This is a genomic window from Streptomyces rishiriensis (assembly GCF_030815485.1).
GTDB lineage: Bacteria > Actinomycetota > Actinomycetes > Streptomycetales > Streptomycetaceae > Streptomyces > Streptomyces rishiriensis_A.
The window spans coordinates 3,552,721-3,668,063 of sequence record NZ_JAUSWV010000002.1 but is presented as its reverse complement, the minus strand read 5'-3'; the positions used below and the strand labels follow the sequence as shown (position 1 = coordinate 3,668,063).

Below are 115,343 nucleotides of genomic sequence, written 5' to 3'. Positions count from 1 at the left end.
CAGGATCCGCCGGACGGTCCAACCCGCGTCCCGGCGTACGAAGTTGGCGCCCAGCAGGCCCTGGAGGCGCTGGTAGTGCGGCGGCCCCTCGTTGCGGCGGGCGGCGGTGACGTACGCGTGGGAGGTGCCCAGCTCGCCCAGCACCTCACGCAGCAGATCCGCGAACTCGTCGGGTGACGCGACGCGTTCGACCAGCGGCCGGTACTGGTCCAGGACCGCGTCCCAGTCGATGCCGCACATCCCCGGGTCCCAGAAGTAGGCGCGGATCAGCCGCCCGGCCTCCTCGTACGACTGACGCCACTCGGCGCCCGGGTCGACCTCGTGCGGGATGCGCCGCAGGTCGATCCAGACCGTGGAGTCCAGGTCGCCGGACTCGGCCGACGGCACCGCCCGCAGGTCGCCCTCGTCGACCACGACCAGCCGGGAGCCGTCCCCGCTGAGCGCGAACCAGTCGAGGTGGTCGACGAGTTCGGACTTCTTCGCCTTGCTGATGTTGAAGTGTTCGAGCGTCGGCCGCCCGCTGGTGTCGTCCGGGTTCGCGAAGGTCTCGCCCAGCGCCCCCGAGATCGGCCAGCGCAGCCACACCAGTCCGCCCCCCGCCACCGGGTACAGCGCCGAGTACTTGGACGCCGGTACCGGGAACGGCGTGACGCGGTTCTCCAGCCCCTCGACCTCGACGGTCACGGCTCCGTCGCCGCGCTCGTCGTCCTCCACCGGGTCCAGGCCCCCGGCGGCGGGCCGGCCTTCCGGGGTCAGGGCGAAGGGCGAGGGGGTCGCCGACGACAGCGGCACCAGGTAGGGGCGGCAGCCCAGCGGGAAGGACAGGTCCCCGGTGTGCACGTCGTACACCGGGTCGAAGCCGCGCCAGGAGAGGAAGGCCAGGTAGCGGCCGTCCCGGGTGAAGACCGGGTTCTCGTCCTCGAAGCGGCCGTTGGTGACGTCCACGATGAGCCGGTCCTTCATGCGGGCCATCTTGATCTGCCGCAGCGACCGGCCGATCCCCGGATGCGACCAGGTCAGCCAGCTCCCGTCGGGGGAGAAGGCCAGGTCGCGCACCGGTCCGTTGACGGACGAGATCAGCTCGGTGACCGAGCCGTCCTGCGCCGAACCGTCCTGGTCCGAGCCGTCCTGGTCCGAGCCGTCCTGCTCCGAGTCGCACGAGTCCTCCTTGCCCGCGTCGTCCGATCCGGTGAGGTCGTCGGACACGGTGATGAGGAGCAGCCGTCCGTCGTGCGCGGCGACGGCGAGCCGCTCGCCCTCGGGATCGGACACCATCTCCAGCACCCGTCCGAGCCGCCCGGAAGCCAGCCGTCGGGGCGCGCGCTCGCCGGTGGCCCGGGGCAGCCGGGCGATCTCGACGGCGTCCTCGCCCTCCGCGTCGGTCACGTAGGCGATCCGGCCGCCCGAGCCGAGCATCTCGGGCAGCCGCACCCGTACGCCGGGGGTGTCGGCGATCGTCCGGGCGGGGCCGTCGCGGTGCGTCAGCCAGTACAGGCTGCCGCGTACGACGACGGCGCTCGCCCGTCCCGTCTCGTCGACGGAGATGCCGTCCACGTGCTGGGCGGCCGGGATCTGGTAGGGCCGCCGGCCCGCGCGCGGTCCGCTGAGCCGTACGTCGATCCGGCGCGGCTCCGAGCCGGCGTCGAGGTCGTCGACGATCCACAGGTCCCCGGCGCACTGGTACACCACCCGGGTGCCGTCGCTGGAGGCGTGCCGGGCGTAGAAGGCGTCGTGGTCGGTGTGCCGGCGCAGGTCGGAGCCGTCGTGGGCGCAGGAGTAGAGGTTGCCGACGCCTTCGTGGTCGGAGAGGAAGGCGATCCGTCCGCCGACGAAGAGAGGGGAGTGCAGATGGCCGTCGAGGTTGGCCAGGAGCCGCTGTCCGTGCAGCCACAGGCGGCCGGTCGCGCCGCCCCGGTAGCGTTTCCAGGCGGCGGGTTCGTGCGGCGGGGTGCCGGTGAGCAGGAGGGTCCTGCGTTCGCCGTCGATGTCGGCGGTCTGGAGGTCGGAGACCGGGCCCCAGGGAAGTTTGCGGCCGGGGGCGCCGTCGGTGGGGACCTTGTAGGCCCAGGTGAAGTAGGAGAAGGGCTCGCCGTGGGAGGCGACGGCGAGGATGTCGGCGTTGCCGTCCGGGTCGGGGGGTGTCCAGCCGCAGACCTGGGTGTCGGCGCTGCCCCAGTACGTCAGTCGCCGTCCCGGTCCGCCCTCCACCGGGACCAGATGGATCTCCGGGACGAGGCTGCGCCAGCTCGTGTACGCGATCAGGCTTCCGTCGGGTGAGAACCGGGGGTGTCCGGCCTTGGTGCGGTCGACGGTGAGCCGCCAGGCGCGGCCGGGTTCGGCCAGGGGGGCCAGCCAGAGGTCGTCCTCGGCCACGAAGCACAGCAGGTCACCACTGAGGTGGGGCAGACGCAGATAGCTCACCTCCCCATGCTTTTCCGGCGAAAGGGGCCGGGCAACTCGTGCGGCGGGCCCCGTTCGCCTTATGCGCCCTTCACGTTCGTGAGCCAGCACACGTACGAAACGGTTTCGTTTCGCAGGTCCTCAGGGTATGTTCATGGTGTACGAGACGAGTTGGCATGACGACGGGGCAGGAAGGTGAGTGGCATGACTGAGATCGCAACGGCGCGTCGCAGTCGCATCACGCCCGAGCGCGAGGCCGAGCTGTACCGGGCCGTGCTCGATCTGCTCCGCGAGGTCGGTTACGACGCCCTGACCATGGACGCCGTGGCCACCCGTACCCGGTCCAGCAAGGCCACGCTCTACCGCCAGTGGGGCGGCAAGGCCGAGCTGGTGGCGAAGGCGGTGCGGCACGACAAGCCGGGCGCCGCCGCCGGCGGTGTCGACACCGGATCGCTCAGGGGTGACCTGCACGCCCTCACGATGCGGTCGGACGACTGCGAGATGGAGCAGAACTCCGCGCTGATGCGAGGCCTGGCCATGGCGATCCATGGCAACCCGGACCTCCTGAGGGCGTTCAAGGAACATCTCGTCGAGCCGGAGATGGCGGAGTTCCGCAATGTGCTCCAGCGGGCGATCGACCGGGGCGAGATCCGTGCGGACAACCCGGCGATCGACTTCGTGCCGCACATGATGATCGGCGCGTTCGCCGCCCGCACCATGCTCGACGAGCAGCCGCCGACGCAGGCCTTCCTGCTCTCGTACATCGACGCCGTGGTCCTCCCTGCCCTCGGCGTCTCCACCACCACTGCCTGACCGTCCCCACGGTTCGCCCATCCTGACGTCACCGCTCACGTCGTCGGGCCGATCAGCCCTGCCCTCCCCGCCGGGCTGGTCAACCCTGCCCTGCACACACACGACCTGACCGGGAGTACGCCTCCGTGGCCACGTTCCTTTACAAACTCGGCCGGTTCGCCTTTCGGCGACGCCACTTCGTCGCCCTCATATGGGTGGCCCTGCTGACCCTCGCCGGCGTCGGCGCCGCCTCCGCGCCCGCCGCCGGCACGACCTCCTTCTCCATCCCCGGCGTCGAGGCCCAGAAGGCCTTCGACCTGCTGGAACAGCGCTTCCCCGGAGCCAGCGCCGACGGCGGTACCGGGCGCCTCGTCTTCAAGGCGCCCGAGGGCCAGAAGATGACGGACGCCGCCAACAGGGCGACCGTCGAGAAGACCGTCAAGGCGCTGAGCGACGGCTCCGAGGTCGTCTCCGTCACCGACCCGTTCACGACGAACGCCGTGAGCAAGGACGGCACGGTCGCCTACACGTCGGTGAAGTACGACGCTCCCGGCATGGAGCTGAAGGACTCCACCAGGGACGCCCTCGAGGCGGCCGGGGACGAGGCCCGGGCCACCGGACTGACCGTCGACGTCGGAGGCGACGCCCTCCAGGCCGGCGCCGAGCCCGGTGCGATCGGCGAGGTCATCGGTCTCGCGATCGCCGCCGTCGTCCTCGTCATCACCCTGGGCTCACTGGTCGCGGCCGGACTGCCGCTGCTGACGGCGATCATCGGTGTCGGCATCGGCGTCTCCACCATCACCGCCCTCGCCAAGGCGCTCGACCTCGGCGACACCACCTCCACCCTCGCGCTGATGATCGGCCTCGCGGTCGGCATCGACTACGCGCTGTTCATCGTCTCCCGCTACCGCAGCGAGCTGGCCGAGGGACGCGACCGCGAGGAGGCGGTCGGCCGCGCCACCGGCACCGCCGGCTCGGCGGTGGTCTTCGCCGGCCTCACGGTCGTGATCGCCCTCGCGGGCCTCGCGGTCGTCAACGTGCCGATGCTGACCAAGATGGGCCTCGCGGCGGCGGGCACGGTCGTGGTGGCCGTCCTCATCGCGCTGACCATGATTCCGGCACTGCTGGGATACGCGGGCAAGAAGGTCAAGGCCACCGGCGAGAAGCGCAGGCCGGCCGGCGACAAGGGCGCCCGGGCCCAGCAGGGCACGTCGGCCAAGCCCGGACCGGGCGTGCGCTGGGCGAGCTTCGTGATCCGTCGCCCGGCCGCCGTGCTGCTGCTCGGCGTGGTCGGACTCGGCGCCGTCGCCGTCCCCGCCACCCAGCTGGAGCTGGGCCTGCCCGACGACGGCTCACAGCCGACGTCCACGACGCAGCGCCGGGCGTACGACCTGCTGTCGGAGGGCTTCGGCCCGGGGTTCAACGGCCCCCTGATGATCGTGGTCGACGCCAAGAACAGCGACGACCCCAAGGCGGCGGCCACCACGGTCACCGACGGGATCAAGGACCTCGAGGACGTCGCGACCGTCACCCCGGCGATGTTCAACAAGGCCGGCGACACCGCCACGATCACCGTGATCCCGGACTCCAAGCCGTCCTCGGTCCAGACCGAGGACCTGGTGCACGCCATCCGTGACCAGGGCGTGGACGTCAGGGCCGACACCGGCGCGCAGGTGCTGGTCACCGGCACCACCGCGATGAACATCGACTTCTCGCAGAAGCTCAACGACGCGCTGATCCCGTACCTGGGCCTCGTCGTAGGCCTGGCCTTCCTGCTGCTGATCGTGGTCTTCCGCTCCATCCTGGTCCCGCTGAAGGCGGCCCTCGGCTTCCTGCTCAGCGTGCTCGCCGCGCTCGGCGCCGTGGTCGCGGTCTTCCAGTGGGGCTGGCTCGGCGGCCTGATCGGCGTCGAGGAGACCGGCCCGATCATGTCGATGATGCCGATCTTCATGGTCGGCGTGGTCTTCGGCCTCGCGATGGACTACGAGGTGTTCCTCGTGACCCGCATGCGGGAGGCGTACGTCCACGGCGAGAGTCCGAGCCAGGCCATCGTCACCGGCTTCCGGCACAGCGCCAAGGTGGTGGCAGCCGCCGCGATCATCATGATGGCCGTCTTCGGCGGCTTCATCAGCTCCAGCGAGTCGATGATCAAGATGATCGGCTTCGGCCTCGCGATCGCCGTCTTCTTCGACGCGTTCATCGTGCGCATGGCCATCGTGCCGGCGGTGCTGGCCCTGCTCGGCAAGAAGGCCTGGTGGCTGCCGAAGTGGCTGGACCGCGCCCTGCCCAACGTGGACGTCGAGGGCGAGGGCCTGAAGACCCCGGCCGACGCCGCCTCGTCCGGGGGCGGCGACGAGGACCGGGAACTGGCCCGCGCCTGACGTACCGGTCCACCTGAAGACCGCCGGTGAGGGCTCCGTGGGGACGGGGCGCCCTCACCGGCTTCTTTTTCGCGGCGGCCGCGGTCGGCCGGGGCGATCGTCCATGATGTCCGTGTGACCCACCGCATCAGTGCCCTGATCTCGGCCTTCGGCGTGCTCGTCGGCCTCCTGCTGCTCGTCCTGGCCGTGCGCGAGTACCGCGACGGGGCCTCGGCTCTCTGGATCGGGGCCGGAGCCGCGATCCTCCTCGGTGCGACGTACGCGCTCGTGCGGGACGTACGGCGGCTTCGCTCGGGCCCGGCGTCGTGGGCGTGAGAACCCGCTCGCGTGCCCTGTGCACCGGCCGCTAGCGTGCCGTGCATGACGACGACAGCCGCGCATCCCCGATTCGCCGAGGCGCTGCACGACCTGGGCCTCGACCAGGTGCTCAGCCGGGTCCGCCGCTTCCCCGAGGCGACCAGGACCGCCGCCGAGGCCGCCGCCGCGATCGGCTGTGAGCTGAGTCAGATCTGCAAGTCGCTGATCTTCGCGGCGGACGGCGTGCCGGTACTGGTGCTGATGGACGGGGCCTCGCGCGTCGACCTGGAGCTGGTGCGCGGCGAACTGGGAGCGGAGCAGGTGACCCGGGCGAACGCCGACGTCGTACGGGAGAGCACCGGGTACGCGATCGGGGGCGTGCCGCCCTTCGGGCACCGGACGCGGACGCGGGTGCTGGCCGACCGGAACCTGCTCGCGCACGGCGTCGTGTGGGCCGCCGCCGGGAACCCGCACGTCGTCTTCCCCATGGCGCCCGAGGACCTCGTCGCGCACGCCGACGCGACGCTCGTGGACGTGCGCGAGCCCATCGCGTGACCCCGCTGGTCACCGCGGCCGTCCTGTGCGCCGCGTTCGCCCACGCCGGCTGGAACGCCATCGCCCACCGGATCACCGACAAACTCGTCGGGTTCGCCCTGATCGCCGGCGGCGGCATGCTCATCGGGCTCGCGCTCGTGCCCTTCGTCGCCTTCCCGGCGACCCGCGCGTGGCCGTACCTGCTGTCCTCCGCCCTCATCCACATCGCCTACTACGCGCTGCTGATGCGGTCGTTCCGGCTCGGCGACTTCGGACAGGCCTACCCCATCGCGCGCGGCTCCGCGCCGCTCGTCGTCACCGTCCTCGCCGCCGTCTTCGCGCACGAGGTGCCGGACGGCTGGGCAGCCGCCGGGGTCGCGCTGTCCTGCGCGGGGCTGACCGGCGTCGCCCTGTGGGGACTGCGCGGCCGGCGCCCGAACTGGGCGGCGATCGGCGCCGCGCTGGCGACCGGCCTGACCATCGCCGCGTACACCGTCGTCGACGGGCTCGGCGTCCGCGCCTCCGGCTCCTCCCTGGGCTACATCGCCTGGCTGATGGCGGTGCAGGGGGTCGTCATCCCGGCGTACGCCGTCCACCGCCGGCGCGGGCGGACCCTTGCCGTGCTCCGTCCGTACGCCGCCGTGGGCCTTCTCGGCTCCGCGCTGTCCGTCCTCGCGTACGCCCTCGTCCTGTGGGCACAGACCCGCGCCGAACTCGCGCCGATCGCGGCGCTGCGTGAATCGTCGGTCATCGTCGGAGCGGCCATCGGCGCGCTGTTCTTCAAGGAGCGGTTCGGTGTGCCCCGGCTCGTCGCCGCCGGGCTGCTGGTCGTCGGCATCGGGTTGATGCTGCACACCGGCTGACCTCGTGTCCGGGACGACACCGTTCGTCCCTGACGCTCTCGACTCATACCTCAGGCGGACCGGCCGGGACGGGACCTCAGGCGGACCGGTCGGGAGGGGGACGCCGTGCCGATGCGGCGTCCCGGACGGAACGGGTCTGCTGCACCGAGCCGACTGGGTGCGGTCGTCCGCTCGCAGGAGCACCCTGGAAGGAGGACTTCCGGAGGTGACCGCCATGACCACCATGCACACCGCTGTCGGATGGCATGTCGAGCTGGAGTTCGAGGAGGACGGCCGGCACACACGCGCGGTCGCACTCGTACGGCTGCCCGACGGGGCCGAGATCAAGACTCATGGGCATGCCACCCGGCACAACGTGGACATCGACCAGCCGCGGGTCGGCGAGGAGATCGCCGGCGCCCGCGCCCTCAACGAGATCGCCATGCGCTTGTTGACCAAGGCCCATGTGGAGATCGACGACGACTCGGGCCACAGGTCGCACTCGATCAACGTGTGAGACCTGAGAGGCGGGAGGCGAGGCGCGGGTCGTGAGACCTGTGGCGTGCGCGGCGTAGGTGGATGCCCGGACGGGCCGTGAGGCGGGCGGGTGTCAGCGCCCGGCCGCCAGGGCCGTCCGCAGCGCCCGCAGCAGCGCTTGGGCGCGCGGGTCCGCCGTCACGCTCGTCCGGAAGCCGTTGGTGACATAGCCGAAGGCGATCCCCGACTCGGGGTCGGCCAGGCCGAGCGCGCCCCCGCGGCCCGGGTGGCCGAAAGCGGTGGGGGACAGCAGTGGGGACGCGGCTCCGTGCAGCATGTAGCCGAGGCCGAACCGGGTGTTCACGACGAGCACCCGGTCGGGCCCCGAGGACTGCTCACGGCGGGCCAGTTCCATCGTCTCCGGGCGCAGCAGCCGCACCCCGCCCGCCACCTCGCCGATCAGCGACGCGTAGAAGCGGGCCAGGCCGTCGGCGGTGGCGATGCCGTTGGAGGCGGGGAGCGCCGCGGCTCGGTAGGAGGGGTCGTTCTCGTCGGGCAGCGGGGTGATCGCGGCGAAGGCGCGGCGGGTGAGGGAGGCGGGATCGGCGTAGGCGGCGGTGACGGCCGGCTTGGGCCGGGTCCTGAGCGCCCCGCGGTGCGCGGGTGCGTCCACCTGCCCCACCCGCCCCACGCGCGCGTGGCTCGCCCGTGGAAGCCCGAGCCACAGGTCGGCCCCGACCGGGCCCGCGATCTCGTCGGCGATGTACTCGCCGATGGTCCTGCCGGTGATCCGGCGTACCAGCTCGCCGGTCAGCCAGCTGTACGTCTGCGCGTGGTACCCGTGGTCCGTACCGGGCTCCCAGGCCGGCGCCTGCGCCGCCACCGCCGCCGCACCGAGGTCGGGGTCGGCGGCCTCGGCGGGGGTCAGCGGCCGGTCCAGCACGGGCACGCCCGCGCGGTGTGCGAGCAGGTGCCGGACGAGGGTCCGCTCCTTGCCCGCGGCCTTGTACTGCGGCCAGTAGGCCCCCACGGGCGCGTCCAGGTCCAGCTCGCCGCGCTGGTGCAGCAGCAGGAGCGCGGCGGCGGCGACGCCCTTGGTCGCCGACCGCACGATCTGCGCGGTTCCCTGTTCCCAAGGGGCCGCGGGGTCCGCGCCGTCAGCGCCGTCGACGTCCCGCGTGCCGGCCCACAGGTCGACGACCTTGTGCCCGTCCCGGTAGACGGCCACCGCCGCCCCCCGGTCCCCGAGCACCTCGAAGTTGGCCGCGAACGCCTCCCGGACCGGCTCGAAGCCCTCGGCCACCGCACCGTTCACGTCCACGCCCGCACCCCTTCGTCTGACCGCCTTCAACTCCTCGGGGAACGCCTCCGTCGGGCCTGCGATTCCTTCGTTCTCCTAGCCGAGAATGATCGTTACGTCGATGTTGCCGCGGGTGGCGTTCGAGTAGGGGCACACCTGGTGCGCCGCGTCCACGAGCTTTCCGGCGAGTTCCTGGTCGAGGACGGGGAGCGAGACGCTGAGCGCGACGGCGAGCCCGTAGCCCTTGGTCCGGTTGGGGCCGATCCCGACCTTCGCCGCCACCGTGGATCCCGTGAGGTCGAAGCCCGCGCGGTTGCCGACGAGGATCAGGGCGTTGTGGAAGCAGGAGCTGTAACCGGCCGCGAAGAGCTGTTCCGGGTTGGTGCCGTTGCCGTCGCCGCCCAGCTCCGGCGGCATGGCCACCTTCAGCTCGATCTGGCCGTCCTGGCTGGTCACGTATCCGTCGCGGCCGCCGTGCGCGGTCGCCTCGGCGACGTACGTGATCTTCGTCGGACGGGTGTCGACGGTGTGGACGGTGTCAACGGCGCTGCCGTCGGTCACGGCGGGACCTCCCCCGGGAACTTGCCCCATAGCTGGCCTTGCCCAATTGCATCGTGCACAAGGTACCGGCCGGTACGTGGGTGCGCTTCCCTCAGGGGGAGGTGACCGAGGGTAACCCGGCGGTCGGGCGGCAGCGGCGACGGCAACGGAGGAGACGGCGGGGACGCGGCGGGGTCCCGCACGGTCGGTGGGTGCGGTCCGCCGCGTCCTGGGCCCGTGGTCAGCGGGTGTGGTCCGCCGCGTCCTGGGCCCGTTGCGCGAGCTGCCACAGCTCCTCGCGCAACCGCGTGACCTCCGCCGTCCCGAGGCCCGTCGTCGCGAGCAGGGTGCCGGGTACGCGCTCCGCGCGACCCTTCAGTTCCTCGCCGCGCCCGGTGCACGCGACGAGGACCGAGCGCTCGTCCCGTGCCGAGCGCTCCCGGCGCACCAGCCCCGCCGCCTCCAGTCGCTTCAGCAGCGGCGACATCGTGCCGTAGTCCAGGCGCAGGGCCGCCGCCAGTTCCTTGACGGTCGTCTCACCGCGCTCCCACAGGACCAGCAGCACGAGGTACTGGGGGTAGGTGAGCCCCAGTTCGTCCAGCAGCGGCCGGTACGCGGCCGTCACGGCACGCTGAGCCGCGTACAGCGCGAAGCACAGCTGCTCGTCGAGGAGCAGCGTGCCGTCGGCGGTGGGTGCCTCGTTCGTCACGCGCCCATTGTCGCGGAGCGCGGGTCGAACCCGAAGGGCAACTCCAGGCGATGCGCGCGCATGAGGGAGTCGTCGGCGAGCAGATCGCCGGTCCGGCCGTCCGCCGCGATCACGCCCTCGCTCAGGATGAGAGCGCGCGGGCACAGCTCCAGGGCGTACGGCAGGTCGTGCGTGACCATGAGCGCGGTGACGTCCAAGGACCTCAGGATGTCGGCCAGTTCGCGGCGTGAGGCGGGGTCGAGGTTGGAGGACGGCTCGTCCAGGACCAGGATCTCCGGCTCCATCGCCAGTACCGTGGCGACGGCCACCCGGCGCCGCTGGCCGAAGGACAGGTGGTGCGGCGGACGGTTCTTGAACTCCGCCATGCCGACCTGCTCGAGGGCGTGGTCGACCCGCGCCTCCAGAGCGGCCCCCTTCAGCCCGGCCGCGGCCGGTCCGAACGCCACGTCCTCACGGACCGTCGGCATGAACAGCTGGTCGTCCGGGTCCTGGAAGACGATGCCGACCTTGCGGCGGATCTCGGCCATGTGCTGCTTGCCGACGGGCAGTCCGGCCACCGTCACCGTGCCCGCGCCGCCGGTCAGGATGCCGTTCAGGTGCAGTACGAGGGTGGTCTTCCCGGCGCCGTTGGGGCCGAGCAGCGCGACCCGCTCGCCTCGCGCGACGGAGAAGTCCACGCCGAACAGGGCCTGGTGGCCGTCGGGGTAGGCGAAGGCCAGACCGGCCACTTCCAGGGAGGGCGTGGGCATCACGGGGGGCGTCACGGCGTCAGTCACAGGGACCATCCCAACACGCAGACCGTGAGGGCGGCGAGCGGGAGGGTCAGCGCGTACGACCACTGCGCCCGTGACGCGTTCACCTCGTCGATCACCGGCATCGAACCGGCGTACCCCCGGCTGATCATGGCCAGATGCACGCGCTCGCCGCGCTCGTAGGAGCGGATGAACAGCGCGCCCGCCGACTTGGCGAGGACCCCCCAGTGCCGTACGCCCCGCGCCTCGAAGCCGCGCGACTCCCGGGCGATCCGCATGCGCCGCATCTCGTCCGTGATGACGTCGCCGTAGCGGATCATGAAGGACGCGATCTGCACGAGCAGCGACGGCAGCCGCAGTCGCTGGAGGCCGAGGAGCAGTTCGCGCAGCTCCGTGGTGGACGCCAGCAGCACCGAGGCGGCGACGCCCAGGGTGCCCTTCGCGAGGACGTTCCAGGCGCCCCACAGGCCGTTGACGCTCAGCGACAGGCCGAGGACGTCCACCCGCTCGCCCTCCGCCACGAACGGCATCAGCACCGCGAAGGCGACGAACGGCACCTCGATCAGCAGTCGTTTGAGCAGGAAACCGATGGGCACGCGCGCGTGCCGGGCGACGAAGGCCAGCAGGAGCGCGTACAGGCCGAACGCCCACATCGCCTCCCGTGGTGTCGACACGACGACCACCACGAAGCCGAAGACGGCGGCGAGCTTGGTGTGCGGCGGCAGGCCGTGCACGGGCGAGTGCCCGTGCCGGTAGAGCCGGTGTGCGTGTCCCGCGCCCATGACGTCAGACGTTCTCGACGGCCGTCGGCGACACGTCGCCGCCCGTGCGGCGCCTGCGCACCGCCCAGAACACCGCGCTGCCCGCGACGACGGTCGTGCCGACGCCGATCACGCCGGCGAGGCCGCCGGACAGCCGGGCGTTCGTCACGTCCTTGACGCCGTAGTCGGCGAGCGGGGAGTCGGCGGACGCGTGTTCCTCGGCCTTCTTGTCGATCCCCTTGTCGGCGGCGACCTTCTCCAGGCCGTCGGGGTTCGCGGAGGCGTAGAAGCTGACGAAGCCGGCCAGGACGAGGGAGGTGACGAGGCCCGTCACCCACAGCGTGCGGCGAGAGGTGCGCGCCGCCACGGGCGCCGTCCGCGCGCCGGCCGGCGTCTCGTCGGCCGCCGGAGCGTCGACGAGTTCACCGTGCACCCGCAGCTGAAGCGTCTGCCGCAGATCGCGCGCGCCGTGGACGAGATCCGGCCGTACGGCGACGACGGCACCCACGGTCAGCGCGGTGATCACGGCCTCGCCGATGCCGATCAGCACATGCACGCCGATCATCGCGGTCGCCACCTTGCCGATCGACACGTCGGTGGTGCCGCCGATCCAGTAGATGAACGTGAAGGCGACGGCGGCGGCGGGCACGGACAGGACGGCGGCGACGAACGACGCGACGGTGATGGACCGGCGGCCCCGCGGCAGCACCTTCACCAGGCCGCGGAAGACGGCGTACGCCACGACGGTCGTCACGATCGCCATGTCGGTGATGTTCACGCCGAGTGCGGTCAGACCGCCGTCGGCGAAGAGGATGCCCTGCATCAGCAGGACCACGGACACGCACAGGACCCCGGTGTAGGGGCCCACGAGTATCGCGGCGAGAGCGCCGCCGAGCAGATGGCCGCTGGTCCCCGCCGCGACGGGGAAGTTCAGCATCTGCACGGCGAAGATGAACGCGGCCACCAGGCCGGCCAGCGGCGCGGTCCGGTCGTCGAGCTCGCGCCGCGCGCCGCGCAGGCTCACGGCGATCGCGCCGGCGGCGACGACTCCGGTCACGGCTGAGGTCGGGGCGTTGATGAATCCGTCGGGTACGTGCACCCGACGATGATAATGGCTTAATGCGAACGGTTCGCAAGAGCGCACGGCTTGTCTCTCCGGCCGGGCGGCAGATCTGTAGAGGCCTGTGCCGACCCCGTTCATCCCACAAGTGAGATATACGCCTGCGCGGATGAGCGCAATCCGCAAAATATGCGACATTGGAAGGGGAGTGGACGCACAGCTTCCGCACAGGTCACGCTGCGTGAGAGGGTCGGCCGATGTCCGTAGTCGAACAGTACGCGCGAGCCCACATCGTCACCGACGCCGACCAGGCCGAGGAAGAAGGCACGGCCGCACCCGTAGTGCTGCGGTACGACCCGCACGACCCCCGGTCGGTCCGTGTCGGGCTGCCCGACCGGCGCGAGTGGACGTTCTCCCGCACCCTCCTCGAACAGGGGCTGCGCGCCCCCAGCGGTACCGGCGAGGTACGGGTGTGGCCGTGCGGGCGCGTCCAGACCGTCGTCGAGTTCCACTCCCCGCACGGCGTCTCCGTCGTGCAGTTCGAGTCGAAGACGCTGCTGCGGTTCCTGCGCCGGACCTACATGGCCACGGTGCAGCAGACCGTCACGCACTAGCCGGCCCGGCCCCGGCGTTCTCAGCCGCCGAGGCGCAGCAGCGCCGCCACGATCGGTCCGGCCGTGTCGCCGCCGTGGCCGCCCGCCTGGACGACGCCGGCGGCCGCCAGGTCGCCGCGGTAGGCGGTGAACCAGCCGTTGGGCTTCTCCTGGTTGTCGACCTCGGCCGAGCCCGTCTTGGCGCCGTAGTCGGGGCCCAGACCGGACATCGCCTCCGCTGCGGTGCCGGCCGCGGCGGTGTAGTTCATCAGCTCCCGCAGTTGCGACAGCGTGGACGACGACATCGTGCGCGAGGCCGTCGCCAGCGTGCGGTCGTCCACGGACGGGGCGACCAGATACGGCTGGTGGAAGGCGCCCGCCTTCACGGTGGAGGCGACCGACGCCATGTTGAGCGGGTTCATCCGGACCCCGCCCTGGCCGATCAGCGACGCCGCCATCTGGGCCGCCGACTGCACCGGCACCGAGCCGTCGAAGGACGGGACGCCGATCGCCCAGTTGTTCATCGACAGACCGAAGACCTGCTGCGCCTGCTTGGTCAGGCTGTCGTTGTCCAGCTCCGGCGCCTGGCTGATGAAGGCGGTGTTGCAGGAGCGCGCGAAGCTCGCCTTGAAGGTGCCGCCGGTGATCTGGAAGTCGTCGTCGTTGTGGAACTTCCAGCCGCCGTAGGTGAACGTCTTCGGACAGGGGTGCACCTTGTCCGCCGACGCCAGGTCCTTCTCGAGGAGGAGGGACGAGGTGATGACCTTCATCGTGGAGCCGGGCGCGAGCGAGCCGTTGAACGCGGTGTTGAAGCCGTGGCTCGCGTTGGCCACCGCGAGGATCTCGCCCGTGGAGGGGCGCATCACGACGACCGACGACCGCGGGGTCTTCGCCACCTGCTGCTCGGCGGCCGCCTGGAGGGTCGGGCTCAGCGTGGTCCTCACGGTGCCGGGAGTGCCCTTGCTGAGCTCCAGCAGCGTCTTGTCGGAGGCCTTCTTCGCCTTCGACGCCTTGCCGCGGACGACCTGGAGCTCCACGCCGGCCTTGCCGCCCGCCTTCTTGCCGTACTTTTCCCGCAGCCCGTCCAGGACCGGCTCGAGCGAGGGGTACTCGGCGACGGTGAGTTCGCCGCCCGCACTGTCGACGGCCTTGACCGGCGGGGTGCCGGACTCGCCGGTGACGAGCGTGTCGCCGTCCTGGAGGTCCGGATGGACGACGGACGCGTGCCAGTCGACCTGCGCCTTGCCGTTGGTGGGGTTGCGGACGACGGTGAGGGCACTGCGGTACGTGAGCGCCTTGCTGACGCCCTTGTACTTCACCGTGCCCTTCACGGAGAACGGGACCTTGGCGCCGCTGGGCCTGCCCGCGGTGAGGGTGACGCCCGTGACATGGGCGTCCTTGGTGTAGCCGGTCAGCAGGGCGGTGGCGGCCGCGGAGTCGTCCGTGGCGGCGGCCGCTGCGGACACCTCGCCCTGCTGCCAGGCGGTCAGGAACCGGGTGGCGGTGGTCTTCGCCTCGGTCGCGGACGGCGCGTCGGCCCTGACGCGCGGCACCTGCGTGCCGTTGACCGCCGCCGCGGCACCCTCGTCGGCCGCCGCTCCGCCGCCGTACAGGGCGTAGACGCCGATGCCCGCCCCGCCGACCACGACGGCGATCATGCCGCCGGCCACGGCGGGCCGTCGCTTCCTGCGCCGCTCTTCGACACGCCTTCGCTTGCCCACTGCCAGATCCTCCGGATCCCCAGGGGCTTCCCCCCAGCCCCGCTGCCCTCGTTGCCCTCACTGACCCCAACGACGGCTACCACCCTAGGGTCCCGTCCTGTGAGGTGACGTCACCTGTGACGTCACCCACCGTCCCGTCGGCTCATCCCGCCCGCAGCACGTCCACGACGATCGGGCCGGACGCGTCGACGCCGTGACCGCCGTCCTGGGTCATCGCGGCGGCCGCGACATCACCCCGGTATCCGGTGAACCAGCTGTCGGACCTGCTCTGCCCGTCGACCTCGGCGGAACCGGTCTTCGCGCCGATCCGGCCGCTCAGCCCGGCCATCACCTCGGCCGCGGTGCCGCTGGTAGCGGTGCGGTTCATCATGGAGCGCAGTTGCTGCACGGTGCTCGACGACAGGCCACGCGCGCGTGCCGGTTCCCGGCCGTCGAGGCTGAGCGGCACGATCACCGGCTGCCGGAAGGCGCCCGTCATCGCGGTCGCCGTGACCGACGCCATGTTCAGCGGGTTCATCTGGACCTGGCCCTGGCCGATCAGGCCGGCCGCGGTGTCCGGGCCGCCGGCCGCCGGGACGGAGCCGTCGAAGGACGGGATCCCGGTCTGCCAGTCGAGGCCGATCCCGAAGCGGTCCCGGGCCTCGTTCGTCAGCGAGTCGGCCTTCACCTCGTCCGCGAACTTCACGAACGCCGTGTTGCAGGAGCGGGCGAAGCTCTCGGCGAGGGTCGCCTTCTCGTTCGGCTTCATGCCGGTGATGTTGTGGAAGGTCTGGCTCTCGGAGACGGCCGAGGGCGGACAGGGCGCGGGACCGTTCGCCGTGGTCAGCCCGTTGTCGATGAGGGTGGCCGCGCTGACGATCTTCATGGTGGAGCCGGGCGCCACCTCTCCGAGGAACGCGGCGTTCCAGCCGTCCGTCCGGTTGTTGGCGACCGCCAGCACCTCACCGGTGCTCGGCTTGACGGCCACGACCGACGACTGGTTGTACTTGTTCACCGCCTTCTCCGCGGCCGCCTGCACGTCCGCGCTGAGAGTGGTGGGCACCTTGCCCGCCTTGCCCTCGGCGAGGGTCAGCAGCGGGGTGTCGGCGGTGTCCTGGGTGGCGTGTCTGATCGCCAGCTCGACGCCGGCCGTCCCCCCGGCCTTGTTCCCGTACTTGGCGCGCAGCTGGTCCAGGATCGGCCCCAGCGAGGGGTACTTCTCCTTGGTGAGCACCTTGCCGTCACGGTCCACGGCCTCGATCGACGGCGCCGCCGACGAGCCCGTGACCAGCGTGTCGTCCATGGACTTCAGCTCGGGGTGGACGACCGAGGGCTCCCAGTCGACCAGCGCCTTACCGGTGGTGACGCCCCGTACGACGGTCAGCTCGCTCTTGTAGGAGAGGGGTTTGGACTTCCCCTCGTACGACACCGTGGCCTTGACGGTGAAGGGCACGCTGTCGCCCACCGCCGCGCCCGGCGTGATCTTCACGCCGGTGATGTGCGCCGACTGGCCGTAGGAGGTCAGCAGGGGCTCGGCCTTCGCCGCGTTGTTGGTGAGAGCGGCGGCCGCCACGGGCTGTCCCTTCTCCCAGGCGGCGAAGAACTCGGTGCTCGTGTCCTTCACCTCGGACCCGCTGGGCGGCCCGGTCTTCACGGCCACCGGCTCGCTGCCCCCCGGGCCGCCGGACCCGCTCCCGCCCCCGTTCAGCGCGTTCACGATGTTGAAGGCCCCGTACCCGGCCCCGCCCACCATGACCGCGAAGACCGAGCCGACGACCGCTGCCTTGGCCCCCTTGCGCATGCCCACGCCCTCCCCGTTGTTCCCGTCCGTGTCCCCGCGGGCGCTTTCTGAACGCGTTCAGAAAAATCCCCTCAGGCTCACAGTAAGCGGAAAGCGTGGTGGGAGGGGCGAGAGTTTCCGCAATCGTTAGACCCATGTATCCGGCCGCATACGTGAACGCCGGTCGCCGACCGGGACCGCGGTGCGCTCGCGCAGGACGCCGGAATCCGCTGGCGCAGGACGCCGGAAGCGGCCGGCGTCCGCGTGATCCGGTCCGGGAGGACCCCTGCCGGACTAGAGCTCCGAGCCGCCCGACGCGGCCGCCGGCGCCTCGAGAAGGTGGGGATACGCGGCTGCCCGGTGCTGGAAGGAGAGGATCTTCGGGTTCTGGACGACGCCGTCGCGGATCTCGATGGCCTTGCCGACCGTGACGTCGGCGTCCCAGGCCGCCGGGCCGCTCATCACCTTCCGCAGGTAGGGAAGGAGCGCCTCGCTGATCTCCCAGGTGGCGGAGTTCCACAGGTGGGACGGGCTGTGGTCGACCGCGTAGTAGTGACAGCCCGACCCCACCGTGGGCATCGGATCGCCGAAGGTCGTCGGGCGGGCCCATTCGAAGCCCATGCCCTCGTCGCAGGCGACGTCGACGAAGAAGGTCCCCGGACGGAACAGGGGGAGTTCCCGGTCCGTGACGAACATGAGCGGCGCGTCGGTGTCCTGGAGGACGCAGTTGACGATGATGTCGAACCCGGCCAGGTACTCCGCCATCGGCATGGAACCGGCCGCGGTGACGGCCCGCAGGCTCGACGGATCGTCCTCCTGCTCCTCGAAGTGGGCCATCACGACCGAGGGCATCGGCGAGGCGACCGCCGCGGCGGCCCGCTGGGTGAGCACCGTGACGTCGGTGACGCCCATGGCGCCCAGGCCCGTGACCGCTCCGCGCGCCGTGGCGCCGAAGCTGATGACCACCGCGCGCAGGCGGCGCCCGTAGCTGCCGGTCAGCCCGCCGAGCTGGAGGGCGTGCAGGACCGAGCAGTAGCCGGCGAGCTCGTTGTTCTTGTGGAACACGTGGACGCTGAAGGCGCCGGTGGAGGTCCAGTGGTTCATGGCCTCCCAGGCGATCAGGGTCAGCCGTCGGTCGATGCCGATCTGGGTCATCTTCTCGTCCTGCACGCAGTGCGGCCATCCCCACAGGATCTGACCCTCGCGCAGCTCGGCGATGTCGTCGTGCGTCGGTTTGGGCAGCAGCACGATGTCGGACTCGGCGATGAGCTGCTCGCGGGAGCGCAGCCCGGCCACGAGTGGTCGCAGCGCGTCGTCGGCCACGCCGAAGCGCTCGCCGTAGCCCTGTTCGAGGAAGATCCGCGCGCGTACGTCCGGGGCGATCCGGTCGAGGTGGCGGGGGTGCAGCGGTAGACGGAACTCGTTCTCCTTGCGGGAGGAGGCGAGTACTCCGAGACTCATCAGGCTCATGTGGGGCGGCTCTTCTCCGGCCGGGCACGATGTGCTCCGGCATTGCCGTTCCCCGAGGGCGACGCCGAAACGGATGACGGCGTGCGAAGTGCGCTCGGTACCGCCACCGTACTCTCGACCCGGCCCCGGACGGACCGCCGTCCGTCCCGGGGAGAAGGTCCCGCCCGCCCGCCCCTCGCCGCCGGAACCGGCCGGACCTCCGCCGAAGGCCGGCGACGACCGAGGGGGAGCGGCGATCTGCCGCTCCCCCTCGGGACGTCGGTACGTCTGCCGGGCTACACCCAGGTGTCCAGCCACATCCGCGATCGCCAGTCGTCGATCGGGATCGCCTGGCCGGTGTACAGGGGCCAGAAGTAGATGAAGTTCCAGGCGATGAGCAGGACGAGGACGCCCGCGCCGGTGGCGCCCGCCACGCGGCGGGTGTCGCCGGCGCCCGGTGGCCCGACGAGCGCGCCGATCATCATCGCCACCGCCAGGCACAGGAAGGGCAGGAAGACGACGGCGTAGAAGAGGAAGATCGTGCGTTCCTGGTACATGAACCACGGCAGGTAGCCGGCCGCGATGCCGCAGACGATCGCGCCGGCCCGCCAGTCGCGGCGGAAGAGCCAGCGCCACAGGACGTAGGCGATCGCGAAGCAGGCCGCCCACCACAGCAGCGGGGTGCCGATGGCCAGGACCTCGCGGGCGCACTTCTCGCCCGCGTCCGTCGGGCAGCCGTCCCGGCCCGGCGTGGGGGACTCGTAGAAGTACGAGACCGGGCGGCCGAGGACGAGCCAGCTCCACGGGTTGGACTGGTACGTGTGCGGCGACGTGAGGTGGGTGTGGAACTCGTAGACCTCGTGCTCGTAGTGCCACAGGCTGCGCCACCAGTCGGGGAACAGCCAGGTCCAGCTGCCGCCCTTGCCGTCGGTGGCCGCCCAGTTGCGGTAGTAACCGCCCTTGCCGTCGGTGGCGGACAGGATCCAGCCCGTCCACGAGACCAGGTAGGTGACCAGCGCGACCGGGACCGTGGCCAGGAACGCGAGGCCCGTGTCGCGCTTCAGGACCGCCAGGTACGGGCGGCGGGCGCCCGCAACCCTGCGCGAGCCGACGTCCCACAACACGGCCATCAGGCAGAACGCGACCAGGATGTACAGGCCGTTCCACTTGGTGCCGATGGCCAGGCCCAGCATCAGGCCCGCGCCCCAGCGCCAGGGGCGCCATCCCATGCGGGTGCTCTCCGCGATGTGCGGGTCGGGGCGGTGGCGGCCGTCCACGTCGGGCGGGAGCGCGGCGGCGAGTTTCTCGCGCGCCTTGTCACGGTCGACCACCAGGCAGCCGAACGCCGCCAGCACGAAGAACATCAGCACGCCGTCGAGCAGCGCGGTGCGGCTCATCACGAACGCGAGCCCGTCGACCGCCATCAGCGCGCCCGCCAGGCAGCCCAGGAACGTGGAGCGGAAGATCCGGCGACCGATGCGGCACAGCAGCAGGACGCTGAGCGTGCCGAGCACCGCCGTCATGAACCGCCAGCCGAACGGGTCGAACCCGAAGATCAGTTCGCCCAGCCCGATCACGTACTTGCCGACCGGTGGATGCACCACGTACGCCGCGTCCGCCGGGATCGTGACGTGTCCGCCGGAGGAGAGGATGACGTCGTTGGCGTTCTTGTCCCAGTTGACCTCGAACCCGCGGTGGACGACCGCCCACGCGTCCTTGGCGTAGTACGTCTCGTCGAATATCACCGCCTTGGGGCTGCCCAGATGCCAGAACCGGAGCACCCCCGCCAGCAGCGTGACCAGCAGCGGACCGCCCCAGGACGACCGGCGCGCGATGCGGTCCGCCCACACGGGCGGGAGGCCGAGCGCCTGCCACAACCGGGGGCTGGGCTGCGCGAACGGCGGCACCAGCCGGTCCCGGACGTCGGCGGACGGCTCCGCCGTGTATCCGAAACGGCGCAGCCGTTGCTGCCACGACGGCCGCTGGTCGGGCGGCGCCTGGCCCTGCCGGTAGTCCGTGGAGTCCATGGAGGACGCGGTACTGGTCACCGCGCCATCGTAGGGAACAGGTCTGTGTGAGTCCCGTGCACCGGCCCTGCGAGGATGGAAACGTGACAGCTACGCCCGGAATCCTCGTTCTCGCCGGTACTCCCATCGGTGACGTCTCCGACGCCCCGCCCCGTCTCGCCGAGGAGCTGACCGGCGCCGACGTGATCGCCGCAGAGGACACGCGCCGGCTGCGGCGGCTGACCCAGGCGCTGGGGGTGACGCCCAAGGGGCGTGTCGTGTCCTACTTCGAGGGCAACGAGTCCGCCCGCACGCCCGAGCTGGTCGCGGACCTGGTGGGCGGCGCGCGCGTGCTGCTCGTCACCGACGCCGGGATGCCGTCGGTCTCCGACCCCGGGTACCGGCTGGTCGCCGCCGCCGTCGAGCAGGACATCCGGGTCACCGCCGTCCCCGGCCCGTCCGCGGTGCTCACCGCGCTGGCCCTGTCCGGGCTGCCCGTCGACCGGTTCTGCTTCGAGGGGTTCCTGCCGAGGAAGGCGGGGGAGCGGCTGTCGCGGCTGCGGGAGGTCGCGCAGGAGCGCAGGACCCTCGTGTATTTCGAGGCCCCGCACCGGCTCGACGACACCCTCGCCGCGATGGCCGAGGTGTTCGGCGCGGACCGGCGGGCCGCCGTGTGCCGGGAGCTGACCAAGACCTACGAAGAGGTCAAGCGCGGCCCGCTCGGCGACCTGGCGCAGTGGGCGGCCGAGGGCGTGCGGGGCGAGATCACCGTCGTCGTCACCGGGGCGCCCGAGCGAGGACCCGAGGAGCTCGACGCCACGGAGCTGGTGCGGCGGGTGCGGGTGCGCGAGGAGGCGGGCGAACGCCGTAAGGAGGCCATCGCTGCGGTGGCGGCGGAGGCGGGGCTGCCGAAGCGCGAGGTGTTCGACGCGGTGGTGGCGGTGAAGAACGCCGGGGGCCTGTGACGTTCGTCGGCGGTGCAGAACGCCGGGGGCCTGTGACGGGTGTCGGCGCGGCTGTTCTGTGACGGGTGTCGCCGGGTGTTTGTGAAGGGACTCACACCCCCTCTGAGCAGGGCGCATGTCGTCTGAGCGTGCGCCCCATGGGCGGGCAAAGGGCGCCGGGCGTTGTGGCAAGGGACGCCCAAATCGGCTTCAACAGTGCACAGGTCGAGTGCATTCGCTCCGGGCGGGGCGTCCACTGGGTGACGGGGCTTCAGGAGTCCCACCGGCGGACCACGGGAGCGGTCATGAGTGAGATCACAGGGCAGACCGGCCTCCGCGGCGGCGCGAGCGCCGTCGTCAACGAGTCGTACTCCTTCGCCTGCATGCGCTGCGGACACGGCTGGGAGCAGGCCTACGAGATAGAGCACCACACGAACGCCGACGGTCACGAGTTCGTCCTCTACGTGGCGGACGGGCGGATCGTGCCGTCGCCGCTGAGCCGCCCCGCCTGCCAGAACTGCGACGGGCACGTCGTGCGCATCATGCGGGCGGGACAGGTCTCGTCGGTGCAGAACGCGTCCCGCCCGCGCAGCGTGCCCACGGCGGCCGCCCCGGTGCGGACGGCGACCGAGGAGCGGGCCGGGGACCGGCCTGCCGAGCACCACCACTGGCATCTCTCCGACCTGCTGCATCCGTTCCGCAAGGCCGGCTGAGGGCCGGGTCCGGCCGCGGGCCCTTCGGGGGCCGCTCGCGCGGTTCCCCGGGCCCTTCGGCGCGGCAGGTCCTTCCGTAGGATCAGGGCATGCCTTCGAACGCCGACAAGAGCGCCGACAAGAACGCCGCGCCGCCGCTTCCGGCCCCCCTCGGGGTGCCGGTCGCCGACTCCCACACCCACCTCGACATGCAGTCGGGCACGGTGGAGGAGGCCCTCGCGAAAGCCGCGTCGGTCGGGGTGACGACGGTCGTCCAGGTCGGCTGCGACGTACGGGGCTCCCGGTGGGCGGCCGAGACGGCGGCGGCCCACGGCAGTGTGCACGCCGCGGTCGCCCTGCACCCGAACGAGGCGCCGCGCATCGTGCACGGAGACCCCGACGGCTGGTCCCGTCAGGGCGCGCGGACGCCGGGCGGCGCCGGGGCGCTCGACGAGGCGCTCGCCGAGATCGACCGCCTCGCCGCGCTTCCGCACGTCAAGGGCGTCGGGGAGACGGGGCTCGACCACTTCCGCACCGGCCCCGAGGGCAAGGAAGCGCAGGAGCACTCCTTCCGCGCCCACATCGAGATGGCCAAGCGGCACGGCAAGGCCCTGGTCATCCACGACCGTGACGCCCACGCCGACGTGCTGCGCGTCCTGAAGGAGGAGGGCGCCCCCGAGCGCACCGTCTTCCACTGCTACTCCGGCGACGCCGAGATGGCCGAGATCTGCGCCCGTGCCGGGTACTTCATGTCCTTCGCCGGCAACGTCACCTTCAAGAACGCCCAGAACCTCCGGGACGCCGTCGCCGTGGCCCCGCTGGAGCTGCTCCTGGTGGAGACCGACGCCCCGTTCCTGACCCCGGCGCCCTACCGCGGACGGCCCAACGCCCCCTACCTGATCCCGGTCACGGTGCGCGCGATGGCCGCCGTACGGGACATCGACGAGGACACCCTGGCCACCGCCCTGGCCGCCAACACCGCACGCGCGTTCGGCTATTGAGCACGTCCGACACCCGTCGAACACAACTCTCGGTAGCCGCGCCACTTTGGAGAGTGACCGTCGCTCCGCTAGGTTCTGGGGGGCCCGATCCGGACCCCTCCCCTGGAGTGTCGGCGTGAGCAACTCGCAGTACTTCGAGTACGAGCCGTACGGCGGAGGCGGGTCGTACGTCGACCTGCACAACGCCGAGACGATCGCGTACGGCGTGTACGCGGCGCCCGGGACGTACGACGACACCTACCGGCCCGCGTACGAGACGTACGAGCCGCCGCCCCCGCCCCCCGAGACCCTTCAGCTCCCCGAGCCGGTCCACTTCGCCGAGCCGGTCCAGCTCCCCGGGACCGCCCCGTACGCCGAGACCGGCCGGCTCCCCGGGACCGCCGGGTACGCCGAGACCGGCCGGTTCACCGGCCAGGCGGCGCCCCGGCTGTCGCCGCTGCCGCGGCAGGACGCGGGGGAGGAGGGGCGGGCCGCGCGCCGCCGCAGGACACGCTCCGCCGAGCGCCCGGAGTCCACGATCCGCCGACTGGTCCCGCAGGCGCTCGTCGTCGCCTTCCTGGCCGGCGGCACCACCGCCTTCGTCGCCGAGGACAAGGCGGTCGAGCTGACCGTCGACGGCAAGCCGCGCACGCTGCACACCTTCGCCGACGAGGTGAGCGAACTCCTGGCGGAGGAAGGCGTGCGGGTGGGCGCGCACGACGTGGTGGCGCCCGCCGTCGGCACCGCCCTCAGCAGCGGAGACGAGATCGAGGTGCACTACGGGCGGCCCGTCCGGCTCACCCTGGACGGACACCGGCACGAGGTGTGGACGACGGCGCACACCGTGCAGGAGGCACTCCAGCAACTCGGGGTGCGCGCGGAGGGCGCGTACATGTCCGTCCCGCGCTCCCAGCCGATCGGCCGCGCGGGGCTCGCGCTGGACGTACGCACCGAACGCTCGGTCACGGTCATGGCGGACGGCCGGGCCCGCACCATCCGCACCAACGCGGCGACGGTGCGCGAGGCGGTGGCGGCGGCCGGGATCACCCTGCACGGCCAGGACACCACGTCCGTCGCGCCCGGCAGCTTCCCGCGCGACGGCCAGACGGTCACCGTGCTGCGGATCACCGGCACCAAGGAGGTGCGGGAGGAGGCGATCCCGTTCGACGTGCACCGTACCGAGGACTCCTCCCTGTTCAAGGGCACGGAGGTGGTGGAGCGGACCGGCCGGCCCGGCCTGCGCCGGATCACGTACTCCCTGCGCACCGTGAACGGCGTACGGCAGACACCGCGGCGGATCCGCGACGAGATCGTGCGCGAACCGCGCGATCAGGTGGTGAAGGTCGGGACGAAGCCGCTGCCGGCCTCCGTGCGGGGCGCCGACGGCCTGGACTGGCAGGGCCTCGCGGTCTGTGAGTCGGGCGGCCGGCCGAACGCGGTCGACCCCTCGGGCACGTACGGCGGGCTGTACCAGTTCGACACCCGTACCTGGCAGAGCCTCGGCGGCAGCGGCCGGCCCCAGGACGCCCCGGCGGCGGAACAGACGCTCCGCGCGAAGAAGCTGTACGTGCGACGCGGGGCCAGTCCCTGGCCGCACTGCGGGACACGGCTGCACGGGTGAGAGGTGCGGCGGCGGACGGTGTCCGTGCGCCCCCGTACCCTTGTCCCGTGAGTACCAGCCCCGCCCCCGACGCCCTCCTGGGCCCCGCCGACATCCGTGAGCTGGCGGCGGTCCTCGGCGTGCGTCCCACCAAGCAGCGCGGCCAGAACTTCGTGATCGACGCGAACACGGTCCGCCGTATCGTCCGCACCGCGGAGGTCCGGCCCGACGACGTGGTCGTCGAGGTCGGCCCCGGGCTCGGCTCCCTCACCCTGGCGTTGCTGGAGACCGCCGACCGGGTCACGGCCGTCGAGATCGACGACGTCCTGGCCGGCGCCCTCCCCGCGACGATCGCGGCGCGCATGCCGGAGCGCGCGGAGCGCTTCGCACTGGTGCACCGGGACGCGATGCAGGTGACCGAACTGCCCGGCCCCGCCCCGACCGCGCTGGTCGCGAACCTGCCGTACAACGTGGCCGTGCCCGTGCTGCTGCACATGCTGGAGACCTTCCCGAGCATCGAGCGCACCCTCGTCATGGTCCAGTCGGAGGTCGCCGACCGGCTCGCCGCCGGGCCCGGCTCGAAGGTGTACGGCGTGCCGTCCGTCAAGGCCAACTGGTACGCCGAGGTCAAGCGGGCAGGCGCCATCGGACGCAAGGTCTTCTGGCCCGCGCCGAACGTGGACAGCGGGCTGGTGTCGCTGGTGCGGCGGGCCGAGCCGATCAGGACCACGGCGTCGCGGCGCGAGGTGTTCGCCGTCGTCGACGCGGCGTTCGCCCAGCGGCGCAAGACCCTTCGGGCCGCGCTCGCCGGATGGGCGGGCTCCGCGGCGCGGGCGGAGGAGGCACTCGTGGCGGCCGGCGTCTCGCCGCAGGCGCGCGGCGAGGCCCTCACGGTCGAGGAGTTCGCCCGCATCGCCGAGCAGAAGCTACCCGAGCAGGCCGAGCAGGCCGAGTAGTCAGAGCGGTCCGGGTGGTCGGAGCCTTCGGAGCAGCCCGGGGTGGTCCGAGCCGTCCGAGCCGTCACAGCCATCCGCGCGCGTCCGGGCCGTCCGACCGGGCCGAGCAGTCCCAGCAGTCCCTCCCAGCAGTCCGAGCAGTCCGAGGAGTGTTCCGAGTGAGTGTCACCGTGCGGGTGCCCGCCAAGGTCAACGTGCAGCTCGCGGTGGGCGCCGCCCGCGCGGACGGCTTCCACGACCTGGCGAACGTCTTCCTCGCCGTCGGCCTGTACGACGAGGTCACGGTGACCCCGGCCGACGGACTCCGCGTCACCTGCGCGGGCCCGGACGCCGGCCAGGTCCCCCTGGACCGCACGAACCTGGCGGCGCGGGCCGCGATCGCGCTGGCCGAGCGGTACGGCCGTACGCCCGACGTGCACCTCCACATCGCCAAGGACATTCCCGTCGCCGGGGGCATGGCGGGCGGCAGCGCCGACGGCGCGGGCGCGCTGCTGGCCTGCGACGCGCTGTGGGGCACCGGCGCCACCCGTGACGAACTCCTCGAAATCTGCGCCGGGTTGGGCAGCGATGTGCCGTTCAGTCTGGTCGGCGGGGCGGCCCTGGGCACCGGACGCGGCGAGAAGCTGACCGCCCTGGAGGTCGGCGGCACGTTCCACTGGGTGTTCGCGATGGCCGAACGGGGGCTGTCGACCCCGTCGGTGTTCCGGGAGTTCGACCGGTTGGCGGAGGGCCGGGACATCCCCGGGCCGGTGGCCTCCCAGCCCCTCCTCGACGCCCTCGCCGAGGGTGACCCGGACGCCCTCGCGGCCGGTGTCTCCAACGACCTCCAGGCCGCCGCGCTTTCGCTGTTCCCCGAACTCGCCGACGCCCTCGCCGCCGGGCGCGCGGCCGGCGCCCTCGCCGCCCTCGTCTCGGGCTCGGGCCCGACCACCGCCTTCCTCGCCCGCGACACCGCCGCCGCGGCGGAGATCGCCCAGGCACTGCGCACCTCGGGCACCTGCCGGAGCGTGCGGGTGGCGTCGGGACCGGCGCCGGGGGCGACGGTGGTCGGCGACCGGCCGTAGCCCGGCTGCCGGCTCGTCGTCGGCTGCCGGTTCGTCATCCGGTCGGCGGCCCGTAATTCGGCTGCCCCGGGCCCCCGCGCCCCTTAGGCTCCCCCGGCCGGTTCCATCGGGACGCCGGGGGCGGGAGAGGCATGCGCAGGGGGACGGCGGAGCTGGTCGCGGCAGTTCGGCGGGGGGACGTCGAAGCCGTTCGCAGCCTGCTCGACGGAGTGGACGACGCGAACGCCTGCGACCCGGCCGACGGCGTTCCGCTGCTCTGCGTGGCCGTGGCGGCGTACGACGAACCGGTCGCCGAGGCATTGATCGGAGCCGGTGCCGATCCGCTGCTCCCGCTGACCGGGGTGCCGGGCGGGGACCCCGGGCTGCCGGGAGGGGACACCGCGCTGACCCGGGCGGTGGACGGCGGCTGCTCCTGGATGACCGGCGCGCTGCTGCCGGAACTCGTGCGCCCCGACGCCGACGCGCGCGCCGACCTGCTGGCCCGTGCGCGGTACTGGGCCGGGGCGGACCCCGAGACCGAGCTGCGGCGCCGGACGGGAGCGACCGGGCCGGTCGAGCGGGGGCGGGTGCGCAACGAGTCCTGGTCCTCCCGTTACGACCGGTACACGCTCGGCGGGCAGACCGTGTGGGACGGCCACGCCGGCGTCCTCACCCGGCTCGAGGAGCGCTTCCGGATCCGTACGCCGTTCGACGAACTGCTCGCGCGTGCTTTCACCCGCCCGGACCGGGACCACGGCGTCTGGTCCGACGTGGTGGTCCTCCTCGCCGCCCGGCTGGACGCCGGGAGCTGGGCGGCCGCCGAGGCGCTGCGCGATCACCCGGACCGGCTGCACCGGCTCTTCGCCGCGGACGTGCTGCGCTGTCTGGTCATCGGGTTCGGGGAATTCCGCATGCAGCCGTCGGACGTGGTCCACAAGCCCGCGTCCGAGGTGTTCCTCGCCTGGGCCCGCGAGGAACGCGATCCCGAGGTGCTCGCCCTGGTGCTGTCCGGGCTGAGCGAGGGCGGGGAGGCGGCCGACCGGGCCGCGGAGTGCGAGGCCGTCGGCCTCTCGTACGCCGGCCATCCCGATCCTCGCGTCCGTGAGGAGGTGCCCGACCTGCTGCGATACGGACCCACGCCCGTGCCTCCCGAGAGGTTGGCGACCGTCTACGCGCTGGCACGCGATCCCGATCCCGCCGTGCGCGTGCGGGCGGCGGCCTGGCTGGGGCGCTGCCGCGCGGAGGCGCCCGGCATCACCGACGTGCTCGCCGGACTCGGCGACGACGAACTGCGCGAGACCCGGGTGCACGCCGCCTGGGGGCTCGCGCTGCGCGGTGACCCGCGCTGTGTGGAGGCCGAGCGCCGGCTGCTGCCCCTGGACCCCGACGGCTGGCCGGACGGCAACCTCATGCGGGCGATGTGGCGGTACGAGGAAGGCGTGCGTGACGGCGGGCCGCAAGGGCCGCTCGACGGGGCGCTCGACGGGGCGCGCGACGGGGCGCACGCCGGTGGTGTGCAACCGGCCGCCGCCGAAGACGCGGCGGCGTCCGACGGCCGGGACCGGGGGGAGTGAGCGCTCGCGGACGCGCTGGGGGCGGCCGGCGTGCACGGCGCCCACGAGCCTGCCTCGCGCACTCCGTACGCCCGTAGCCCGGTCCCGGGGGACAGGTTTTCCGGACCCCTGGTTGCGGCCAGTGCGGACCGCGTCCCGCGACTCCGCCGTCCGGGGCCCCGGACGGGCTGGATGGCGTCGCTCGCCGCCGGATTACCCTGGAGGGTCGAGCATCCCCCGTGGCAGGAGAGAAATGGCCGTCAATCTGGTCAATGTCGAGAACGTCAGCAAGGTGTACGGGACCCGTGCGCTCCTCGACGGCATCTCGCTCGGCGTGTCCGAAGGGGACCGGATCGGCGTCGTCGGCCGCAACGGCGACGGGAAGACCACGTTGATCCGCATGCTCGCCAAGCTGGAGGAGGCGGACTCCGGCCGGGTCACGCACTCCGGCGGGACCCGGCTGGGCGTGCTCACCCAGCACGACTCGCTCGACTCCACCGCGACCGTCCGGCACGAGGTCATCCGGGACATGGAGGACCACGAGTGGGCCGGCAACGCCAAGGTCCGTGACGTGCTCACCGGACTCTTCGGCGGGCTCGACCTGCCCGGCTTCCCGCAGGGCCTGGACACCGTCATCGGCCCGCTCTCCGGCGGTGAGCGCCGCCGTATCGCGCTCGCCAAGCTGCTGATCGAGGAGCAGGACCTCGTCGTCCTGGACGAGCCGACCAACCATCTCGACGTCGAGGGCATCTCCTGGCTGGCCCGGCACCTGCGCGAGCGCCGCTCCGCGCTCGTCTGCGTCACCCACGACCGCTGGTTCCTCGACCAGGTCTGCACCCGCATGTGGGACGTGCAGCGCGGCGCCGTCCACGAGTACGAGGGCGGCTACTCCGACTACGTCTTCGCGCGCGCGGAGCGCGAGCGCATCGCCGCGACCGAGGAGACCAAGCGGCAGAACCTGGTCCGCAAGGAGCTCGCCTGGCTGCGCCGCGGCGCCCCCGCGCGGACGTCCAAGCCGCGGTTCCGCGTCGAGGCCGCCAACGAGCTCATCGCGGACGTGCCGCCGCCCCGCGACAGCAGCGAGCTGATGAAGTTCGCGTCCTCCCGCCTCGGCAGGACCGTCTTCGACCTCGAGGACGTCACCGTCCAGGCCGGGCCCAAGGTGCTGCTCAAGCACATCACCTGGCACCTCGGCCCCGGCGACCGCATCGGCCTCGTCGGCGTCAACGGTGCCGGCAAGACCTCCCTGCTGCGGGCCCTGGCCGAGGCCGCCCGCACCGAGGGCGAGGTGCAGCCCGCGGCCGGCCGGGTCGTCGTCGGCAAAACCGTCAAGCTCGCCTACCTCTCCCAGGAGGTCGGCGAACTCGACCCCGGGCTGCGGGTCCTGGAGGCCGTGCAGCAGGTGCGGGAGCGCGTCGACCTCGGCAAGGGCCGCGAGATGACCGCCGGGCAGCTGTGCGAGACGTTCGGCTTCAACAAGGACAAGCAGTGGACGCCGGTCGGGGACCTGTCGGGCGGTGAGCGCCGCCGCCTGCAGATCCTGCGCCTGCTCATGGCCGAGCCCAACGTCCTCTTCCTCGACGAGCCCACCAACGACCTCGACATCGAGACCCTCACCCAGCTCGAGGACCTCCTCGACGGCTGGCCCGGCTCGATGATCGTCATCTCCCACGACCGGTTCTTCGTCGAGCGGACCACGGACCGGGTCTTCGCCCTCCTCGGCGACGCCGCCCTGCGGATGCTCCCGCGCGGCATCGACGAGTACATCGAGCGCCGGCAGCGCATGGAGGAGACGGCGGCCGCCTCGGCCCCGTCGGCCGCCGCCACGAAGCCCGCGCCCGAGAGGAGCGCCGCCGACCAGCGCGCCGCCAAGAAGGAACTCCAGAAGATCGAGCGGCAGTTGGACAAGGTCTCCGAGAAGGAGTCCAAGCTGCACGCCCAGATCGCCGACAACGCCACCGACTTCGAGAAGGTCGCCGAACTCGACGCCGAACTGCGGAGGTTGGCGGGCGAGCGCGAGGAACTGGAGCTGCGGTGGCTGGAACTCGCCGAGGACGCGTGAAGGGTGCGTGAAGGCGCATAACGACGGCATCACGGGCCGGTCCTCCCTTGGGAACAGGGGTGGACGGGCCCCGGGAGCCGTCCGTCACGGGTGATAGAAAGAGCCGTCTGAGAACTTTCTGAAGACGGCTCCGGGCGCGTAACTGACCTGGGGGCGTGGCTGGAAACCAGTGACATGGGGGGAAAACGCTGATGGCTACGCCGCCGAATCAGCCGCCGCAGCAGGGCGGTTTCGGAGCACCGCAGGACCAGCCGCAACAGCCACAGGCGCCGCAGGGCGGCTTCGGCGCGCCCCAGGTGCCGCCGCAGCCGCCACAGGGCCCGCCCGCCCAGCCGCCGCAGCCGGGCTACGGCTATCCGCAGCAGCCCGGCCCGTACGGGCAGCCGCAGCAGGCGACCCCCTACGGTCAGCCGCCGCAACCCGGCCCGTACGGGCAGCCGCAGCAGGCGGGCCCCTACGCCCAGCCGGGACCGTACGGTCAGCAGGGCGGGCCCTACGGCCAGCAGCCCGGTTACGGCTATCCGCAGCCGCCCCAGTTCCCCGGCGCGCCCGGTGCTCCCGGTACCCCGCCCGGCGGACGCAACCCCTTCAAGGGGCGGCCCGCGCTGGTGGTGGGGGCCGCGGTGGCGGCCCTGCTGGTGATCGGCGGGACGGTGTTCGCGGTCACCGACGGCGACGACGAGGGCGGCAAGAAGCCGGTCGCCGGTCCGAGCGACGACGGCAAGGCCACGTCGAGCGGCGCACCGGTCAACCCCGGTGACGGCAGCGGCGACGGCGGCGCGGACACCGAGGACTTCAACGCGGACCGCAAGGCCGGCGAGGCGAAGGTGCTCTGGTACAAGGAGGCGCCCGACGCCCCCGCCTCCGGCGCCGACGCCCCCGGCATGTGGGTCACCTCCAAGACGGCCGTGAAGGCCGCGTACAAGGAGGTCGTCGCGTACGACGTCGGCGACGGCAAGCCCACCTGGGACACCGTCGCCCTGCCGCAGAAGATCTGCGCGGTCACCCCGCAGAAGACGGCGGACGACAAGGTCGTCGTGGCGTACATGAGCGGCACCAGCGACCGCGCCAAGTGCAACCAGCTCCAGCAGATCGACCTGAGCACCGGCGCCAAGGGCTGGACGGGCGTGGTCGCGGACGGCGCGCTGTTCGACAGCGCCATCGACATCGAGCTGTCGCTGGCCGGCAACACGCTGATGGTGGGCCGCTCGCAGTCCGGCACGGCGTACGACGTCCGTACCGGCAAGAAGCTGTACGACAAGCAGAAGTACGGCGACTCCTGCTTCCCGACGGCGTTCGCGGGCGGGGCCCGGCTGATCGCGGTGGCGTCCTGCGACGCGACCGGGACCACCGAGCACGACGAGCTCCAGGAGCTGGATCCGGCGACCGGCAAGGTCAGATGGACCCAGAAGTTCGACAAGGGCTGGTCGGTCGCGAAGACGTACTCCGTCGACCCGCTGGTGGTGTACAGCACCAACAAGGACAAGAACACCTGGAACATCGCGACGTTCAAGCCGGACGGCAGCTACCGCTCGCAGGTCGGCTTCGACGAGGACTTCGCGCCCGAGTGCGACTCCGGCTTCCTCCAGCGCAACCTCACGGGCTGCGCGGGCACGGCATCCGACGCGAACACGCTCTACCTGCCGACCGAGTCGACCACCGGTCCCAACGAGATCGTGGCGATCGACCTCTCCACCGGCAAGGAGAAGTGGCGCGTGAAGTCGCCGACCGACGAGGCGATGCTCCCGGTGAAGGTCGAGGGCGGCAACCTCGTGGCGTACGTGGAGCCGTCGTACGACGCGGCCGGCCGGGTGGTCGCCGTCCCGGCGGCCGGGACCGCCCACACGCCGACGACGCTGATGCAGCTGCCCGCGAGCACGGCCGAGCTCGAGGACGGCTTCTACTCGCGTGACCTCGCCTGGGTCGACGGGCGCTTCTACATCTCCACCACCCGGCTGACGGGCAACGACGACACGAAGGAGAAGCTGATGCTCGCCTACGGCAAGTGAGGCGACCCACCGCCTTCTCCGCCCCGCCGACGTACCCGCCCGTCCGCCCGACTTCCGAGCGTCCTCCCGAGGTATCCACACCATGACCCAGCCGCCGCCCCCACCGCCGAACCAGCCCCCGCAGCAGCCGCAGCAGGGCGGCTTCGGCCCGCCGCCGCAGGACACGCCGCCGCAGGACGCCGTGCCCGAGGCCGCGGCGCCGCAGGACGCCGCGCCGCGGCCTCCCGCCCCCGACCTGGCGAAGGCGCCGGAACCGGGTTACGGCTACCCGCAGGCGCCCCAGCCGGGCCGGCCGCCCCAGGCCCCGGCCCAGCCGCCTCAGCAGTCCCAGCCGCCCCAGCCTCCGCAGACGCCTCCGCCGCCGGCGCCGTCCGGGCCCCCGCAGCAGCCCCAGCCGGGCTACGGCTACCCGCAGGCGCCGGCCGGACCGGCCGTGTCCCCGCAGCCCCCGGCCGCCGCTCCCGGTTACGGCTACCCGGCCCAGCCGGGCGCGCCCGCGCCCGCCGCGTACGGTCAGCCGCAGCAGCCGGGCCCCTACGGCCAGCCGACGCCGCCGTACGGCCAGCAGCCCGGTTACGGCTACCCGGGTCAGCCCGGTCAGCCTGGATACCCGGTCGCTCAGCCGGGTTACGGCTACCCCGGTCAGCCCACCATGCCCATGCACCCGCAGGCCGGCGGCCCCGGACAGGGACCGGGCGCCGGCGTCGGCAAGAAGTTCAACGCGCAGGTGGCGATCATCGTCGGGGCGGTCGTCGCGATCGCGCTGATCGTCGGCGGCGGCGTCTGGTACGCGAAGTCCGGCGACGGCGGCAAGAAGGAGGAGGCGGGTCCCGCGGGCCCGACCGGCGGCGGTGGCGACACCGGCGGCACGGGAGGCACCGGCGGCGGCACGTCCTCCGGCGGCAAGGAGAAGGTGCCGGCCGACCCCGCCTCGGACGTCCTGTTCAAGATCCCGATGCCCGTGATCAAGAAGGACGACAGCGTCGGCGTCAAGGGCTCCTGGCTGACCGACAAGGCGTACGTGAAGACGGGCGTCAACGAGATCGCCGGCTACGACCTGGCCAAGGGCACCAAGCTCTGGTCGGTTGCGCTGCCCGGTCCGGTGTGCGAGGCCAGCAGGTTCGCCACCGACGACTACCGCACGGCGGTCACCTTCCAGGCGAGCACGGCCGACACCGCGAGCTGCGACCAGGTCGCGGCGATCGACCTCGCCGCGGGCAAGCAGCTGTGGAAGAAGACCGTCAACTCCGGTGACTACCCGATCAGTTTCAACAACGTCACGGTCAGCGCGAATACGGTGGCTCTCGGCAGCACCAACGGCGGCGCCGCCTTCGACATCGACTCCGGCAAGGTGCTGTGGTCGCCGAAACCGGCCGACACCTGCTACGACGCCGGCTACGGCGGCGGCCCGAAGCTGGTGGCCGTGCGCAAGTGCGGCGCGTACGACAACCCCGAGCTGCACATCCAGACCATCGACCCGGTGTCCGGCAAGGTGATCTCCGAGTACAAGCTGGCCACGGGCATCGACTACGCGTCCGTCGTGTCGACCGAACCCCTGGTGGTGGCCGCCGACGTGGGCGACAGCGCCGGCGACGGCAGCGGCATCTCGGACTTCTTCTCCATCGACAACAAGACCGGCAAGCTGCGCACCCGCATCTCGGTCCCGGGCGACCAGTACGCCGCCGACTGCGAGGGCATCACCAGGATCGAGGCCTGCACGGGGCTGGCTGTCGGCAACGACCGGATCTACGTCCCGACCGAGGAGCACGACGGCACCGGCCAGTACAGCCGGACCAACGAGGTCATCGCCTTCGACCTGGCCACCGGCAAGCAGACCGGCCAGCGCGCGGACGCCGGCGACGGCTACACGATCTACCCGCTGCGCATGGACGGCAGCAACCTGATCGCCTACAAGAGGCCGCCGTACGACAAGGGCGGCCAGGTCGTCAGCATCGCCGGAGGCTCCTTCAAGGAGACCAAGCTGCTGGAGAACCCGGCCACCGACGCGGTGCACGACCTGGAGACCAGCATGTCCCCGGAGTACTCCGAGGTCCTCTTCTCGCAGGGACGCCTGTTCATGTCCGAGGTGTACGCCGACGACGGCTCGCTCTCGAGCGGTGATCCGCAGTACCTCGCGGTCGCGTACGGCGCGGGCAGCTGATCGTCTTAATCGCCGTGGACGGCCCCGCCCCTGCTCAGGGGTGGGGCCGTTCGTTTATTGCCCCTGACCCTCGAAGGTGAGGAATTTCGGCGATCCGGGCAGTTCTCGCCGGTAGGGGGAGCGCAACGTCGAACAAGCGTGTAGCTTCCGGGGGCATGAAGGACGGGGTGCCGGGGGGCACCCTTTGTCGGTCTGTGTCGGTCCGTGTGGGTCCGTGTGGGCATCCATGGGGGGACTGGGGGGTTGCTCGTTGGGAGTGCGGCTGATGGTGGTCGACGACCACCGACTGCTCGCCGAGGCACTGGCCTCGGCGCTGAAACTGCGGGGGCACCGGGTGCTCGCCGCGGCGGCACCGGCCGCGGGCGCGGCCGAGCTGGTGATCACCCGCGCCCCGGAGGTGTGCCTGCTGGGCACGGCGGTCCCGGCCGAACCGGGCATCTTCGACCCGGTGGTCCGCATCAAGCGGGAGCGGCCGCAGGTCGCGGTCCTGGTCCTGGGCCCGGTACCGAGTCCCCGGGGCATCGCGGCCGCCTTCGCCGCCGGCGCCTCCGGCTACGTACGCCATGACGAGCGCATAGAGGGCGTGGAGCGGGCCATCATGAAGGCGCGGGCGGGCGAGGCGGCGGTGGCTCCGGCGTTGCTGCAAGGCGCGTTCAGCGAACTCCTCAACCCGGCGGCCCAGCCCGACGACGAGGGCCAGCGGCTGCTGCAGATGCTCACGCCCCGCGAGGTGGAGGTCCTGGTCCGGGTCGCGGACGGCGAGGACACCCGCCTGATCGCCGCCGGCATGGGCATCGCGCCCTCCACCGCCCGTACGCACGTCCAGCGGGTGCTGATGAAACTGGGCGTCGGCTCCCGCCTGGAGGCCGCGGCACTCGCGGCCCGCACGGGCCTGCTGGACCGGGCGGGACCGCTGCCGCACACCTCCCGGGACACGGAGACGGGTACGGGGCCGCAGTTCTGACGAACTGCGGCCCCGGGTCCCGTCGGCGGGCGGGGTGTCGCGGGGGGCTCAGCCGAAGCGGAGCTTCGTCGTCGCCCACGCGCTGTCCGCGCTGATCACCGCCGTGCCCGTACCGATCACCGAGGCGCCGCCCTTGTAGAAGTAGATGCTTCCGGCGCTGGACAGGGCCCAGATGTCGGGGATGCCGTCGGCGTTGACGTCCGGGGTGCCGTAGAGGTGGGTCGTGGGCACCGTAGTGGTCGACCAGCCCTCGGCGTAGACCTCGTCGGCGCCCGTCTTGGAGGCCGCCGCCGTCGACAGGGAGGCGATGGTGGAGCCGCCGGCGCCGTCCTTGACGCCGAACCGCAGGTAGAGACGGCTGGAGGAGCCGGAGCGCCACAGCAGGTCGGGCGCGCCGTCGGCGTCGTGGTCGCCGACCGAGACGAGGTCGCGATCCAGCCAGGCGGTGGAGGCGATCTTGGTGACCGTCAGGAACGTGGCGCCGGTGTAGCCCTCGAAGGCCCACAGTTCACCGCCGGTGGCGGTGGCGAACAGGTCCACGCGGCCGTCCGCGTCGTAGTCGCCCACGATGATCTGGTCGAAGGTCGCCGGGTCCGGGGAGCCCGAGGGCAGCCGGAGGGTCGTCCGCCGGGAGATGTCGACGCTGCCGTAGCCGTCGCCGGGATAGACGTACAGCTTGCCGTCGGGCATCCGGGCGAAGACGTCGCCGATGCCGTCGGCGCCGAGCGCGTCGCCGCCGTGGGTGATCAGCGCCGTGCTGCCGTCGGCGCCCGTCCAGTAGGCGGGCGCGTGGTCCACGCCGTCCTCGTCCGGGTCGGAGAGCAGGCCGACGCCGTTGTCGTGGGCGGCCTCCATGCCGACGTGCAGGTCACCGGCGGCCGACGACGGGTACATCCACAGGTTGCCGCCCGAGCTGATCGCGAACAGGTCGGGAGTGCCGTCACCCGTGGTGTCGCCCGGCTCGTCGGCGGTGTCGCGCGGGGTGACGTAGAACAGGTACTTCGTGCCGATCGAGACATTGCCCGCACTGTCCACGGCCCGCGCGTACAGCACGTTGGGGCCGGCCAGCGGCGGCGACAGCGAAACGGTCGTCGACGCGCCCGCGGTGACGGTCTTGCTGCTCGCGTAGGTCGTGGTGTTGAAGGACCACTGGAACTTGGTGACGTCGGTGTCCTCGTCCGGCGCGAAGGCGAAGCTGCCGGCCGTGCCGAACTTCACCGTCGACCAGACCGAACCGTCCTCGTCCGCCGCCGGGAAGGCGGTGGAGGTGATCAGCGGCTCGTTGGGCACGCTGCTGTCGTAGACGAACCGGCACACGTACGGGTCGGAGGTCGGCGCGTACGGTGACGCGGCGCCGCTGGAGTCGATCGCGCGCACCCGCCACGAGTACTGGTAGCCGTTGGTGAACGACGACTTGGCGACCGTGACGGATGCCTTGCCCGCGCTGGTGACCGTGACGTTCTTGTCGAGGATCTTGCTGTCGCCGTAGCCGGTCCGCCACAGCTCGAAGTCCAGGTACTTCAGGTCCTGGCGGGTGGAGGTGTCGTCCGCGTCGGAGGAGGCGGCCGACAGCACGAGGTCGCGCTTGCCGATGTGGAGGTACGGGGTGGTGCGGTCGCAGGTGCCGCCCGGCGTCTGGACGACCGAACTCGGCGTCTTCGGCTTGCGGTTGTAGACGAGGGTGAGCTTGGGGGCGCTGTCGCCCTCCGCGCGGAACTTCTTCCAGGCGTACGCCGAGTCCTCGGTGCTGGCCCGCAGTCCGATGGTCATCGAGGACCAGCCGCCGTCCGCCGCGTCCTGCGCGACCGACTTGGCGTCGTAGCTGACGTAGGAGTCCGGGCAGGAGGAGTTGTAGCCGTACGCGAAGGACTTGGTGCCGATCTCCGACTTCCAGTCCGGCTGGTTGTTCCAGGTGGTCTTGGAGGAGATGCCGGAGGTCAGCCAGACCTGGGTCTCGCGTGCGGAGCACGACCAGGAGTAGGTCTCGCGCAGCCGGATGGAGGCCGAGGAGACGCTGGCGCCCTTGATGCTCGTGGACCAGCCGAGCTTGAAGAAGGAGCGGGACAGGCCCCAGGTGGTGGACTCGAAGCCGACGCGGGCCTCGGTGGTGCCGCTGTTGTAGTTGGCGCCGTCGTAGAAGCTGGAGCTGGGGTACTTCTTGTAGGCCGTGGTCCAGTTCTTCGTCTTGCCGTAGATCGTGGGGTCGACGAAGACCGGGTAGACGGTGTCCGCGTCCGTGAGCAGCTCGGCGTCCGGCACGATCGACAGGGCGGTGGAGGCGGCGCCCGGGGCGCTCAGCCCGGTCCCGGCGACGGCCAGATGGGTGCCCGGGTCGGGGCCGGCGAGGCCCGGCAGGGCGAACACCTGGGCGTCGGTGAGCGCGGCGGACGACGCCCGGCGGAACGCGGCCGGGTCGGCGGCCGGCGCGTCGGTGTCCTGTCCGTCCCCGGGAGCGGTGCTCTCCTCGCCGACCGGTGCGCCGGGTTCCTCGGAGTACGACGGGGCCGGCTCGGCGGGCTCCTCGGCCGGCTCGGGGTCGGCGCCCTCGGTGACCGCGTACGTGCCGGCGGAGTCCCACAGGTAGGGGGTGGGGGAGACGGCGATCTCCTGGCCGTCGCGGTCCGTGCCGGTGACGATCTTCGTGACGGGGTCGAGGTGGAAGGTCAGGTCGGGGGAGGAGAGCCCGTAGGACAGCCGGGTGAGCGCGGGGTCGGCCGCGGCCTCGGCGCTGTGCACGACGAGGACGTGGCTGAAGCCGCCGGCCTGGGCCGTCAGCATCAGGTCGACGCCGTCGAGGACGTCGCGGTACAGCGCGCTGGCCCCGCTGATCGTGGGCTCGGGCAGGGTGCCGGGCCAGCTCAGGGTGATCTCGTGGCCGCCGCTGGTGAGGGTGGCGAGCTCGGAGAAGCCCTCGGTGGCGTCGGCGACCCGTACGGCGTCGCCGGCGCGCGCGACGGTGTAGACGGCGGGCCGCACGGCCGTGGACGCCGAGTCGGTGCCCGGGGCGCCGCGGCCGTGCGTGCTGTTCGCGCCGCTCGCCCCGGCCTTGCGGCCCTTGCCCTTGCCGCCCGCGGAGAACACCACGGGATCGACGGTGGCCCTGGCGGCCCAGCCCTCCGCGGTCCGGGCCAGGCTCGTGTCGATGGGCTTCCAGACCCCGTTCACCCGGGCCCGCACCGGCGCCCCGTGGGCGACGAGCTCGAAGCTGCCGTCGGGGCGCGCGTACGTCGTGGACGTCTCGTCGCGCATCGCGGTGACCTCGACGCGCTTGCCCGCCGCGACGGCCTGCGCCTGCGCGGTGTCCTGGTCCAGCGGACGGGCGGCGGCCTTCTTCGTCCCGGGGGCGTCGGCGGTGCCGGGGTCGTCGAACAGCGGCACGGCCAGCAGCCCGACGCCGATCGCGCCGGCGACGGCTGCGGCGACCCCTGCCCGGCCGCGCCCGGACGCGGGCAGGCCGAAGCGACGACGTTCCATGGGCTTGCGCCCCCTCCCCCTGAAATCCCGGGCAGGCCGGGATTCTGTGAATGAGCTATGCCGCACCCGGGGGCCTGCTTTTCGCATTCCACGCCCGGAAAGCGCGCACCAGAGCATTGCCGATGCCAAGGAGATTGCGCCACACCACCCGGTCGCCTTTGCCTTTCCGTGACCTTGGGGGTGAGACGGCACGGTCCTCGCGTACGTCTAACCAGTGGGGCTGACCAGGGAGTTCGCGTCCCGGGCGTCTTGCACCAAACGATCACAATGTACGCACACGTGGCAGCGCATTGACCGGTATTTGACCCGGTCTTTCAGTGATTGAACCGTGCACGTATCTTTTTATTCGGACTGCGGAATTTCTCCGGTGAGCTAAATCACGCCCCTTCTCGGGCCTGTTGACTTTCCATGAACATTTGCCAGAGCATTCGTGCTCATCAATGGCCGGAACTGTGGGCGCGGGGGCTGTCGCTGTGTGGGGATCGCTGTCATGGAGCGGCAGGGGGTGGCGCGTGAGCACGCGAGCCGAACGCCGCAGACGGGCGCGGATGCGCGCCGGTGTGGTCGGTGCGCTCGCCGTGGCGCTGGTGGTGGGCATCTCGCCCGCCGCCGTCGCGCTGCCGCCGGGTGACGACCGCAGCGGCGTCGACCTGGTCGACCTGCCGGACGTCGAGCAGGCGGAGGGCGAGGAAGGCGGCAATCTCGCCGAACTGACCACCGCCGAGGCCGAGCAGCCCCTGGAGTACGACCCGAGCCAGGTCACCGCCCCCGTCGGCGGCACCGCGACGAAGGACCTCACCGGCCTCGCACCCGGCGATCTGGTCCCGCTGGCCCAGGCCGACGGCACCGCGCTCCCCGTAGAGGTCGGCGCCCCCGAGGACGCCACCGCGGCCGAGGCCACGGCCCTGGAGGGCGAGTGGCAGGTCACCCTCGCCGGTCAGAGCGAGCTCGCCACGACGGCCATCGAGGGCGTGGCCCTCACGGTCACCCCGCCGGCCGAGGCGACCGGCGACGCCGTGATCGCCCTGGACTACAGCGACTTCTCCGAGCTGTACGGCGCGAACTGGGCGGACCGGCTGTCCTTCGTGCAGTACCCGGCGTGCTTCCTGACCACCCCGGACACCGAGGGCTGCGCGGAGCCGACCGAGGTCTCCACCGACAACGTGGTCGCGCAGACGGGCACCGACGCCGACGGCGACGCGGTGTTCGAGCGCCGCATCCTGGCGACCGTCGACACCGAGGTCCTCGCGGCCGGCGGCACCAGCGCCTCGACCGCGTCCACGGCCGCCGCCTCCGGCACGGGCACGGTCACGGACGGCGTGTACCGCGAGTCGAAGACCGACGGCGGCGCCCGCCTGGCCACCCTCGCCGCCGCGACCGCCGAAGGCTCCGGCTCCTCCGTCCTCCTCGCCACCGACTCCGGCTCCGGCTCCAAGGGCGACTTCGGCGCGACGCCGCTGGTCAGCGCCGGTTCCTGGTCGGCCGGAGGCAACTCGGGCGGCTTCACCTACTCGTACAGCCTCCAGACCCCGAGCGTCCCCGGCGGCCCCTCGCCGTCGGTGTCCTTCGGCTACAACTCGCAGGGCGTGGACGGCCGGACCTCCGCCTCCAACAACCAGCCCTCCTGGGTCGGCGACGGCTGGGAGTACAACGCGGGCTCCATCACCCGCACATACGCCTCCTGCCGCGACGACCAGGCGAACGGCAACAACACCAAGAAGACCAGCGACCTCTGCTTCGGCTCGTACAACGCCACGCTCACGCTCGGCGGCACGACGACCGAGCTGGTCCTGCCCGACAGCGCGAGCAGCCCTTACGGCGACAAGTGGGTCACCGCGAACGACGACGGCTCACGCGTCGAACTGCTGCGGGACACCACCCTGGACAACGGCGACGCCGACGGCGAGTACTGGCGCGTCACCACCCGCGACGGCACCCAGTACTACTTCGGCAAGCACAAGCTGGCCGACGACTGGGCGAGCGGCGACCCGGTGACGAACTCGGTCCTCACCGCGCCCGTCGCGGGCAACCAGTCCGGCGAACCCTGCTACAAGGCGGGGGACTTCGCGGGGTCCTTCTGCAACCAGGCCTGGCGCTGGAACCTCGACTACGTCGTCGACGCCAACAACAACGCGATGACGCTGTGGTGGGCCAAGGAGACCAACCACTACGCGAAGAACAACAAGTACAAGACGCCCGTCTCCTACGACCGCGGCGGCTACCTCAAGCGCATCGAGTACGGCCTCACCACGGCCGACCCCTACGCGACCCCGATCTCCAAGGTCACCTTCGACGTCGACGAGCGCTGCTTCAAGGAGGGCGAACTCGCCTGCACGGTGGAGGGCGACGAGAACGACAACTTCGCCTCCGGCGACTTCGCGAAGAACCGCATCTGGTACGACACCCCGGCCGACCTGTACTGCGCCGCCGGCAAGGAGTGCTACGTCCCCGTCCCCACCTTCTGGTCGCGCAAGCGGCTGGCCCAGGTGACCACGTGGACGCAGCGCACCCAGGGCTCCACCGCCCTGTCGAAGGTGGACAGCTGGACGCTCCAGCAGTCCCTGCCCGCCGACCTCACCGACGAGGGCACCGCCCTGTGGCTGGAGTCGATCACCCGTACCGGCTACGACACCGAGGGCGAGTCGCTCACCCTCAACCCGGTGCAGTTCCTCGCCAACAGCCTGCCGATGCCCAACCGGGTCAAGGAGGGCGCGAACGACCCGAACCCGGCCTTCGACCGGCTGCGGATCGCGCGCGTCGTCAGCGAGTACGGCGGCGAGACCGTCGTCACCTACAAGGCCCCGTCGGGCGCGTGCAGGACGGGCAGCGGCTTCCCCGCCCCGGACGCCAACACCGGCCTGTGCTTCCCGGTGTTCTGGAACGCCGACCCGGACGTCGAGACCACCGACTGGTTCAACAAGTACGTCGTCGAGTCGGTCCAGGAACTCCCCGCCCTCACCGGCGCCGAGGCGATCACGACCACCTACGACTACCTCGGTGACGCGGCCTGGGCCCTGAACCAGGCGGAGTTCTCCAAGAAGAAGACCCGCACCTGGGACCAGTGGCGCGGCTTCGCCCGCGTACGCACCTACACGGGCGCCGACAGCGACGCCGCGTACGTGTCCACCAAGCGCGGCATGACGGAGACCCGCTTCTTCCGGGGCATGGACGGTGACCCGCTCTCGGGCGGCGGCACCCGCTCGGTCACCGTGAAGGACTCCGAGGGCGTCACCATCGCCACGGACGAGGAGCCGTTCGCCGGCCGCGTCGCGGAGTCGCTCACCTACGCCTCGGCGACCGCCGACACCTGGCTGACCAGGACCGTCGACAAGCCGAAGGCCGTGAAACTGGCCTCCCGCGCCCGCACCGGCGGCATCCCGGCCCTCAAGGCCTGGCGCGTCCTCACCCCCGAGTCCCTCACCTACACCCGCTCCTCCGGCACCGGCGACGACAAGCGCACCGTGCGCGTCCTGCGCACCGTCACCGAGTACGAGGACACCTACGGTCTGCCGACGCAGGTCGCCGAGTACAACGACTGGTCGTCGGACCCCGCCCTCGACAACGCGGACGACGACACCTGCACGGTCATGTCGTACGTCCACAACACCGCCAAGCACCTCATCGGCCTGGACCGGCAGACCCTCACCACCGCCGGCACCTGCGCGCAGGCGGCCACGGCGACCGCCGCCGACTGGATCGACGGCTCCCGCGTCGCCTACGACGGCCAGGCCTACGACGCCGCTCCCACCACCGGCAACGCCACCACCACCTGGGCGATCACCGGCACCGGCGGCGGCTGGGTCAAGGACGGCGAGGTCACGTACGACGGCTACGGCCGCACGACGTCCACGAGGAACGCCCTGGCCATCGCGAACGGCGACACCGCGAAGGACGTCACGACCTACGTCCCGGACAAGGGCCAGGTCTTCCAGATCACCACCACCAACGTGCTGAACCAGAGCGAGACCAGCACGCTGGAGCCCGGCCGCGGGGTCGCCCTGACCGACCAGGACGTCAACGGACGGGTCACCACCTACACGTACGACGCCCTCGGCCGCGCCACCCAGGTCTGGAACCCGAGCCGCGAGACCTCCGAGTCGCCGTCGGCGAAGATCACCTACGACACGACGATCGGCCAGCCGGTCTCGATCACGACCGAGTCGCTCACCGACAACGGCGACTACGGCGTCTCCACCGTCATCTACGACGGTCTCGGCCGCGAACGCCAGAAGCAGGAACCGGCGGTCGGCGGCGGACGCCTCATCACGGACACCCTGTACGGCGCCAACGGCACGATCCGGCAGACCAACAACGCCTACTACGACAAGGACGACCCCTCCACCGTCCTGTTCGAGCTGGACTCGGACTACCAGGTCCCCAACGCGACGCTGTACGCGTACGACGGCCTGGGCCGCACCCTCACCGAGACCCCGTACCTCAACGGCACCGAGGTCCCGGCGAAGGCGAGCCGCTACGAGTACGGCCTCGACAGCTCCACGGTGATCAACCCGACCGGCGCCGCCGCCCAGCGCACCTGGTCCGACGCGATGGGCCGCACGGTCCGCGTCGACACGTACACGGACGCGCTGCGCGCGGCGTACCGCTCGACGAGGTACACGTACGACGAGCGCGGCGACCGCGTGAAGGTGCAGGACTCCGAGGACAACGTCTGGACCTGGAAGTACGACGCCCGGGGCCGGATGACCGAAGCGGTCGACCCGGACACGGGCACGACCACGACCCGGTACGACGTCCTGGACCGGCCGGAACTGGTCACGGACGAGAACGCGGCCGTCTACACGGTCTACGACAAGCTGTCCCGGCCGACCGAGCAGCGCGAGGACTCCGCCACCGGAACCCTCCTGATGAAGACCACGTACGACACGCTGATCGGCGGCGTCGGGCTGGCCACCTCGCAGACCCGCTACACGGACGGGCTGGCGTACACCACGGCGGTGAGCGGCTTCACGGCCGACTACCAGCCGACCGGACAGAAGATCTCCATCCCCGAGTCGGTGGCGCTCTCCTACGGCCTCCAGAAGGAGTATTCCTACAGCTTCGAGTACTCGGAGTCGGGCGTCATGGAGGCGGTCAACCTGCCGTCGGTGGGCACCCTGCCCGCCGAGCGGCTGGTGATCCGCTACAACGAAGACGGCATGCCGGTCTCCACCTCGGGTCTCGCTTGGTACACCGCGCAGACCTCCTACTCCCCGTACGGCCAGGTCCTGCGCACGGCCAGCGGCGAGAACCCCAACCGGGTGTGGACCACGAACCTGTACGACGAGGCGACGGGTGAGCTGACCCAGAGCATCGTCGACCGTGAGTCGACCAGCGACACCACGGCCGTCACCGGTCACCGTGTCAACTCCCGCAGCTACGCCTACGACTCGGCAGGCAACGTCACGTCGATCGCGGACACCGCGAACTCGACGACCGACCGTCAGTGCTTCACCTACGATGCGCTGGGCCAGCTGAGCGAGGCGTGGACGGCACCCACGTCCTGCACGGCGACGGGCAAGACGACGGCGGCCGCGAAGTACTCGGACGGCACCACCAACGTCACGGCGGCGAACAGCGGTTACTGGCAGTCGTATACGTACGACGCGATGGGCAACCGGAAGAAGCTCGTCGAGCACGACCCGGGCCTGGACACCACCAAGGACGCCACGACCGACTACACGTACGGCAAGGCGGACGGCACCCAGCCGCACACCCTGACGGGTACGTCGTCCACGTACAAGGCGGACTCGGGCGCACAGGTCACCAAGGCCACGAGCCTCACCTACGACGACGCGGGCAACACGCTCACGCGCACGTACGACGGCTCGGAGCAGGCACTGACCTGGACCTGGGACGGCCAGGTCGAGAAGGTCACCGGCTTCGGTGAGAACGGTTCCGGCGCGTGGAAGGGACTGGCGAACAAGTGCCTGGACCTGGCTGGCGGTCTGACCACGGCCGGTACGCCGCTCCAGCTGTACACCTGCAACGGCTCCAAGGCGCAGAAGCTGCGCATCGCCCCGACTTCCTCGGCGGATCCGTCGACGGGCGCGCTGAAGGCCCTGGGCAAGTGCGTGGTCCCGAAGGACGGCGGTACGGCGAACGGCACGCTGGTCGTCATCGCGGACTGCACCGGCGCTACCGGCCAGCAGTGGACGGCGACGTCCACCGGCACCCTGAAGCACGTCTCGTCGGGCAAGTGCCTGGACGTCCCGAGCTCCAACTCGGCCGACAGCACCGACCTGCAGCTGAACACCTGCGGTACCGCCGCGAACCAGCAGTGGGTGCCGGACAAGGAGACGAAGTACGTCTACGGCGGTGACGGCGAGCGCCTGATGGCGATCTCCGCGACCGAGCGCACCCTGTACCTCGGAGAGTCGACGATCTCCGTCAATGCGGCCGGCGGTCCCGCCTACACCGAGCGCTACTACTCCCAGCCGGGCGCGCCGACCGTGATGCGCCACGCGCAGGGCACCGGCACGGCGGAACTGTCCGTGCAGATCGCCGACCAGAACGGCACGGCGTACGCCAACGTGGCGCTGACGTCGGGCAACAAGGTCAAGTTCTCAAAGACCGACCCGTTCGGCGTGGAGCGGTCGGAGCCGGGGACCTGGCGCTCCCACCAGGGCTACCTCGGCGGCGGTGAGGACGCCGGGAGCGGTCTGGTCCACCTGGGTGCGCGGGAGTACGACCCGGACACGGGCCGCTTCCTCTCCCCGGACCCGGTCCTGGACCTGGCCGATCCGGTACAGATGAACGGCTACGTGTACTGCGAGAGCAACCCGGTCACCTTCAGCGACCCGTCGGGTCTCGCGTCGGAGGGCGGCAGCTCGGAGTACGGAGGCCCCTCGGCGTCGGACGAGGCGTCGGCGAAGAAGACGCTGGGCACGACGGTGGCGGACGTGATCCTGTCCATCGGGTGGGCGGCTCTGAAGGAGTTCGTCGGCTGGGACAGCGTGGTGGGCTGCTTCTCCCGGGGCGATGTCTGGGCGTGCGGCGAGCTCTTCCTCAACGCCATCCCGTGGACGAAGGCGTACAAGGCCTTCGGTATCGCCAAGGCCGCAGCCCGGATCGCCAAGGCGATCAACGCGCTGATGAAGGCCAAGGAGAAGGCCCGCAAGGTCATCGAGCTCGCCCGCAAGGCCCGCGAGCTGGCCCGCAAGGCGGCCGAGGCCAAGAAGAAGGCGGCCGCGCTGGCGGCACAGCTGAGGAAGAAGGCCAAGGAAGCGGCTACCCGGCAGGCCAAGAAGGCCGCGCAGAAGACGGGTAACGCGATCCAGAAGGCCCGCAAGACGGCCGCGAAGAAGGTCGAACCGAAGCCGCAGCAGGCGAAGGCGAGAAAGCAGTCGTCCGGGGGAGGCGGAGGCGACAGCGGTGCGTCCGGCGCCAGCTGCCCGATCAACAACAGCTTCCTCCCCGGTACCCGGGTCCTGATGGCCGACGGCACCACCAAGCCGATCGAGGACGTCAAGAACGGCGACAAGGTCCTGGCGACGAACCCGAAGACGGGCGAGACCACCGCCGAGACGGTCACCGGCGAGATCGTCGGCGAGGGCGTCAAGCACCTGGTCGAGGTGACCGTCGCGACCGGTGACGGTACGACCGCCCAGGTGACGGCCACCGAAGGCCACCCCTTCTGGGTCCCGGAGCTGGGCGACTGGATCGACGCCACGGACCTGCGGACGGGCGAGTGGCTGCGCACCAGCGCCGGCACGTACGTCCAGGTCTCGGCGGTCGAGCGCTGGACGACGCAGCGGGCCAGGGTGCACAACCTCACGGTCGGCGAACTCCACACCTACTACGTGCTGGCGGGCGGAACACCGCTCCTCGTTCACAACTGCGGTACCGGTGGCGCCGACGTCGACCACCTCACCGACATGGTGGACGACATGACGGACGCGGCCGGAGCCGGTGCGGGATGGCGCACGATGGGTGCTCTCCACGCAGACGTTCCCGGCAATCCCCAGGGACTGGACATCGTCGCGGTGGGCGCTCGCGCGGACCTGACGGCGGGGCAGTGGCAGCGGCTCCCGGACCTCGGGGCCGGAACGCTCGCCATTCGGGTTCCGCAGCCGTTGAAGACCGTGCCGAAGGAACACCTCTGGCACGCGGAGACCAAGATGTTCTTCGAGGCGGCCGGAATTCTCCAGGTCAAGCCGAGACTTCTGGTCGTGAGCCGGCCGATCTGCCCCGCATGCCAGAACTTCCTCTCACGGGTGGGAGCCAGGATCACATCGGATACGACGGCTGAATGGCCCTGAAGCTAGGATGCGGGTTGTGCTCGGAGCGTCTCCTTCGAGCACAACCCCATCGTCCTGGAGGTGAGTTGTTCCCATGCCGTCCCTGAATGGTGAGAAAGCGGTGCTGTTCGGCTGTTCCACGGCTGCTCGCGTGGGTGGGGCCGTGTTCGTCGTCGCTTCCGACGAGGAACGCCTCCAGCAGCTCTACTACCGGGTCGACGCGGGAGTCAGCGCCATCTGGCGGGTATTTCGCGGATATGAACTGCGGGAGAGCGTGCTGGCGGACGCGGCATCGGCGAACGAGAAACTCTCGGGTGAGTTTCCGCCCGCGTTGCTGCCACGTGAATTCGTAGCCGATTACTCGCGGCTGGTCAGGAACCTTTTCCGGGCGCTGCCCGCGGCGCAGAGCACGGCGACCGGGACGGATTTCTCCGAAATCGCTCTGCGTGCGGCGCAATGTCTGGCGGAGAACGTTTCTCCGGCCCGGCAGGCCGTCGAGTTCGAGCAGACCTGCCAGGAAGAGGCGGCACGCATTCTCTCGGGTGACGGCCCTGTCGAGGAGAGCGCCGTCAGAGAGATCCGCAAGCGGTCCGGTGCGTGGGCGCTGGAATACCAAAGACTCGTACGCCCGCGATGAAGACGGCTGAAGCGAAGGAGACTCGGATGACGCGACGGCGTTCGGCAACCGCTGCCGTCGTGCTGTGCGCCCTGCTGACCGGCTGTGACGTCGCGAGCGGCGGCGCCGGCGGCGAGGACAATCTGCTGAAGCCCACCGCCCGGGCCGGTGCCACGGCGAGGGCCGGCGGCCTCGGCAGCGCGGCGCTGGTCTCGCGTGACACGAACGGCTTCACCGTGTCCACGCCGGACGGCCGCCGCAAGGTGCGGGTCACGCAGGACGCCTGCGCCCCGCTCGCCTACGCCCTGTCCGGCGCGGCCGTCGGCAAGCCGGTCACCACGGTCGTACGCGAGGCGTCCGGCGAGGGCGCCGAGGTCACCGTCGTCCTCGCCGAGTACGCCTCCGACCGGGCCCAGCAGGCGATGGACGCGATCGCCACCGCCGTCGACGCGTGCGCGGCCGGCTTCACGGCCACCGTCGACGGCAAGGAGCACCAGGTCGCCAAGGTCGCCCCGGAACTCGCCCCCGAGGGCGTGGACCAGGCGATGGGCGTGGGCGCGACGGTGACACGCTCTGGCAAGGCGACCCCGACCAAGGCCGTGATCCTCCGCTCGGGCAACGCGATCGCCTATCTCAGCGGCGCCCCGTCGATCCCGGCCACGGTCCTGGACGCGCAGTTGGTGAAACTGCGAGGCTGACCGCATGAGGCTGCGAGCGACGGTCCGGCGGGGAGCACGCCTCGGCGCGCTGATCGGCGCCTGGCCCGCGGGGATCGTCGGCACCCTGTGCCTGGTGGCGGCGTTCGTCTGCCTGATCGGCGGCCACGACGGGAGCGCGTGGACGCTGACGTGCGCGGGCGCGGTCGCCGTGCTGGGCAGCATGGCCGTGGGCGTCACCCTGGGCACGGCCACCGGCCTCGCCCTGGCGCTCGCACCCGGCCGACTGATCACCCGCGCCCCGCTGCGCGGCCTGCTGGCGGCACTCACCGCGGGGCTGCCGGTCGCGGCACTCTCCGTCGTCGCCCTGACCGGAGACGGCTACACCCTCGCGAGCTACCCGCCGTCGATCCACTTCCTCACCTGGTCGGCGACCCTGACGATCGCCCTGGTGGCGGCGGCCCGCAGCGGCGACATCGCCGGCCATGGCGCAGAGCACTGACGCAACGGCGATGAGTTTCGCCGCATCTCCTGGTCGAAGCTCATGACTGAACCGGCCCCGACACCCCGAGGAACCTCAGATGCGCACCCTGATCAGCACCGCCTTCATCTCGCTCGACGGCGTCGTGGAGGCCCCGGGCGGCGAGCCCGGCTACCGGAACGCCGGATGGACCTTCAAGGACATCGAGTTCCTGCCCGAGGCCTTCGAGATCAAGGGCCGGGAGCAGACCGAAGCCACCGCGATGCTGCTGGGCCGGACCAGCTACGAGGCGTTCAGCCCCGTGTGGCCCGACATGGCGGACTTCGCCGACTACAAGGTGATGCCGAAGTACGTCGTCTCCACCACCCTCACCGAGGACGCCCTGGTGCCGAACTGGGGCGAGACGACGATCCTGCGCTCGCTCGACGACGTCGCCGCGCTGAAGGAGACCGAGGGCGGCCCGATCATCGTCCACGGCAGCGCCTCCCTGAACCAGGCCCTCTCGGACGCCGGCCTGATCGACCGCTACCACCTGCTCGTCTTCCCGCTCCTGCTCGGCGCGGGCAAGCGGCTCTTCAGCGCCACGGACAAGGACACGCAGAAGCTGAAGCTCGTCGAGCACGAGGCGTACGCCAACGGCCTTCAGAAGAACGTCTTCGACGTCGTCCGCTGAGGGGTGGGTCCGGCGCGTATCCCTGCCAGGAGGCGAGCGAGAGCGACGGGCACGGCGCCGAGGGCCGTGCCCGGGGTGTCGCTCTCGCGGGGTGAGGGGTCACTGGTGCGGGGGAGGCGGTGAGTGATGACGGCTGCGTCATCACGCGATCTCGCCTCGCCTGTCCGCTGCACTCGCCGACGCCGAGCGCTCCCGGCTGCGTGACGTCGCGGTGTCATGGGTCGAGCAGCGCGCGGGGGCGGCGAGGTCATCGACACGGAGACTGCCGAAGCGATCGTGGGTGATCTGGCTGCTCTCGCCGCCGGTGCCCGAGACCGGAACGAGGGGGTCTACTGCTGGGTGGCACGGGACGTGGGAATCCTCGTCGGAGCCGGGTGACCGTCCGCCGCGTGATCCTTGGGGCAGGCCGGCGGGATTGCCGGCGTTTCCTTCACTGTCGCGGGCTATCGTCGTAGGTACGGCGCGCCAAAGGAGCACAAAGGAGTACATCGGTCATGACCGCCCATGCCGCAGAACCCGCACCGGTCGTCCCGCCCATGCCCGAGCGGACCCCGAAGGCGCTGCGCGAGGCCATCATGCAGAACACCCCCCAGCTGCTTCCCGATTTCGACGAGCACTGGAAGTGGGCTGTCGCCGATGCGTACGACATAAGTACCGTGCCTGCGTTCATGGCCCGCTGGTGGGGTGAGTACGCGATCGCCCGTGATCCGAAACTCGACGCCCACGTGAGCGGCCTCGAACGCCGCGCGGCCGAATCCACCGAGCTTGCCGAGGCCAAGGCGTGCCTCGAAGAGGTGTCCCACATCCGCCACCGGGTCCAACGACTGGAGCCCGGCCAGTGACCGACGAGTTCATGGGCCCGCCCTGGCAGATGGACTGGACGCTCAAGGCGCAGGCCGCCCGTGACGGGTTGCCCGAGCACGTGCGGAAAATGGTCGACTCCGTGCGCGCCGAACTGGTCACGGCCAAGGACCCCTACTTCCGCGGCGTCGACGCCGACGTGGACGTTCCGGACGGCATGAAGGTCCGGCCGGTACGGTCCAGCGATCCCAAAGGCCCTCGCGTCTTCTTCTTCGACCACGGGCACGGCTGGCTGCGGTACACGTTCATTCCCCGTGTCCAGGATCCTCAGGTCGTCGCGGAGGAGATCTTCTGGCAGTGATTCGGGCCGCCTTCATGCCGGGGAGACGGTCAGACCTCACGGACAGCGTTCGAAGCGTGGTGAGTTGGGCTTCGGCGTGGATGAACGCGGTGCCGGTCGCGCCTTCCCCGTAGACCGGTGTCGAATTGGGTACCGGACCGCCCGGATTCATCATCGAGCCTCCGGCCTCTCCACCTCGTGGACACCGCGGAGCTGCTCGCCTCGGAGCTGGTCTCCGACGCCGTACCGCACATCAAGGGGGCCCACCTGTCCGTGCCTCCGTTTCCGGGGCGTCGTCCTCCAGGTCGGCGCCTGGGACGCGGCCCCGGGCCGCCCGAGCCGCCGGGACGGCTGGGGGACCTGGCCGACGCGGAGAGCGGGCGCGGCCTGGCCCTCGTCCGGGCCTGTTCGGATCTCCGGCACGGCAGCCGCTGTCCCGGACGGGGCGCCGGGGCAAGCTCGCGTGTGCGAGCCGGCGGCGGCATAAGGCTCAGTCCGTGATGCAAAGTGGATAATCACGACATACGGTGCGTAACCGTAACGTCTCGCTCTGTCGCGAGGCACGCCATCCAGACGGAAAAGGGTATGCAATGCGCAAGCTCCGCAACACCGCTCTCGTGGCCGCCATGATCGGGAGCCTCGGCATGGCCGGCGCCGGGTTCGCCTCCGCCGCCGTCCACGGCGCGGACGGGGACTCCAGGGAGTGCTCCAACCACGTGGAGAACATCTCGTTCGGTCTCATCAACATCCCGAACCTGAACCTCCCGCTGCTCGGCGGCCTCTCGTCGAACCAGGACGCGACGCAGCAGATCTGCAACAACGGGGACGACGCCATCAACGCGAACGTCGCCGACCACGAGTAGACGGACCGAGCGGCTCCGGGACCCGAGGCCTCGGGTCCCGGAGCCTGCTCACCCGCACGGCCCCAGCCGCTACTCGCCCCGTGGCGGCTTCCCCTCCACCGCCTCCGGCGGCAGCGTCGCGGTGACCGGCGCCACGGGCCTCAGCTTCAGCCACACCAGGAAGAAGATGCCGAGGGCCAGCATGGCCAGGCCGGTCCACAGGTTGATGTTGATCCCCTGGGCCTTGTCGATCTCCGCGTCGCCGTCCGTGATGCCGGCGATCGTGACGATCACGCCGTAGACGACGAACAGGCCGCCGATGATGCGGCGCAGGTCGAAGATGCGGGCGGCGGTCGCGGACTTCTCCTCGAGTTCCGTGACCTCACGCTGGACGTCGGCCTCGGAGTACCCCGCCCGCCGCAGCCGCTCGGCCGCCTCGGGGTGTTCGGAGGGTTCGGAGGGCTTGGAGGGTTCGAATTGGTCGGACATGGTCTCTCCAGTCTCCCGCGGTATTCGCGACCGGGCTCAGAACGAGAACGGGATGTAGCAGGCGGCGGCCAGGATGATCGCGCTCCAGCCCAGCAGAGCCGGGCGCCGGTACCACGCGTCGTCGCCCGCCGCCGGCGGCTCGGTCATGCCGGGGGAGACGGTGCCGTACACCAGCCCCTGGAGCTCCTCGGCCGGCTTGGGCGCCGTGAAGAGGGACACCGCCACCATGACCACCGCGCCCGCGACGAAGCCCGCGATCGCGGAGACGAAGTTCGCGCCCTGGTCGGTGGGGATGCCGATGACGTCCTGCTTGTACAGGACGAAGTAGTTGACCATCGCCGCCGTGGTGCCCGCCAGCAGGCCCCAGAAGCCCGACTTCTTCGACGCCCGCTTCCAGAACATGCCGACGATGAAGACGACGAACATCGGGACGTTGAAGAAGGAGAACAGCGTCTGGAGGTAGCTCATGATGTTCGAGAAGGACGAGGCGAGGAACGCCGTGCCCACCGAGGCGGCCACCCCGATGGCGGTGATGAGACGGCCGAAGCGGACGTAGTAGGCGTCCTCCCGGCCCCGCACCACGTACTTCGCCCAGATGTCGGTCGTGAACACCGTGTTGAACGACGAGACGTTCGCCGCCATGCCCGCCATGAACGCCGCCAGCAGACCCGTCACCGCGATGCCCAGCACGCCGTTGGGCAGCAGCTCCTGCATGAGGTACGGGATCGCGTCGTTGTACTGGAGGTCGGAGTCGGCCGTGCCGATCTTCGGCACCAGCACCGCCGCCACCAGGCCCGGGATCATGACCAGGAAGACGATGAAGATCTTCGGGAACGCGGCGATGAGCGGGGTGCGCTGGGCCGCCGACAGGTTCTTCGCCGACAGGGCGCGCTGGACCTCGGCGAAGTTCGTCGTCCAGTAGCCGAAGGAGAGGACGAAGCCGAGGCCCAGCACGATGGTCAGCCAGTTCGCGCCGAGCGGGTTGTCGCTGCCGATGCCCGTGCCGCCCCAGGCGGTGACGAAGTCGTCGCCGTGGGACGCGGTCAGGGAGTCGGTCAGGCCGTCCCAGCCGCCCACCTTCTTCAGGCCGAGCACCGACAGCGGGATGAGCGCCGCCAGGATCACGAAGAACTGGAGGACCTCGTTGTAGATCGCCGAGGAGAGGCCGCCGAGCGTGATGTAGGCCAGTACGAAGGCGCCGGCGACCACGATCGCCACCCACTGCGGCCAGCCCAGCAGCGCCTCGACGACGATCGCGAGGGCGTACAGGTTCACGCCGGAGATCAGGATCGCCGCGAAGGCGAACAGGGCCGAGCTGAGCAGGTGGGCGCCCCGGTCGAAGCGCAGCAGCAGGAACTCGGGCACGGAGCGGACCTTGCTGCCGTAGTAGAACGGCATCATCACCAGGCCCAGGAAGACCATCGCCGGGATGGCGCCGATCCAGTACCAGTGGACGGTGTACGCGCCGTACTGCGCGCTGTTCGCGGCCATGCCCAGGATCTCGGTGGCGGCCAGGTTGGCCGATACGAACGCGAGGCCCGTGATCCAGGCGGGCAGGGAGCGTCCGGAGAGGAAGAAGTCGAGGCTGGTCTTCACCGATCTGCGAGCGGCGAAGCCGATGCCCAGGACCACGACGAAGTAGATGCCGAGGATCGTGTAGTCGAGCCAGTTCGTCGGCAGCCGCAGCTCTGCCGCCAGCTGTACTGCCGTGTGGGGCGGGTCTGTGGGGGTTCGCATACCCTGCTCACTTCTTTTGGTGTTCTTTGTTTGGTTGTGAGGGTGACTGGCGTGGGGGTTTATGGTTTTATGTGTTTGGTTCTGTTTGAAGCTTCGCTAGGTGTACGGATCTAGGTCTGCGGACCCAGAGGTACGGATGGAGAGTCGCGGTGAAGAAGACCTCGACCCGCTTGGCCGACGGTCGTGAGCTGATCTACTACGACCAGCGGGACGACTCGGTGCGCGACGCGGTGGACAGGCGTCCGCTGGATCCCACGGTCACCACTTCGGAGGTACGGAGGGATCCCCTGCTCGGCGATTCCATCGCCGTGGCCTCGCACCGGCAGGGGCGCATCTACCACCCGCCGGCCGACGAGTGCCCGCTCTGCCCCTCCCAGGGCGACCGGCTCAGCGAGATCCCGGACTCGTCGTACGACGTCGTCGTCTTCGAGAACCGTTTCCCCTCGCTGGCCGGCGACTCCGGGCGCTGCGAGGTGGTCTGCTTCACCTCCGACCACAACGCGTCCTTCGCCGACCTCACCGAGGAGCAGGCGCGTCTGGTCCTCGACGCGTGGACGGACCGGACGTCCGAGCTGTCTCATCTGCCCTCCGTGGAACAGGTGTTCTGCTTCGAGAACCGTGGCGCCGAGATCGGTGTGACTCTGGGTCACCCGCACGGGCAGATCTACGCCTACCCGTTCACCACCCCGCGCACCGCCCTGATGCTGCGTTCGGTCGCGGCGCACAAGGAGGCGACCGGCGGGGAGAACCTCTTCGACGCCGTCCTGGCGCGTGAACTCGCCGACGAGCGGGTCGTCCTGGAGAGTGAACACTGGGTCGCGTTCGTGCCGTACGCGGCGCACTGGCCCTACGAGGTGCACCTCTACCCCAAGCACCGGGTGCCTGACCTGCTCGCCCTCGACGAGGAGGCCCGCACAGAGTTCCCCCAGGTCTATCTGGAACTCTTGAGGCGCTTCGACCGGATCTTCGGCGAAGGTGAACCGCCCACGCCGTACATCTCCGCCTGGCACCAGGCGCCGTTCGGCGCACTGGAGGAGTTCGAGGGCGTCAACCGGGACGACTTCGCGCTGCATCTCGAGCTTTTCACCATTCGCCGCACTTCCGGCAAGCTGAAGTTTCTCGCGGGCTCCGAATCAGGCATGAACGTCTTCATCAACGACGTGCCGCCGGAGTTCGCGGCCCAGCGACTGCGAGAGGTAGCGAGTTCATGAGCGGCACCACCGGCACGAGCGGCAAGTATCTGGTCACGGGTGGCGCGGGCTACGTCGGCGGCGTGGTCGCCCAGCACCTGCTGGAGGCCGGCCACGAGGTCGTCGTGCTCGACAACCTCTCCACCGGTTTCCGCGAGGGCGTCCCGGCGGGCGCCTCGTTCATCGAGGGCGACATCCGCGACGCCGCCAAGTGGCTCGACGCCTCCTTCGACGCCGTCCTCCACTTCGCCGCGTTCTCGCAGGTCGGCGAGTCCGTCGTCAAGCCCGAGAAGTACTGGGACAACAACGTCGGCGGCACCATGGCGCTGCTGGGCGCCATGCGCGAGGCCGGCGTGCGCAAGCTGGTCTTCTCGTCCACGGCGGCGACGTACGGCGAGCCGAAGCAGGTGCCGATCGTGGAGAGCGCTCCGACGCAGCCCACGAACCCCTACGGCGCCTCCAAGCTCGCCGTCGACCACATGATCAGCGGCGAGGCCGCCGCCCACGGGCTCGGCGCCGTCTCCCTGCGCTACTTCAACGTGGCCGGCGCGTACGGCGAGCAGGGCGAGCGCCACGACCCCGAGTCGCACCTCATCCCGCTCGTCCTCCAGGTCGCGCAGGGCCGCCGCGAGGCCGTCTCCGTCTTCGGCGACGACTACCCGACCCCCGACGGCACCTGCGTCCGCGACTACATCCACGTCGCCGACCTCGCCGAGGCCCACCTCCTCGCCGTGGCCGCCGCCCGGCCCGGCGAGCACCTCATCTGCAACCTCGGCAACGGCAACGGCTTCTCCGTGCGCGAGGTCATCGAGACCGTCCGCGAGGTCACCGGCCACCCGATTCCCGAGGTCGTGGCCCCTCGCCGCGGCGGCGACCCGGCCGTCCTGGTCGCCTCGGCGGCCACCGCCCGCGAGCGGCTGGGCTGGAACCCGTCCCGCGCGGACCTCGCGGGTATCGTCGCGGACGCGTGGGCGTTCGCGCAGGACATCGCAAGCAGCGCAAGGGAGTCGTAGTGGGGGCACAGGAAGTTCGCGAGGGTTTCGTCCGGCTGTACGGGGCCGAGCCCGAGGGCGTCTGGGCGGCGCCCGGCCGCGTCAACCTCATCGGTGAGCACACCGACTACAACGACGGTTTCGTGATGCCCTTCGCGCTGCCGCACACCGCGGTCGCCGCGGTCTCACGGCGCACGGACGGCGTGCTGCGGCTGCACTCGGCCGACCTCGACAGCGGCGTCGCCGAGCTGCGGCTCGACGACCTGAGGCCCGAGTCCGACAAGAGCTGGACGGCGTACCCCGCCGGAGTCGTCTGGGCCCTGCGCGAGGCAGGGCACGCGGTGACCGGCGCCGACGTCCACCTGTCCTCGACGGTCCCGTCGGGCGCGGGCCTGTCGTCGTCCGCGGCGCTGGAGGTCGTCGTGGCCCTGGCGCTGAACGACCTCTACGACCTCGGGCTCCCGGGCTGGCAGCTCGCCCGCCTGTGCCAGCGCGCCGAGAACGTCTACGTCGGAGCGCCCACCGGCATCATGGACCAGACGGCGTCCGCGTGCTGCGAGGCCGGCCACGCGCTGTTCCTCGACACCCGCGACCTCTCGCAGAAGCAGATCCCCCTCGACCTGGCCGCCGAGGGCCTGCGCCTGCTGGTCGTCGACACCCAGGTCACGCACGCCCACAGCGACGGCGAGTACGGCAAGCGGCGGGCCGGCTGCGAGAAGGGCGCCGCCCTCCTCGGCGTCGACGCCCTGCGCGACATCGCGTACGCCGACCTGGACGCGGCCCTCGACCGGCTCGGTGACGAGGAGGAGGTCCGCCGCCTGGTCCGGCATGTGGTGACGGAGGACCAGCGGGTGGAGCAGGTCGTCTCCCTCCTGGAGTCCGGCGGCGACACCCGCGCCGTCGGGCCGGTCCTGACGGCCGGCCACGCCTCGCTCCGGGACGACTTCCGGGTCTCCTGTCCCGAGCTGGACCTCGTCGTCGACACCGCCCTCGCCCACGGGGCGCTCGGCGCGCGGATGACCGGCGGGGGCTTCGGGGGGTCGGCGATCGTCCTGGCCGAGGCCACCGATGTCGAGGCGCTCACCAAGGCCGTCGAAGAGGCGTTCGCGGCCGCGGGGCACAAGGCTCCGCGGGTGTTCGAGGCGGTGCCGGCGGCGGGCGCGCGTCGGCTGAACTGAGTGCTGTCCGGCGGGGCGGTGGGGTGCGCGAGGCCCGAGTGGCCCCCGGCCCCGCCGCCCCTTCCCGTTCCCGACCCCGGAGGCCGCGCCCCCGCACCCCCTTCCGGCCCCGGACGGGTTCCGTCCTCGGGCGCCGGACGGGCTGAGGGGAAGAAGCAGGAACTACCCCAGTCTTTTCGTCAGGGTGAACTCCGTCAGGCCCGGGGGGTAGTCCTCGATCACGCACACCACCTCGTAGCCCCGGCGCCGGTAGAAGTCCGGTGCCTGGAAGTCCCACGTCTCCAGGCGTACGCGGTCGCAGCCGCGCTGCTCGTGCGCGATGCGCTCCGCTTCGGCGAGGAGGGCGCTGCCGAGGCCCGTGCCCCGGTGCCGGGCGTCGACCCAGAGATAGGTGACGTGCAGCCAGGTCGTCCAGGTGTGGCCCACCAGACCGCCGGCCAGACCGCCGCCCGCGTCCGAGGCCCAGACGTGCAGCGCCGACTCGCGTTCCGCGGGTGTGCCACGCAGCGCGCGCAGCACCGGGGAGGCCTCGGTGTTGGTGGCGAGGAGCCGCGAACGGAGAAGATCGCGGCGAGTCCTGTCGACTTCTGTCTCAAGACGAAACATGCGGCACACCATAAACGCGGCGGCCGAACCAATCCTGCAATTTGCCTTCCGCTCCACGCCCGCGGCCCTACCCTGTGAACAGTGCCGGTGGGGGCCGGTACCGATCAGGGGGCGAGACAGTCGGGTACGGCGCCCGCGGTGGGGGTAGCAGTCTCTGCACGGCGGCGGCCGTCGCGGTAGTGGCATCCCTTCCGGGCGTCGTATCCGCGCCGGTCGACGTGCTCCATCTCCGGACCTTGGGGTATCCCCTGCTCTGTCAAGGAGCTTGGGGAAGGGGGTTTCGTGGTTCGCATCCGAGTTCTGGTCGTCGACGACCACCGTATCTTCGCCGAGTCGCTCGCCGCGGCACTGGCCGCCGAGCCCGACGTCGACGTGTCCGCGGCCGGCAGCGGCCCGGCGGCACTGCGCAGTCTGGAGCGCGCGGCCGCCGAGGGGCGCCGGTACGACGTGCTGCTCGTCGACGCGGACCTGGGCGCCGCTCTGCCGGGCATACGGCCCGCCGTGCCGGTGCAGGAGGTGGGGGAGGACGGGCTCGTCGACGGGATATCGCTGGTCGTGGGGGTCCGTGCCGCGCAGCCTCATGTTCGGATCGTCGTCCTCGCCGAGAAGGACGATCCGCGCCGCGCGGCCCTCGCCCTCCAGGCCGGGGCGTCCGGCTGGGTGGCGAAGGACTGCTCGCTGTCCCGGCTGCTCACCGTCATCAGAGGCGTGCTGCGCGAGGAGACGCATCTCCCCGCCGCCCTCCTCACCGGCGTGCTGCGGGAGTTGACGGCCGCCCGCAAGCACCGCACCGAGAGCGAACGACTCGTGGAGTCGCTCACTCCGAGGGAGCGGGAAGTGCTGCGCTGCATGGTCGCGGGACTGGGCAGGAAAGCGGTCGCCGACCGGTTGTTCCTCTCCCCGCACACCGTCCGCACCCATATGCAGAACGTGCTCGGCAAACTGGGCGTGCACTCCACCCTCGCCGCGGTCGCGCTCGCGCGCCGGGCCGGCGTCGGACCCGCCGACCTATCCCGGGATGTTGTCGAACGGGGCGGTCAACTGGCGTAGTAGACCCGCCAGTTCACCGCGCTGGGCGTGGGTGAGCTCGGCCAGGATCGCTCGCTCCTGGTCGAGCAGCCCGGCGAGGGCCTGGTCGGCGCGGTCCTTGCCGTCGTCCGTGAGGCGCACGAGCACACCCCGGCGGTCGCTCGGGTCCGGCAGCCGCTCCACCAGGTTCTTCTTCGCGAGCCGGTCGATACGGTTCGTCATCGTGCCCGAGGTCACCAGCGTCTGCGTCAGCAGCTGGCCCGGCGAGAGCTGGTAGGGCGCCCCCGCGCGCCGGAGCGCCGTCAGGACGTCGAACTCCCAGGGCTCCAACTGGTGCTCGGAGAACGCCAGACGGCGTGCGCGGTCCAGGTGCCGGGCCAGTCTGCTCACCCGGCTGAGTACTTCCAGCGGCTCCACGTCGAGGTCCGGGCGCTCCCGGCGCCACGCTGCGACCAGCCGATCGACCTCGTCCTCCATGACGATCAGTGTAGTGGTTGTGTCGACATGAAGTCTCTTGGTATGGAGTATCTTGATGTCAAGTCTCTTGACGTCAAGGTAAGTGAACGGGGAAAGTACCGGGCATGACGACCAACCCGACCTGGGACCCCGCCCAGTACCTGCGTCACGCCGGACACCGCGCCCGGCCCTTCGGCGACCTCCTCGCCCGCGTCCCCGACCTGCCCGGCGACCCGCCCCGCATCGCCGACCTCGGCTGCGGCCCGGGCCACCTCACCGCCGTCCTCGCCGACCGCTGGGCCACCGCCCGCGTCACCGGCTACGACAACTCGCCGCAGATGCTCGCCGACGCCGCGACGCACGCGGGCGCACGCCTCGACTTCGCTCACGCCGACCTCGCCGCCTGGACGCCGGAGGAGACGTACGACCTGCTCGTCTCGAACGCCGCCCTCCAGTGGGTACCCGGCCACCTCGACGCCTTCGCCGGCTGGCTGGACGGCCTCGCCCCCGGCGGCACCTTCGCCTTCCAGGTCCCGCACAACATCGACGCACCCCTGCACGCCCTCATGCGCGAACTCGGCAGCAGCCTCCGCTGGAAGAGCCGCCTCGGCCATGTCCTGCGCCACGAGGACTCCGTCCACGCCCCCGGCGTCTACCTCGACCGGCTGGCCCGCCTCGGCTGCGCCACCGACGTCTGGACGACCACCTACCTCCATGTGCTCCAGGGCGACGACCCCGTGCTCGACTGGGTCCAGGGCACCGGCCTGCGTCCCGCCCTCGACGCCCTCGCCGAGGATCCCGAGGCCCGCGACGCCTTCGTCACCGCATACCGCGACCTGCTCCGCGAGGCCTACCCGAGCGCCGGGTACGGCACCGTCCTGCCGTTCCGCCGCCTGTTCGCGGTGGCCACGAAGGCGGCCTGACATGCTGACCGCCGTCGACCACGTGCAGCTCGCCGCCCCGCCCGGCTCCGAGGAGCCGCTGCGCCGCTTCTACACCGGCACTCTCGGCATGACCGAGATCCCCAAGCCGCCGGCGCTCGCGGCGAAGGGAGGGTGCTGGTTCCGTGCGGGGACCGTCCACCTGCACCTGGGGATCGAGCCGGGCTTCAGGCCCTCCGCGAAGGGTCACCCCGGACTGCGGGTCACCGGCATCGAGGCGTACGCCGCCCGGCTCGAGGCCCACGGCACACCGGTCACCTGGGACGCGGACCTGCCCGGCCACCGCCGCTTCTACGCCCGGGACCCCGTCGGCAACCGGCTGGAGTTCCTCGAGCCCGACACCGAGGTTTGAGGAGCGCCGCACAGGTCACTCGCCCTACTGAGACCACACGCAGACCTGACTGGGAGTGATGGACAGTGGCAGGCGAGCAGAAGTCCAAGGCGAAGATGGAACAGGCCAAGGGCAAGGCGAAGGAAACGATCGGCCGCTCCGTGGGCAACGAGCGGATGGAAGCCGAGGGCCGCGCCGAGCAGGCCAAGGGCGACGCCCGTCAGGCCAAGGAAAAGGGCAAGGACGTCTTCAAGCACTGAGGTACCGAGGCGCCGAGGATCTGACGAGCCGCTGACGTGCGGCGGCGCCGAAGGCCCACAGTCGCAGACACGTGATCGTGCGGCGGCGGCACATGTGCCGCCGCCGCACGGCGGTGCCACGGCACACATGCACCACAGGCGTGGGTGCCGTGCCGGCGGCGGACATGCGGGCGGGCCCCGACCACCATGGCCGGGGCCCGCCCGCATGTCCGCGCCGCGTCCGTTCAGGCCTTTCGGCGTCCTATCAGGTGCGGCTTCGCCTCCAGCCCGTCCAGCCCGTGCCAGGACAGGTTCACCAGATGGGCCGCCACCTCCGCCTTCTTCGGGCGGCGTACGTCCAGCCACCACTGGCCGGTCAGGGCGACCATGCCGACCAGGGCCTGGGCGTACAGCGGGGCCAGCTTCGGGTCGAAGCCGCGGCTCTTGAACTCGCGGCCCAGGATGTCCTCCACCTGGGTCGCGATGTCGGAGATCAGCGAGGCGAACGACCCGGTCGACTGCGGGATGGGGGAGTCCCGGACCAGGATCCGGAAACCGTCCGTGTACTCCTCGATGTAGTCGAGAAGCGCGAACGCCGCCTGTTCGAGCAGTTCGCGGGGGTGTCCCGCCGTCAGCGACGACGTCACCATGTCCAGCAGCCGGCGCATCTCCCGGTCCACCACGACCGCGTAGAGCCCCTCCTTGCCGCCGAAGTGCTCGTACACCACCGGCTTGGAGACCCCGGCCTTCGCCGCGATCTCCTCCACCGAGGTGCCCTCGAAACCCTTCGCCGCGAACAGGGTGCGACCGATCTCGAGCAGCTGCTGGCGCCGCTCCGCACCCGTCATACGGGTGCGTCGGGCGCGCCGCGGCTTCGCTTCGGTACTGGGGGTACTGCTGGGATCGGTCGCCACGCCGTCAATCATGCCGCCTCGGCGGTGGCCTTCCCCCGTCGGGAGCCGTCCTCACCGGTGTTACGGCGCGAATCGATACGCGAGCGTGACGGCCAGCGCACGTCGTAGGCCCAGCCGAGCATCTCGAACCACCGGATGAACCGTGCGGAGGAGTCCAGCTGGCCCCGCATCACGCCGTGCCGCGCCGACGTCGGGTCCGCGTGGTGCAGGTTGTGCCAGGACTCGCCGCAGGACAGGATCGCCAGCCACCAGACGTTGCCGGAGCGGTCGCGGGACTTGAACGGGCGCTTGCCCACGGCGTGGCAGATCGAGTTGATGGACCAGGTCACGTGGTGGAGCAGGGCCACCCGCACCAGCGAGCCCCAGAGGAACGCGGTGAACGCGCCCCACCAGGACATCGTCACCAGCCCGCCCACCAGCGGCGGCAGCGCCAGCGACAGGATCGTCCAGTACACGAACTGACGGGAGATCGCGCGGAGCGCCGGGTCCTTGATCAGATCCGGCGCGTACTTCTCCTGCGAAGTCTGCTCCTCGTCGAACATCCACGCGATGTGGGCCCACCACAGGCCCTTCATCAGGGCCGGGAGCGTCTCGCCGAACCGCCACGGCGAATGCGGGTCGCCGTCCGCGTCGGAGAACTTGTGGTGCTTGCGGTGGTCCGCCACCCAGCGCACCAGCGGCCCCTCCACGGCCATCGAGCCCGCGATCGCCAACGCGATCCTGAGCGGCCGCTTCGCCTTGAACGAACCGTGCGTGAAGTAGCGGTGGAAGCCGATCGTGATGCCGTGGCACCCGAGGAAGTACATGAAGACCAGCAGACCGATGTCCAGCCAGCTCACGCCCCAGCCCCAGGCCAGCGGCACCGCCGCCAGCACCGCCAGGAACGGGACGACGATGAAGATCAGCAGCATGATCTGCTCGATCGAACGCTTCTGCTCGCCACCGAGGGTGGCGGAGGGCGTGGGGGTGCCGTCGGGCGTCTTCGAAGGGTCATCGATCACGTTGGAGCTGCCTGTGGTCATGCGCGTCCCCTGGGGGGTCTTGGGTTGAGGGAGATGCCGTCGTTCCGCACACCGCGGAAGGTCACGCAGCGAACCAATGCCACGCTCCTTACGGTTCCGTAACCTACGGCATCGTAAGTATGGCAGTGCCTTGCCCGGCGGCAAGAGCCCGCCAACCTGCGCGTCCCCAGGGACACCTATCCTTGGAGACAGCCGGACAGCGCGGTCCGCTCTGTTTTCTTCCCGGATGTCCGGCCCCTATGCGACGTGTGCCGCGGGCCGGAGTACGGGTTCCCTCCCGGACGAGCTTCAACACTGCAAGGAGCCGCACCTGTGAGCAGTGCCGACGACCTTGGCCAGGCCACCGCAACGACCAGCACCGAGCTGCGCGCCGACATCCGCCGACTGGGTGATCTCCTCGGCGAGACCCTCGTCCGGCAGGAGGGCCCGGAACTCCTCGACCTGGTCGAGAAGGTCCGCCGCCTGACCCGCGAGGACGGCGAGGCCGCCGCCGAGCTGCTGCGTGGCATCGAACTGGAGACCGCGGCCAAGCTGGTCCGCGCCTTCTCCACCTACTTCCACCTCGCCAACGTCACCGAGCAGGTCCACCGCGGCCGCGAACTGCGCGAGCGCCGCGCCGCCGAGGGCGGTCTCCTCGCCCGCACCGCCGACCGTCTCAAGGACGTCGACCCCGAACACGTCCAGCAGACGGTCCGCCACCTCAACGTCCGCCCCGTGTTCACGGCACACCCCACCGAAGCCGCGCGCCGGTCGGTACTCAACAAGCTCCGGCGCATCGCCGCGCTCCTCGACACCCCCGTCATCGAGGCCGACCGCCGCCGCTACGACACCCGCCTGGCCGAGAACATCGACCTCGTCTGGCAGACCGACGAACTCCGGGTCGTACGCCCCGAGCCCGCCGACGAGGCCCGCAACGCCATCTACTACCTCGACGAACTCCACGCGGGCGCCGTCGGCGACGTCCTGGAGGACCTCACCGCCGAACTGGAGCGCGTCGGCGTCAAGCTCCCCGAGAACACCCGCCCGCTCACCTTCGGCACGTGGATCGGCGGCGACCGCGACGGCAACCCCAACGTCACCCCCCAGGTGACCTGGGACGTCCTCATCCTTCAGCACGAACACGGCATCAACGACGCCCTGGAGATGATCGACGAGCTCCGCGGCTTCCTGTCCAACTCCATCCGCTACACCGGCGCCACCGAGGAGCTTCTGGAGTCGCTCAAGGGCGACCTCGAACGGCTGCCCGAGATCAGCCCCCGCTACAAGCGCCTCAACGCCGAAGAGCCCTACCGCCTCAAGGCCACCTGCATCCGGCAGAAGCTCGAGAACACCAAGCAGCGCCTCGCCAAGGGCATCCCCCACGAGACCGGCCGCGACTACCTCGGCACCAGCGAGCTCCTCGCGGACCTCACCCTCATCCAGACCTCGCTGCGCGAGCACCGCGGCGGCCTGTTCGCCGACGGCCGGATGAACCGCACCATCCGCACCCTCGCCGCGTTCGGTCTCCAGCTCGCCACCATGGACGTCCGCGAACACGCCGACGCCCACCACCATGCCCTCGGCCAGCTCTTCGACCGCCTCGGCGAGGAGTCCTGGCGCTACGCCGACATGCCCCGCGAGTACCGCACGAAGCTCCTCGCCAAGGAGCTGCGCTCGCGCCGGCCGCTCGCGCCCACCCCGGCCCCCGTCGACGCCGCGGGCGAGAAGACCCTCGGCGTCTTCGGGACGGTCAAGCGGGCCCTCGCCGTCTTCGGACCCGAGGTCATCGAGTCGTACATCATCTCCATGTGCCAGGGCGCCGACGACGTGTTCGCCGCGGCGGTCCTGGCCCGTGAGGCCGGCCTCGTCGACCTGCACGCCGGCTGGGCGAAGATCGGCATCGTGCCGCTCCTGGAGACCACGGACGAGCTCAAGGCCGCCGACACCATTCTCGAGGACATGCTCTCCGACCCCTCCTACCGGCGCCTCGTGGCGCTGCGCGGAGACGTCCAGGAGGTCATGCTCGGCTACTCCGACTCCTCCAAGTTCGGCGGCATCACCACCAGCCAGTGGGAGATCCACCGCGCCCAGCGCCGGCTGCGCGACGTCGCCCACCGCTACGGCGTCCGGCTGAGGCTCTTCCACGGCCGCGGCGGCACCGTCGGCCGCGGCGGCGGCCCCTCCCACGACGCCATCCTCGCCCAGCCCTGGGGCACCCTGGAGGGCGAGATCAAGGTCACCGAACAGGGCGAGGTCATCTCCGACAAGTACCTCATCCCCTCCCTGGCCAGGGAGAACCTGGAACTGACGGTCGCCGCGACCCTGCAGGCCTCCGCCCTGCACACCGCCCCCCGCCAGTCCGACGAGGCCCTCGCCCGCTGGGACGCCGCCATGGACGTCGTCTCCGACGCCGCCCACGCCGCCTACCGCGCCCTGGTCGAGGACCCCGACCTCCCGCCCTACTTCTTCGCCTCCACCCCCGTCGACCAGCTCGCCGACCTGCACCTCGGATCGCGCCCCTCCCGCAGGCCCGACTCCGGTGCCGGGCTCGACGGCCTGCGCGCCATCCCGTGGGTCTTCGGCTGGACCCAGTCCCGCCAGATCGTCCCCGGCTGGTTCGGCGTCGGCTCCGGCCTCAAGGCGCTGCGCGAGGCCGGCCTCGACACCGTCCTGGACGAGATGCGCGACCAGTGGCACTTCTTCCAGAACTTCATCTCCAACGTCGAGATGACCCTCGCGAAGACCGATCTGCGCATCGCCCAGCACTACGTCGACACCCTCGTCCCCGACGACCTCAAGCACGTCTTCGACCGGATCAAGGCCGAACACGCCCTCACCGTCGCCGAGGTACTGAAGATCACCGGCGAACCGGAACTGCTCGACGCCACCCCCGTGCTCAAGCAGACCTTCACCATCCGCGACGCCTACCTCGACCCCATCTCCTACCTCCAGGTCACCCTGCTCAAGCGCCAGCGTGACGCCGCGGCCGCGGGAGCCGAACCCGACCCGCTCCTCGCCCGCGCCCTCCTCCTCACCGTCAACGGCGTCGCCGCGGGCCTGCGCAACACCGGCTGACCCCCGCTCCCCGCACCTGAGGGTGCCCCCGGGACCGTACGGACCCGGGGGCACCCTCATGTCACGCGCTCACGAACTCAACGAACTCACGAACTCACGCGCTCACACCGCCAGGAACGCCGCCGTGAGCAACGCGATCCCCGACCCCGCCAGCACCCAACCCACCCGCACCCGCCCCAGACCACCCGCGACCACCACCGACGCCAGCAGCAGCGCCCCGCCCAACGGCACCCACGCGTACAGGACCCCGGCCGGACCGCACCGCACCACCTCGTCACTGCCCGGCTTGATGACCACCGTGTAGACGCCGCCCTTGCGGACCGCCACCGACTTCTCGATCACCACGCGCGCGCGTGCCGTCGACCCGGCGGACAGCGGCGTGTACGGCCCGGCACACGTGTCCTCACCGCACCGCGTCACCTCGACCGTGCCCTGCTCCCGGCCCTTCGTCAGCATCACGTGCTGCGCGGATCCCCAGGAACCCCACACCCCCGCCAACAGGAGCAGCACGGTGATCGCCCCCATCGCCACCAGCCGCCCCAGCCGCAACGCGGTCGCGGGAACCGAATTCCCGGCCGTCCCCTTCACCGAGCCCTTGGCCGATTCCGAACCCTTGGCCGCGCCGGAACCCTTGGCCGGGGCCGCGCCTCCGCCCGAGCTCCTGGCCGAGTTCTTACGGGAGTGACCCCGGCGACGGTGGGACGAGGCTGCTGTGGCAGGCATGGCCGGGATCATTGGCCATGCCTGAACGGCCCGTCAACCCGAGGGGGCGACAAGTCAGGAGTTGTACGTGGTTTGCGCCCGCTCCAGCCCCTCGAGCACCAGCGCCTCCACCGCGTCCGCCGCACGGTCCACGAAGTAGGCCAGCTCCTTGCGCTCGGCCGAGGAGAAGTCCTTCAGCACGAAGTCCGCCACCTGCATCCGCCCCGGCGGCCGCCCGATCCCGAACCGCACCCGGTGATAGTCCGCGCCCATGATCTTCGTCATCGACTTCAGACCGTTGTGCCCGTTGTCCCCACCGCCGAGCTTCAGCCGCAGCACGCCGTAGTCGATGTCCAGCTCGTCGTGCACCGCGACGATGTTCGCCACCGGCACCTTGTAGAAGTCCCGCAACGCGGTGACCGGCCCGCCCGACACGTTCATGAACGACATCGGCTTCGCCAGCACCACCCGCCGGCTCCCCGTGCCCGGCGGCCCCAGCCGCCCCTCGACGACCTGGGCCTGCGCCTTGCCCGCCCGCTTGAACCTCCCCCCGATCCGCTCGGCCAGGAGATCCGCCACCATGAAACCGACGTTGTGCCGGTTCATGGCGTACTCGGGGCCGGGATTGCCGAGCCCCACGATCAGCCAGGGGGCATTGGCGTCGGTCGTCACGTCCATGTCTCCTTGATACGCGCAGGCCGCCGCCCCCCGGAGGGAGCGGCGGCCGACGGGATGAGGTGCGGGGAAATCAGGCCTCGGTGGCCTCGGCCTCGGCGTCCGCCGGGGCCTCCTCCGCCTGGGCGGCCAGGACCTGGAGGACGACCGCGTCCTCGTCGATCGCCAGCGTGGTGCCCTCGGGCAGCGGGATGTCCTTGGCGAGGATGGCCGCACCGGCCTCCAGACCCTGGATCGAGACGGTGACCGACTCGGGGATGTGGGTGGCCTCGGCCTCGACCGTCAGCGTGCTCAGCACGTGCTCGAGCAGGTAGGCACCCGGGGCCAGCTCACCCTCGGTGTGGACGTAGACCTCGACGTTGACCTTCTCGCCGCTGCGGACCAGCAGCAGGTCGACGTGGTCGAGGAAGCCCTTGATCGCGTCGCGCTGCACGGCCTTCGGGATGGCCAGCTGGGTCTTGCCGTCGATGTCCAGGCTGAGCAGGACGTTCGGCGTGCGCAGCGCCAGCTGGAGCTCGTGGCCCGGCAGCGTGATGTGCACCGGGTCGGCACCGTGACCGTAGACCACGGCGGGAACCTTGCTGGCGCGGCGGATACGGCGGGCGGCGCCCTTGCCGAACTCGGTGCGGGTCTCGGCTGCGAGCTTGACCTCGGCCATGTTCACTCCTCGTAGAACTGGGGAAAGGTGGTCACCCGGCCAAACCATCGGCCTGCTACGAAGAGCGCGTCGATAACGGACCGCCGCACACAGACGTGTACGGCCTCCCTCGCCGAGCAACTGTGGCAGTTTACGCAGCGGGAAGGCCGTACAGGAAATCGATCTAGACGAGGACCGTCACTGCTCGTCGAAGAGGCTCGTCACCGAACCGTCCTCGAACACCTCGCGCACCGCGTTCGCGATCGTCGGCGCGATCGACAGCACCGTGATCTTGTCCACCTCCAGCTCACCCGGCGTCGGCAGGGTGTTGGTGAAGATGAACTCGCTGACCTTCGAGTTCTTCAGGCGATCGGCGGCCGGACCCGACAGCACACCGTGCGTCGCCGTCACGATGACGTCCTCCGCACCGTGCGCGAACAGCGCGTCCGCGGCGGCGCAGATCGTGCCACCCGTGTCGATCATGTCGTCGACCAGCACACAGACGCGGCCCTTGACCTCACCCACGACCTCGTGGACGGTCACCTGGTTCGCCACGTCCTTGTCGCGCCGCTTGTGCACGATCGCCAGCGGCGCGCCCAGCCGGTCGCACCAGCGGTCCGCCACCCGCACCCGGCCCGCGTCCGGCGAGACCACGGTCAGCTTGTCGCGGTCCACCTTGCTGCCCACGTAGTCGGCGAGCAGCGGGAGCGCGAACAGATGGTCCACCGGGCCGTCGAAGAAGCCCTGGATCTGATCCGTGTGCAGATCCACGGTCAGGATCCGGTGCGCACCGGCCGTCTTCATCATGTCGGCGATCAGACGGGCCGAGATCGGCTCACGCCCGCGGTGCTTCTTGTCCTGCCGGGCGTAGCCGTAGAACGGCACGATCACGGTGATCGAGCGGGCCGACGCGCGCTTCAGCGCGTCGATCATGATCAGCTGTTCCATGATCCACTTGTTGATCGGAGCCGTGTGGCTCTGGATCAGGAAGCAGTCCGCACCTCGCGCCGACTCCTGGTAGCGGACGTAGATCTCACCATTGGCGAAATCGAAGGCCTTCGTCGGGACGACCCCGACACCCAGCTGGTGGGCGACCTCCTCGGCAAGCTCGGGGTGGGCGCGGCCGGAGAAGAACATCATCTTCTTCTCGCCGGTCGTCTTGATCCCGGTCACAGCACTGTCTCCTCAGAGGTGTCTCAGCTGGGTGTCGAGAGACCTCGCCGCTGGGCGCGACGGGGCCGTCTCAGCTGGTGGGGTGCGGGTGTGCACCTATCACGGTACGCCGTGTCCGACGCGCCCGTTTCCGGTCAGCTTTCGCTTTCCGCCTGGCGGGAGGCCGTCTCGGCCGCCTTCGCCGCCGCGCTGCCCGGGCGCTTGCGGGCCACCCAACCCTCGATATTCCGCTGCTGACCACGGGCCACGGCCAGCGAACCGGGCGGCACGTCCTTCGTGATCACGGACCCGGCGGCGGTGTACGAGCCGTCCCCCACCGTGACAGGCGCCACAAACATGTTGTCCGAACCCGTACGGCAGTGCGACCCGACGGTGGTGTGGTGCTTGTCCTTCCCGTCGTAGTTCACGAACACGCTCGCCGCGCCGATGTTGGTGTACTCACCGATCGTCGCGTCACCGACGTAGGACAGGTGCGGGATCTTCGTCCCCTCGCCGATGGCGGCGTTCTTCGTCTCGACGTACGTGCCGATCTTGCCCTTCGCCCCGAGACGGGTACCGGGACGGAGATACGCGTACGGCCCCACGATCGCGTCCGGACCGATCTGGGCGCCGTTCGACACGGTGTTGTCCACCCGGGCGCCCGCACCGACCTCGGTGTCCCTCAGCCGGCAGTTCGGGCCGACCTCGGCGCCCTCGCCGAGATGCGTGCTGCCGTGCAGCTGCGTACCGGGGTGGACGACGGCGTCCTGCTCGAAGGTGACGGTGACGTCGACCCAGGTCGTCGCCGGGTCGACGACCGTGACGCCGGACAGCATCGCGGCGGTCAGCAGCCGGTCGTTGAGAATGCGGCGGGCCTCGCTGAGCTGCACCCGGTTGTTGATGCCGGCGATCTCACGGTGGTCGGCCGCGACGGACGCGCCGACCCGGTGACCGGCCTCCCGGAGAATCCCCAGGACGTCGGTCAGGTACTCCTCGCCCTGGCTGTTGTCCGTGCGGACCTTCTTCAGCGCGTCGGCCAGCAGCTGCCCGTCGAAGGCGAAGACCCCGGAGTTGATCTCACGGATCGCGCGCACCGCGTCGTTCGCGTCCTTGTGCTCGACGATCGCGGTGACGGCACCGGAGGCGCCGTCCCGGACGATCCGCCCGTAGCCGGTCGCTTCCGGCACCTCGGCGGTGAGGACGGTGACGGCGTTCCCGTCCGCGTGGTGGGTGGCGGCGAGCTCCGCGAGGGTCGCGCCGGTGAGCAGCGGGGTGTCGCCGCAGACGACGACCACCGTTCCGTCGACGCCGCCGCCGAGCTGCTCGAGCCCCATCCGGACGGCGTGCCCGGTGCCGTTCTGCTCCTCCTGCACGGCGGTGCGTACGCCGGGGTCGACCTCGGCGAGGTGCGCCGTGACCTTCTCCCGTGCGTGTCCGACCACGACGACCAGGTTCTCGGGGTCCAACTCACGCGCCGCGGCCAGCACATGGCCCACGAGGGAGCGGCCGCTGATCTCGTGCAGGACCTTCGGTATGGCGGACTTCATACGGGTGCCCTCACCCGCTGCGAGAACGACGACGGCTGCCGGGCGAATGGCGCTCACGGAAGTTGCCCTTCGGCTGTGGAGTGGGGTGGGACATCCGAAGGATACCGGGGCGTTTCTTTGGGGACATGAGAGCGGGCCCTGACTGTGCTGTCAGGGCCCGGTCCCGGCGCGGCTCCCCCGCCAGGACTTGAACCCGGACAGATGGCACCAAAAGCCACAGTGCTGCCAATTACACCACGGGGGAATAAATTCGACCGAACCGGACATTTGGCCGGACTGCCGAGTGGCGCCTCCTACTATGCCGTACCACCAGCCCTCGATGCGACGGTGTAGGCCGGCGCCGGCACCCGGCCCCGCGGTCGCCATTCCCGTGCCGCGGTCGCGGTTCCGGCGCCCTCTCGCACACGTCGTCCGTCGCTCGCGGGTGTTTCGTCCGCTCCGGGACGGTTCGCCCTCGACAAGGCGTTGCGGGGTGCCCTCGTGCGGCTGGAGTTGGTCGCGGATCGGCCGGAGGGCGAGCCCCGCCCGCCGCGGCGCGACCGCACGCTCCCGCAGCCCCCTCGAAGTCCGCGTACTTGCCGGGGGAATGTGCCACCTGCGTACCCCTCGGGCGGAATGCTCGGTTCCGGGTCGAACGGCCGTGGTTCAGCAGTTCGAGGGATACCGGTGGGTTTCGATGCTGTTCGGTTACGTAGTGTGGTGACGGCCGGTCGGGGAAAGTCGCCGGAAAAGCCGGGGGTCGCGCCCGTAGGCTGGAGGCATGACCATGACGGGGGAAGAGGACACGGCGGCCCTGGGAGGGCCGTGGTGGTGGACCAGATGGCGGAGTGCGGCGTTCGACTGGAGCCTGGGGTTGGTGTCCGCCGTGGAGTGCGCGGTGGAGGGGATCCCGTTCGCGCGGGACGCGGGGATCCCGCCGGCGGTGGGGGTGGTGTTCGGACTGCTCGCCGGGTCGGTTCTGGTGGTGCGGCGGAAGTGGCCCATCGCGGTGGTGCTGGTGTCGATCGCGATCACCCCGGCCCAGATGGGCTACCTGATGGGCATCGTGGGGCTGTACACGCTCGCCGCCTCCGAGCTGCCCCGGCGGATCATCGCCTCGCTCGCGGGAATGCAGCTGGTGGGGACGCTGATCGTGACGTTCGTGCGGGTGCGGCAGAGCATGGACCAGGGCCGGCTGACCATCGGTGACTGGTTCATCCCCTTCGCCGCCATCACGACCTCGCTGGGACTCACCGCCCCGCCGCTGCTGCTCGGGATGTACGTCGGTGCGCGACGGCGGCTCATGGAGAGCCTGCGGGAGCGGGCCGACAGTCTCGAGCGTGAGTTGCAGCTGCTCGCGGAGCGGGCGGAGGAACGGGCGGAGTGGGCGCGCGGCGAGGAGCGGACCCGGATCGCGCGGGAGATGCACGACGTGGTCGCGCATCGGGTGAGTCTGATGGTCGTCCACGCGGCGGCGTTGCAGGCGGTGGCGCGGAAGGACCCCGAGAAGGCGGTGCGGAACGCGGCGCTCGTGGGTGACATGGGGCGGCAGGCGTTGACCGAGTTGCGGGAGATGCTCGGGGTGCTGCGCAGCGGTGGTCCGGGGGAGCGGTCGGCGTCGGCCCCGGTGCCGGTGGTGGCGGTGGGGGTGGCCGCGGCGGTGGTGACGGAGGAGGGCGAGGGGCCCTGTCTGTCGGAGCTCGACGAGTTGGTGGGGCAGTCGGCGGCGGCGGGGATGGTCGTGGAGTTGCTGGTGGAGGGGAAGGTGCGGGCGTATGCGGGGGAGGTGGAGCAGACGGCGTACCGGGTGGTGCAGGAGGCGTTGACGAACGTGCACAAGCATGCGGCGGGCGCCAAGACGCATGTCCGGTTGGCGCATCGGGAGGGGGAGATCGCGATGCAGGTGGAGAACGGTCCGCCGCCGGAGGTGTCGGCGTTGTCGGCGGGGTTCCCGTCGGGGGGCAACGGACTGGTGGGGATGAAGGAGCGCGTGGTGGCGCTGGGTGGGGTGTTCGTGTCGGGGCCGACGGAGGCGGGGGGCTTCCGGGTGTCGGCGGTGATTCCGGCGTCGTAGGCCGGGCCGTCGTAGGGGTGCCGTCCAGGGATGCGGTCCGGGGCTGCCGTCGTAGGTCTGCCGTCCGGGCGTGCCGTCGTAGGTCTGCCGTCGTGGATCCGTGGACGAGGGCGGCGGTCGGTCAGCCGGCGGTGAGGCGGACGGGTTCGATGCCGGCGGTGAGGGCGCCGAGGGCCTGGTCGATGTCGGGGCCGAGATACCAGTCGCCGGTGTGGTCGAGGGCGTAGACGCGGCCTTCGGCGTCGATGGCGAGGATGCCCTGGGTGTCGGTCTCGGTGCCGAGAGGGGCGACGTCGGTGTCGAGGGCGCGGCCGAGGTCGGCGAGGGTGCGGGCGAGGTGGAGGCCGTGCAGGGGGTCGAGGTGGACGGTGATGGGTGCGACCTGGCGGCCGGGGCCGGTGGGGGCGATGGTGAGGCCGCCGAATTCGGCCCAGGCCTCGACGGCGGCCGGGAAGACGGCGTGGCGGTGGCCGGCGGGCGAGGTGTGGTCGCGGAGGGTGTCGGCCCAGATCTCGGCCTGTTTGATGTCCCAGCGTCCGGGTTGCCAGCCGGCGGCGCGCAGTGCGGCGTCGACGGGGACGGGGAAGCGTGTGGTGGAGGTGCGGTCGGGGTGCATCGGCCCTTCGTTCGTCGCGCTGGTGGTGCGTGGCCCGGTGGGGCCGTGGTGTCGTCCTGCGTGGAGGGTGGCGGGGTGCGGATCAGTCGTCGGTGGTGGACGGGTCGACGATGCGGACTCCGAAGTGGGCGCTGAGCGCGGTGCAGGCGCGGCAGGGGGTGGCGAAGCTGCCGTGCAGGGGGTCGCCGTCCTCGCGGATGCGCCGGGTGGTGAGTTTCGCTTGTTTGAGGGTTTTGCGCGCTTCGCCGTTGGTCATGGGGCGGCGGGCGGCGCGTCTGCTGCGGGCGGCGTCGGCGGCGGTGATGTGCCGGGAGATGAGGAGCGCCTCGGCGCAGCGTCCGGTGAAGCGGTCGCGTTGGGCGCTGGTGAGGGTGTCGAGGAAGTCCTGGACGAGGGGGTGCAGGGGTGGGGGCTGGTCGGTGCGTGCGGCGGTGCCGGTGAGGGTGGCGCCGCGGACGGAGAGGGCGGCGGCGACGGTGGGGAGTATGCCGTCCCGGCGGTGGCGGAGGACGGGCGTGTGCGGCCCCTCGGTGGCGGACCAGCCGATGCGGGGGTCGCCGGACCGGCCGGTGTGCGGGTCGCCGGTGCGGCCGGTGTGGTGGGCGGCCGTGTGGGCGGCGTACAGGTCGTCCGACCTGCCGGTGGGTGACCCCGTCTGTGTCGCGTTCATGATCCTTTTCCCCTCCCGTGCATCCCCCGGACGTCACAGACTGCCAAATGGCGTGGCTGGTGCGGAAGCTGGGGCGGTTCGACACGCCCGGGTTCGGGCTGGCTGTCACGGCGGGGTGACGGCTGGTCACGGAAGCGGAGGGCCGGTGACCGCTGTCGTCGTACCGCATAGGCTGTCGGCACCGTCGGCGCGCGGTTGACGCGCGTTGGAGATTGTTGGAGACAGTCGATACGGGGCGTGGTGGGTGGGTCCGGAGGCGGAACCGGCCGCTGCGGGCCGTACAGAGTGCCGCAGGGGGCAACCGCCATGACGACAGGTCGGCTCGGGCAGAAGGCCGCGCCGCCGAACGCGGCCTATGCCGGGCAGGTCGTGCATTTCCCGGATCCGGTCCGGGCGGCACGGCACCCGAGAGGCGTGCGGATGGACGAGCGGGGCTACCCCGACTTCTCGGCGTATGCGCGGGCGGCCGCGGAGATCGCGGATCCGCCGGAGGGCTTCGGCGTGGACGAGCTGCGGCTGACGGACTACGTGTCGGCGAACGCGGTGCTGGCGGCGTCCGGACACGAGCTGTGGGACACCGTGTCGAGCGTGGCGACGCCGCACGGCTGGACGTGGCACCACGTCGTGGGTTCGCGGCGGCTGGAATTGGTCCCGGTCGAGGTGAAGGCGCTGCTGCGGCATCACGGCGGCGTGTCGTCGGCGGTGGTGGACCACGCGAAACGGGGCACCCGGCCGCTCCAGGAGACGCGTCCGGCGCACTTCGGGCTGCCGAAGTCCGGTGTGGCGGTGACGGAGCAGCAGGTACAGGGGGTCGAGGAGGACCTGGGGTACCGGCTGCCCGGGGCGTACCGGTCGTTCGTGAAGGCCGCCGGTGGCTGCGCGCCGGTGGGCGCGGCCCTGGACGCGGAGCTGGGGCTGCTGGTGGACCAGCCGTTCTTCACGGTGCGCGACGAGGCGGCGGTCAATGACCTCGTGTACGTGAACAAGTGTCTGCGTGACCATCTGACGAAGGACTATCTGGGCGTCGGGTTCGTGCAGGGCGGGTTGCTCGCCGTGAAGGTGCGGGGCGAGCGGGCCGGTTCGGTGTGGTTCTGCTCGTACGACGACGTCCGGGACGTGGATCCGGCGTGGTCGCCGGCGGAGCGCATGGAGCGGCTCTTGCTGCCGTGCGGTGAGGACTTCGACGTCTTCCTGTCGAGGCTGGCCGGTAATCCGCCGGAACTGGAGACGGTCGCCAATCTGATGGTGGACGGCGGGTTCGCGCGTGCGGTGCCGGCGGCGGCCGCGTCTGCGGTGGGGGAGTGAGCTGGACGATGGTGACGTTCGCGCAGGCGCAGGAGCGCGCCGAAGAGTGGATCAACGGGGATGTGCCGGCGTATCAGCACCGCGAGGTGCGGGTGCGGGAGTTCGAGCTCGGGTTCGTGGTGTGGGCCGAGGACCGCGCGGAGGGGCCGCGTTCGGACGGCGGCGCGCAGCGGCTGGTGATCGCCCGGGACAGCGGGGAGGCCACGTTGTGGCCCGCCGTGCCGGTGGGCGAGGTGATCCGCCGGTACGAGGAGGAGTACGGCCGTTCGGACGCCCCTGCCGACGCCGTGCCGGCCCCCGCGGCGCGGGTGGATCTCAATCAGACGTCGTTCTTGTTGTCGCCGCCGGAGTGGCTCCAGGAGGCGGCGGACAAGCTGGGGATCGCGGATCGGCGGGAGGCCGGCTCCGGGGCGGGTGCCGGCGCCGGGTCTCCTTCCGGGTCGGGTCCCGGGTCCGGCTCCGGGAACCACGAGGCTTCTTCGGCGCCGGGGTCCGCCTCGCCCGCGGTCCCGGCCGCGGGTGCGGGTGCGGGCGGGGCGCCCGGGGGCGGTGATCCCTCGCTTCCCCGGACCCAGGGTGGGGTGCCGGGGAGCCGGCTGCCCGAGACGCAGGCAGGGGTGCCCGCGGGTCCGGGTTCCGGTGGGCCGTCGGCGCCTGCCGCTCCCGTCGGGGCGACACCGTGGGCGGGGACGGACACCAACGCCGACGCCGGTGACGACCGCTCCGTGTCGCTGCCCGCGACCGTTTTCGCGCCGCCGCTGAGCGGCTCCGACGACGAGGCGGTGCCGCCGACGTCCGCACCGGACGCCAAGACGGCGCTGATGTCGGGCGGCAGCCGGCTTCCGCGGACGGCGGTCGCGCCCGCGCTCGACGCTCCGGGGCCGGGTGGCGCGGGACCGGCCGGGAACGCACCGGCCGCCCCGACGCCCGCGACCCCGCCGACTCCGCCGTCCGGTCCGGCGGGTCCGTCCGGTCCGTCCGGTCCGTCCGGTCCGTCCGGTCCGTCCGGGTCGTCGTACGGCTACCCGCAGGGGCCGGGCGCGCCGGGGGGCCCGGGGTCGTCCCCGTCCCCGTCCGGGGGCCCGTCCTCGTCTTCGGCGAGTGGGCCTGCTACGCCGCCTCCGCCCGGCGGGTCCTCCTACGGGTATCCGCAGGGTGCGGGCGCTCCGCCGCCTCCGGCCGGTCCGGGTACGCCCGCGCGGTCCCTCGCGCCGAACGCCGGTGACATCGCGGACGCCGCGACCAGCAAGGCGGCGCCGCCGCCGCGCCGTAACCGTGGGGGAGGGGCGCAGCCGCCGCCTCCGCCGAGCGCGCCGGGAACGCCGGGTGCGCGACCGGCGAACACGCCTCCGCCTCCGCCCTCCGGCCCGGGTGCGCCCGGAACCCCGGCGGGTGGCTATGTGCCCACGCAGCTCGTGTCGGCCCTGGGCCCGGAGGGGTCCCCGGGTCCGGCTGGCCCGGCTGGTCCAGGGGGAGCGCCGCGGCCTCCCGGTGCTCCTGGTGCTCCTGGTGTGCCGAACGCGCCCGCCGGGCCCAACCCGCCCGGGGGCACGCCTCCCGGCGGTGTTCACCATGCCGCGACGATGCTGGCCGACCCGGGCCGGATGGGACCGGGCGCGCCGCAGCCGCCCGGTGCCCCCGGCGCGCCGCAGGCGCCGGGCGCGCCTGGGGTTCCGGGTGCTCCTGGTGTGCCCGGCGCGCAGGCCGCTCCGGGTGCCCCCGGTGCGCCGCAAGCGCCGGGTGGACCTGGCTTCCCGGGCGCCCCGGGGCCGCAGGGCGCGCCCGGTGTGCAGGGTCCCGGAGGGGGCGCGCAGGGCGCCGTTCACCATGCCCGGACCATGTTGGCCGGGCCCCAGGCGGGCGGTCCCGGCATGCCTCCGCCACCCCAGGCTCCCGGTGGCCCCGGGTTCCCGGGCGCTCCCGGCGCTCCCGCGGCTCCCGGTTTCCCGGGTGCTCCGGGCATGGCTCCCGCCGCTCCGGGCGCGCCGCAGCCCCCGATGCCGCCGGGCGGGCCGGTCCCGGGGCAGCCGCCCGGGTACGGGTATCCGCAGCAGCAGGGACTGCCGACGGTCGGCCCGGGCTACCAGGCGGTGCTGCGCTTCCGTGCGCAGGACGGCTCGGAGCAGCAGCTGATCCGGCGTTCCGCGCCGGGGACCCCGCACCCGGAGTGGCAGATCTTCCACGAGCTGCGGGCGATGAACGTGCCGCCGGACCAGGTGCTGGAACTGCACACGGAGCTGGAGTCGTGTGAGCTGCCGGGCGCGTACTGCGCGCGGATGATGCGGGAGCAGTGGCCGCAGGCGCGGATCACGAGCATCGCGCCGTACGGTACGGATCACGCGAGCCGCCAGCAGGGCATGCAGCAGTTGCTGGCGCACCAGGGCGAGTTGCACCAGGTGGCGGACGGACCGGCGCGTCCGGGCCCCGTTCGTGCGCCGTTGCCGCCGGTGCAGGCCGCGCAGCCCATTCCGCCGGAGGCGATCGGGCAGGAACTGGCGGGGGTGTTCGGGCCGGCGGTGTTCCGCTTCGAGCAGGCCGCGGTGTCCCGGCAGGGTGTGCCGCCGGTCGTGGCGCACACCCTGGTGGTGGCGGGTCTGCCGGCGGACATGGGGCCGTTCTTCTGGGCGCAGGCCCAGCCGGGCCGGCCGGTGCCGACGCTGGCGGAACTTGCGGCCGAACGGGGTGTGCAGCCGGCGTCGGACGCGGGCTCGTATCTCGTCATGGGCACTGACTTCGGCAAGGCGATCTGCGTGCAGTACGGCACGGCGAACATCGTCGCGGTGCCGGTGGAGGCGGGGCCGGGCGGTGCGCCCGTACCGCCGCAGTTCGTGAACACCGGACTGCCGGAGTTCGCGCGCTGTCTGGCGCTGCTCGGGCGGATGTGGCGGCTGCGGTTCGGTCTGAACCAGGAGCAGGCCGGTCGGTGGACCGTCGACTTCCAGGCCCAGTTGGCCTCGCTCGACCCGGCGGCGCTCGGGTCGCCCGAGAGCTGGTGGTCGGTGCTGCTGGAACAGATGTGGGACGGGCTGCTGTGACGAGCGGTCGCCGTGCCTCGTAAAGGCGTGCGGAACGTCGTCCTCGGCTGAGGACGAACAGGACGGAGAGGGGCCGGGCCCGGTCGGATGATCGGGCCCGGCCCCTTTGTGTTCAGGGCTGGCCGTGACCTGTGCGCGGAGTGTCGCGTTATGAACACTTGCGCCCGATCCATCAAGATATGCGCGAAATCATCATGTCGTGTCCGTCGGGTGGCGAGGGGTTCCAGGATGAGCAGCGCATCGGTGTCACCACCGGGATTCGTGACCGTTCGCGGCCGCGGATACCGTCCGGAACAGGTCGAGGCGTACACCGCCGCCCTCTGCGCCGACCGGGACGCCGCCTGGGAACGGGCCGCCCGGCTCACGGTGCTCGCCAGGGAGATGGAGGCGGAGGCCGAGGAACTGCGCGAGGTGGTGGCACGGCTCGCGCCGCAGACGTACGACTCCCTCGGGGAGCGCGCACGGCGCATTCTCCAGCTCGGGACGGAAGAGGCGGAGGCGGTCCGCGTCAACGCGCGGAGCGAGGCGCGAGAGCACGTCGCGCACGGCGAGGCGTGCGCCCTCGATCTGCGCCGCGCGGCGCAGGAGGAGGCGGACGCGCTGCGCGCGCAGGCCGAGGAACGCGCCCGCCAGCGGTTGCTCGCGGCCCGCGCCGAGGCCGACGAACTGCGCATCGGCACCCGGCGCGAGGTCAAGGAGTCCCGGGGCGAGGCACTGGCCGCCCTGCGCGAGGTACGACAGCGCACCGCCGCCATGCTCGCCGAGCAGGAGAAGGCGCACGCCGAGCGGTGGGCCGCGGCGGAGCGCGAGGCGGCCGAACGGGCCGCCGCCATCGACGCGCGGCACGCCCGGTCGCTGGCCCGCGCCGAGGCGGCGCTGTCCGAGGCCGAGCAGGCGTACGCGGAGGCCGAGGAGTCGGCCCGCCTGCGCCAGGAGGAGGCGGACGCGCGGGCCGCCGAACTTCTCGCCGAGGCGCGCGCCCGGGAGGAGCGCGCCGTCCGCGAGACCGAGCGGGTGCTGCGCGAGCACGGCGAACGCCGCGACGACGTCCAGGCGCACATGGACCACGTACGCAACAGCCTGAGCGCACTCACCGGCCGCGCGGTCGACTAGCGCCGGACCGGCACCCGACGCCGAACCGCACCGGGAGCCGAAGCGGACCCGGACCCGGCCCTGGCCTGGACCTGGACCCCGCCCTGACCCGGACCTGGACCCGGCCCTGGCCCGGACCTGGACCCGGCCCTGGCCCGGACCTGGACCCGGCCCTGGCCCGGACCTGGACCTGGACCCGGCCCTGGCCTGGACCCGGCCCTGGACCCGGCCCTGGCCTGGACCCGGCCCTGGACCCGGCCCTGGCCTGGACCTGGACCCGGCCCTGACCCGGACCCGGACCGGGAACCGACGCGGGCCTCGCCGGACCCGGCCGCGCTCGACGGCGGCGCTGTCGACTGGAGCCTTGCCGGGATCTGACTGCATGCGTCGGCCTCGCGGTCGGCCGGGACCTTGCCGGGATCCGGGCGGGTCGGCGACGGCGCGGTCGGCCGGGACCTGCCCGCATGGGGCGGTCATGATCCCGAAACGGGGCCCCGGGACCGGGGGTGGGTGACATGTGAGGGTCGCTTCCTTCGCTGAGAGGAGGTCGTCCCGGCCGGTCAGCGGCGCCGCAGTGACGGGTCGAGCAGGGCGGGCGGGGTGTCGAACTTCTCGTGTGCGGCGAGGTCGGTGCCCGGCGTGACGACAGCGTCGATCGCGTCGAGCACGTCGGCGGAGAGCACAGTGTCCGCGGCGGCGAGCTGCGCGCGCAGATGCTCCGGCGTGCGGGGGCCGATGAGCGCGCTCGTCACGGCGGGATGCGCGGTCACGAAGCCGAGCGCGAGCTGGATCATGGTCAGCCCGGCCTCGTCGGCGACCGCGGCCAGTTGCTCGACGGCGTCGAGCCGGGCCCGGTTGGCGGGGACGGAGGTGTCGAAACGTTCCGGCATGAAGGTCGAGCGGCTGGTCGTGACGGGCCGGCCCTCGCGGATCGCGCCGGTGAGCCACCCGGAGGCCAGTGGGCTCCACACCAGGACGCCGAGCCCGTACTCCTCGGTCACGGGCAGGACGTGGCTCTCGATGCCGCGCTGGAGGATCGAGTAGCTGGGCTGTTCGGTGACGTAGCGGCTCAGGTGGTGCTCGCGGGCGGCCCACTGCGCCTGCACGATGCGGTGGGCCGGGAAGGTCGAGGAGCCGAAGTGGCGGATCTTTCCGGCGCGCTGAAGGTCGGTCAGCGCCGCGAGCGTCTCCTCGTCGCTGGTGCGCGGGTCCCATCGGTGGATCTGATAGAGGTCGACGTGGTCGACGCCGAGCCGGCGCAGGCTGTTGTCCAGCTCGGTGACGAGCCAGCGGCGTGAGCTGCCCCGCCGGTTGGGGTCGTCGCCCATGGGCATGCCGGCCTTCGTGGCCAGCACGATGTCGTCGCGTCGTCCGGCGATGGCCTTGCCGACAAGTTCCTCCGACTCGCCGTCGCTGTACATGTCGGCGGTGTCTATGAGGTTGATCCCGGCTTCCAGGGCGGCGTCGACGAGGGCGGTGGCCTCATCCTGGCCGGTGCGCCCGATCCTGCCGAAGTTCATCGCGCCGAGCGCGAGCGAACTGACCTGCACACCGGTGCGGCCCAACGTGCGGTACTGCATGACTGTTGTCTCCTTCGTGAGGATGAGGCGTGGTGACGCACGCGTGCGTGACTTGGTCACGGGGCCGCCGCTCTGGCATGATGAGCAAACGGAACCGTGTTCCGTTTGAACATATGGAACGTCGTCCCGTTTAGCAACCCGGTGCGTGACTGGCCGGTCGGACAACAGCGGACCGGGCGGTGGGCGAGCAGGCGGAGGAGAGGGTGGCGCGGTGAACGACGGCGACGGGGACGCGGGGCACACGGCCCGGCCCCAGCGGGCGGACGCCCGGCGCAACAAGGAGACGCTGCTCGACGCGGCCGCCGCGATCTTCGTCACGGCGGGCGTGGAAGCGCCGGTGCGTGACATCGCCGCCAGGGCCGGCGTCGGCACGGCCACGATCTACCGCCACTTCCCGACGCGGGCGGACCTCATCATCGCCGTCTACCGGCACCAGGTCGACGCGTGTGCCGAAGCGGGTCCGGCCCTGCTGGCGCAAGGCCCCACCCCGTACACGGCGCTGGGGCGATGGATCGACCTCTTCGTCGACTTCCTGGTCACCAAGCACGGACTCGCCGCCGTGCTCCAGTCCGACAGCTCGGGCTTCGAGGCGCTGCACGCGTACTTCCTCGACCGCCTCGTACCCGTGTGCGGCAGCCTGCTCGACGCCGCGGTCGCCTCGGGTGAGATCCGGTCCGGCCTCCAGGCCTACGAGGTCATGCGGGGCGTCGGCAACCTGTGCATCGGCGCAGACAACGATCCCCGCTACGACCCGCGCCGACTGGTCGGACTCCTCGTCGCCGGGCTGCGCCGACCGCACTGACCGCCGTCGGAGCGCGGGCCGCACCGACCGCCGTCGGGGCGCCGACCGCACTGACCGCCGTCCCGAGACGGGCCGCACCCACCGGCGCCCTGGGGGCGGGCCGCACCGACCGGCGTCCCGAGGGCGGGTCGCACCCAGCGGCGTCAGGCGGCCTGCCGGGGGCCGCCCGGGCCGCCCGGGCCGCCCGCGCTCATCCCTGCCTGCGCACCGCGCCCGCCAGGATCCAGCCCTCCACCGCTTCGTACTCGCGGCGCTGCTCCTCCGCCTTGCGGCGGCCCGAGACCACCGTGCCCAGCCAGCCGAAGGCGAAGCCCAGGGGGACGGTGACGATGCCGGTGGTGGTGAAGGGGAACCAGTTGAAGTCGGCCTCGGGGAAGGCGGAGACGGGCGACCCCGAGACCAGGTTGGTGCCCGGCATGAGGAGCAGCACGGACAGGGTGCCGCCGATCAGGGTGGCCAGCAGGCCCGTCCGGGTGTAGCGGCGCCAGAAGAGGCTGTAGACGAGGGCGGGGGCGAGCGCCGAGGCGCCGAGGCAGAAGGAGAGGGTGACCAGGGGCTGGAGGCTGCGGTGCTGGACCTGGGCGGCCAGCAGGATCGTGGGGACGCCGACGGCCAGCGCGGACAGCCGGGCCAGGAGCATCTCGCGGCGCGCCGACATGCGCGGGTCGCGTGCCGCGAAGACGTCGTGGGCGAGGGAGTTGGCGCAGGCGAGGATCATGCCGGCGACCGAGGCGAGCACGGTGAGGAAGATCGCCGTGGTGACCGTCGTGAACAGCAGGGTCTCGGCCGTGGACACCTCGCGGCCGAAGGCGGCCCGGGAGCCCAGCAGGTAGGCGGTGTTGCCCTGCGGGTCCGCCTGCGCGATCACCGCACGGCCGACGATCGCCGTGGCGCCGAAGCCGACGACCGTCATGACCAGCACGAACAGCGCGACGCCGGAGACCGCCCAGGACATCGACCGGCGTACCTGGCGGGCGCTGGAGGCGGTGTACATGCGCATGGTGATGTGCGGCAGGCAGGCGCCGCCCAGCACGACCGACAACTGGGCGGTGATCATGTCGACGCGGGGGAAGGGGCCGCCGGCGAACTCCAGCCCCGAGTGCAGGAAGGCGTCGCCGACCCCGCTGCCCTCGGCGGCCGCGTCGAAGAGGGTGCCCGGGTTCCAGTCGAAGCGGTAGAGGACGAGCACGGCGATGACCGTGCCGGAGCCGAGCAGCATCACGATCTTCAGCATCTGGATGAGGGCGGTGCCCTTCATGCCGCCGATCGCCGCGTAGCTGATCATCAGCGCACCCATGCAGACGACACAGCCCGTCTTCACCGAGTCGCCGGAGAACCCCAGGATGAAGGCGAGCAGCTGGCCGGTGCCGGCGAGTTGCACGAGCATCATCGGCAGCAGCGCGGCGAGCGTGACCGCGCACGCCGTGATGCGCACCGCGCGCCCCGGCATACGGCGGGCCAGCGCGTCGCCCATGGTGAAGCGGCCCGCGTTGCGCAGCGGTTCGGCCAGCAGGAACATCAGCAGCATCAGGGAGAGGGCCGTGCTGAGGGCGAGGACGACACCGTCGTAACCGCACAGGGCGATCACCCCGCCGGTGCCCAGGACGGTGGCCGCCGAGATGTAGTCCCCCGCGATGGCCAGGCCGTTGCGCAGCGGGGAGAGGGAGCGGTAGCCGGTGTAGAACTCGGCGAGGTCGTCGCGGTCGGGGCCGGTCATCACGCACAGCAGCAGGGTGATCGTGGCGATCGCGGTGAACGCGACGAGGGACATCGTCTGGGCGTCGTCGCTGAACTCCGTCATCGTCCGGCCTCCCTGGTGCGGGTTGCGCGCGCGTCCCGCTTGGCGTCGATCTCGGAGAGTTTGCGGATGCGCTCCGCGAGCGGGTCCACGTGACGGCGGGCGGTCCGCTCGTACAGGGCGATCGCAAGGAAGGTGACCGGGAGTTGGAGCAGGGCGAGCAGCAGTCCCGCGGGAAGGCCGGTGGCGACCCTGTAGGTCATCAGGGACGGCGCGAACGCCGACAGGATCAGGAAGACGACGAAGTAGCCGAGCGCGGTGAGTGTGGCCACCCGCCGCTGGCGGCGGTAGGCGCCGCGCAGGAGCCGCAGGTCGCTGTGGCGCCCGAGCGGGGCGTGGTCGGCCGGCCGTCGCCGAGGTGGCTCGGGCGGCCGGGGTGGCGGCTGCCATGGATAGGTCGGGCCGGGGTGTGACGGGTCGTGTGACATCCCGTGCTCCTTGCGTGGCTCGGGTCCGTGGCGGCGGACCGCAGGGAGTGGGGGAGTGGTGCGAGGGACGCACGTTACTCGGGAGTACGCCGACTGCGAAGGGTTTTCCCCAAACTGGGCGGTCGGTATGCGCTTACTGCACGAAATGCTGTCTGACCTGGGGTGTTACCCGCGATAACCCCACATCTGTGGTGCTCTCGTGTGGCTTTCGTGTCGGCCCCCGCGGGTTGTCCGGCGGTCTCCTCACAGGGGCCGCGTGGGGCCCGTCGGCCCGTCGGCCCGTCGTCCCGCAGGTCGGCCGGTCGGCCGACGGTCATCCCCCGAGGGAGGCGGCCAGACGGCCCCCTGGCCCGTCGGGCGGTCAGCAGGTCAGCCCGTCGGCTTGTAGCCCCGCCGTCCCGCCGTCCCGCCGCCCAGTCAGTCCTGCAGGACCGGAAACCGTCGTGGGGCCACGCACAGCAGCACCAGGAAGGCGAGTGCCGCCGCGCAGGCCGCGCCCAGATAGACGGCGTGCACGGCGCTCGCGACGGCGTCCCGGACCGCCTCGGGCGCCGTGCCGGCGGCGAGGGAGCGGGTGACGGAGTCCAGGTCGCCCGCGCCGCCCAGCCGGGCCGCCAGCACCCCGTTGGCGACCGCGCCGAACACCGACGCGCCGATCGTCTGCCCGCTCTGACGGCAGAACAGCACGGACGCGGTCGTGGTGCCGCGTTCCGACCAGCCCACCGTCGACTGCACACCGATCAGCAGCGGGAGCTGGAAGAGGCCCAGCGCGGCGCCGAGCACCAGCATCAGCAGGGCCGGCTGCCAGGCCTCGCCGGGATAGGGCAGGAACGGGAACGCGAGGAGGATCAGCGTCGCCGCGCCGATGCCCAGCAGCGCCGTGTCCCGGAAGCCGATGCGCCGGTAGACGTGCTGGCTGAGGGCCGCGGAGAGCGGCCAGCTCAGGGTCCAGACGGACAGGACGAACCCGGCGGTCACCGGTTCCAGGCCCAGCACCGACTGGGCGTACGTCGGCAGGAACACCGTCGGGGCCACCATCAGCAGACCCAGCGCGCCCAGTGCGAGGTTGACCGCCGCGATCGTGCGGCGGCGCCACACCCAGCCGGGGATGATCGGTTCCGCGGCCCGGCGTTCGATGACGACGACGAGCCCGGCCAGCGCGAGACCGGTACCGAACAGGGCCAGTGAGGGCCCCGACAGCCACGGCCACGCGACTCCGCCCTGCACCAGCGCGGTCAGCAGCACCCCGCCGCACGCGAACACGGCCAGCGCGCCCGCCCAGTCGACACGCGCGCGTGCCCGCGAGGCGCCACCCGCACGCGCGCGTGCGGGTGGCGCCTCACCGGGTGTCGACGACTGCCGCTGCGGCTCGTGCAGGTGACGGACGATCAGCCACAACGCCACCGCTCCGATCGGCAGGTTGATGAGGAAGATCCAGCGCCAGTCCGCGTAGGCGGCCAGGACCCCGCCCAGGCCGGGCCCCGCGATCGCCGAGACCGCCCACACCGTGGACAGTTTCGACTGGATCTTCGGCCGCTCCTTCAGGGGATACAGGTCGGCGGCGAGCGTCTGCACCGTGCCTTGCAGCGCCCCGCCGCCCAGACCCTGCACGATGCGGAACGCGATCAGCGCTCCCATGTTCCAGGCCAGGGCGCACAGCAGTGAGCCGAGCAGGAAGAGGACCGCCCCGACGACCAGCACCGGCTTGCGGCCGAAGGTGTCGGACAGCTTGCCGTAGACGGGCAGGGTGACCGTCACGGCGAGCAGATAGCCGGAGAACAGCCAGGAGAAGACCGAGAACCCGCCCAGGTCGCCGACGATCTGCGGGACGGCCGTGGAGACCACGGTCGAGTCGAGGGCGGCCAGCGCCATGGAGAGCATGAGGGCGGCGACGACCGCTCGCCGTCGGTGCGGTGCGGCCGGCGGCGCGGCCTCGCGTGTCGCCGGTCGGATGTCCCCCACCTGATGCCCTCCCCGTATCTTTCGTGCCCCTTGCATCCAACTGCCGGGGATCAGCTTCCCACTTGACCCTCGCGTCGCGGGAGGGTGGAGCCTGACCGGGCCGAAGGGTGGAGCCGACCCTCAGGGCCTCTCCACCCCGCGGTGGACGGCCCCTAGGGGTCCCTCCCCACCAGGGCTGGGGGAGGGTTCGTACTGCCGGAGGAGGAGATGGGCCGGGTCCCGTCCTTAACCTGGCTTTACGCCGCTGGGGGGCGGCCGGCACCACTTCCGGGAGGTGGGGTTAACCCCCCCCCGGAAAGACGGGCCCGAGCACCAGCGCGAGGGACCCCCTTCCGCCGACAGACTCTTCCACGTAGCGCCTCGCACCATCCCTTGATCGTCCGATGCGCTGCCCATTCGCTTTCTGACACCGACATAGGAGACTTACCGTGACTTCGGCTGTGACCATTCCCAGGCACGGGGGCACTGGAGGGCGTACGGCCGTAGCCGCGCGAGCGCGCCAGGTCGTCAAGGCGTACGGATCCGGTGAGACCCGTGTCGTCGCCCTGGACCACGTCGACGTGGACATCGACCGCGGTCGGTTCACCGCGATCATGGGCCCCTCGGGGTCCGGCAAGTCCACGCTGATGCACTGCCTCGCCGGTCTCGACACCGTCTCGTCCGGGCAGATCTACCTGGACGAGACCGAGATCACCGGGCTCAAGGACAAGAAGCTCACCAAACTGCGCCGGGACCGGATCGGGTTCATCTTCCAGGCGTTCAACCTGCTGCCCACGCTCAACGCACTGGAGAACATCACGCTGCCGATGGACATCGCCGGCCGCAAGCCGGACAAGGCGTGGCTGAACCAGGTCGTGGAGACCGTCGGGCTCGCCGACCGGCTCAGGCACCGGCCCACCCAGCTCTCCGGCGGCCAGCAGCAGCGCGTCGCCGTGGCCCGCGCCCTCGCGGCCCGCCCGGAGATCATCTTCGGCGACGAGCCGACCGGAAACCTCGACTCCCGCGCGGGCGCCGAGGTCCTGGGCTTCCTGCGCCGTTCGGTGGACGAACTGGGCCAGACCATCGTGATGGTCACGCACGACCCGGTGGCCGCCTCCTACGCGGACCGGGTGCTGTACCTGGCGGACGGCCGGATCGTCGACGAGATGGTCAAGCCGACCGCAGAGACCGTCCTGGACCGGATGAAGGACTTCGACGCGCGGGGGCGTACGTCATGACCGTCATGAAGACCTCGATGCGCAACTTCTACGCGCACAAGGGACGCATGGCCCTGTCGGCCGTGGCGGTCCTGCTGTCGGTGGCGTTCGTCTGCGGGACGCTCGTCTTCACCGACACGATGAACACCACCTTCGACAAGCTCTTCGCCAGCACCTCCTCCGATGTGACGGTGAGCGCGAAGGGCGCCTCGGACACCGGCGAGACGACGTCCGACAACGGCAAGCCGCCGGTCATGCCGGCCTCCGTGCTCGGTGCGGTCCGCAAGGCGGACGGGGTGAAGTCGGCGGAGGGGACCGTCTTCTCGACCTCCGCGACCGTCGTCGACGCCGACAAGGACAGCCTGTCGCCCACCAGCGGCGCGCCCACCATCGTCGGCAACTGGAACGGCAACGACGCCCGCACCATGGAGATCACCGAAGGTGCGGCGCCCAAGGGCTCCGACCAGGTGATGGTGGACGCGGACACCGCCGACAAGCACCACCTGAAGCTCGGCGACGAGATCGGCGTGATCACCGCGGTCGGCACGCACACCGCGAAGGTCTCCGGCATCGCCGCCTTCCAGGTCACCAACCCCGGCGCGGCGATCTTCTACCTGGACACGAAGACCGCCCAGGAAACCCTGGTCGGCGAGTCGAACGTCTACACGAACGTCAATGTGACGGCCGCGTCCGGCGTGAGCGACGCCCAGCTGAAGAAGAACGTGGCGGCCGAGATCGGCGCCGACTACAAGGTGCAGACCGCCAAGGAGACCGCCGACGCCAACCGAGAGAGCGTCGGAGGCTTCCTGGACGTGATGAAGTACGCGATGCTCGGTTTCGCCGGGATCGCCTTCCTCGTCGGCATCTTCCTGATCATCAACACCTTCTCCATGCTGGTCGCGCAGCGCACCCGGGAGATCGGCCTGATGCGGGCCATCGGCTCCAGCCGCAAGCAGGTCAACCGGTCGGTGCTCGCGGAGGCCCTGCTGCTCGGCGTGGTCGGCTCGCTCCTCGGCGTCGGCGCGGGCGTCGGCATCGCGGTCGGCCTGATGAAGCTCATGGGCATGACCGGCATGAACCTGTCCACGGACGACCTGACGGTCGCCTGGACGACCCCGGTGGTCGGCATGGTCCTCGGCATCGTCGTCACGGTGCTCGCGGCCTACCTCCCGGCCCGCCGGGCCGGCAAGGTCTCCCCGATGGCCGCGCTGCGCGACGCCGGCGCCCCCGCCGACGCCAAGGCGAGCGCCGTACGGGCCGTCATCGGCCTGCTCCTCACCGGCGCCGGCGGCTTCGGCCTCTACCTCGCCTCCGCCGCCGACAAGGCCGCAGAGGGCTCGCTCTGGCTGGGCCTGGGCGTGGTGCTGAGCCTCATCGGCTTCGTGGTGATCGGCCCGCTGCTGGCCGGCGTGGTGGTCCGGGTGCTCGGCGCGATCGTGCTGCGGGCCTTCGGACCGGTCGGACGGATGGCGGAGCGCAACGCGCTGCGCAACCCGCGCCGTACCGGCGCCACGGGCGCGGCCCTGATGATCGGCCTCGCGCTGGTCGCCTGTCTGTCGGTGGTCGGCTCCTCCATGGTCGCCTCCGCCACGGAGGAGCTCGACAAGAGCGTCGGCACGGACTTCATCATCCAGAGTGACGGCGGTCAGCTGATGACCCCGCAGGCGGTGCAGGCCGTGAAGTCGACGCCCGGCCTCGAGCGGGTCACCGAGTACAAGTGGACCGAGGCCGACTTCACCACGCCGGACGGCAAGCGGCTCGACAAGACGGCGATCACGGCGGCCGACCCGACCTACGCGACCGACCTGCGCGTCGAGACCGTCGCCGGCAACCTCGCCGACGCCTACCGTCCCGACTCGATGTCCGTCCACGAGAAGTTCGCCGAGGACCACAAGGTCACCCTCGGTTCCAAGATCGCCGTGGCCTTCGAGAACGGTTCCACGGCCCGGCTGACGGTCCGCGCGATCACCAGTAGCGACGCCGTCATCGACCAGGGCGCGATGTACACGTCCATCGACACCCTCAAGAAGTACGTTCCGGCCGACAAGCTGCCGCTCGACACGCTGGTCTTCGCCACGGCGAAGGACGGGCAGCAGGACGCCGCGTACACGTCCCTGAAGACGGCGCTGCACGACTACCCGCAGTACACCGTCCGGGACCAGACCGACTACAAGCAGGAGCTCAAGGACCAGATCGGCCAGCTGCTGAACCTGATCTACGGCCTGCTCGCCCTCGCGATCATCGTCGCGGTGCTGGGCGTGGTGAACACCCTCGCCCTGTCGGTGGTCGAGCGCACGAGGGAGATCGGCCTGATGCGGGCGATCGGCCTCTCCCGCCGCCAGCTGCGCCGCATGATCCGCATGGAGTCGGTCGTCATCGCCCTCTTCGGCGCGCTCCTCGGCCTCGGCCTGGGCATGGGCTGGGGGGCCACCGCCCAGCAGCTCCTCGCCCTCCAGGGCCTGAACGTTCTCGAGATTCCGTGGCCGACGATCATCGGCGTGTTCATCGGCTCCGCCTTCGTGGGCCTGTTCGCCGCACTGATCCCGGCGTTCCGCGCGGGCCGCATGAACGTCCTGAACGCGATCGCGACGGAGTAGCGCCACCCGAACCGGCCCGGCACCGAGAAGAACGGGGGTCTTCTCGGTGCCGGGCCCTCGCGTGCTTTCGGCCCGTCCGGGGTGCCCCTGGGGGAGTCCGAGGACGAGCCCCCTCCGGGGCCGAAGCGGGGTTCCGGGGCCGAAGCAGGGGCCCGGGGGCGCCGGCCCCGGGTTCGTTGAGTGAAGGGGCGGCTGGGGTGAGGAGAGTCCTGCGCGGCCTCCGCCGCCCCCCGGGTTGTCCACAGCCCCCGGCGAACAACCCCGCCCCGACGTACGCTGGACACCCCCGGCCCGTGACACGCGTCGGGCCCTTCGCGTTGCCCACCCCGGACCCCGGTACGCCCGCCCCCGGACGCACCCCGGCCCCTCGGACGGAAAGCCCAGCCCTCCATGAGCCTGCACGGTCTGCTCGACGCCGTCGTCAAGGACACCGCCCTCTCGGAAGCGATCCCCGCGGCCGCCGACGGCAACCGCATGCACGTCGACCTGGTCGGCCCCCCGGCGGCCCGCCCCTTCGCCATCGCCGCCCTCGCCCGCGAGACCGGCCGCACGGTCCTCGCGGTGACGGCAACCGGGCGCGAGGCCGAGGACCTGGCCGCCGCCCTGCGCTCGCTGCTCCCACCGGACGGCGTCGTGGAGTACCCCTCCTGGGAGACGCTCCCGCACGAGCGCCTCAGCCCGCGCAGCGACACCGTGGGCCGGCGCCTCGCCGTGCTGCGCCGCCTGGCCCACCCGCGCCCCGACGACCCGGAGACCGGTCCCGTCTCGGTCGTCGTGGCACCGGTCCGCTCGGTGCTCCAGCCGCAGGTCAAGGGCCTCGGCGACCTGGAGCCCGTGGCCCTGCGCACCGGCCGTACGGCTGACCTGAACGAGATCGTCGAAGCCCTCGCCGCGGCCGCCTACGCGCGCGTGGAGCTCGTCGAGAAGCGGGGCGAGTTCGCCGTACGTGGCGGCATCCTGGACGTGTTCCCGCCCACCGAGGAACACCCGCTGCGCGTCGAGTTCTGGGGCGACGACGTCGAGGAGATCCGCTACTTCAAGGTCGCCGACCAGCGCTCCCTGGAAGTCGCCGAGCACGGCCTGTGGGCCCCGCCGTGCCGTGAACTGCTGTTGACGGAAGACGTGCGCACGCGTGCGCGTGCCCTCGCCGAGGAGCACCCCGAGCTGGGCGACCTGCTCGGCAGGATCGCCGAGGGCATCGCGGTCGAGGGCATGGAGTCCCTGGCCCCGGTGCTGGTCGACGACATGGAGCTGCTGATCGACGTCCTGCCCAAGGGCGCGATGGCCGTCGTCTGCGACCCGGAGCGGGTACGCACGCGTGCCACCGACCTCGTGGCCACGTCCCAGGAGTTCCTGCACGCCTCCTGGGCGGCCACCGCCGGCGGCGGCGAGGCACCCATCGACGTCGGCGCGGCCTCCCTGTGGTCCATCGCGGACGTCCGTGACCACGCGCGCGAGCTGGACATGATGTGGTGGTCGGTGTCACCGTTCGCGGCCGACGAGGAGCTGGACGCCGGCACGCTGAAGCTCGGCATGCACGCCCCCGAGACCTACCGGGGGGACACCGCGAAGGCGCTGGCCGACACCAAGGGCTGGCTGGCCGACGGCTGGCGGGTCGCCTTCGTCACCGAGGCGCACGGCCCGGCGGCCCGCACGGTCGAGGTGCTCGGCGGTGAGGGCGTGGCGGCCCGCCTGGACGCCGACCTGACCGATCTCGGTCCCTCCGTGGTGCACGTCTCCTGCGGCTCGATCGACTACGGCTTCGTCGATCCGGCGCTGCGCCTCGCCGTGCTCACGGAGACCGACCTGTCGGGCCAGAAGGCGGCCGGCAAGGACGGCGCCCGGATGCCCGCGCGCCGCCGGAAGACCATCGACCCGCTCACCCTGGAGGCGGGCGACTACATCGTCCACGAGCAGCACGGTGTGGGCCGCTACATCGAGATGGCGCAGCGCACGGTCCAGGGCGCCACACGCGAGTACCTGGTCGTGGAGTACGCGCCCGCCAAGCGCGGCCAGCCCGGCGACCGCCTCTACATCCCCACCGACCAGCTGGAGCAGATCACCAAGTACGTCGGCGGTGAGGCGCCCACCCTGCACCGCCTCGGCGGCGCCGACTGGACGAAGACCAAGGCGCGCGCGAAGAAGGCGGTCAAGGAGATCGCCGCCGACCTGATCAAGCTGTACAGCGCGCGGATGGCGGCCCCCGGTCACGCCTTCGGCACGGACACCCCCTGGCAGCGCGAGCTGGAGGACGCCTTCCCCTACGTGGAGACGCCCGACCAGCTCACCACCATCGCCGAAGTCAAGGACGACATGGAGAAGACGGTCCCCATGGACCGCCTGATCTGCGGCGACGTCGGCTACGGCAAGACGGAGATCGCCGTCCGGGCCGCCTTCAAGGCCGTCCAGGACGGCAAGCAGGTCGCCGTGCTCGTGCCCACCACCCTTCTCGTGCAGCAGCACTTCGGCACGTTCAGCGAGCGGTACGCGCAGTTCCCGGTCAACGTCAGGGCGCTGTCCCGCTTCCAGACGGACACGGAGGCGAAGGCCACGCTGGAGGGGCTGCGCGAGGGCGCGGTGGACATCGTCATCGGCACCCACCGCCTGTTCTCCTCCGAGACGAAGTTCAAGGACCTCGGCCTGGTCATCGTCGACGAGGAGCAGCGCTTCGGCGTCGAGCACAAGGAGCAGCTGAAGAAGCTGCGCGCGAACGTGGACGTCCTGACGATGTCGGCGACCCCCATCCCCAGGACCCTGGAGATGGCGGTGACGGGCATCCGCGAGATGTCGACGATCACCACGCCCCCGGAGGAGCGCCACCCGGTGCTCACTTTCGTCGGCCCCTACGAGCAGCGGCAGATCGGCGCCGCCATCCGCCGCGAACTGCTGCGCGAGGGCCAGGTCTTCTACATCCACAACCGGGTCGAGTCGATCGACCGCGCGGCGGCGCGGCTGCGCGAGATCGTGCCCGAGGCGCGCATCGCCACCGCGCACGGCCAGATGTCGGAGACGGCGCTGGAGCAGGTCGTCGTCGACTTCTGGGAGAAGAAGTTCGATGTGCTCGTCTCGACGACGATCGTCGAGTCCGGCATCGACATCTCCAACGCGAACACGCTGATCGTGGAGCGCGGGGACACCTTCGGCCTGTCCCAGCTGCACCAGCTGCGCGGTCGGGTCGGACGAGGGCGCGAACGCGGCTACGCCTACTTCCTCTACCCCCCGGAGAAGCCCCTCACGGAGACCGCCCACGAGCGTCTCGCCACGATCGCCCAGCACACCGAGATGGGCGCGGGCATGTACGTGGCCATGAAGGACCTGGAGATCCGGGGCGCCGGAAACCTGCTCGGCGGCGAACAGTCCGGCCACATCGCGGGCGTCGGCTTCGACCTGTACGTCCGGATGGTCGGCGAGGCGGTCGCGGACTACCGGCGTCAGCTGGAGTCCGGCGGGGTCGAGGAGGAGCCGCCGCTCGAGGTCAGGATCGAGCTGCCCGTCGACGCGCACGTCCCGCACGACTACGCGCCCGGCGAGCGGCTGCGCCTCCAGGCCTACCGGTCCATCGCCTCCGCCAACTCGGAGGAGGACGTCAAGGCGGTCCGCGAGGAACTCGTCGACCGCTACGGCAAGTTGCCGGAACCGGTGGAGAACCTGCTGCTGGTGGCGGGGCTGCGGATGCTGGCACGCGCGTGCGGCGTCGGCGACATCGTGCTCCAGGGCGCCAACATCCGCTTCGCCCCGGTGGAGTTGCGCGAGTCGCAGGAGCTGCGCCTGAAGCGGCTCTACCCCGGGACCGTCATCAAGCCGGCCGCGCACCAGATCCTGGTGCCCCGCCCGAAGACCGCGAAGGTCGGCGGCAAGCCGCTGGTCGGGCGCGAACTGCTGGGCTGGGTGGGTGAGTTGCTGGCGTCGGTGCTGGGCTCGTAGGGCGCGGTCGTTCGCGGGCCACCGGTCGGATCCGTCCGCCGGCGGCCCGCCGCGCTCAGGCCGGGGGCGTCAGCATCATCGGCAGGGCGCGGAGCACCGCCTCCGGGTCCTCGCCGTCCAGGAGGCCGTCGAGGTTGTGGCCGAGCAGCAGCGTGGCGAAGCCGTGGGCGAGGGACCAGACGGCGATACGGGCCAGCCGCGCGTCCGGGCCGTCCCCGGCGGGCGCACCGGTGGTGACGGCGTCGGTCAGGGCGGCGGCGGACAGGGCGCGGGCCGTGGTCAGCTCAAGGTCGTCGGCGCGCAGCAGCTCGGGCGAGAACATCACCTGGAAGTGCGCCGGGTGTTCGCGCGCGAAGCGGACGTAGCGCGCGCCCGCGTCCCGCAGATCCGTCGCCTCCGTGAGCGCCGCGGCCAGCAGTCCGTGTCCTTCCGCGGCGATCGCCGTCAGCAGACCGGTGCGGTCGCGGAAGTGGTGGGCCGGAGCCGCGTGCGAGACACCTGCGCGGCGGGCCAGGTCGCGCAGGCTCAGTCCGGCGGGGCCGTCGGTCGCGATGACGTCGAGGGCGGCGACCAGGACGGCGCGCCGCAGGTCACCGTGGTGGTAGGGGCGGTCGTTCATGGACAGCAGCGTACGCGGCATCTAGACATTGACAAGTTCGCCCCGGGCGGGCAATCTAGTCAGTGACAAGTTGTGGTCGATGTCCGAACGCGACGAGGGGGAGGCGGCATGTCCGACAGTCATGAGCGCCGAGCAGCCGAACAGGCCGGGCGGGGCGAGCGGAGCGGGCGGGGCGAACCGGTCGCGCCGGCTCAGGCGCGCAGGCTCTGGCATCTGCTGGAACCGCTGCACGCGGTGCTGTACTACGCGCCGGAGGCCTTCGAGGAGGCCCGCGCGCTCGGTTATCCGACCGAAGAACGCTGGGAGAGCTACTTCCCGTTCCGTGCCGCCCCGTTGGGCCCGGTGGGCGCCGAGGCGGTGGCCTCCGCCTTCTACAGCTTCCAGCCCGGCATGGTCGCCCGGTACGTCGGGGACGCCTGGAAGGTCGCCGGCCCCGAAGCCGTCCTGGCGGCGAGACTGCGAGGCGTCGACCGGCTGTACCGCACGCTCTTCGGCGACCTGGTGGACAGTCCCGAGCTGGCCGAGGCCGCCGCTCTCGCCCGCCGCGCGGCCGAGGCGGCCGGCACGGCGGGGCGCCCGCTCGCCGCGGCCAACGCCGCGCTGGAGTGGCCGCGCGAGCCCCACCTCCAGCTCTGGCAGGCGGCGACCGTCCTGCGCGAGCACCGTGGTGACGGCCACCTCGCCGCCCTGCTCCTCGCCGACCTCGACCCGGCCGAATCGCTGGTGTCCTTCGCGGCGATAGGCGCCGCGTCCGGCGAGCGCTTCGCGAGCCGCGGCTGGACCCACGAGGAGTGGGCGGCGGCGAGTGAGCGGCTGGCGGCCAGAGGCCTGCTCGAGGCGGACGGCACGGCGACGGACGCGGGCCGTGATCTGCGCCGCCGCGTCGAAGAGGACACCGACCGGATGGCCCTCGGCCCCTGGCAGGCTCTCGGCCCGGAGTTCACGGAACGCCTGGCCGCGCTCCTCGGCGACTACTGGGTCGCGGTACTGGGATCCGGCCTGCTGCCCTCGGAGAACACGCTCGGCATCGGGAAGGTCTGAGTTCCGCGGCCGTCCCGGGGCGACAGGGGTGAAGCCGCCCGCAGCGGATCGCTCCACGCGGGCGGCTCCGGGTGCCGGGTGATGTCGATGGCTCGGCCCCCATCGAGGCTTCGGGCCTGTGAAGCGCGGGCCCACGGGACTTCGTGCCCGTGAGGCTTGGCGTCCATGGAACTTCGTGCCCGTGAGGCTAGCGGCCCATGAAGTTTCGGGACCACGAGGTTCGGGGTCCATGTGGCTTGCGCCATCGAGACTTCGGACCCGTGAGTCTTCGGACCCGTGAGTCTTCGGGCCCATGAGGCTTCGGACCCGGCTGCGGCCGGTCGGTCGGCGGCCGGTCCGGGTCGCTCCGCGGGTTGCGGCTAGGGCTGTTCGGGCCGTTCCTCGTCCATGCCGAGCCGTTCGTGCAACTGCTGCTGCCCGGAGTCGACCTGGGACTCGTACTTGTTGCCCGTCCTCTCGTTCGCCTTCTGCTCCGCGGCGTCGGACATCTTCCTGGCCTTGTCCTGTGCCGTCTTGTTGCTCTTGAACCTGTCGAGGATGCCCATCCAGAGCTCCTTCCGGAGGTGACTCTCCACCGACGATATTCCCGACAAGTACGAGATGCCCACTTGAGTGGGTTGTGGTCTGGACCTCCCGACCGCCTCCGAGCGCCCCCTCGCTACGGTGTGTGCCAGTGCCCGTCAGGGGAAAGCGCCCTGTGCGGGGTGGTGTCGGGCAGGCAGGGGAGGGGCGCGTGAAGCGTCTGAGGGGCGGGGCGGCGGTCGCCGCCGTGCTGATGTGTGCCGTGACGGTGGCCGGATGCAAGGAGCAGGTCACGGGCTCGGACTCCGGTTCCGGTGCGGCCTCCGGTGGTGCGGGAGCGACGGCGGGCGGCGGAGCGGGGAGCGGCGGAGCGGCCCTCGCGGCGGCCGAGGCGCTGACGGTGAAGGGGCGGGCGCCCAAGACCGGCTACGACCGGGAGAAGTTCGGCTCCGCCTGGGCGGACACGGACTCGAACTCCTGCGACACCCGCGACGACATCCTCAAGCGCGATCTGGAGGAGGTGAAGTTCACCAGCGGCGCGTGCAAAGTGTCGTACGGCGTGCTGGAGTCGGACCCGTACTCCGGGAAGGACGTGACGTACCGCCGTGGCAGCAGCAAGGTGGACATCGACCATGTCGTCGCCCTGTCCGACGCCTGGCAGAAGGGCGCCAAGTACTGGGACGCCGGCAAGCGCATAGCTCTCGCCAACGATCCGCTCAACCTGCTGGCCGTCGACGCGAGCACCAACCGCTCCAAGGGGGACGGCGACACGGCGACCTGGCTGCCGCCCAACAAGGCCTACCGGTGCACCTATGTCGCGGCACAGGTCGCCGTGAAGAAGAAGTACGAACTGTGGGTCACCGCGGCGGAGAAGTCCGCGATGGAGAAGGTCCTGGAGACCTGCCCCGCCCAGAAACTCCCCACCGGGGGCAACCCCACGAAGGCGCCGGAGCGTTTCCACGCGGACTGACCGCATCGGTACGGCGGCGGCGGTCTCCACGGCGGCCTCCACGGCGGGCCCGCAGCGGATGCCGGGCCGCCGAGGCATCCGAAGCCGCCCGAAATGCCGTCCCGCCGCCGTGCTCCCCCGCCTACCGTGACCCGTATGGAACTGAAGGTGTCCAGCCTCGCCGACCGTCCCGACATGCTCGGCCCGGTGCGGGACATGCCCGACACCTGGCCGGAGTTCGCGACCCAGGACCCGGTGGGCAACGCGCACTACGGCGTGTGGATGCGGCACCCCCTGTGAGAGGGGCGTGCGATGTCGCCGATGGCGGTGCCAGGGGCGACTTCGCGCGTCGCGCCCGAAGCGCTCGGACCGCGGCGGCTAACGCCCGTAGGGGTAGCCCTGCTGATACGGCTGACTCTGGGAGGCCATGACCGCGCCGTACGCAGGCTGCGCGGCCGGCGGCTTCTTGTCGAACACCGCGGTCAGCAGCAGCACCGTCGCGGTCAGCAGGGTCACCAGGATGGCGATGCCGAAGAAGGCGTCCCCGTCGCCGTCGGGCGTCATCACCGCCCACGGCAGGATCAGGCACTCGTACAGCGCGAACGAGCCGAAGGCCACCCAGTCCGAGGAGAGACCGCGGCGGACCGCCACGTAGAGGAAGGGCACCCAGACCAGAAAGCCCAGCGAGACCCACACCAGGACCACCCAGGCGAGCCGCTGGAACCAGCCGGCCGTCAGTCGTCTCTCCGCGCCCGACGTCGTCGGCATCGTCGGCATTGTCATGTCGCCCCCCAAGTCACCTGGGGCAAGGGTAGGACACGGACAGGCCGCCACAGGGCGTCGCTTCTTTACTGTGACATGAGTGAATCTTGTGGCTCTGGGGGCCTTGTGTTTCCCGATCGGTGAGCTGCCGCGGGTTACCGTGCGTTCCGTTCAGGTGCTGGACGTCGAGCCGAGGCCGTATCGTCGCACCGGATCAGGGGGCTTCGGCCGGACACGACCGCGCGCGGCGACAGCGCCGTACGCGACGACGAACGATGGGGTGGGGATGGCCGAGCACCGGCAGTCCAGGAAGCGCAGATACATCACGTGGGGCGTGGCCGGCGCGGCTGTCCTCGCGGGGGCCGGGGTAGCGGCGCAGACCTCGATGGCGGCCACCACCTGGCCCGCCCAGAAGACGTACACCGGCCGTGCATTCGACGCCTGTACCGCGCCCTCGCTGGCGGCGATGAAGGCATGGAAGACCAACGGGTACTACGGGGGCGCCGCCGTCTACGTCGGTGGCAAGAACCGGGGCTGCGCGCAGCCGAACCTGACCGCCTCCTGGGTGAAGTCGGTCAACGCGGCCGGCTGGAAGCTGATCCCGCTCTACGTCGGCGCCCAGCCGCCCTGCCAGACCGGCTCGAGCCCCGAGAAGATCACCGCCGCCACGGCCACCTCGCTCGGCGCGACGGACGGCGCGGACGCGGTCGCCAAGGCCTCGGCGCTCGGCATGAAGGCCGGCAGCCCGATCTACCTCGACATGGAGGCGTACGACATCACCGACAAGGCGTGCAACGACGCCGTGCTGGCGTACGTGCGCTCCTTCACCAAGACGCTGCGCGCCAAGATCTACCGGGCCGGCTACTACGGCTTCAGCAGCTCCAGCGCCAAGGCCATCGCCACCGCGACGAACAAGACGGACCTGCCGGGCAACCTCTGGTACGCGCTGTGGGACAAGAAGGACACCACGACCGCCGACTGGCCGTGGGCTGCCACCCAGTTCACCAACCACAGTCGCGGCCACCAGTACCTGGTGAACAGCAAGGAGACCCGCGGCGGCTACACGATCACCGTGGACCGCGACACGTGGGACGCCCCGGTCGCCATCGTCGGCTGAAGCGGACCGCCCGCGTGAGGGTGGCGCGCTCGCGGGGCTGAGCCCTCGCACCGAAGAGCGGGCGACGAGCGGGCGCGGCGGTGCCCCAAGTCCTGGTGAATCGTTGGTCGAATGGGTTGGCCCCAGCCGTCACACTGCCTACCATCGATCACCGCAAGACTTTGTGCACCGTCGCACAATCTCCTCGGGAGGTTTCCCTTGCACCGCCGTCGTCGCACCGCGCTCCTGCTGTCCGCCGCGATCGTGGCGGCCCCTCTCCTCACCGCCTGCGGGAACGACGCGCATCCCGGCGCGGCGGCCGTCGTAGGCGGCCAGCGGATCACCGTCGCGCAGCTGGAGAGCCGGGTGAACGAGGTGCGCACGGCCCAGCGGGCCGCGGTCACCGACGACGCCCAGTACGCGCAGGCCGTCGCCCAGACCGGCTCCCTCGCCCGCGACACCCTGCATGGCATGGTCCTCGACAAGGTGCTGCACCGCGCCGCCGAGGACGCGGGCATCACCGTCAGCCGTCGGGAGGTCCAGGAGATGCGGGCCGGCCTGGAGCAGCAGGCGGGCGGTGCGAAGGGTCTGGAGACGGCGTGGCTCCAGCAGTACGGCATTCCGCCGCAGCGTCTCGACGAGAACCTCCGCCTCCAGCTGGAGGCCCAGAAACTCGCCACCGAGCTCGGCACGAACACCAGCCAGCCCGCCTTCTGGAACGCGCTGTCCAAGGCTTCCAAGACGCTCGACGTCGACCTCAACCCGCGCTACGGGAACTGGGACGCGCAGAAGGTCGCCCGCGTCGACGCGAAGACGCCCTGGGTCCGGGAGATCTCGGCGGCCGGGACGCAGCAGACGACGTGATCATGTGATCGTACGATCGGCCGGTCCTCCCTGTGGATAACTCGCGGGGCCGCTGACGGGTGTGGGTTACGTTCGGGGTGTGAACGCCATCAGCTCCGCCGCTGCCCACACCGAGGGCGACGCTCCCGGCCGCGTCGTCCTGCTCACCACCAGCCATCGGGTCGCCCCCGGTCTGCTGTCCTGGCCCGCCTGGCAGGCCCTGCGCACGGCGGACCGGGTGCTGTGCGCGGACGGCGCGCATCCGCAGCTGCCCTATCTGCGGGACGCGGGCATCACGGTCGCCGAGACCTCCCCGACCGCCGAGGAACTGCTCGCCGCCTGCGCCGGCGGCCGCACGGTCGTGGTCGTGGCCACCGGTGAGGGGGAACCCGCCCTCACCGACGGCCTGGCGCGTCTGGCCGGCTCCGGCCGTGTGTCCATGCCCGAGCTGGAACTGCTCCCGGCCTCCTACGACCTCCCCGGCGCCCGGCTCCTCGACCTCGTCCAGGTCATGGACCGGATCCGTGCCGAGTGCCCGTGGTCCTCCCAGCAGACCCACAAGGGCCTGGCGAAGTACGCGGTCGAGGAGTCGTACGAACTGGTCGAGGCGATCGAGGACGGCGACCACGACGAACTCCGCGAGGAGCTGGGCGACGTCCTGCTCCAGGTCGTCTTCCACGCCCGCATCGCCGAGGAGGACGAGGAGTCCCCGTTCTCCGTCGACGATGTCGCGGGCACCATCGTCGCCAAGCTCATCCACCGCCACCCCCATGTCTTCGGCGACGCCACGGCCACCACCCCGGAGGAGGTGAAGGCGCACTGGCTGCGCACGAAGGCGGCGGAGAAGCGGCGGGATTCGGTGACCGACGGCGTCCCCCTCCACCAGCCCGGCCTGGCCCTCGCGGCGAAACTGGTGTCCCGGGCCCGCACGGCACGACTGGAGGTACCGCTGCCGGCGGCCGAGGGCATCGGCTACGAGCTGCTGGCCCTGGCGGCACGAGCCGAAGCGGAGGGTGTCGACCCGGAGGCAGCCCTGCGCGCGGCGGCGCGGGCATACCGGGACGCGATCCGGGGCGCCGAGGGGGTCGAACGGCCAGGACCCTGAGCGCCTGATCCGGTCCGCGGGGACAGGGAGTCGCACGAGCCGGGGCTTGCGAAGCGGGCGCGCGGCGGCCGGGGGCGGTACTGCGCCAACGCCCGCCCACCCGAAGCCGCCGTCCGGTACCGCGACGCCGTCGGTATGGGGTGCCTTCCGCGCGGAGGGCCCTCGTGGAGCGCGTCCGGGAGACCGCTACCGTCACGGAGTGACCGAGCAGCCCGACAGGGACAACCCCGACACGGACAACCCCGACACGAACGACCCGGACAGCACCGCTCCCGAACTCTTCACCTGGGAGTTCGCGACCGACCCCTACCCCGCCTACGCCTGGCTGCGTGAGCACGCGCCCGTGCACCGCACGGTCCTGCCCAGCGGTGTCGAGGCCTGGCTGGTCACCCGGTACGCCGACGCGAAGCAGGCGCTCGCCGACCAGCGGCTCTCCAAGAACCCGGCCCACCATGACGAACCGGCTCACGCCAAGGGCAAAACGGGCATCCCCGGTGAGCGCAAGGCCGAGCTGATGACGCATCTGCTCAACATCGACCCGCCGGACCACACCCGGTTGCGACGGCTCGTCAGCAAGGCCTTCACGCCCCGCCGGGTCGCCGAGTTCGCGCCCCGCGTCCAGGAGCTGACGGATCAGCTCATCGACCGCTTCGCCGCCGACGGCGAGGCCGACCTCATCCACGACTTCGCCTTTCCGCTCCCCATCTACGCGATCTGCGACCTTCTGGGCGTCCCCCGCGAGGACCAGGACGACTTCCGCGACTGGGCGGGGATGATGATCCGGCACGGCGGGGGCCCGAGGGGCGGTGTCGCGCGGTCGGTGAAGAAGATGCGCGGCTACCTGCTGGAGCTCATCCACCGCAAGCGCGCGGAGCTCCCGGCCGATCCGGCTCCGGGTGAGGACCTCATCTCCGGTCTGATCCGTGCCTCGGACCACGGCGAGCACCTCACCGAGAACGAGGCCGCCGCCATGGCCTTCATCCTGTTGTTCGCCGGCTTCGAGACGACCGTCAATCTCATCGGCAACGGCACCTACGCCCTCCTCACCCACCCCGAGCAGCGCGAACGCCTCCAGCGATCGCTCACCGAAGGCGATGACGCCGGTGACGGCGAAGGCGACCGCGGTCTCCTCGAGACCGGCGTCGAGGAACTCCTGCGTTACGACGGTCCCGTGGAACTCGCCACCTGGCGGTTCGCGACCGAGCCGCTGAGCATCGGCGGGCAGGACATCGCGCCGGGCGATCCCGTGCTCGTGGTGCTGGCGGCGGCCGACCGTGACCCGGCTCGCTTCTCGGACCCCGACACCCTCGACCTGTCCCGCCGTGACAACCAGCACCTCGGCTACGGGCACGGCATCCACTACTGCCTGGGAGCCCCGCTGGCCCGGCTGGAGGGCCAGACCGCGCTGGCCACCCTCCTCACCCGCCTGCCCGATCTCCGACTGGGCGTGGATCCGGGCGAGTTGAGGTGGCGCGGCGGGCTCATCATGCGCGGACTGCGGACTTTGCCGGTCCAGTTCACTCCGGTGCATTCCGGATCACAAGGGGACCGCGCCTGACCGGATGTCAGCCGGAGTGTGACCGTTCGACGGAGCAAAGGTGACCAACCCTCAAGTCTGTGATCTTCACGTGATCTGCGCGGCATTAACTTGTGACAAGTGATCGTCTGCCGATACGTTCACTCGTCAGCGCGGAGCATCGGTCCTACCCGCCGCGCCGGTCAGTGCTGTCCAGAGAAAGGCCCTTCGCATGCTCTCCGGGAACGGTCGTCACCGTCGCCCCCGCCAGGCCCCGGCCCTCCTCGTCGCGGCCGGAGTGACGGGCTCCGCCATCGCCATCCCGCTGCTCGCCGCGTCCGGCGCGAGCGCGGCCGACGGCACGGTGTGGGACAAGGTGGCGCAGTGCGAGACCGGCGGCTCGTGGAGCGCCGACGAGGGCGGCGGCGAGTACGGCGGCCTGAGCCTCACCCAGAAGGACTGGGAGGCGTACGGCGGCCTCGACTACGCGGCGAGCCCCGACCTGGCCAGCCGCAGCCAGCAGATCGCCGTGGCGCAGAAGGTGCTCGCGGCCGACGGGATCGGCGCGTGGGGCACCTGCGGGCTGACCTCCGGGCTCACCCAGGCGAACGGTGCGCTGAGCGTGGACACCGGCGTGGCGGACGGCTCGTCCGACTCATCCGGCTCGTCCGACTCATCTGGGTCCTCCGGATTGTCCGACCTGTCCCGGGGGCTGTCCGGATCCTCGGGCTCCTCGGGCTCCTCGGCCGACGACTCCTCCACCGGATCGTCCGACTCGTCCGGCGATTCCGCCAGTTCGCCCTCGGCGTCCGCTTCCTCCCCTTCGTCCTCTTCCTCCGCCGCCGCGGATGACTCCGGCACGTCCGGGGATTCCGGCGGCAGCGGCGACGGCTCCACGGCCGACGCCTCGCCCACGGCGGCCCCGGGAGCGGACGACTCGGACAATTCAGGCCAGACCGAGGGCTCTTGGAGCCTCGTCGACACCGGTTCCCTCGGCTCCGGCAAGCATCGCGGCGCCACCGCGGACGAGGCCGCGACCGAGAGCGCGACCGACTCCGGCGTGGAGGGCACCACCACCGCCTCCGCCGGCCGGCATGCCGCGGCCACCTACGTCGTCCAGGAGGGCGACTCCCTCGCGTCCATCGCCGACTCCCTTGGCCTCGACGGCGGATGGCGCGCCCTCTATGCCGAGAACAGGGACCTCATCGGCGTCGACCCGAGCAACATCGCCGCCGGTCAGACCCTCGACACAGGGGTGGAATAGGGCGCAAAGCCCAAGAAAAACAGCGGGAGTTCACGTCACGCTTCGCGCCGAATGTCCGGTTTGGTGAAAGTGTGGGATGAGTCTCAGAAGCCCTGATCGTCTTTGAAATTCGGCCGATCGCGTGTCTACGGTCGAGGCCGCTCGGCAACCCGGGCCCCGGCCGTCGCAACGCCGAATCCTGCCAGCGACGCCCCGGGAACAGTCGTCGCGTCAAGCGCCGCAGGCAGGAGCGGGGGACCCAAGGTAAGTGCCGCGCCGGTCGGTTGACCGGAACGGCTGGGGGTGAAGCCACACCTCCCACGGAGCAGCGCTCCGGTGGGCGAGGAGTGGCCGGGCAACTCACACGGCCCGAACCCGACAGCTCACCTCGCAGGCGTCGGTGAGGGGATCCACCATGCTGTTTTCCGCGAAGGGCAAGCACCGCCGTCCGTCCAAGGCCACCCGCGTCGCCGCGCTCGCCGGCGTCACCGGTGTCGCCATCGCCGCCCCGCTGATGGCGGCCGGCAACGCCTCCGCCGCCACCTCCTCCGAGTGGGACGCGGTCGCCCAGTGCGAGTCCGGCGGCAACTGGTCCATCAACACCGGCAACGGTTACTACGGCGGCCTCCAGTTCTCGGCGTCCACCTGGGCCGCGTACGGCGGCACCGCCTACGCCTCCACCGCCGACCAGGCCTCCAAGTCCCAGCAGATAGCCATCGGCGAGAAGGTCCTCGCGGGTCAGGGCAAGGGCGCCTGGCCGGTCTGCGGCACCGGCCTGTCCGGCGCCGCCTACAACGGCTCCGCCGCCGACTCCTCGGGCTCCGGCTCCTCCAGCTCGTCCAGCTCGTCGAACAGCGGCAGCACCAGCAGCCGCTCGACCGAGGAGCAGAGCGCCTCCCGCTCGACCGACCGCCCGGCCGCCTCCAAGACGGTCACCACCCCGACCGGCAAGAAGGTCAAGAAGGGCGACGGTGAGTACAAGGTCGTCAAGGGCGACACCCTCAGCTCCATCGCCGAGAAGCACAAGGTCAAGGGCGGCTGGGCGAAGCTGTTCGAGCTGAACAAGGACATCGTCGTCGACGCCGACCTGATCTACCCGGGCCAGCAGCTGCACCTGAAGTGACACGTCGCCCGAGGTGACCCGGCGCCCGAGGCGCCGCCGCACCCGGAGTGACACCTGGCTGCCAGAGAAGCCACAGCGCCCTCACATCCGAGGTCGGCACACTGAAGACCTCGTGAGGGTCACCCCCCGTCCCCACGGGCTCCCCGCTCCGGTGCGTGTTCCCCCGTACGCACCGGAGCGGGGTTTCTCTTTGCCCGTTCGACACTTCCTGGGGGCCTTTCTCGGCCACCCCCTTTGTTCCGGGCGGAAACAATAGGTACCGTCTGTCTGTCCACGGGACGGTCGGTCGGCTGCCGACGGCCCCGGGGCGGTTAGGCTCTAGTCGCAAGGCTCAGCAAGGGCTCGTCAAGGCCCCTGGGCCCCGCACAACCAGCGTCACATCCCAAGAAGGAGATGCTCGTGCCGTCCATCGACGTCGTCGTAGCCCGGGAAATCCTGGACTCCCGAGGCAACCCCACGGTCGAGGTCGAGGTCGGCCTCGACGACGGCAGCACGGGTCGTGCCGCCGTTCCGTCCGGCGCCTCCACCGGTGCCTTCGAGGCCATCGAGCTGCGCGACGGTGACCCCAACCGCTACCACGGCAAGGGTGTCGAGAAGGCCGTCCTCGCGGTCATCGAGCAGATCGGCCCGGAGCTCGTCGGTTACGACGCCACCGAGCAGCGCCTGATCGACCAGGCCATGTTCGACCTGGACGCCACCGACAACAAGGGCTCGCTCGGCGCCAACGCCATCCTCGGCGTCTCGCTCGCCGTCGCCCACGCCGCCTCCGAGGCCAGCGACCTGCCGCTGTTCCGCTACCTGGGCGGCCCCAACGCGCACCTGCTGCCGGTGCCGATGATGAACATCCTGAACGGCGGTTCGCACGCCGACTCCAACGTGGACATCCAGGAGTTCATGATCGCCCCGATCGGCGCGGAGTCCTTCTCCGAGGCGCTGCGCTGGGGCGCCGAGGTCTACCACACCCTCAAGAAGGTGCTGAAGACCAAGGGCCTGTCCACCGGCCTCGGCGACGAGGGCGGCTTCGCCCCGAACCTGGAGTCCAACCGCGCCGCGCTCGACCTCATCATCGAGGCCATCAAGCAGGCCGGTTACGTGCCCGGCGAGCAGATCGCGCTCGCGCTCGACGTCGCCGCGTCCGAGTTCTACAAGGACGGCAAGTACGAGTTCGAGGGCAAGTCCCGCTCGGCCGCCGAGATGACCGAGTACTACGAGGAGCTCGTCTCCGCGTACCCGCTCGTCTCCATCGAGGACCCGCTGTACGAGGACGACTGGGCCGGCTGGAAGGTCATCACCGACAAGCTGGGCGACAAGGTCCAGATCGTCGGCGACGACCTCTTCGTCACCAACCCCGAGCGCCTGGCCCGCGGCATCGAGGAGGGCTCCGCCAACGCCCTGCTCGTCAAGGTCAACCAGATCGGTTCGCTGACCGAGACCCTGGACGCCGTCGAGATGGCCCAGCGCAACGGCTTCAAGTGCATGATGTCCCACCGCTCCGGCGAGACCGAGGACGTCACCATCGCCGACCTCGCGGTCGCGGTGAACTGCGGTCAGATCAAGACCGGCGCCCCGGCCCGCTCGGACCGCGTCGCCAAGTACAACCAGCTGCTGCGCATCGAGGAGATCCTCGACGACGCCGCGGTGTACGCCGGTCGCAGCGCCTTCCCGCGCTTCAAGGGCTGAGCAAGGGCTGACGCCGTCGACCCGAACCGGGTCAAGGCTCCGCCAGTCGTACGTACGTCCCCGTACCCGGTCCCGTACCGTGTGCGGGGACGTACGCACGTGTGAGACGGGAGGCGGGAAGCAGTGGCCGTGAAGGACCGGGACCGTTTCTCCACCGCGACCAGGATCAAACTGCTCGGCGAGCAGACCGCGGCCCGGGTCTACCGCTCCCAGACCAAGCGCCAGGCCCGCCGCTCCCGGCTCACCGGCCGGGCCGCGCTCCTCGCGCTCGTCCTGTGCACGCTGATCGTCGCCCTGGCCTATCCGATGCGCCAGTACGTCTCGCAGCGCGCCGAGATCGCCGACCTGCAGCGTGAGAAGCAGCAGGCGAGGGAACGCGTCGAGCAGCTGCGCGACCTCAAGGCGCGCTGGCAGGACGACGCCTACGCCGAGCAGCAGATCCGGCAGCGGTTGCACTACGTACTGCCGGGGGAGACCGGATTCGTCGTGATCGACCCGGACGCGGCCAGGCAGTCCCGCACCGATCTCGGGGCGGCCGACCGCCCCTGGTACTCGAACGTCTGGGACGCCGTCGACAAGGCCGACGCCTCCGGCCGGTGAACCGACCGGTCCGCCCACCGCACGCACCGTCAGACCGCGGACTTGCATATCGACCGACCCGGCAGACCGACCCGGTGGACAGACCCGGCAGACCGAGCCGGTAGGCAGAATCAGTAGCCGGAACCAGTAGCCGGCCCAGTCGCCAGAACCAGTAGCCGGAACCGCTAGCCGGAACCGGTCGCCAGAACCGATAGAAAGACAGGCATGGAAACGCCCCCGCCGACCACCCCGCGCACCGAGCCCACCGACGCGGACGTCGAGGCTTTCAAGCAGCAGCTCGGACGGCCGCCGCGCGGCCTGCGCGCGATCGCGCACCGCTGCCCGTGCGGTGAACCGGACGTCGTGGAGACGGCCCCCCGCCTGCCCGACGGCACGCCCTTCCCGACGCTGTACTACCTGACGTGCCCGAAGGCCAACTCGGCCATCGGCACGCTCGAGGCGAACGGCGTGATGAAGGAGATGACGGAGCGGCTCGGGACCGACCCGGAGCTGGCCGCCTCCTACCGCGCCGCGCACGAGGACTACATCCGGCGCCGGGACGAGATCGAGGAGCTGAAGAACTTCCCGAGCGCGGGCGGCATGCCGGACCGTGTGAAGTGCCTGCACGTGCTCGTCGCGCACTCCCTGGCCGCCGGCCCGGGCGTGAACCCCCTCGGTGACGAGGCCCTGGAGATGCTCCCGCAGTGGTGGCGCAAGGGCACCTGCGTGGTGCCGGTCGAGCGGGACGACGTGCAGGCGGCCGCCCGGTGACCCGCGTCGCCGCCGTCGACTGCGGTACGAACTCGATCCGCCTCCTGGTCGCCGACGCCGATCCGGAGACCGGCGAACTGGTCGACCTGGACCGCCGGATGACGATCGTCCGCCTCGGCCAGGGCGTCGACCGCACCGGACGGCTCGCCCCCGAGGCGCTGGAGCGGACCTTCGCGGCCTGCCGGGAGTACGCGGCCGCCATCAAGGAGTACGGCGCGCAGCGGCTGCGCTTCGTCGCCACCTCCGCCTCCCGGGACGCGGAGAACCGGGACGAGTTCGTGCGCGGGGTGCTGGACATCCTCGGCGTCGAGCCCGAGGTCATCACCGGCGACCAGGAGGCCGAGTTCTCCTTCACCGGCGCCACGAAGGAACTCGTGGTCCGCGCCGACCTGGCCAAACCCTTCCTGGTGGTGGACATCGGCGGTGGTTCCACCGAGTTCGTGGTCGGCGACGACCGGGTGCGCGCCGCGCGCTCCGTCGACGTGGGCTGCGTACGGATGACCGAGCGGCACCTGGTCGTGGACGGGAAGGTCACCGACCCGCCCACCGCCGGACAGGTCGCGGCCATATGCGCGGACATCGAGGCCGCGCTCGACCTCGCCGAGCGGACGGTCCCGCTGCGCGAGGCGCACACCCTGGTCGGCCTGGCCGGCTCGGTGACCACGGTCGCGGCGATCGCCCTGGGACTGGAGGCGTACGACTCCACGCGGATCCACCACGCGCGGATCGGTCTCGACCGGGTCAGGAGCATCAGCGACGACCTTCTGCGGGCCACCCACGAGCAGCGCGCGGCGCATCCGGCGATGCACCCGGGCCGGGTGGACGTGATCGCGGCGGGCGCGCTCGTCCTGCTGGCGATCATGGAGCGGATCGGCGCGGAGGAGGTCGTCGTGAGCGAGCACGACATCCTCGACGGCATCGCCTGGTCGATCGCGTGACTCCGCAAGACCCGCTACTTGCACTCTGCTGAGCAGGCAGGATGCGCGGATGAGCAGTCCCGAGGGGCTCTTCGTGGCCCCTCGGACGCGTTCCGGAGGCAGCCCCTCGGGAAAGTTCGTGAAGTTCTTCACAAGGAATTCGGCCCTGTCGGAGGACAGACGTGTCTCCATTGACCCTTCCGGGGGCCCAACACCCGTGTGAACGTGTTCAAAAGAGGCGCGCGCGGACGTATCGCGGAGACCCGGGAAGGGGGTCCCGAATGGCCCTCACGGAGCCCTTCCGGGCCCGGAGAGGCAGCTCACGCGGCATTGACAACGCCATGCCCTACACGCTGGTTCCCGCTTCGCGCCATGACGTGGATCACGCGAGCGGCGGAGGATAGCACACACCCCCGAGAAGCTTGTGAAGGGGCGCACGAGCGACCCCCCTCGAGCGGGTGGATACTCGATGGCATGAGCACCACGGAGCGTCCCAGGATCCTCGTAGTAGGCGGTGGGTACGTAGGCCTGTACGCAGCTCGGCGCATCATGAAGAAGATGCGCTACGGCGAGGCGACCGTCACGGTCGTCGACCCCCGGTCGTACATGACCTACCAGCCCTTCCTCCCCGAAACCGCCGCCGGCAACATCTCCCCGCGCCATGTCGTCGTCCCGTTGCGACGCGTGCTGCCCAAGGCGGAGGTCCTCACCGGCCGGGTCACCACCATCGACCAGGACCGCAAGGTCGCCACGATCGCCCCGCTGGTCGGCGAGGCGTACGAGCTGCCCTTCGACTACCTGGTGATCGCGCTCGGCGCGGTCTCCCGCACCTTCCCGATCCCCGGCCTGGCCGAACAGGGCATCGGAATGAAGGGTGTCGAGGAGGCCATCGGCCTGCGCAACCACGTCCTCGAGCAGCTCGACAAGGCCGACTCCACGACCGACGAGGAGATCCGCCGCAAGGCGCTCACCTTCGTCTTCATCGGCGGCGGTTTCGCCGGTGCGGAGACCATCGGTGAGGTCGAGGACCTGGCCCGGGACGCGGCCAAGTACTACAAGACGGTGTCCCGCGAGGACATGCGCTTCATCCTCGTCGACGCCGCGGACAAGATCCTTCCCGAGGTCGGCCCCAAGCTGGGCCAGTACGGCAAGGAGCACCTCGAGGGCCGCGGTGTGGAGATCTACCTCTCCACCTCGATGGACTCCTGCGTCGACGGTCACGTGGTGCTGAAGAACGGCCTCGAGGTCGACTCCAGCACCATCGTGTGGACGGCCGGCGTCAAGCCCAACCCGGTGCTGGCCCGCTACGGCCTGCCGCTGGGCCCCCGCGGTCACGTCGACACGGCCGCGACCCTCCAGGTCCAGGGCACCGACTACATCTGGGCCGCCGGCGACAACGCCCAGGTCCCGGACGTCGCCGCCCGCAAGGCCGGTGTGGAGAACGCCTGGTGCCCGCCGAACGCGCAGCACGCGCTGCGGCAGGCCAAGGTCCTCGGCGACAACGTGATCTCCGGTATGCGGGGCTTCCCGCAGAAGGAGTACTCGCACTCCAACAAGGGTGCGGTGGCGGGCCTCGGCCTCCACAAGGGCGTCGCGATGATCGTCATGGGCAAGGTGAAGATCAAGCTCAAGGGCCGTCTCGCCTGGTACATGCACCGCGGCTACCACGGCATGGCGATGCCGACGTGGAACCGTAAGATCCGCGTCTTCGCCGACTGGACGCTCGGCATGTTCCTCAAGCGCGAGGTCGTGGCGCTGGGTGCGCTGGAGTCCCCGCGCGAGGAGTTCTACGAGGCCGCGAAGCCGGCTCCGGTCGCCGCGAAGCCGACCGCCGAGAAGGCCGAGAGCGAGAAGGCCAAGGCCTCCTGACCTCCGGTCGCCTGACGTCCGGTCACCTGGCCCCCGGTCGGCTGACCGCGCGTCACCCGACCTGCGGCCTTCGGGCCGCCGGTCACTGAAACACCCCCGAAGGGGCCGTCCGCCATCCGTGGTGCGGACGGCCCCTTCGGCGTTCGCCCGCCCCGCCGCCGGACGACACATGTTGCATACATGTATTTTGCCGAGCCGTGACGGCCGCGCGGGACTGGACGGCGTGCTTTTCCGTGTTTACGTGGTGTCAGGACATTGCGGGATCACCCGTCACGGAGGTGTGCATCATGGCTGACGCCGCGCCGCGGCTCCATGCCCTCGTCGAACAGTTGCTGGGAGCCCCCTTTCCGGTGCGTGTCCGCGCCTGGGACGGTTCGCAGGCGGGCCCGCCCGACGCGCCGGCCCTGGTCGTACGCAATCGCCGGGCCCTGCGCCGGCTCCTCTTCAAGCCGGGCGAACTCGGCCTCGCCCGCGCCTGGGTGGCCGGAGACCTGGAGATCGAGGGGGATCTGTACACCGCTCTCGATCTGCTCGCCGGTCTGATCTGGGAGCGCGGAGAGGACGCCCGCACGCTCGGGCAGGCGCTGCGCGACCCGGACTTCCGTTCGGCGGTGCGCGGCCTGCTGAAACTCGCCGGACCGCCGCTGCCGCCCGCCCCGCCGCGGGAAGAGGTCCGCCGGACCGGCCACCTCCACACCCGCCGCACCGACCGACGCGCCATCAGCCACCACTACGACGTCGGCAACGACTTCTACGCGCTCGTCCTCGGCCCGTCCATGGTCTACTCGTGCGCCTACTGGGAGTCCGCGGACAGCACCCTCGAACGCGCCCAGCACGACAAACTCGAACTCGTCTGCCGCAAGCTGGACCTGAGACCGGGGGCGCGGCTGCTGGACGTCGGCTGCGGCTGGGGCTCCCTCGCCGTCCACGCGGCCCGTGAGCACGGCGCGACCGTCGTCGGGATCACCCTCTCCCAGGAGCAGGCGGCCTTCGCCCGCAAGCGCGTCGCCGACGCCGGGCTCACCGACAAGGTCGAGATCCGCGTCCAGGACTACCGGGACGTCGACGACGGTCCCTTCGACGCGATCTCCTCCATCGGGATGGCGGAACACGTCGGCTCCGCGAAGTACCTGGAGTACGCGCAGGTCCTGTGCGCGCTGCTCCGGCCCGGCGGCCGGCTGCTCAACCACCAGATCGCCCGCCGCCCGCAGCGCGACGAGTCGACGTACGGCGTGGACTCGTTCATCGACGCCTACGTCTTCCCGGACGGCGAACTCGCCCCCGTCGGCACCACGGTGGGCCAGCTCGAACGCGCGGGCCTCGAGGTCCGCGACGTCGAGTCGATCCGCGAGCACTACGCCCTCACGCTGCGCCGCTGGGTCGCCCGTCTGGAGACCGACTGGGACCGGGCGGTCCAGCTCTCCAGCCCCGGCCGCGCGCGGGTCTGGCGGCTCTACATGGCGGCCTCCGCCCTCGCCTTCGAACGCAACCAGATCGGCGTCAACCAGGTCCTGGCCGTCCGGACGCCGGAGTCGGGCGACTCCGGGATGCCGTTGCGCGCCCGCACCTGGAACTGACCGCCGCCCGACGCGCGAGGGGCCCCGTCGCACCGAACGACGGGGCCCCTCGTGCGGGTGCCGGCTACTCGGACTTGATCGCGGTCAGCATGTTCAGGCGCGACGCCCGCCGGGCCGGCCACAGCGCGGCCAGGATGCCCACCCCGGCGGCCAGCACCAGGAAGACGGCCATCCGGGCCCACGGCACGACCAGTTCGTACGTGGCCATGCGGGTGCCGAGCAGCTCACCGGCCGCCCAGCCGAAGAACACGCCCAGGCCGATGCCGAGCACCCCGCCGAAGAGCGAGATCACCAGGGACTCCAGCCGGACCATCCGCTTGACCGAGCGCCGGTCCAGGCCGATGGCCCGCAGCATGCCGATCTCCTGGGAACGCTCGAAGACCGACATCGCGAGGGTGTTGATGACGCCCAGGACCGCGACGATCACGGCCATCGCGAGCAGCCCGTAGAGCATGTTCAGCATCAGCGTGAACATCTTCGCGACCTCGTCGGAGAGGTCCTGCTTGCTCTGGACCTTGATGGCCGGGTTGGAGCCGAGGGCCTTCTCGAGCCGGTCCTTCGTGGCGTCCGAGGCGCCGCCGGAGGTCTTGACCATGACCCGCATGTCGGTCGGGTCCGCCAGATGCGGGGTGAGGGCGGCGTTGTCCAGCAGGATGCCCTCGATCAGCTCGTTGCCCTCGTAGACCCCGGACACCGTCAGCTGCTGCTTCTTGCCGTCCTCGTAGTTCACCGTGAAGGACGAACCGGCCTTCCAGCCGTGCGACTCGGCGGTGGCGTCGTCGACGACGACCTGCCCGCCGCCCACCTCGAAGGAGCCTTGGCCGACCTCCAGGTCGGTCAGGGCGCCGATGGTGGAGCCGGTGACGCCGGTGAGGTACTCGGTCGTGCCGTCGATCCGGCCGGGCGCGTTGCGCATCGGGCTGGTGGCGGTCACTCCGGCGGCGGCCTTCAGCTTCTCGTCGATGTCGGCGGAGAGTTCGTTGCCGTTCGCCATCGACACGACGTAGTCGGCCCTGATCGCGGAGGACGCCATCTTGTCGATGGACTTCTGGAGGCTGCCCGCCATCACCGTCATGCCGGTGATCAGGGTCAGGCCGATCATCAGCGCGGAGGCCGTGGCCGCCGTACGGCGCGGGTTGCGCACCGCGTTCTGCCGGGCCAGCTTGCCGGACACCCCGAAGATCCGCAGGACGGGCGCGGCGGCCGCGATCAGCGGGCGGGACAGCAGCGGGGTCAGGATGAAGACGCCGAGGATGAGCAGGACGGCGCCGAGCCCCATCGGGGCCTGGCCGTCGGAGCCGCTCATCGTCGTCGCGACCAGGACCACGGCGACGCCCGCCGCCGAGAACAGCGCGCCCAGCGTGTTGCGCAGCACCAGCGACTTGGTGCTCGCGGTCGCATGCACGCTGCTCATCGCGGCGACCGGCGGGATCTTCGCGGCCCGGCGGCCGGGCAGCCAGGCGGCCAGCATGGTGATGACGACGCCGACGACGAGCGCGGTGGCGACCGTGCCGCCCGAGACGACGAGCGGGCCGTCGGGGACGGTCGCCCCCAGCGTCCCGAGCAGTGAGCGCAGCCCGGCCCCGATGCCGACGCCGGCGATCAGACCGGTCACCCCGGCGACCGTGCCGACGACGAACGCCTCGATCAGCACCGACCGCGTGACCTGCCGGCGTGAGGCGCCGACCGCCCGCATCAGCGCGAGTTCCTTGGTGCGCTGGGCGACCAGCATGGTGAAGGTGTTGGCGATGATGAAGGTGCCGACGAACAGCGCGATCCCGGCGAAGACCAGCAGGCCCTGCTTCATCCCGCTCATCGACGCGGAGATCATCTCCGCCTGGTCGTCGGCGAGCTGCCTGCCGGTGGTGGTCTCGACCTCGTCCTTCGGCAGGGCGGTGTCCAGCGCGGCCTTCAGCGCGCTCTGCGAGGTCCCGGCGGCGGCCCGCACGTCGATCTCGTCGTAGGTGCCGGGCTTGCCGAAGAGTGTCTGCGCGGTCGCCGTGTCGAACAGGGCGAGGCTGCCGCCGGCCGCGACATTGCCGTCGTCGGTGGTGAAGATGCCGGTGATCCTCGGGGCGAGGACGGGACCGTCGACGGAGATCCGTACGGTGTCGCCGACCCCGTACCCGGCCCGCTCGGCGGTTCGGGAGTCGATGGCGACCTCGCCGGCGCCGCTCGGCGCGCGGCCGGTGGCGAGCGGGTACCGGGCGTCCTTGTCGCCCCAGTAGTTGCCGCCCTGCGACTGGAAGCCGCCGCCGATGAGCTTGCCGTCCTTGTCGGCGATGGCGGTGAAGCCGTTGACGACGCCGATGGCGGACGCGGCGCCCGGCGCCTTCGCGCTCTGCTCCAGCAGCGCCTGGGTCAGCTCGGGCGTCTTGACGATGCGGTCGCCGACGTCGTCCTGGACCTCGGCGGTGACGGCCACGTCGACCTGGTCGAAGCCCTTGGCGGAGCTGTTCTGGAGGGCGCCCGAAAGAGTGTTGGTGAAGACCAGCGTCCCCGACACGAAGGCCACGCCGAGCATCACGGCGAGCACGGTCATCAGGAGCCGGGCCTTGTGCGCGAGTACGTTGCGCAAGGCGGTACGGAACATGGGTTCTTCTCAGTCCTGCTCGGCGACGAGCGGTCGGTCCCGGTGGGGGATCAGCTGGTGCGGCCCTTGGCGTCGGACTCGGGGGTCCGGGGGTTTCCCCCGGAGAGACGCAGCATGCGGTCCAGCACCGAGTCCGCCGTCGGCCCGTACACCTCGTCGACGATCCGCCCGTCCGCCAGGAAGATCACCCGGTCCGCGTAGGCCGCCGCCACCGGGTCGTGGGTCACCATCACCACCGTCTGCCCCAGTTCCCGCACCGAGTTGCGCAGGAAGCCCAGTACCTCGGCGCCCGAACGCGAGTCGAGGTTTCCGGTCGGCTCGTCACCGAAGACGATGTCCGGTCGGGAGGCGAGGGCGCGGGCGACGGCGACCCGCTGCTGCTGACCGCCGGAGAGCTGCGAGGGCCGGTGACGCAGCCGGTCGGCGAGCCCCACCATCCGGATGACCTTTTCCAGCCACTCCTTGTCGGGCTTACGGCCCGCGATGTCCATCGGGAGGGTGATGTTCTCGATCGCCGTCAGCGTCGGCAGCAGGTTGAACGCCTGGAAGATGAACCCGATCTTGTCCCGGCGCAGCTTGGTGAGCTGCTTGTCCTTCAGCGTGCCGAGTTCGGTGTCGCCGATGCGCACCGAGCCGGAGGAGAAGCTGTCGAGGCCCGCCACACAGTGCATCAGCGTGGACTTGCCGGAGCCGGAGGGTCCCATGATCGCGGTGAACTCGGCCTGCCGGAAGTCGACCGAGACCCGGTCCAGAGCGACCACCTGGGTCTCGCCCTGTCCGTAGATCTTCGACAGGTCCGTGGCGCGTGCGGCCACCGTGGTGGTCCGGTCGGCGAGGGGGCTGGTGGTCACGGGCGGGGCTCCTGACGGGACGACGGCATGTCTGGGGGATGTGCACCATCGTCCTGGCCGCCGACGGCCGTGTAGTCACCCGCTGTTCCGGTTCCGAAGGCAGCCTCGGGTCGGACGGTGGACCGCTGTGTCATACCTGGGGATGACGCCCGTCCCTGAGAGCCGGATCGTCAAGAACCGGTGGAGCAACCTCGTTCGGACGGTGAAATTCCGTCATTCCGCATACACGAGCGGTTGCCAGGCGCGAGGCTACTGGCACGTGCGGATGGCCAGTTCCAGGT

The 115,343-nt window shown here is 71.3% G+C and carries 92 protein-coding genes, 1 tRNA gene and 1 riboswitch (1 of these 94 running past the window's edge); of the genes, 57 read left to right on the top strand and 36 right to left on the bottom strand.

Annotated features, from left to right (window positions below; all coding sequences use genetic code 11):
* Positions 1-2,421 carry the 5' portion of a S41 family peptidase gene (locus QF030_RS18680; RefSeq protein WP_307163814.1) on the bottom strand. The gene continues 924 nt to the left of window position 1, outside the view, so 2,421 of the gene's 3,345 nt are visible here — the first part of the coding sequence; the start codon lies at positions 2,419-2,421; its stop codon lies off the left edge, out of view.
* 183 nt (positions 2,422-2,604) lie between these two features.
* Between QF030_RS18680 and QF030_RS18675 the strand changes: the two genes are divergently transcribed.
* The 6 genes from QF030_RS18675 to QF030_RS18650 all read left to right on the top strand — a co-directional run bounded on the left by QF030_RS18675 (position 2,605) and on the right by QF030_RS18650 (position 7,763).
* Positions 2,605-3,213 carry a TetR/AcrR family transcriptional regulator gene (locus QF030_RS18675; RefSeq protein ID WP_307163813.1) on the top strand — a complete coding sequence of 203 codons (609 nt, stop codon included), beginning with the start codon at positions 2,605-2,607 and terminating at the stop codon, positions 3,211-3,213.
* A gap of 125 nt (positions 3,214-3,338) precedes the next feature.
* Entirely contained in the window at positions 3,339-5,573 is a 2,235-nt protein-coding gene (locus tag QF030_RS18670; RefSeq protein WP_307163812.1) for an MMPL family transporter, read from the top strand.
* A gap of 114 nt (positions 5,574-5,687) precedes the next feature.
* The gene (locus tag QF030_RS18665; RefSeq protein ID WP_307163811.1) at positions 5,688-5,888 is read left to right on the top strand and encodes a hypothetical protein; all 201 of its coding nucleotides are present in this window, start codon (positions 5,688-5,690) and stop codon (positions 5,886-5,888) included.
* A 45-nt stretch (positions 5,889-5,933) separates the two neighbouring features.
* Complete coding sequence (locus QF030_RS18660) at positions 5,934-6,425, top strand: YbaK/EbsC family protein (protein WP_307163810.1); 492 nt, start codon at positions 5,934-5,936, stop codon at positions 6,423-6,425.
* Complete coding sequence (locus QF030_RS18655) at positions 6,422-7,267, top strand: EamA family transporter (protein ID WP_307163809.1); 846 nt, start codon at positions 6,422-6,424, stop codon at positions 7,265-7,267. The genes QF030_RS18660 and QF030_RS18655 overlap by 4 nt, the downstream gene beginning before the upstream one ends.
* A 223-nt stretch (positions 7,268-7,490) precedes the next feature.
* Positions 7,491-7,763 (top strand): DUF1876 domain-containing protein, encoded by a 273-nt coding sequence (locus tag QF030_RS18650; protein WP_307167613.1) that lies wholly within the window; start codon positions 7,491-7,493, stop codon positions 7,761-7,763.
* Positions 7,764-7,856: 93 nt separating this feature from the next.
* On the opposite strand, the gene QF030_RS18645 is transcribed toward QF030_RS18650, so the two are convergent.
* The 6 genes from QF030_RS18645 to QF030_RS18620 form a co-directional block, all read right to left on the bottom strand.
* On the bottom strand, positions 7,857-9,044 hold the full coding sequence (locus QF030_RS18645; RefSeq protein ID WP_307163808.1) for a serine hydrolase domain-containing protein: 1,188 nt from the start codon (positions 9,042-9,044) through the stop codon (positions 7,857-7,859).
* 75 nt (positions 9,045-9,119) lie between these two features.
* On the bottom strand, positions 9,120-9,584 hold the full coding sequence (locus QF030_RS18640; RefSeq protein ID WP_307163807.1) for an organic hydroperoxide resistance protein: 465 nt from the start codon (positions 9,582-9,584) through the stop codon (positions 9,120-9,122).
* A gap of 220 nt (positions 9,585-9,804) precedes the next feature.
* Positions 9,805-10,272, bottom strand: a complete 468-nt coding sequence (locus QF030_RS18635) for a MarR family winged helix-turn-helix transcriptional regulator (RefSeq protein ID WP_307163806.1) — start codon at positions 10,270-10,272, stop codon at positions 9,805-9,807.
* Complete coding sequence (locus tag QF030_RS18630; RefSeq protein WP_307163805.1) at positions 10,269-11,021, bottom strand: energy-coupling factor ABC transporter ATP-binding protein; 753 nt, start codon at positions 11,019-11,021, stop codon at positions 10,269-10,271. The genes QF030_RS18635 and QF030_RS18630 overlap by 4 nt, the downstream gene beginning before the upstream one ends.
* A gap of 23 nt (positions 11,022-11,044) precedes the next feature.
* Entirely contained in the window at positions 11,045-11,806 is a 762-nt protein-coding gene (gene cbiQ, locus QF030_RS18625; protein WP_307163804.1) for a cobalt ECF transporter T component CbiQ, read from the bottom strand.
* A gap of 4 nt (positions 11,807-11,810) precedes the next feature.
* Positions 11,811-12,884: an energy-coupling factor ABC transporter permease gene (locus QF030_RS18620; RefSeq protein WP_307163803.1), complete on the bottom strand. Its 1,074-nt coding sequence runs from the start codon at positions 12,882-12,884 to the stop codon at positions 11,811-11,813.
* A 218-nt stretch (positions 12,885-13,102) separates the two neighbouring features.
* Between QF030_RS18620 and QF030_RS18615 the strand changes: the two genes are divergently transcribed.
* The gene (locus QF030_RS18615; RefSeq protein ID WP_307163802.1) at positions 13,103-13,459 is read left to right on the top strand and encodes an SsgA family sporulation/cell division regulator; all 357 of its coding nucleotides are present in this window, start codon (positions 13,103-13,105) and stop codon (positions 13,457-13,459) included.
* Positions 13,460-13,479: 20 nt separating this feature from the next.
* On the opposite strand, the gene QF030_RS18610 is transcribed toward QF030_RS18615, so the two are convergent.
* The 4 genes from QF030_RS18610 to QF030_RS18595 all read right to left on the bottom strand — a co-directional run bounded on the left by QF030_RS18610 (position 13,480) and on the right by QF030_RS18595 (position 20,415).
* Positions 13,480-15,159, bottom strand: coding sequence for a penicillin-binding transpeptidase domain-containing protein (locus QF030_RS18610; protein WP_307163801.1), 1,680 nt, complete (start codon positions 15,157-15,159; stop codon positions 13,480-13,482).
* Between the two features lie 142 nt (positions 15,160-15,301).
* On the bottom strand, positions 15,302-16,939 hold the full coding sequence (locus tag QF030_RS18605; protein WP_307163800.1) for a penicillin-binding transpeptidase domain-containing protein: 1,638 nt from the start codon (positions 16,937-16,939) through the stop codon (positions 15,302-15,304).
* A gap of 273 nt (positions 16,940-17,212) precedes the next feature.
* The gene (locus QF030_RS18600) at positions 17,213-18,388 is read right to left on the bottom strand and encodes a N(5)-(carboxyethyl)ornithine synthase (protein ID WP_307163799.1); all 1,176 of its coding nucleotides are present in this window, start codon (positions 18,386-18,388) and stop codon (positions 17,213-17,215) included.
* Between the two features lie 275 nt (positions 18,389-18,663).
* A complete protein-coding gene (locus QF030_RS18595; RefSeq protein WP_307163798.1) occupies positions 18,664-20,415 on the bottom strand; it encodes a dolichyl-phosphate-mannose--protein mannosyltransferase in 1,752 nt (583 codons plus the stop codon).
* A 62-nt stretch (positions 20,416-20,477) separates the two neighbouring features.
* On the opposite strand from QF030_RS18595, the gene rsmI reads away from it, so the two are divergent.
* From rsmI to QF030_RS18540, 11 genes are all read left to right on the top strand, one after another.
* The gene (gene rsmI / locus QF030_RS18590; RefSeq protein ID WP_307163797.1) at positions 20,478-21,338 is read left to right on the top strand and encodes a 16S rRNA (cytidine(1402)-2'-O)-methyltransferase; all 861 of its coding nucleotides are present in this window, start codon (positions 20,478-20,480) and stop codon (positions 21,336-21,338) included.
* 284 nt (positions 21,339-21,622) lie between these two features.
* Positions 21,623-22,030 (top strand): hypothetical protein, encoded by a 408-nt coding sequence (locus tag QF030_RS18585; RefSeq protein ID WP_307163796.1) that lies wholly within the window; start codon positions 21,623-21,625, stop codon positions 22,028-22,030.
* 89 nt (positions 22,031-22,119) lie between these two features.
* A complete protein-coding gene (locus QF030_RS18580) occupies positions 22,120-23,010 on the top strand; it encodes a TatD family hydrolase (protein WP_307163795.1) in 891 nt (296 codons plus the stop codon).
* A gap of 115 nt (positions 23,011-23,125) precedes the next feature.
* Positions 23,126-24,610: a resuscitation-promoting factor gene (locus QF030_RS18575; RefSeq protein ID WP_307163794.1), complete on the top strand. Its 1,485-nt coding sequence runs from the start codon at positions 23,126-23,128 to the stop codon at positions 24,608-24,610.
* Between the two features lie 47 nt (positions 24,611-24,657).
* Positions 24,658-25,545 carry a 16S rRNA (adenine(1518)-N(6)/adenine(1519)-N(6))-dimethyltransferase RsmA gene (rsmA, locus tag QF030_RS18570; RefSeq protein ID WP_307163793.1) on the top strand — a complete coding sequence of 296 codons (888 nt, stop codon included), beginning with the start codon at positions 24,658-24,660 and terminating at the stop codon, positions 25,543-25,545.
* Between the two features lie 158 nt (positions 25,546-25,703).
* Positions 25,704-26,609, top strand: coding sequence for a 4-(cytidine 5'-diphospho)-2-C-methyl-D-erythritol kinase (locus QF030_RS18565; protein ID WP_307163792.1), 906 nt, complete (start codon positions 25,704-25,706; stop codon positions 26,607-26,609).
* Positions 26,610-26,740: 131 nt separating this feature from the next.
* Positions 26,741-28,162 carry a HEAT repeat domain-containing protein gene (locus QF030_RS18560; protein WP_307163791.1) on the top strand — a complete coding sequence of 474 codons (1,422 nt, stop codon included), beginning with the start codon at positions 26,741-26,743 and terminating at the stop codon, positions 28,160-28,162.
* Positions 28,163-28,394: 232 nt separating this feature from the next.
* Positions 28,395-30,203, top strand: coding sequence for an ABC-F family ATP-binding cassette domain-containing protein (locus QF030_RS18555; protein WP_307163790.1), 1,809 nt, complete (start codon positions 28,395-28,397; stop codon positions 30,201-30,203).
* 191 nt (positions 30,204-30,394) lie between these two features.
* Positions 30,395-32,212 carry an outer membrane protein assembly factor BamB family protein gene (locus QF030_RS18550; protein ID WP_307163789.1) on the top strand — a complete coding sequence of 606 codons (1,818 nt, stop codon included), beginning with the start codon at positions 30,395-30,397 and terminating at the stop codon, positions 32,210-32,212.
* Between the two features lie 82 nt (positions 32,213-32,294).
* Positions 32,295-34,373, top strand: coding sequence for an outer membrane protein assembly factor BamB family protein (locus QF030_RS18545; protein WP_307163788.1), 2,079 nt, complete (start codon positions 32,295-32,297; stop codon positions 34,371-34,373).
* Positions 34,374-34,623: 250 nt separating this feature from the next.
* Positions 34,624-35,337, top strand: coding sequence for a helix-turn-helix transcriptional regulator (locus tag QF030_RS18540; protein ID WP_307167612.1), 714 nt, complete (start codon positions 34,624-34,626; stop codon positions 35,335-35,337).
* A 48-nt stretch (positions 35,338-35,385) separates the two neighbouring features.
* On the opposite strand, the gene QF030_RS18535 is transcribed toward QF030_RS18540, so the two are convergent.
* Positions 35,386-38,811 (bottom strand): DNRLRE domain-containing protein, encoded by a 3,426-nt coding sequence (locus tag QF030_RS18535; protein WP_307163787.1) that lies wholly within the window; start codon positions 38,809-38,811, stop codon positions 35,386-35,388.
* Between the two features lie 548 nt (positions 38,812-39,359).
* On the opposite strand from QF030_RS18535, the gene QF030_RS18530 reads away from it, so the two are divergent.
* The 8 genes from QF030_RS18530 to QF030_RS18495 all read left to right on the top strand — a co-directional run bounded on the left by QF030_RS18530 (position 39,360) and on the right by QF030_RS18495 (position 51,478).
* Positions 39,360-47,069, top strand: coding sequence for a ricin-type beta-trefoil lectin domain protein (locus tag QF030_RS18530; protein ID WP_444875799.1), 7,710 nt, complete (start codon positions 39,360-39,362; stop codon positions 47,067-47,069).
* Positions 47,070-47,142: 73 nt separating this feature from the next.
* On the top strand, positions 47,143-47,685 hold the full coding sequence (locus tag QF030_RS18525) for a hypothetical protein (protein ID WP_307163785.1): 543 nt from the start codon (positions 47,143-47,145) through the stop codon (positions 47,683-47,685).
* Positions 47,686-47,711: 26 nt separating this feature from the next.
* A complete protein-coding gene (locus QF030_RS18520) occupies positions 47,712-48,362 on the top strand; it encodes a hypothetical protein (RefSeq protein WP_307163784.1) in 651 nt (216 codons plus the stop codon).
* Between the two features lie 4 nt (positions 48,363-48,366).
* The gene (locus QF030_RS18515) at positions 48,367-48,822 is read left to right on the top strand and encodes a hypothetical protein (RefSeq protein ID WP_307163783.1); all 456 of its coding nucleotides are present in this window, start codon (positions 48,367-48,369) and stop codon (positions 48,820-48,822) included.
* Positions 48,823-48,901: 79 nt separating this feature from the next.
* Positions 48,902-49,474 carry a dihydrofolate reductase family protein gene (locus QF030_RS18510; RefSeq protein ID WP_307163782.1) on the top strand — a complete coding sequence of 191 codons (573 nt, stop codon included), beginning with the start codon at positions 48,902-48,904 and terminating at the stop codon, positions 49,472-49,474.
* A gap of 494 nt (positions 49,475-49,968) precedes the next feature.
* On the top strand, positions 49,969-50,316 hold the full coding sequence (locus QF030_RS18505; protein ID WP_307163781.1) for a hypothetical protein: 348 nt from the start codon (positions 49,969-49,971) through the stop codon (positions 50,314-50,316).
* Complete coding sequence (locus QF030_RS18500) at positions 50,313-50,636, top strand: hypothetical protein (RefSeq protein WP_307163780.1); 324 nt, start codon at positions 50,313-50,315, stop codon at positions 50,634-50,636. The genes QF030_RS18505 and QF030_RS18500 overlap by 4 nt, the downstream gene beginning before the upstream one ends.
* A gap of 569 nt (positions 50,637-51,205) precedes the next feature.
* A complete protein-coding gene (locus QF030_RS18495) occupies positions 51,206-51,478 on the top strand; it encodes a hypothetical protein (protein ID WP_307163779.1) in 273 nt (90 codons plus the stop codon).
* Positions 51,479-51,547: 69 nt separating this feature from the next.
* Here the strand turns inward: QF030_RS18495 and QF030_RS18490 are convergent, their stop codons facing one another.
* Together QF030_RS18490 and QF030_RS18485 are read right to left on the bottom strand one after the other, a co-directional pair.
* On the bottom strand, positions 51,548-51,946 hold the full coding sequence (locus QF030_RS18490) for a hypothetical protein (RefSeq protein WP_307163778.1): 399 nt from the start codon (positions 51,944-51,946) through the stop codon (positions 51,548-51,550).
* Between the two features lie 36 nt (positions 51,947-51,982).
* Positions 51,983-53,683: a sodium:solute symporter family protein gene (locus QF030_RS18485; protein ID WP_307163777.1), complete on the bottom strand. Its 1,701-nt coding sequence runs from the start codon at positions 53,681-53,683 to the stop codon at positions 51,983-51,985.
* Between the two features lie 149 nt (positions 53,684-53,832).
* Between QF030_RS18485 and galT the strand changes: the two genes are divergently transcribed.
* The 3 genes from galT to galK are packed head-to-tail and all read left to right on the top strand — an operon-like array spanning position 53,833 to position 57,043.
* Positions 53,833-54,894: a galactose-1-phosphate uridylyltransferase gene (galT, locus tag QF030_RS18480; RefSeq protein ID WP_307163776.1), complete on the top strand. Its 1,062-nt coding sequence runs from the start codon at positions 53,833-53,835 to the stop codon at positions 54,892-54,894.
* A complete protein-coding gene (gene galE / locus QF030_RS18475) occupies positions 54,891-55,886 on the top strand; it encodes a UDP-glucose 4-epimerase GalE (RefSeq protein ID WP_307163775.1) in 996 nt (331 codons plus the stop codon). The genes galT and galE overlap by 4 nt, the downstream gene beginning before the upstream one ends.
* Positions 55,886-57,043: a galactokinase gene (gene galK / locus QF030_RS18470; protein WP_307163774.1), complete on the top strand. Its 1,158-nt coding sequence runs from the start codon at positions 55,886-55,888 to the stop codon at positions 57,041-57,043. Before galE ends, galK begins: the two co-directional genes overlap by 1 nt.
* A gap of 162 nt (positions 57,044-57,205) precedes the next feature.
* Here galK and QF030_RS18465 read toward each other — a convergent pair whose 3' ends face one another.
* Positions 57,206-57,661, bottom strand: coding sequence for a GNAT family N-acetyltransferase (locus QF030_RS18465; protein WP_307163773.1), 456 nt, complete (start codon positions 57,659-57,661; stop codon positions 57,206-57,208).
* Positions 57,662-57,931: 270 nt separating this feature from the next.
* Here QF030_RS18465 and QF030_RS18460 point away from each other — a divergent pair, with 270 nt between their 5' ends.
* Positions 57,932-58,699 (top strand): LuxR C-terminal-related transcriptional regulator, encoded by a 768-nt coding sequence (locus tag QF030_RS18460; protein ID WP_307163772.1) that lies wholly within the window; start codon positions 57,932-57,934, stop codon positions 58,697-58,699.
* Here the strand turns inward: QF030_RS18460 and QF030_RS18455 are convergent.
* Positions 58,658-59,155: a MarR family winged helix-turn-helix transcriptional regulator gene (locus tag QF030_RS18455; RefSeq protein ID WP_307163771.1), complete on the bottom strand. Its 498-nt coding sequence runs from the start codon at positions 59,153-59,155 to the stop codon at positions 58,658-58,660. The two genes, QF030_RS18460 and QF030_RS18455, sit on opposite strands and share 42 nt — an antisense overlap.
* 104 nt (positions 59,156-59,259) lie before the next feature.
* Here QF030_RS18455 and QF030_RS18450 point away from each other — a divergent pair, with 104 nt between their 5' ends.
* The 3 genes from QF030_RS18450 to QF030_RS18440 all read left to right on the top strand — a co-directional run bounded on the left by QF030_RS18450 (position 59,260) and on the right by QF030_RS18440 (position 60,666).
* On the top strand, positions 59,260-60,057 hold the full coding sequence (locus QF030_RS18450) for a trans-aconitate 2-methyltransferase (RefSeq protein ID WP_307163770.1): 798 nt from the start codon (positions 59,260-59,262) through the stop codon (positions 60,055-60,057).
* Position 60,058: 1 nt separating this feature from the next.
* Positions 60,059-60,427 (top strand): VOC family protein, encoded by a 369-nt coding sequence (locus tag QF030_RS18445; protein ID WP_307163769.1) that lies wholly within the window; start codon positions 60,059-60,061, stop codon positions 60,425-60,427.
* A gap of 65 nt (positions 60,428-60,492) precedes the next feature.
* Positions 60,493-60,666: a CsbD family protein gene (locus QF030_RS18440; protein WP_307163768.1), complete on the top strand. Its 174-nt coding sequence runs from the start codon at positions 60,493-60,495 to the stop codon at positions 60,664-60,666.
* A gap of 224 nt (positions 60,667-60,890) precedes the next feature.
* On the opposite strand, the gene QF030_RS18435 is transcribed toward QF030_RS18440, so the two are convergent.
* Together QF030_RS18435 and QF030_RS18430 are read right to left on the bottom strand one after the other, a co-directional pair.
* Positions 60,891-61,571 carry a TetR/AcrR family transcriptional regulator gene (locus QF030_RS18435; RefSeq protein WP_307163767.1) on the bottom strand — a complete coding sequence of 227 codons (681 nt, stop codon included), beginning with the start codon at positions 61,569-61,571 and terminating at the stop codon, positions 60,891-60,893.
* On the bottom strand, positions 61,568-62,581 hold the full coding sequence (locus tag QF030_RS18430; protein WP_307163766.1) for an acyl-CoA desaturase: 1,014 nt from the start codon (positions 62,579-62,581) through the stop codon (positions 61,568-61,570). The genes QF030_RS18435 and QF030_RS18430 overlap by 4 nt, the downstream gene beginning before the upstream one ends.
* A gap of 312 nt (positions 62,582-62,893) precedes the next feature.
* On the opposite strand from QF030_RS18430, the gene ppc reads away from it, so the two are divergent.
* Positions 62,894-65,635, top strand: a complete 2,742-nt coding sequence (gene ppc, locus QF030_RS18425; protein ID WP_307163765.1) for a phosphoenolpyruvate carboxylase — start codon at positions 62,894-62,896, stop codon at positions 65,633-65,635.
* Positions 65,636-65,737: 102 nt separating this feature from the next.
* On the opposite strand, the gene QF030_RS18420 is transcribed toward ppc, so the two are convergent.
* The 6 genes from QF030_RS18420 to QF030_RS18395 all read right to left on the bottom strand — a co-directional run bounded on the left by QF030_RS18420 (position 65,738) and on the right by QF030_RS18395 (position 70,592).
* Positions 65,738-66,358, bottom strand: a complete 621-nt coding sequence (locus QF030_RS18420; protein WP_307163764.1) for a hypothetical protein — start codon at positions 66,356-66,358, stop codon at positions 65,738-65,740.
* 54 nt (positions 66,359-66,412) lie between these two features.
* On the bottom strand, positions 66,413-67,015 hold the full coding sequence (gene pth, locus QF030_RS18415; RefSeq protein ID WP_307163763.1) for an aminoacyl-tRNA hydrolase: 603 nt from the start codon (positions 67,013-67,015) through the stop codon (positions 66,413-66,415).
* Positions 67,016-67,085: 70 nt separating this feature from the next.
* The gene (locus tag QF030_RS18410; protein ID WP_307163762.1) at positions 67,086-67,670 is read right to left on the bottom strand and encodes a 50S ribosomal protein L25/general stress protein Ctc; all 585 of its coding nucleotides are present in this window, start codon (positions 67,668-67,670) and stop codon (positions 67,086-67,088) included.
* 177 nt (positions 67,671-67,847) lie between these two features.
* On the bottom strand, positions 67,848-68,822 hold the full coding sequence (locus QF030_RS18405) for a ribose-phosphate diphosphokinase (RefSeq protein WP_020128448.1): 975 nt from the start codon (positions 68,820-68,822) through the stop codon (positions 67,848-67,850).
* A gap of 134 nt (positions 68,823-68,956) precedes the next feature.
* Positions 68,957-70,405 (bottom strand): bifunctional UDP-N-acetylglucosamine diphosphorylase/glucosamine-1-phosphate N-acetyltransferase GlmU, encoded by a 1,449-nt coding sequence (gene glmU / locus QF030_RS18400; RefSeq protein WP_307163761.1) that lies wholly within the window; start codon positions 70,403-70,405, stop codon positions 68,957-68,959.
* A 115-nt stretch (positions 70,406-70,520) separates the two neighbouring features.
* Positions 70,521-70,592 (bottom strand) — tRNA-Gln (locus QF030_RS18395).
* A 516-nt stretch (positions 70,593-71,108) separates the two neighbouring features.
* Between QF030_RS18395 and QF030_RS18390 the strand changes: the two genes are divergently transcribed.
* On the top strand, positions 71,109-72,401 hold the full coding sequence (locus tag QF030_RS18390) for a sensor histidine kinase (protein WP_307163760.1): 1,293 nt from the start codon (positions 71,109-71,111) through the stop codon (positions 72,399-72,401).
* 121 nt (positions 72,402-72,522) lie between these two features.
* Here the strand turns inward: QF030_RS18390 and QF030_RS18385 are convergent, their stop codons facing one another.
* Positions 72,523-73,017: an SUKH-3 domain-containing protein gene (locus tag QF030_RS18385; protein WP_307163759.1), complete on the bottom strand. Its 495-nt coding sequence runs from the start codon at positions 73,015-73,017 to the stop codon at positions 72,523-72,525.
* Positions 73,018-73,099: 82 nt separating this feature from the next.
* Positions 73,100-73,687, bottom strand: coding sequence for a YwqJ-related putative deaminase (locus tag QF030_RS18380; protein ID WP_307163758.1), 588 nt, complete (start codon positions 73,685-73,687; stop codon positions 73,100-73,102).
* A 306-nt stretch (positions 73,688-73,993) separates the two neighbouring features.
* Here QF030_RS18380 and QF030_RS18375 point away from each other — a divergent pair, with 306 nt between their 5' ends.
* On the top strand, positions 73,994-74,992 hold the full coding sequence (locus QF030_RS18375) for an SMI1/KNR4 family protein (protein ID WP_307163757.1): 999 nt from the start codon (positions 73,994-73,996) through the stop codon (positions 74,990-74,992).
* A gap of 73 nt (positions 74,993-75,065) precedes the next feature.
* Here the strand turns inward: QF030_RS18375 and QF030_RS18370 are convergent, their stop codons facing one another.
* Positions 75,066-75,311, bottom strand: coding sequence for a hypothetical protein (locus QF030_RS18370; protein ID WP_307163756.1), 246 nt, complete (start codon positions 75,309-75,311; stop codon positions 75,066-75,068).
* 55 nt (positions 75,312-75,366) lie between these two features.
* Between QF030_RS18370 and QF030_RS18365 the strand changes: the two genes are divergently transcribed.
* Positions 75,367-78,027 (top strand): SUKH-4 family immunity protein, encoded by a 2,661-nt coding sequence (locus QF030_RS18365; protein WP_373428899.1) that lies wholly within the window; start codon positions 75,367-75,369, stop codon positions 78,025-78,027.
* 228 nt (positions 78,028-78,255) lie between these two features.
* The gene (locus tag QF030_RS18360; protein ID WP_307163754.1) at positions 78,256-79,140 is read left to right on the top strand and encodes a cellulose-binding protein; all 885 of its coding nucleotides are present in this window, start codon (positions 78,256-78,258) and stop codon (positions 79,138-79,140) included.
* Positions 79,141-79,679: 539 nt separating this feature from the next.
* Here the strand turns inward: QF030_RS18360 and QF030_RS18355 are convergent.
* Positions 79,680-80,699, bottom strand: a complete 1,020-nt coding sequence (locus QF030_RS18355; RefSeq protein WP_307163753.1) for an aldo/keto reductase — start codon at positions 80,697-80,699, stop codon at positions 79,680-79,682.
* A 211-nt stretch (positions 80,700-80,910) separates the two neighbouring features.
* Between QF030_RS18355 and QF030_RS18350 the strand changes: the two genes are divergently transcribed.
* Positions 80,911-81,501 (top strand): TetR/AcrR family transcriptional regulator, encoded by a 591-nt coding sequence (locus QF030_RS18350; RefSeq protein ID WP_307163752.1) that lies wholly within the window; start codon positions 80,911-80,913, stop codon positions 81,499-81,501.
* 190 nt (positions 81,502-81,691) lie between these two features.
* Here the strand turns inward: QF030_RS18350 and QF030_RS18345 are convergent, their stop codons facing one another.
* From QF030_RS18345 to QF030_RS18335, 3 genes are all read right to left on the bottom strand, one after another.
* Entirely contained in the window at positions 81,692-83,302 is a 1,611-nt protein-coding gene (locus QF030_RS18345; protein WP_307163751.1) for a sodium/solute symporter, read from the bottom strand.
* Positions 83,299-83,727, bottom strand: coding sequence for a DUF485 domain-containing protein (locus QF030_RS18340; RefSeq protein ID WP_307163750.1), 429 nt, complete (start codon positions 83,725-83,727; stop codon positions 83,299-83,301). The genes QF030_RS18345 and QF030_RS18340 overlap by 4 nt, the downstream gene beginning before the upstream one ends.
* Before the next feature lie 417 nt (positions 83,728-84,144).
* The gene (locus QF030_RS18335) at positions 84,145-85,689 is read right to left on the bottom strand and encodes an MFS transporter (protein WP_307163749.1); all 1,545 of its coding nucleotides are present in this window, start codon (positions 85,687-85,689) and stop codon (positions 84,145-84,147) included.
* 428 nt (positions 85,690-86,117) lie between these two features.
* Here QF030_RS18335 and QF030_RS18330 point away from each other — a divergent pair, with 428 nt between their 5' ends.
* From QF030_RS18330 to mfd, 3 genes are all read left to right on the top strand, one after another.
* Entirely contained in the window at positions 86,118-86,906 is a 789-nt protein-coding gene (locus QF030_RS18330; RefSeq protein ID WP_307163748.1) for an ABC transporter ATP-binding protein, read from the top strand.
* The gene (locus tag QF030_RS18325) at positions 86,903-89,482 is read left to right on the top strand and encodes an ABC transporter permease (protein WP_307163747.1); all 2,580 of its coding nucleotides are present in this window, start codon (positions 86,903-86,905) and stop codon (positions 89,480-89,482) included. Before QF030_RS18330 ends, QF030_RS18325 begins: the two co-directional genes overlap by 4 nt.
* 390 nt (positions 89,483-89,872) lie before the next feature.
* Complete coding sequence (gene mfd / locus QF030_RS18320; protein ID WP_307163746.1) at positions 89,873-93,406, top strand: transcription-repair coupling factor; 3,534 nt, start codon at positions 89,873-89,875, stop codon at positions 93,404-93,406.
* Positions 93,407-93,461: 55 nt separating this feature from the next.
* On the opposite strand, the gene QF030_RS18315 is transcribed toward mfd, so the two are convergent.
* Positions 93,462-94,025 (bottom strand): TetR/AcrR family transcriptional regulator, encoded by a 564-nt coding sequence (locus QF030_RS18315; protein WP_307163745.1) that lies wholly within the window; start codon positions 94,023-94,025, stop codon positions 93,462-93,464.
* Between the two features lie 108 nt (positions 94,026-94,133).
* On the opposite strand from QF030_RS18315, the gene QF030_RS18310 reads away from it, so the two are divergent.
* Entirely contained in the window at positions 94,134-95,066 is a 933-nt protein-coding gene (locus tag QF030_RS18310) for an SCO6745 family protein (protein WP_307163744.1), read from the top strand.
* 359 nt (positions 95,067-95,425) lie between these two features.
* On the opposite strand, the gene QF030_RS18305 is transcribed toward QF030_RS18310, so the two are convergent.
* On the bottom strand, positions 95,426-95,611 hold the full coding sequence (locus QF030_RS18305; protein ID WP_307163743.1) for an antitoxin: 186 nt from the start codon (positions 95,609-95,611) through the stop codon (positions 95,426-95,428).
* Positions 95,612-95,799: 188 nt separating this feature from the next.
* On the opposite strand from QF030_RS18305, the gene QF030_RS18300 reads away from it, so the two are divergent.
* Positions 95,800-96,558, top strand: coding sequence for an HNH endonuclease family protein (locus QF030_RS18300; protein ID WP_307163742.1), 759 nt, complete (start codon positions 95,800-95,802; stop codon positions 96,556-96,558).
* A gap of 135 nt (positions 96,559-96,693) precedes the next feature.
* A complete protein-coding gene (locus QF030_RS18295) occupies positions 96,694-96,837 on the top strand; it encodes a hypothetical protein (protein ID WP_307163741.1) in 144 nt (47 codons plus the stop codon).
* 78 nt (positions 96,838-96,915) lie between these two features.
* On the opposite strand, the gene QF030_RS18290 is transcribed toward QF030_RS18295, so the two are convergent.
* Positions 96,916-97,305: a hypothetical protein gene (locus tag QF030_RS18290; protein WP_307163740.1), complete on the bottom strand. Its 390-nt coding sequence runs from the start codon at positions 97,303-97,305 to the stop codon at positions 96,916-96,918.
* Positions 97,306-97,585: 280 nt separating this feature from the next.
* Here QF030_RS18290 and QF030_RS18285 point away from each other — a divergent pair, with 280 nt between their 5' ends.
* From QF030_RS18285 to QF030_RS18230, 12 genes are all read left to right on the top strand, one after another.
* Positions 97,586-98,416 carry a glycoside hydrolase domain-containing protein gene (locus QF030_RS18285; RefSeq protein WP_307163739.1) on the top strand — a complete coding sequence of 277 codons (831 nt, stop codon included), beginning with the start codon at positions 97,586-97,588 and terminating at the stop codon, positions 98,414-98,416.
* 198 nt (positions 98,417-98,614) lie between these two features.
* Entirely contained in the window at positions 98,615-99,259 is a 645-nt protein-coding gene (locus QF030_RS18280; protein ID WP_307163738.1) for a SurA N-terminal domain-containing protein, read from the top strand.
* A gap of 61 nt (positions 99,260-99,320) precedes the next feature.
* A complete protein-coding gene (locus tag QF030_RS18275; protein WP_373428778.1) occupies positions 99,321-100,343 on the top strand; it encodes a nucleoside triphosphate pyrophosphohydrolase in 1,023 nt (340 codons plus the stop codon).
* Positions 100,344-100,542: 199 nt separating this feature from the next.
* Positions 100,543-101,901 (top strand): cytochrome P450 family protein, encoded by a 1,359-nt coding sequence (locus tag QF030_RS18270; RefSeq protein WP_307163736.1) that lies wholly within the window; start codon positions 100,543-100,545, stop codon positions 101,899-101,901.
* A 190-nt stretch (positions 101,902-102,091) separates the two neighbouring features.
* On the top strand, positions 102,092-103,123 hold the full coding sequence (locus QF030_RS18265; protein ID WP_307163735.1) for a LysM peptidoglycan-binding domain-containing protein: 1,032 nt from the start codon (positions 102,092-102,094) through the stop codon (positions 103,121-103,123).
* Between the two features lie 205 nt (positions 103,124-103,328).
* Positions 103,329-103,514, top strand: a riboswitch (cyclic di-AMP (ydaO/yuaA leader).
* Between the two features lie 3 nt (positions 103,515-103,517).
* A complete protein-coding gene (locus QF030_RS18260) occupies positions 103,518-104,225 on the top strand; it encodes a LysM peptidoglycan-binding domain-containing protein (RefSeq protein ID WP_307163734.1) in 708 nt (235 codons plus the stop codon).
* Positions 104,226-104,618: 393 nt separating this feature from the next.
* Entirely contained in the window at positions 104,619-105,905 is a 1,287-nt protein-coding gene (eno, locus tag QF030_RS18255) for a phosphopyruvate hydratase (protein ID WP_073496092.1), read from the top strand.
* A 123-nt stretch (positions 105,906-106,028) separates the two neighbouring features.
* The gene (locus QF030_RS18250) at positions 106,029-106,505 is read left to right on the top strand and encodes an FtsB family cell division protein (protein WP_307163733.1); all 477 of its coding nucleotides are present in this window, start codon (positions 106,029-106,031) and stop codon (positions 106,503-106,505) included.
* Between the two features lie 204 nt (positions 106,506-106,709).
* Positions 106,710-107,255, top strand: coding sequence for a DUF501 domain-containing protein (locus tag QF030_RS18245; protein WP_307163732.1), 546 nt, complete (start codon positions 106,710-106,712; stop codon positions 107,253-107,255).
* Entirely contained in the window at positions 107,252-108,193 is a 942-nt protein-coding gene (locus QF030_RS18240; protein ID WP_307163731.1) for a Ppx/GppA phosphatase family protein, read from the top strand. The genes QF030_RS18245 and QF030_RS18240 overlap by 4 nt, the downstream gene beginning before the upstream one ends.
* A 453-nt stretch (positions 108,194-108,646) precedes the next feature.
* Positions 108,647-110,041 (top strand): NAD(P)/FAD-dependent oxidoreductase, encoded by a 1,395-nt coding sequence (locus QF030_RS18235; RefSeq protein WP_307163730.1) that lies wholly within the window; start codon positions 108,647-108,649, stop codon positions 110,039-110,041.
* 287 nt (positions 110,042-110,328) lie between these two features.
* Positions 110,329-111,618: an SAM-dependent methyltransferase gene (locus QF030_RS18230; RefSeq protein WP_307163729.1), complete on the top strand. Its 1,290-nt coding sequence runs from the start codon at positions 110,329-110,331 to the stop codon at positions 111,616-111,618.
* A gap of 64 nt (positions 111,619-111,682) precedes the next feature.
* Here the strand turns inward: QF030_RS18230 and QF030_RS18225 are convergent, their stop codons facing one another.
* Both QF030_RS18225 and QF030_RS18220 read right to left on the bottom strand, forming a co-directional pair.
* On the bottom strand, positions 111,683-114,211 hold the full coding sequence (locus QF030_RS18225; protein WP_307163728.1) for an ABC transporter permease: 2,529 nt from the start codon (positions 114,209-114,211) through the stop codon (positions 111,683-111,685).
* 50 nt (positions 114,212-114,261) lie between these two features.
* Positions 114,262-115,062 carry an ABC transporter ATP-binding protein gene (locus tag QF030_RS18220; protein ID WP_307163727.1) on the bottom strand — a complete coding sequence of 267 codons (801 nt, stop codon included), beginning with the start codon at positions 115,060-115,062 and terminating at the stop codon, positions 114,262-114,264.
* Positions 115,063-115,343 lie beyond the last annotated feature (281 nt).

What these genes read in the sequence shown, in the direction of transcription:
- QF030_RS18675 (WP_307163813.1), top strand. Translation starts at nt 2,605, where the DNA reads ATGACTGAGATCGCAACGGCGCGTCGCAGTCGCATCACGCCCGAGCGC.
- QF030_RS18660 (WP_307163810.1), top strand. Translation starts at nt 5,934, where the DNA reads ATGACGACGACAGCCGCGCATCCCCGATTCGCCGAGGCGCTGCACGAC.
- QF030_RS18650 (WP_307167613.1), top strand. Translation starts at nt 7,491, where the DNA reads ATGCACACCGCTGTCGGATGGCATGTCGAGCTGGAGTTCGAGGAGGAC.
- QF030_RS18630 (WP_307163805.1), bottom strand. Translation starts at nt 11,021, where the DNA reads ATGCCCACGCCCTCCCTGGAAGTGGCCGGTCTGGCCTTCGCCTACCCC.
- cbiQ (WP_307163804.1), bottom strand. Translation starts at nt 11,806, where the DNA reads ATGGGCGCGGGACACGCACACCGGCTCTACCGGCACGGGCACTCGCCC.
- QF030_RS18615 (WP_307163802.1), top strand. Translation starts at nt 13,103, where the DNA reads ATGTCCGTAGTCGAACAGTACGCGCGAGCCCACATCGTCACCGACGCC.
- QF030_RS18605 (WP_307163800.1), bottom strand. Translation starts at nt 16,939, where the DNA reads ATGCGCAAGGGGGCCAAGGCAGCGGTCGTCGGCTCGGTCTTCGCGGTC.
- QF030_RS18600 (WP_307163799.1), bottom strand. Translation starts at nt 18,388, where the DNA reads ATGAGCCTGATGAGTCTCGGAGTACTCGCCTCCTCCCGCAAGGAGAAC.
- QF030_RS18585 (WP_307163796.1), top strand. Translation starts at nt 21,623, where the DNA reads ATGAGTGAGATCACAGGGCAGACCGGCCTCCGCGGCGGCGCGAGCGCC.
- QF030_RS18580 (WP_307163795.1), top strand. Translation starts at nt 22,120, where the DNA reads ATGCCTTCGAACGCCGACAAGAGCGCCGACAAGAACGCCGCGCCGCCG.
- QF030_RS18560 (WP_307163791.1), top strand. Translation starts at nt 26,741, where the DNA reads ATGCGCAGGGGGACGGCGGAGCTGGTCGCGGCAGTTCGGCGGGGGGAC.
- QF030_RS18555 (WP_307163790.1), top strand. Translation starts at nt 28,395, where the DNA reads ATGGCCGTCAATCTGGTCAATGTCGAGAACGTCAGCAAGGTGTACGGG.
- QF030_RS18550 (WP_307163789.1), top strand. Translation starts at nt 30,395, where the DNA reads ATGGCTACGCCGCCGAATCAGCCGCCGCAGCAGGGCGGTTTCGGAGCA.
- QF030_RS18545 (WP_307163788.1), top strand. Translation starts at nt 32,295, where the DNA reads ATGACCCAGCCGCCGCCCCCACCGCCGAACCAGCCCCCGCAGCAGCCG.
- QF030_RS18535 (WP_307163787.1), bottom strand. Translation starts at nt 38,811, where the DNA reads ATGGAACGTCGTCGCTTCGGCCTGCCCGCGTCCGGGCGCGGCCGGGCA.
- QF030_RS18530 (WP_444875799.1), top strand. Translation starts at nt 39,360, where the DNA reads ATGCGCGCCGGTGTGGTCGGTGCGCTCGCCGTGGCGCTGGTGGTGGGC.
- QF030_RS18525 (WP_307163785.1), top strand. Translation starts at nt 47,143, where the DNA reads ATGCCGTCCCTGAATGGTGAGAAAGCGGTGCTGTTCGGCTGTTCCACG.
- QF030_RS18520 (WP_307163784.1), top strand. Translation starts at nt 47,712, where the DNA reads ATGACGCGACGGCGTTCGGCAACCGCTGCCGTCGTGCTGTGCGCCCTG.
- QF030_RS18515 (WP_307163783.1), top strand. Translation starts at nt 48,367, where the DNA reads ATGAGGCTGCGAGCGACGGTCCGGCGGGGAGCACGCCTCGGCGCGCTG.
- QF030_RS18510 (WP_307163782.1), top strand. Translation starts at nt 48,902, where the DNA reads ATGCGCACCCTGATCAGCACCGCCTTCATCTCGCTCGACGGCGTCGTG.
- QF030_RS18505 (WP_307163781.1), top strand. Translation starts at nt 49,969, where the DNA reads ATGACCGCCCATGCCGCAGAACCCGCACCGGTCGTCCCGCCCATGCCC.
- QF030_RS18495 (WP_307163779.1), top strand. Translation starts at nt 51,206, where the DNA reads ATGCGCAAGCTCCGCAACACCGCTCTCGTGGCCGCCATGATCGGGAGC.
- QF030_RS18490 (WP_307163778.1), bottom strand. Translation starts at nt 51,946, where the DNA reads ATGTCCGACCAATTCGAACCCTCCAAGCCCTCCGAACCCTCCGAACAC.
- QF030_RS18485 (WP_307163777.1), bottom strand. Translation starts at nt 53,683, where the DNA reads ATGCGAACCCCCACAGACCCGCCCCACACGGCAGTACAGCTGGCGGCA.
- galE (WP_307163775.1), top strand. Translation starts at nt 54,891, where the DNA reads ATGAGCGGCACCACCGGCACGAGCGGCAAGTATCTGGTCACGGGTGGC.
- QF030_RS18465 (WP_307163773.1), bottom strand. Translation starts at nt 57,661, where the DNA reads ATGGTGTGCCGCATGTTTCGTCTTGAGACAGAAGTCGACAGGACTCGC.
- QF030_RS18455 (WP_307163771.1), bottom strand. Translation starts at nt 59,155, where the DNA reads ATGGAGGACGAGGTCGATCGGCTGGTCGCAGCGTGGCGCCGGGAGCGC.
- QF030_RS18450 (WP_307163770.1), top strand. Translation starts at nt 59,260, where the DNA reads ATGACGACCAACCCGACCTGGGACCCCGCCCAGTACCTGCGTCACGCC.
- QF030_RS18445 (WP_307163769.1), top strand. Translation starts at nt 60,059, where the DNA reads ATGCTGACCGCCGTCGACCACGTGCAGCTCGCCGCCCCGCCCGGCTCC.
- QF030_RS18435 (WP_307163767.1), bottom strand. Translation starts at nt 61,571, where the DNA reads ATGATTGACGGCGTGGCGACCGATCCCAGCAGTACCCCCAGTACCGAA.
- QF030_RS18430 (WP_307163766.1), bottom strand. Translation starts at nt 62,581, where the DNA reads ATGACCACAGGCAGCTCCAACGTGATCGATGACCCTTCGAAGACGCCC.
- QF030_RS18420 (WP_307163764.1), bottom strand. Translation starts at nt 66,358, where the DNA reads ATGCCTGCCACAGCAGCCTCGTCCCACCGTCGCCGGGGTCACTCCCGT.
- pth (WP_307163763.1), bottom strand. Translation starts at nt 67,015, where the DNA reads ATGGACGTGACGACCGACGCCAATGCCCCCTGGCTGATCGTGGGGCTC.
- QF030_RS18410 (WP_307163762.1), bottom strand. Translation starts at nt 67,670, where the DNA reads ATGGCCGAGGTCAAGCTCGCAGCCGAGACCCGCACCGAGTTCGGCAAG.
- QF030_RS18390 (WP_307163760.1), top strand. Translation starts at nt 71,109, where the DNA reads ATGACCATGACGGGGGAAGAGGACACGGCGGCCCTGGGAGGGCCGTGG.
- QF030_RS18385 (WP_307163759.1), bottom strand. Translation starts at nt 73,017, where the DNA reads ATGCACCCCGACCGCACCTCCACCACACGCTTCCCCGTCCCCGTCGAC.
- QF030_RS18380 (WP_307163758.1), bottom strand. Translation starts at nt 73,687, where the DNA reads ATGAACGCGACACAGACGGGGTCACCCACCGGCAGGTCGGACGACCTG.
- QF030_RS18375 (WP_307163757.1), top strand. Translation starts at nt 73,994, where the DNA reads ATGACGACAGGTCGGCTCGGGCAGAAGGCCGCGCCGCCGAACGCGGCC.
- QF030_RS18360 (WP_307163754.1), top strand. Translation starts at nt 78,256, where the DNA reads ATGAGCAGCGCATCGGTGTCACCACCGGGATTCGTGACCGTTCGCGGC.
- QF030_RS18355 (WP_307163753.1), bottom strand. Translation starts at nt 80,699, where the DNA reads ATGCAGTACCGCACGTTGGGCCGCACCGGTGTGCAGGTCAGTTCGCTC.
- QF030_RS18345 (WP_307163751.1), bottom strand. Translation starts at nt 83,302, where the DNA reads ATGACGGAGTTCAGCGACGACGCCCAGACGATGTCCCTCGTCGCGTTC.
- QF030_RS18340 (WP_307163750.1), bottom strand. Translation starts at nt 83,727, where the DNA reads ATGTCACACGACCCGTCACACCCCGGCCCGACCTATCCATGGCAGCCG.
- QF030_RS18325 (WP_307163747.1), top strand. Translation starts at nt 86,903, where the DNA reads ATGACCGTCATGAAGACCTCGATGCGCAACTTCTACGCGCACAAGGGA.
- mfd (WP_307163746.1), top strand. Translation starts at nt 89,873, where the DNA reads ATGAGCCTGCACGGTCTGCTCGACGCCGTCGTCAAGGACACCGCCCTC.
- QF030_RS18315 (WP_307163745.1), bottom strand. Translation starts at nt 94,025, where the DNA reads ATGAACGACCGCCCCTACCACCACGGTGACCTGCGGCGCGCCGTCCTG.
- QF030_RS18310 (WP_307163744.1), top strand. Translation starts at nt 94,134, where the DNA reads ATGTCCGACAGTCATGAGCGCCGAGCAGCCGAACAGGCCGGGCGGGGC.
- QF030_RS18305 (WP_307163743.1), bottom strand. Translation starts at nt 95,611, where the DNA reads ATGGGCATCCTCGACAGGTTCAAGAGCAACAAGACGGCACAGGACAAG.
- QF030_RS18295 (WP_307163741.1), top strand. Translation starts at nt 96,694, where the DNA reads ATGGAACTGAAGGTGTCCAGCCTCGCCGACCGTCCCGACATGCTCGGC.
- QF030_RS18290 (WP_307163740.1), bottom strand. Translation starts at nt 97,305, where the DNA reads ATGCCGACGACGTCGGGCGCGGAGAGACGACTGACGGCCGGCTGGTTC.
- QF030_RS18285 (WP_307163739.1), top strand. Translation starts at nt 97,586, where the DNA reads ATGGCCGAGCACCGGCAGTCCAGGAAGCGCAGATACATCACGTGGGGC.
- QF030_RS18265 (WP_307163735.1), top strand. Translation starts at nt 102,092, where the DNA reads ATGCTCTCCGGGAACGGTCGTCACCGTCGCCCCCGCCAGGCCCCGGCC.
- QF030_RS18260 (WP_307163734.1), top strand. Translation starts at nt 103,518, where the DNA reads ATGCTGTTTTCCGCGAAGGGCAAGCACCGCCGTCCGTCCAAGGCCACC.
- eno (WP_073496092.1), top strand. Translation starts at nt 104,619, where the DNA reads ATGCTCGTGCCGTCCATCGACGTCGTCGTAGCCCGGGAAATCCTGGAC.
- QF030_RS18245 (WP_307163732.1), top strand. Translation starts at nt 106,710, where the DNA reads ATGGAAACGCCCCCGCCGACCACCCCGCGCACCGAGCCCACCGACGCG.
- QF030_RS18235 (WP_307163730.1), top strand. Translation starts at nt 108,647, where the DNA reads ATGAGCACCACGGAGCGTCCCAGGATCCTCGTAGTAGGCGGTGGGTAC.
- QF030_RS18230 (WP_307163729.1), top strand. Translation starts at nt 110,329, where the DNA reads ATGGCTGACGCCGCGCCGCGGCTCCATGCCCTCGTCGAACAGTTGCTG.
- QF030_RS18225 (WP_307163728.1), bottom strand. Translation starts at nt 114,211, where the DNA reads ATGTTCCGTACCGCCTTGCGCAACGTACTCGCGCACAAGGCCCGGCTC.